The sequence below is a fragment of the Pseudarthrobacter humi genome, from assembly GCF_024294965.1.
Lineage (GTDB): Bacteria > Actinomycetota > Actinomycetes > Actinomycetales > Micrococcaceae > Arthrobacter > Arthrobacter humi.
Genome location: NZ_JANCLV010000013.1, coordinates 1 through 115,343, shown reverse-complemented (window position 1 = coordinate 115,343; position 115,343 = coordinate 1). Strand labels below are relative to the sequence as shown.

At 65.4% G+C, this 115,343-nt stretch carries 98 protein-coding genes and 2 pseudogenes (1 of these 100 running past the window's edge); 28 read left to right on the top strand and 72 right to left on the bottom strand.

Annotated features, from left to right (window positions below; translation table 11 throughout):
* The 4 genes from ctaD to NFC73_RS16660 form a co-directional block, all read right to left on the bottom strand.
* Nucleotides 1–1,286, bottom strand: partial view of an aa3-type cytochrome oxidase subunit I gene (gene ctaD, locus NFC73_RS16675; RefSeq protein ID WP_254751975.1) — the 5' portion only. The gene continues 442 nt to the left of window position 1, outside the view; the window shows 1,286 of its 1,728 coding nt (coding positions 1–1,286); its start codon is at nt 1,284–1,286; the stop codon falls past the left edge of the window.
* Nucleotides 1,287–1,296: 10 nt separating this feature from the next.
* Complete coding sequence (ctaC, locus tag NFC73_RS16670; RefSeq protein ID WP_254751973.1) at nt 1,297–2,169, bottom strand: aa3-type cytochrome oxidase subunit II; 873 nt, start codon at nt 2,167–2,169, stop codon at nt 1,297–1,299.
* A 188-nt stretch (nt 2,170–2,357) separates the two neighbouring features.
* Nucleotides 2,358–2,747, bottom strand: coding sequence for a HesB/IscA family protein (locus NFC73_RS16665; RefSeq protein ID WP_254751971.1), 390 nt, complete (start codon nt 2,745–2,747; stop codon nt 2,358–2,360).
* 184 nt (nt 2,748–2,931) lie between these two features.
* Nucleotides 2,932–4,377, bottom strand: coding sequence for a dipeptidase (locus tag NFC73_RS16660; protein WP_254751968.1), 1,446 nt, complete (start codon nt 4,375–4,377; stop codon nt 2,932–2,934).
* A gap of 53 nt (nt 4,378–4,430) precedes the next feature.
* On the opposite strand from NFC73_RS16660, the gene NFC73_RS16655 reads away from it, so the two are divergent.
* On the top strand, nt 4,431–5,033 hold the full coding sequence (locus NFC73_RS16655) for a DUF3043 domain-containing protein (protein ID WP_058932432.1): 603 nt from the start codon (nt 4,431–4,433) through the stop codon (nt 5,031–5,033).
* An 84-nt stretch (nt 5,034–5,117) separates the two neighbouring features.
* Here the strand turns inward: NFC73_RS16655 and NFC73_RS16650 are convergent, their stop codons facing one another.
* Nucleotides 5,118–6,191 carry a quinone-dependent dihydroorotate dehydrogenase gene (locus tag NFC73_RS16650; protein ID WP_254751965.1) on the bottom strand — a complete coding sequence of 358 codons (1,074 nt, stop codon included), beginning with the start codon at nt 6,189–6,191 and terminating at the stop codon, nt 5,118–5,120.
* A 75-nt stretch (nt 6,192–6,266) separates the two neighbouring features.
* Between NFC73_RS16650 and NFC73_RS16645 the strand changes: the two genes are divergently transcribed.
* Nucleotides 6,267–7,277 (top strand): alpha/beta hydrolase, encoded by a 1,011-nt coding sequence (locus NFC73_RS16645; protein WP_254751963.1) that lies wholly within the window; start codon nt 6,267–6,269, stop codon nt 7,275–7,277.
* Here the strand turns inward: NFC73_RS16645 and NFC73_RS16640 are convergent.
* From NFC73_RS16640 to leuA, 3 genes are all read right to left on the bottom strand, one after another.
* Complete coding sequence (locus tag NFC73_RS16640) at nt 7,232–8,062, bottom strand: isoprenyl transferase (RefSeq protein WP_254751960.1); 831 nt, start codon at nt 8,060–8,062, stop codon at nt 7,232–7,234. The genes NFC73_RS16645 and NFC73_RS16640 overlap by 46 nt on opposite strands.
* Before the next feature lie 2 nt (nt 8,063–8,064).
* Nucleotides 8,065–8,817, bottom strand: a complete 753-nt coding sequence (recO, locus tag NFC73_RS16635) for a DNA repair protein RecO (RefSeq protein WP_056340103.1) — start codon at nt 8,815–8,817, stop codon at nt 8,065–8,067.
* Nucleotides 8,818–8,901: 84 nt separating this feature from the next.
* Nucleotides 8,902–10,641 carry a 2-isopropylmalate synthase gene (leuA, locus tag NFC73_RS16630; protein ID WP_254751957.1) on the bottom strand — a complete coding sequence of 580 codons (1,740 nt, stop codon included), beginning with the start codon at nt 10,639–10,641 and terminating at the stop codon, nt 8,902–8,904.
* A 253-nt stretch (nt 10,642–10,894) separates the two neighbouring features.
* Here leuA and NFC73_RS16625 point away from each other — a divergent pair, with 253 nt between their 5' ends.
* On the top strand, nt 10,895–12,847 hold the full coding sequence (locus tag NFC73_RS16625; RefSeq protein WP_254751954.1) for a M13 family metallopeptidase: 1,953 nt from the start codon (nt 10,895–10,897) through the stop codon (nt 12,845–12,847).
* Nucleotides 12,848–12,934: 87 nt separating this feature from the next.
* On the opposite strand, the gene NFC73_RS16620 is transcribed toward NFC73_RS16625, so the two are convergent.
* From NFC73_RS16620 to NFC73_RS16600, 5 genes are all read right to left on the bottom strand, one after another.
* Nucleotides 12,935–14,506 carry an LCP family protein gene (locus tag NFC73_RS16620; protein WP_254751952.1) on the bottom strand — a complete coding sequence of 524 codons (1,572 nt, stop codon included), beginning with the start codon at nt 14,504–14,506 and terminating at the stop codon, nt 12,935–12,937.
* 97 nt (nt 14,507–14,603) lie between these two features.
* Nucleotides 14,604–15,578, bottom strand: coding sequence for a GTPase Era (gene era / locus NFC73_RS16615; RefSeq protein ID WP_254751949.1), 975 nt, complete (start codon nt 15,576–15,578; stop codon nt 14,604–14,606).
* Nucleotides 15,562–16,893 (bottom strand): hemolysin family protein, encoded by a 1,332-nt coding sequence (locus NFC73_RS16610; protein WP_254751947.1) that lies wholly within the window; start codon nt 16,891–16,893, stop codon nt 15,562–15,564. Before NFC73_RS16610 ends, era begins: the two co-directional genes overlap by 17 nt.
* On the bottom strand, nt 16,890–17,363 hold the full coding sequence (ybeY, locus tag NFC73_RS16605) for an rRNA maturation RNase YbeY (protein WP_254751945.1): 474 nt from the start codon (nt 17,361–17,363) through the stop codon (nt 16,890–16,892). Before ybeY ends, NFC73_RS16610 begins: the two co-directional genes overlap by 4 nt.
* Complete coding sequence (locus tag NFC73_RS16600; RefSeq protein ID WP_254751943.1) at nt 17,360–18,445, bottom strand: PhoH family protein; 1,086 nt, start codon at nt 18,443–18,445, stop codon at nt 17,360–17,362. The genes ybeY and NFC73_RS16600 overlap by 4 nt, the downstream gene beginning before the upstream one ends.
* A gap of 370 nt (nt 18,446–18,815) precedes the next feature.
* On the opposite strand from NFC73_RS16600, the gene NFC73_RS16595 reads away from it, so the two are divergent.
* Nucleotides 18,816–19,772: a GerMN domain-containing protein gene (locus tag NFC73_RS16595; RefSeq protein ID WP_372494682.1), complete on the top strand. Its 957-nt coding sequence runs from the start codon at nt 18,816–18,818 to the stop codon at nt 19,770–19,772.
* A gap of 21 nt (nt 19,773–19,793) precedes the next feature.
* Here NFC73_RS16595 and NFC73_RS16590 read toward each other — a convergent pair whose 3' ends face one another.
* From NFC73_RS16590 to hrcA, 3 genes are all read right to left on the bottom strand, one after another.
* Nucleotides 19,794–20,576, bottom strand: coding sequence for a 16S rRNA (uracil(1498)-N(3))-methyltransferase (locus NFC73_RS16590; protein ID WP_254751941.1), 783 nt, complete (start codon nt 20,574–20,576; stop codon nt 19,794–19,796).
* Nucleotides 20,577–20,578: 2 nt separating this feature from the next.
* Nucleotides 20,579–21,706, bottom strand: coding sequence for a molecular chaperone DnaJ (gene dnaJ, locus NFC73_RS16585; RefSeq protein WP_104060697.1), 1,128 nt, complete (start codon nt 21,704–21,706; stop codon nt 20,579–20,581).
* Nucleotides 21,707–21,783: 77 nt separating this feature from the next.
* Nucleotides 21,784–22,797: a heat-inducible transcriptional repressor HrcA gene (gene hrcA, locus NFC73_RS16580; protein ID WP_254751939.1), complete on the bottom strand. Its 1,014-nt coding sequence runs from the start codon at nt 22,795–22,797 to the stop codon at nt 21,784–21,786.
* A 147-nt stretch (nt 22,798–22,944) separates the two neighbouring features.
* On the opposite strand from hrcA, the gene NFC73_RS16575 reads away from it, so the two are divergent.
* On the top strand, nt 22,945–23,793 hold the full coding sequence (locus tag NFC73_RS16575) for a DUF3097 domain-containing protein (RefSeq protein WP_254751937.1): 849 nt from the start codon (nt 22,945–22,947) through the stop codon (nt 23,791–23,793).
* Nucleotides 23,794–23,921: 128 nt separating this feature from the next.
* Entirely contained in the window at nt 23,922–24,341 is a 420-nt protein-coding gene (locus NFC73_RS16570; RefSeq protein ID WP_254751935.1) for a DUF4870 domain-containing protein, read from the top strand.
* A 78-nt stretch (nt 24,342–24,419) separates the two neighbouring features.
* On the opposite strand, the gene hemW is transcribed toward NFC73_RS16570, so the two are convergent.
* Nucleotides 24,420–25,649 (bottom strand): radical SAM family heme chaperone HemW, encoded by a 1,230-nt coding sequence (gene hemW / locus NFC73_RS16565; RefSeq protein WP_254751933.1) that lies wholly within the window; start codon nt 25,647–25,649, stop codon nt 24,420–24,422.
* A gap of 36 nt (nt 25,650–25,685) precedes the next feature.
* On the bottom strand, nt 25,686–27,539 hold the full coding sequence (gene lepA, locus NFC73_RS16560) for a translation elongation factor 4 (RefSeq protein WP_254751930.1): 1,854 nt from the start codon (nt 27,537–27,539) through the stop codon (nt 25,686–25,688).
* Nucleotides 27,540–27,701: 162 nt separating this feature from the next.
* Here lepA and NFC73_RS16555 point away from each other — a divergent pair, with 162 nt between their 5' ends.
* Together NFC73_RS16555 and rpsT are read left to right on the top strand one after the other, a co-directional pair.
* Nucleotides 27,702–28,250, top strand: a complete 549-nt coding sequence (locus NFC73_RS16555; protein WP_254751928.1) for a type II toxin-antitoxin system PemK/MazF family toxin — start codon at nt 27,702–27,704, stop codon at nt 28,248–28,250.
* A gap of 168 nt (nt 28,251–28,418) precedes the next feature.
* Entirely contained in the window at nt 28,419–28,679 is a 261-nt protein-coding gene (gene rpsT, locus NFC73_RS16550) for a 30S ribosomal protein S20 (protein WP_254751926.1), read from the top strand.
* A gap of 120 nt (nt 28,680–28,799) precedes the next feature.
* Here rpsT and holA read toward each other — a convergent pair whose 3' ends face one another.
* Genes holA through NFC73_RS16535 form a run of 3 tightly spaced genes read right to left on the bottom strand, consistent with a single transcriptional unit; the run spans nt 28,800 to nt 32,654 of the window.
* Entirely contained in the window at nt 28,800–29,819 is a 1,020-nt protein-coding gene (holA, locus tag NFC73_RS16545) for a DNA polymerase III subunit delta (protein ID WP_254751924.1), read from the bottom strand.
* Entirely contained in the window at nt 29,750–31,765 is a 2,016-nt protein-coding gene (locus NFC73_RS16540; protein WP_254751922.1) for a ComEC/Rec2 family competence protein, read from the bottom strand. Before NFC73_RS16540 ends, holA begins: the two co-directional genes overlap by 70 nt.
* Before the next feature lies 1 nt (nt 31,766).
* On the bottom strand, nt 31,767–32,654 hold the full coding sequence (locus NFC73_RS16535; protein WP_254751920.1) for a ComEA family DNA-binding protein: 888 nt from the start codon (nt 32,652–32,654) through the stop codon (nt 31,767–31,769).
* Between the two features lie 206 nt (nt 32,655–32,860).
* Here NFC73_RS16535 and NFC73_RS16530 point away from each other — a divergent pair, with 206 nt between their 5' ends.
* Entirely contained in the window at nt 32,861–33,283 is a 423-nt protein-coding gene (locus NFC73_RS16530) for a YybH family protein (RefSeq protein WP_254751918.1), read from the top strand.
* 30 nt (nt 33,284–33,313) lie between these two features.
* Here NFC73_RS16530 and NFC73_RS16525 read toward each other — a convergent pair whose 3' ends face one another.
* Together NFC73_RS16525 and leuS are read right to left on the bottom strand one after the other, a co-directional pair.
* Complete coding sequence (locus tag NFC73_RS16525) at nt 33,314–34,333, bottom strand: DegV family protein (RefSeq protein ID WP_254751916.1); 1,020 nt, start codon at nt 34,331–34,333, stop codon at nt 33,314–33,316.
* Nucleotides 34,334–34,390: 57 nt separating this feature from the next.
* A complete protein-coding gene (gene leuS, locus NFC73_RS16520) occupies nt 34,391–36,916 on the bottom strand; it encodes a leucine--tRNA ligase (RefSeq protein ID WP_254751914.1) in 2,526 nt (841 codons plus the stop codon).
* Between the two features lie 573 nt (nt 36,917–37,489).
* Between leuS and NFC73_RS16515 the strand changes: the two genes are divergently transcribed.
* The 4 genes from NFC73_RS16515 to NFC73_RS16500 all read left to right on the top strand — a co-directional run bounded on the left by NFC73_RS16515 (nt 37,490) and on the right by NFC73_RS16500 (nt 45,167).
* Nucleotides 37,490–40,636, top strand: a complete 3,147-nt coding sequence (locus NFC73_RS16515) for an efflux RND transporter permease subunit (RefSeq protein WP_254751911.1) — start codon at nt 37,490–37,492, stop codon at nt 40,634–40,636.
* A gap of 92 nt (nt 40,637–40,728) precedes the next feature.
* Nucleotides 40,729–41,088, top strand: a complete 360-nt coding sequence (locus NFC73_RS16510) for a hypothetical protein (RefSeq protein WP_254751909.1) — start codon at nt 40,729–40,731, stop codon at nt 41,086–41,088.
* A 1-nt stretch (nt 41,089) separates the two neighbouring features.
* Nucleotides 41,090–44,233: an efflux RND transporter permease subunit gene (locus tag NFC73_RS16505; protein WP_256549011.1), complete on the top strand. Its 3,144-nt coding sequence runs from the start codon at nt 41,090–41,092 to the stop codon at nt 44,231–44,233.
* A 31-nt stretch (nt 44,234–44,264) separates the two neighbouring features.
* On the top strand, nt 44,265–45,167 hold the full coding sequence (locus NFC73_RS16500; RefSeq protein WP_254751903.1) for a hypothetical protein: 903 nt from the start codon (nt 44,265–44,267) through the stop codon (nt 45,165–45,167).
* Nucleotides 45,168–45,245: 78 nt separating this feature from the next.
* Here NFC73_RS16500 and glpK read toward each other — a convergent pair whose 3' ends face one another.
* From glpK to NFC73_RS16485, 3 genes are all read right to left on the bottom strand, one after another.
* Nucleotides 45,246–46,760 (bottom strand): glycerol kinase GlpK, encoded by a 1,515-nt coding sequence (glpK, locus tag NFC73_RS16495; protein ID WP_056340187.1) that lies wholly within the window; start codon nt 46,758–46,760, stop codon nt 45,246–45,248.
* A 45-nt stretch (nt 46,761–46,805) separates the two neighbouring features.
* A complete protein-coding gene (locus NFC73_RS16490) occupies nt 46,806–47,558 on the bottom strand; it encodes an MIP/aquaporin family protein (RefSeq protein ID WP_254751901.1) in 753 nt (250 codons plus the stop codon).
* Between the two features lie 94 nt (nt 47,559–47,652).
* Entirely contained in the window at nt 47,653–49,479 is a 1,827-nt protein-coding gene (locus NFC73_RS16485; RefSeq protein WP_254752002.1) for a glycerol-3-phosphate dehydrogenase/oxidase, read from the bottom strand.
* Nucleotides 49,480–49,602: 123 nt separating this feature from the next.
* Between NFC73_RS16485 and NFC73_RS16480 the strand changes: the two genes are divergently transcribed.
* The 4 genes from NFC73_RS16480 to NFC73_RS16465 are packed head-to-tail and all read left to right on the top strand — an operon-like array spanning nt 49,603 to nt 53,471.
* Complete coding sequence (locus NFC73_RS16480; protein WP_058932384.1) at nt 49,603–50,577, top strand: sugar-binding transcriptional regulator; 975 nt, start codon at nt 49,603–49,605, stop codon at nt 50,575–50,577.
* A gap of 10 nt (nt 50,578–50,587) precedes the next feature.
* Nucleotides 50,588–51,457: an aldo/keto reductase gene (locus NFC73_RS16475; protein WP_104060716.1), complete on the top strand. Its 870-nt coding sequence runs from the start codon at nt 50,588–50,590 to the stop codon at nt 51,455–51,457.
* 11 nt (nt 51,458–51,468) lie between these two features.
* Nucleotides 51,469–52,398: an alpha/beta fold hydrolase gene (locus NFC73_RS16470; RefSeq protein WP_254751899.1), complete on the top strand. Its 930-nt coding sequence runs from the start codon at nt 51,469–51,471 to the stop codon at nt 52,396–52,398.
* Nucleotides 52,395–53,471 carry a glycosyltransferase family 4 protein gene (locus tag NFC73_RS16465; RefSeq protein WP_254751897.1) on the top strand — a complete coding sequence of 359 codons (1,077 nt, stop codon included), beginning with the start codon at nt 52,395–52,397 and terminating at the stop codon, nt 53,469–53,471. Before NFC73_RS16470 ends, NFC73_RS16465 begins: the two co-directional genes overlap by 4 nt.
* A 22-nt stretch (nt 53,472–53,493) precedes the next feature.
* Here NFC73_RS16465 and NFC73_RS16460 read toward each other — a convergent pair whose 3' ends face one another.
* The 13 genes from NFC73_RS16460 to pyrR form a co-directional block, all read right to left on the bottom strand.
* Nucleotides 53,494–55,638, bottom strand: a complete 2,145-nt coding sequence (locus NFC73_RS16460) for a primosomal protein N' (RefSeq protein ID WP_254751895.1) — start codon at nt 55,636–55,638, stop codon at nt 53,494–53,496.
* 11 nt (nt 55,639–55,649) lie between these two features.
* Nucleotides 55,650–56,885: a methionine adenosyltransferase gene (gene metK / locus NFC73_RS16455; protein WP_254751893.1), complete on the bottom strand. Its 1,236-nt coding sequence runs from the start codon at nt 56,883–56,885 to the stop codon at nt 55,650–55,652.
* Between the two features lie 78 nt (nt 56,886–56,963).
* A complete protein-coding gene (coaBC, locus tag NFC73_RS16450) occupies nt 56,964–58,214 on the bottom strand; it encodes a bifunctional phosphopantothenoylcysteine decarboxylase/phosphopantothenate--cysteine ligase CoaBC (protein WP_254751891.1) in 1,251 nt (416 codons plus the stop codon).
* A 29-nt stretch (nt 58,215–58,243) separates the two neighbouring features.
* Nucleotides 58,244–58,504, bottom strand: coding sequence for a DNA-directed RNA polymerase subunit omega (gene rpoZ, locus NFC73_RS16445; protein ID WP_056340218.1), 261 nt, complete (start codon nt 58,502–58,504; stop codon nt 58,244–58,246).
* Between the two features lie 39 nt (nt 58,505–58,543).
* A complete protein-coding gene (gene gmk, locus NFC73_RS16440; RefSeq protein WP_141140718.1) occupies nt 58,544–59,116 on the bottom strand; it encodes a guanylate kinase in 573 nt (190 codons plus the stop codon).
* A 47-nt stretch (nt 59,117–59,163) separates the two neighbouring features.
* Nucleotides 59,164–59,481: an integration host factor, actinobacterial type gene (mihF, locus tag NFC73_RS16435; protein WP_168223552.1), complete on the bottom strand. Its 318-nt coding sequence runs from the start codon at nt 59,479–59,481 to the stop codon at nt 59,164–59,166.
* Nucleotides 59,482–59,590: 109 nt separating this feature from the next.
* Nucleotides 59,591–60,463, bottom strand: a complete 873-nt coding sequence (gene pyrF, locus NFC73_RS16430) for an orotidine-5'-phosphate decarboxylase (protein ID WP_254751889.1) — start codon at nt 60,461–60,463, stop codon at nt 59,591–59,593.
* The gene (gene carB / locus NFC73_RS16425; RefSeq protein ID WP_254751887.1) at nt 60,456–63,800 is read right to left on the bottom strand and encodes a carbamoyl-phosphate synthase large subunit; all 3,345 of its coding nucleotides are present in this window, start codon (nt 63,798–63,800) and stop codon (nt 60,456–60,458) included. Before carB ends, pyrF begins: the two co-directional genes overlap by 8 nt.
* Nucleotides 63,800–65,071, bottom strand: a complete 1,272-nt coding sequence (carA, locus tag NFC73_RS16420; protein ID WP_372494683.1) for a glutamine-hydrolyzing carbamoyl-phosphate synthase small subunit — start codon at nt 65,069–65,071, stop codon at nt 63,800–63,802. The genes carB and carA overlap by 1 nt, the downstream gene beginning before the upstream one ends.
* On the bottom strand, nt 65,052–65,582 hold the full coding sequence (locus tag NFC73_RS16415; protein WP_254751885.1) for a PH-like domain-containing protein: 531 nt from the start codon (nt 65,580–65,582) through the stop codon (nt 65,052–65,054). The genes carA and NFC73_RS16415 overlap by 20 nt, the downstream gene beginning before the upstream one ends.
* The gene (locus NFC73_RS16410) at nt 65,582–66,928 is read right to left on the bottom strand and encodes a dihydroorotase (RefSeq protein ID WP_254751883.1); all 1,347 of its coding nucleotides are present in this window, start codon (nt 66,926–66,928) and stop codon (nt 65,582–65,584) included. The genes NFC73_RS16415 and NFC73_RS16410 overlap by 1 nt, the downstream gene beginning before the upstream one ends.
* On the bottom strand, nt 66,928–67,947 hold the full coding sequence (locus NFC73_RS16405; protein WP_254751881.1) for an aspartate carbamoyltransferase catalytic subunit: 1,020 nt from the start codon (nt 67,945–67,947) through the stop codon (nt 66,928–66,930). Before NFC73_RS16405 ends, NFC73_RS16410 begins: the two co-directional genes overlap by 1 nt.
* On the bottom strand, nt 67,944–68,531 hold the full coding sequence (gene pyrR / locus NFC73_RS16400; protein WP_254751879.1) for a bifunctional pyr operon transcriptional regulator/uracil phosphoribosyltransferase PyrR: 588 nt from the start codon (nt 68,529–68,531) through the stop codon (nt 67,944–67,946). The genes NFC73_RS16405 and pyrR overlap by 4 nt, the downstream gene beginning before the upstream one ends.
* Nucleotides 68,532–68,631: 100 nt before the next feature.
* Between pyrR and NFC73_RS16395 the strand changes: the two genes are divergently transcribed.
* The gene (locus tag NFC73_RS16395) at nt 68,632–69,894 is read left to right on the top strand and encodes a PrsW family intramembrane metalloprotease (RefSeq protein ID WP_254751877.1); all 1,263 of its coding nucleotides are present in this window, start codon (nt 68,632–68,634) and stop codon (nt 69,892–69,894) included.
* A gap of 39 nt (nt 69,895–69,933) precedes the next feature.
* Here the strand turns inward: NFC73_RS16395 and NFC73_RS16390 are convergent, their stop codons facing one another.
* The 20 genes from NFC73_RS16390 to NFC73_RS16295 form a co-directional block, all read right to left on the bottom strand.
* Entirely contained in the window at nt 69,934–70,782 is an 849-nt protein-coding gene (locus NFC73_RS16390) for a triose-phosphate isomerase family protein (RefSeq protein ID WP_254751875.1), read from the bottom strand.
* 243 nt (nt 70,783–71,025) lie between these two features.
* On the bottom strand, nt 71,026–71,994 hold the full coding sequence (locus NFC73_RS16385; protein WP_254751873.1) for a 3-hydroxyacyl-CoA dehydrogenase family protein: 969 nt from the start codon (nt 71,992–71,994) through the stop codon (nt 71,026–71,028).
* Nucleotides 71,995–71,996: 2 nt separating this feature from the next.
* The gene (locus tag NFC73_RS16380) at nt 71,997–72,479 is read right to left on the bottom strand and encodes a ribose-5-phosphate isomerase (protein WP_254751871.1); all 483 of its coding nucleotides are present in this window, start codon (nt 72,477–72,479) and stop codon (nt 71,997–71,999) included.
* Nucleotides 72,476–74,266 (bottom strand): dihydroxyacetone kinase family protein, encoded by a 1,791-nt coding sequence (locus tag NFC73_RS16375; RefSeq protein WP_254751869.1) that lies wholly within the window; start codon nt 74,264–74,266, stop codon nt 72,476–72,478. Before NFC73_RS16375 ends, NFC73_RS16380 begins: the two co-directional genes overlap by 4 nt.
* A gap of 8 nt (nt 74,267–74,274) precedes the next feature.
* A complete protein-coding gene (locus NFC73_RS16370; protein ID WP_254751867.1) occupies nt 74,275–75,276 on the bottom strand; it encodes a sugar phosphate isomerase/epimerase family protein in 1,002 nt (333 codons plus the stop codon).
* Nucleotides 75,277–75,439: 163 nt separating this feature from the next.
* The gene (locus NFC73_RS16365; protein ID WP_254751865.1) at nt 75,440–76,171 is read right to left on the bottom strand and encodes a GntR family transcriptional regulator; all 732 of its coding nucleotides are present in this window, start codon (nt 76,169–76,171) and stop codon (nt 75,440–75,442) included.
* 126 nt (nt 76,172–76,297) lie between these two features.
* Complete coding sequence (nusB, locus tag NFC73_RS16360) at nt 76,298–76,708, bottom strand: transcription antitermination factor NusB (RefSeq protein ID WP_056340263.1); 411 nt, start codon at nt 76,706–76,708, stop codon at nt 76,298–76,300.
* On the bottom strand, nt 76,708–77,271 hold the full coding sequence (gene efp / locus NFC73_RS16355) for an elongation factor P (RefSeq protein ID WP_056340266.1): 564 nt from the start codon (nt 77,269–77,271) through the stop codon (nt 76,708–76,710). Before efp ends, nusB begins: the two co-directional genes overlap by 1 nt.
* Before the next feature lie 176 nt (nt 77,272–77,447).
* Nucleotides 77,448–77,966, bottom strand: a complete 519-nt coding sequence (locus NFC73_RS16350) for a tetratricopeptide repeat protein (protein ID WP_254751863.1) — start codon at nt 77,964–77,966, stop codon at nt 77,448–77,450.
* Complete coding sequence (gene aroB, locus NFC73_RS16345; protein WP_058932360.1) at nt 77,966–79,057, bottom strand: 3-dehydroquinate synthase; 1,092 nt, start codon at nt 79,055–79,057, stop codon at nt 77,966–77,968. The genes NFC73_RS16350 and aroB overlap by 1 nt, the downstream gene beginning before the upstream one ends.
* Nucleotides 79,054–79,599, bottom strand: coding sequence for a shikimate kinase (locus NFC73_RS16340; RefSeq protein WP_258060726.1), 546 nt, complete (start codon nt 79,597–79,599; stop codon nt 79,054–79,056). Before NFC73_RS16340 ends, aroB begins: the two co-directional genes overlap by 4 nt.
* A gap of 23 nt (nt 79,600–79,622) precedes the next feature.
* Nucleotides 79,623–80,822, bottom strand: a complete 1,200-nt coding sequence (gene aroC, locus NFC73_RS16335; protein WP_058932358.1) for a chorismate synthase — start codon at nt 80,820–80,822, stop codon at nt 79,623–79,625.
* 26 nt (nt 80,823–80,848) lie between these two features.
* A complete protein-coding gene (locus NFC73_RS16330; protein ID WP_254751861.1) occupies nt 80,849–81,709 on the bottom strand; it encodes a shikimate dehydrogenase in 861 nt (286 codons plus the stop codon).
* Nucleotides 81,706–83,349, bottom strand: a complete 1,644-nt coding sequence (gene mltG, locus NFC73_RS16325; protein WP_254751859.1) for an endolytic transglycosylase MltG — start codon at nt 83,347–83,349, stop codon at nt 81,706–81,708. The genes NFC73_RS16330 and mltG overlap by 4 nt, the downstream gene beginning before the upstream one ends.
* Entirely contained in the window at nt 83,333–83,941 is a 609-nt protein-coding gene (gene ruvX, locus NFC73_RS16320) for a Holliday junction resolvase RuvX (protein WP_254751858.1), read from the bottom strand. The genes mltG and ruvX overlap by 17 nt, the downstream gene beginning before the upstream one ends.
* 7 nt (nt 83,942–83,948) lie before the next feature.
* Nucleotides 83,949–86,627 carry an alanine--tRNA ligase gene (gene alaS / locus NFC73_RS16315; RefSeq protein ID WP_254751856.1) on the bottom strand — a complete coding sequence of 893 codons (2,679 nt, stop codon included), beginning with the start codon at nt 86,625–86,627 and terminating at the stop codon, nt 83,949–83,951.
* A gap of 120 nt (nt 86,628–86,747) precedes the next feature.
* Complete coding sequence (locus NFC73_RS16310) at nt 86,748–86,978, bottom strand: DUF6167 family protein (protein WP_254751854.1); 231 nt, start codon at nt 86,976–86,978, stop codon at nt 86,748–86,750.
* A gap of 17 nt (nt 86,979–86,995) precedes the next feature.
* Nucleotides 86,996–87,370 (bottom strand): DUF948 domain-containing protein, encoded by a 375-nt coding sequence (locus NFC73_RS16305; protein ID WP_254751852.1) that lies wholly within the window; start codon nt 87,368–87,370, stop codon nt 86,996–86,998.
* A gap of 145 nt (nt 87,371–87,515) precedes the next feature.
* On the bottom strand, nt 87,516–88,142 hold the full coding sequence (gene rpsD, locus NFC73_RS16300) for a 30S ribosomal protein S4 (RefSeq protein ID WP_058932352.1): 627 nt from the start codon (nt 88,140–88,142) through the stop codon (nt 87,516–87,518).
* Nucleotides 88,143–88,405: 263 nt separating this feature from the next.
* A complete protein-coding gene (locus NFC73_RS16295; protein WP_254751850.1) occupies nt 88,406–89,806 on the bottom strand; it encodes a replication-associated recombination protein A in 1,401 nt (466 codons plus the stop codon).
* A 75-nt stretch (nt 89,807–89,881) separates the two neighbouring features.
* On the opposite strand from NFC73_RS16295, the gene NFC73_RS16290 reads away from it, so the two are divergent.
* From NFC73_RS16290 to NFC73_RS16280, 3 genes and pseudogenes are all read left to right on the top strand, one after another.
* Nucleotides 89,882–90,556: an acVLRF1 family peptidyl-tRNA hydrolase gene (locus tag NFC73_RS16290; protein WP_254751848.1), complete on the top strand. Its 675-nt coding sequence runs from the start codon at nt 89,882–89,884 to the stop codon at nt 90,554–90,556.
* Nucleotides 90,557–90,570: 14 nt separating this feature from the next.
* Nucleotides 90,571–90,672: pseudogene (locus NFC73_RS16285) on the top strand (IS5/IS1182 family transposase); the annotation flags it as partial.
* Nucleotides 90,673–91,126: 454 nt separating this feature from the next.
* On the top strand, nt 91,127–92,476 hold the full coding sequence (locus tag NFC73_RS16280) for a beta-propeller fold lactonase family protein (protein ID WP_254751846.1): 1,350 nt from the start codon (nt 91,127–91,129) through the stop codon (nt 92,474–92,476).
* A gap of 77 nt (nt 92,477–92,553) precedes the next feature.
* Here NFC73_RS16280 and NFC73_RS16275 read toward each other — a convergent pair whose 3' ends face one another.
* On the bottom strand, nt 92,554–93,381 hold the full coding sequence (locus NFC73_RS16275; RefSeq protein WP_254751844.1) for a GNAT family N-acetyltransferase: 828 nt from the start codon (nt 93,379–93,381) through the stop codon (nt 92,554–92,556).
* 68 nt (nt 93,382–93,449) lie between these two features.
* Nucleotides 93,450–95,237, bottom strand: coding sequence for an aspartate--tRNA ligase (gene aspS, locus NFC73_RS16270; RefSeq protein ID WP_254751842.1), 1,788 nt, complete (start codon nt 95,235–95,237; stop codon nt 93,450–93,452).
* A 109-nt stretch (nt 95,238–95,346) separates the two neighbouring features.
* Here aspS and NFC73_RS16265 point away from each other — a divergent pair, with 109 nt between their 5' ends.
* Nucleotides 95,347–96,618 carry an APC family permease gene (locus tag NFC73_RS16265; RefSeq protein WP_254751840.1) on the top strand — a complete coding sequence of 424 codons (1,272 nt, stop codon included), beginning with the start codon at nt 95,347–95,349 and terminating at the stop codon, nt 96,616–96,618.
* A 133-nt stretch (nt 96,619–96,751) separates the two neighbouring features.
* Here the strand turns inward: NFC73_RS16265 and hisS are convergent, their stop codons facing one another.
* On the bottom strand, nt 96,752–98,137 hold the full coding sequence (gene hisS, locus NFC73_RS16260; RefSeq protein ID WP_254751838.1) for a histidine--tRNA ligase: 1,386 nt from the start codon (nt 98,135–98,137) through the stop codon (nt 96,752–96,754).
* A gap of 232 nt (nt 98,138–98,369) precedes the next feature.
* Between hisS and NFC73_RS16255 the strand changes: the two genes are divergently transcribed.
* The 3 genes and pseudogenes from NFC73_RS16255 to NFC73_RS21100 all read left to right on the top strand — a co-directional run.
* Nucleotides 98,370–99,170, top strand: coding sequence for a peptidylprolyl isomerase (locus NFC73_RS16255; RefSeq protein ID WP_254751836.1), 801 nt, complete (start codon nt 98,370–98,372; stop codon nt 99,168–99,170).
* A 67-nt stretch (nt 99,171–99,237) separates the two neighbouring features.
* On the top strand, nt 99,238–100,881 hold the full coding sequence (locus NFC73_RS16250; protein ID WP_254751834.1) for a DUF349 domain-containing protein: 1,644 nt from the start codon (nt 99,238–99,240) through the stop codon (nt 100,879–100,881).
* Nucleotides 100,882–101,004: 123 nt separating this feature from the next.
* Nucleotides 101,005–101,463, top strand: a pseudogene (locus NFC73_RS21100) (type IV toxin-antitoxin system AbiEi family antitoxin); the annotation flags it as partial.
* Nucleotides 101,464–101,571: 108 nt separating this feature from the next.
* On the opposite strand, the gene NFC73_RS16240 reads toward NFC73_RS21100, so the two are convergent.
* From NFC73_RS16240 to pdxT, 9 genes are all read right to left on the bottom strand, one after another.
* Nucleotides 101,572–103,965 carry a RelA/SpoT family protein gene (locus NFC73_RS16240; RefSeq protein ID WP_305884517.1) on the bottom strand — a complete coding sequence of 798 codons (2,394 nt, stop codon included), beginning with the start codon at nt 103,963–103,965 and terminating at the stop codon, nt 101,572–101,574.
* 137 nt (nt 103,966–104,102) lie between these two features.
* Entirely contained in the window at nt 104,103–105,125 is a 1,023-nt protein-coding gene (secF, locus tag NFC73_RS16235; protein WP_254751832.1) for a protein translocase subunit SecF, read from the bottom strand.
* Nucleotides 105,125–106,882: a protein translocase subunit SecD gene (gene secD, locus NFC73_RS16230; protein WP_254751830.1), complete on the bottom strand. Its 1,758-nt coding sequence runs from the start codon at nt 106,880–106,882 to the stop codon at nt 105,125–105,127. The genes secF and secD overlap by 1 nt, the downstream gene beginning before the upstream one ends.
* Nucleotides 106,883–106,993: 111 nt before the next feature.
* On the bottom strand, nt 106,994–107,383 hold the full coding sequence (gene yajC, locus NFC73_RS16225; RefSeq protein ID WP_254751828.1) for a preprotein translocase subunit YajC: 390 nt from the start codon (nt 107,381–107,383) through the stop codon (nt 106,994–106,996).
* A 181-nt stretch (nt 107,384–107,564) separates the two neighbouring features.
* Nucleotides 107,565–108,653 carry a Holliday junction branch migration DNA helicase RuvB gene (gene ruvB / locus NFC73_RS16220; protein WP_254751826.1) on the bottom strand — a complete coding sequence of 363 codons (1,089 nt, stop codon included), beginning with the start codon at nt 108,651–108,653 and terminating at the stop codon, nt 107,565–107,567.
* Nucleotides 108,646–109,290, bottom strand: a complete 645-nt coding sequence (ruvA, locus tag NFC73_RS16215) for a Holliday junction branch migration protein RuvA (RefSeq protein WP_254751824.1) — start codon at nt 109,288–109,290, stop codon at nt 108,646–108,648. The genes ruvB and ruvA overlap by 8 nt, the downstream gene beginning before the upstream one ends.
* 90 nt (nt 109,291–109,380) lie before the next feature.
* Nucleotides 109,381–109,959, bottom strand: coding sequence for a crossover junction endodeoxyribonuclease RuvC (ruvC, locus tag NFC73_RS16210; protein ID WP_254751822.1), 579 nt, complete (start codon nt 109,957–109,959; stop codon nt 109,381–109,383).
* Between the two features lie 35 nt (nt 109,960–109,994).
* Nucleotides 109,995–110,750, bottom strand: a complete 756-nt coding sequence (locus tag NFC73_RS16205) for a YebC/PmpR family DNA-binding transcriptional regulator (protein ID WP_058932337.1) — start codon at nt 110,748–110,750, stop codon at nt 109,995–109,997.
* 3 nt (nt 110,751–110,753) lie between these two features.
* Nucleotides 110,754–111,464 (bottom strand): pyridoxal 5'-phosphate synthase glutaminase subunit PdxT, encoded by a 711-nt coding sequence (gene pdxT, locus NFC73_RS16200; protein ID WP_254751820.1) that lies wholly within the window; start codon nt 111,462–111,464, stop codon nt 110,754–110,756.
* A gap of 90 nt (nt 111,465–111,554) precedes the next feature.
* Between pdxT and NFC73_RS16195 the strand changes: the two genes are divergently transcribed.
* Complete coding sequence (locus NFC73_RS16195) at nt 111,555–112,847, top strand: MurT ligase domain-containing protein (protein ID WP_254751818.1); 1,293 nt, start codon at nt 111,555–111,557, stop codon at nt 112,845–112,847.
* A complete protein-coding gene (locus NFC73_RS16190; RefSeq protein ID WP_254751816.1) occupies nt 112,844–113,611 on the top strand; it encodes a type 1 glutamine amidotransferase in 768 nt (255 codons plus the stop codon). Before NFC73_RS16195 ends, NFC73_RS16190 begins: the two co-directional genes overlap by 4 nt.
* Before the next feature lie 48 nt (nt 113,612–113,659).
* Here the strand turns inward: NFC73_RS16190 and NFC73_RS16185 are convergent, their stop codons facing one another.
* Entirely contained in the window at nt 113,660–114,931 is a 1,272-nt protein-coding gene (locus NFC73_RS16185; protein WP_254751814.1) for a CapA family protein, read from the bottom strand.
* An 84-nt stretch (nt 114,932–115,015) separates the two neighbouring features.
* On the opposite strand from NFC73_RS16185, the gene NFC73_RS16180 reads away from it, so the two are divergent.
* Nucleotides 115,016–115,261, top strand: coding sequence for a hypothetical protein (locus tag NFC73_RS16180; protein ID WP_372494681.1), 246 nt, complete (start codon nt 115,016–115,018; stop codon nt 115,259–115,261).
* The last annotated feature ends 82 nt before the right edge of the window (nt 115,262–115,343 follow it).

Sequence of the window (115,343 nt, the reverse complement as noted above, 5' to 3'; positions counted from 1 at the left end):
AGGCGCTCGTTCAGCATCTTGCCGGTCCACTTGGGCCACCAGAAGTAGAAGCCTGCGAACATCGCGAACACCACGGTGCCGAACACCACGTAGTGGAAGTGCGCCACCACGAAGTAGGAGTCAGAAACGTGGAAGTCCAGCGGCGGCGAAGCCAGGATGATCCCGGTCAAGCCACCGAAGAGGAACGTGATGAGGAAGCCGATGCTCCACAGCATGGGAGTCTCGAATGTAATGGACCCCCGCCACATGGTGCCGATCCAGTTGAAGAACTTCACGCCGGTCGGGACCGCGATCAGCATGGTCATAAAGGCGAAGAACGGCAGCAGCACCGAACCGGTCACGTACATGTGGTGCGCCCACACGGTAACGGACAGGGCCGCAATGGCGATGGTGGCGTACACCAGGCCCTTGTAGCCGAAGATCGGTTTGCGGCTGAAGACCGGGAAGATCTCGGACACAATGCCGAAGAACGGCAGCGCGATGATGTACACCTCGGGGTGCCCGAAGAACCAGAACAGGTGCTGCCAAAGTACTGCACCGCCGTTTTCCGGATCAAAGATGTGGGCACCGAAGCGGCGGTCGGCACCGAGCGCGAACAGAGCAGCGGCCAGCGGCGGGAAGGCCATCAGCACGAGGATAGACGTCACCAGGGCGTTCCAGGTGAAGATGGGCATCCGCCACATGGTCATGCCCGGCGCACGCATGCAGATGATGGTGGTGATGAAGTTGACCGCGCCCAGGATGGTGCCGAAGCCGGACAGCGCCAGGCCGAAGACCCACAGGTCACCACCGATGCCGGGGCTGAACGTCGTGTTGGACAGTGGCGCGTAAGCGAACCAGCCGAACGACGCCGCACCCTGCGGGGTGATGAAACCGGACACCGCGATGGTGGAGCCAAAGAGGAAGAACCAGAAGGCCAGGGCATTCAGCCGCGGGAACGCGACGTCGGGGGCACCGATCTGCAGGGGCATGATGACGTTGGTGAAGCCGGCGAACAGCGGTGTCGCGAACATCAGCAGCATGACGGTGCCGTGCATCGTGAAGAGCTGGTTGTACTGCTCTTTGGTCTGCAGGATCTGCATGCCGGGTTCGAACAGTTCAGCCCGGATGAGCAGGGCCATGACGCCACCGAGGCAGAAGAACACAAACGACGCGATCAGGTACATGTACCCGATGGTCTTGTGGTCGGTGGAGGTGATCCAGTTGACGACGATGCGTCCCTTGGACTTAGGAACTACGGGAGCCTCAAGGGTTCCGGCAGGTGCGGTCTGGGTATAAGTAGCCACGTCGCTCCCCTTACTTAATTTCGTTCAGGTTCGGGTTGCGGTCATACTCTTCGCCGAGGAGTCCCGTGTTGCCATCTGCCTTGAGCTTGTCCATGTGAGCCTGGAATTCGGTCTCAGAGACAACCTTGACGCGGAACAGCATTTCGGAGTGGTACTCGCCGCAGAGCTCGGCGCACTTGCCGTCGTAGGTTCCCTCTTTGGTGGGCGTGAACCTGATGTAGTTGGTCTTGCCGGGGATCATGTCGCGCTTCTGCAGGAAGGCGGGAACCCAGAAAGAGTGGATGACATCGCGGGAGTTCAGTTCGAGATCAACGGACTTACCAACCGGCAGGTAGAGCGTCGGCAGGGCTTCCTTATTGATGGTGTTGCCCGTCAGGTGTGCCTGGACTCCAGCTTCATGGACATCCTCGGTTACGACCTCGCCGGACTTGTAGTTGAAGTCCCAGGCCCACTGCTTGCCGCGGACGTCAACAACGACGTCGGCCGGCTTGGAGCGGTCATCGATCGCCTGCTGGTCGCGGTCGGTGAAGTAGAAGAACACCAGGACCATGAACAGCGGGATGGTCAGGTAGAAGACCTCCAGCGGGAGATTAAAGCTGGTCTGCCGCGGGAAACCCGTGGTGCCCTTGCGGCGGCGGTAGGCGACAAGGCACCAAACGATCAAACCCCACGTGATGATGCCCACAACCAGGGCTGCAATCCATGAGTTGACCCAGAGGTCCATGATCCGGTCAGTGTGATTGGTGGTGCCACGCTCGGTGGGCAGCCACCCCTTCTCTACCTCTGGCGAACATCCAGTCAAAACCAACGCGCCGGCAACTGCCAAGCCTGAGATCGTAGTGATCGTTTTGCGTCGGCTGCCGGTTCGGTTCTGCGAACTCACAGACGGCCCTTCCTACTTGTTGCTGTTGCCCGGCCACCCAAGGGGCCGTCCGGGCACACTAAAAGTTTTACTACTCGGTGTAGAGCTTACCGCTCTGCCGGGCGTTTCGCCCACATGTCGGCGCCGTGCCTCCGTGCCGTTTTTGGCGGACGGAAAGCACGGCGCCGGCATCGGGCGAAAGAACCGGGTCAGTGGAACGAATCACCGCAGGCGCAGGAGCCACCGGCGTTGGGGTTGTCGATGGTGAAACCCTGCTTGGAGATGGTGTCCTCGAAGTCGATGCTGGCCCCGCTGAGGTAAGGCACGCTCATCTTGTCCACCACAACTTCGACGCCGTCATAGTCGCGGACGGCATCTCCATCGAGGAGGCGCTCGTCGAAGTACAGCTGGTAGATGAGGCCGGAGCAGCCGCCGGGCTGGACGGCAACGCGGAGGCGGAGATCGGTCCGGCCTTCCTGCTCCAGGAGGCTGCGCACCTTGCCTGCTGCGACGTCGGTCAGTTTGACCTCGTGTGTGGCCAGTTCTTCGCTGGCAGCGCTGGTGGTCTCGGTGATGTTCTCGTTGGTTGCGGTGCTCATTTGGCCTACCTTAGGACGGTCCTGGCGGCCCCGCGTCAGCGGCGCCTGCCCCTACGGATACGATACGGGCTATAGCTACATGCTACTTCGGTCAGCCCTGTAGCTCTAACTCCTGACGTAACCAAGCCTGCCCGCTCATTGTTCCCGACGGTGGAGGAATGCCGGCATCAGAGGGACACGGGATTCAGGCCAGGCCTTCTGCGTTCATCCGGGCGAGCAGCAGCGCCTCGGCGACCACGGCGTTCCTGAAATCACCAATGTGAAGGGACTCGTTCGCACTGTGGGCACGGGAATCGGGATCCTCAACACCGGTCACAAGGATCTGGACGTCCGGATAGACGTCCAGCAGGTCCGCAATAAAGGGAATCGACCCGCCGATCCCCATCTCCACCGCCGGAACACCCCAGGCCTCCCCCAGCGCCCACATGGCGAACGTCGCCGCCTTGGAGGATGTATCAGCGAGGAACGACTTTCCGCTTTCCCCCGGAGTGAACACCACCTTCGCCCCAAAGGGCGCGTTGGCCTGGACGTGGCGTTGAACGGCTTCCATCGCAGCCGCCGGATCCTGGCCGGGCGCCAGGCGCAGGCTGAACTTGGCACGCGCCCGGGGCAGGAGCGTGTTCGAGGCCACGTCCACGGCGGGCGCATCGAAGCCGATGATGGACAGCGCGGGCTTAGTCCACAGCCGTGCGGCGATGCTTCCGGTGCCGGCGAGCCGGACGCCGTCGAGAACGGAGGAATCAGCTCGGTACTCCGCTTCGGTGAGCTCCACGCCGACGTTGTCATTCGATACGAGGCCTTCGATGGCCACGCTGCCGTCGGCGTCATGCAGGGTGGCAATCAATCGGGACAGCAGGGTTGGCGCATCCAGCACGGGTCCGCCGAACATGCCCGAGTGGACAGCATGCTCCAGCACCTGGACTTCAATGGTTCCGTCCACAAGGCCGCGCAGGCTGGTGGTCAGGGCGGGAATGCCCACCTTCCAGTTGCTGGAGTCGGCCACCACGATCACATCGGCCCGCAGCAGTTCCCGGTGCGTTTCCAGGAAGGAACGGAACGTGGGGGAACCGGCTTCCTCCTCACCTTCGAAGAAGAACGTCACACCAAGGCCGAATTCCGTGCCCAGAACCTCGGTCGCTGCAGCATAGGCGGCCACATGGGCCACGATCCCGGCCTTGTCGTCAGCAGCCCCACGGCCGTACAACCTGCCGTCCCGTTCGACGGCGGCGAAAGGCTCCGTTTCCCACAGCGCCGGATCCCCCGGCGGCTGGACGTCGTGGTGGGCGTACAGCAGGATGGTCGGCTTTCCTTCGGCCGCCCGTCGGCGTGCGACGACGGCAGGCCCCCCGGGGGTGCCGTCCTCCTTGTTACTGCGCAGGACCTGGACATCCTCAAGGCCGGCGGCGCGCAGCAGTTCCGCTACGGCCTGCGCGCTGGCTTCCAGGGGCGCGGGATCGAAACTCGGCCAGGCGATGCCGGGAATGGCCACAAGTTCCTTGAGCCGGTCGAGGGTTGTGTCGAATGAACCTGCCACGGAGAGCCTGAGTCCGTCCGCGCCGATGGCCGGTGCAGCGTGGCCCGGGCCGGGGGTGTTGGCGTCGGACGGACTGGCTGTTGGAGTGGGAGTCATGGCGAACACAATACCCGCGCCGAATCTCCTTGGCCGCAAGGTATTCTGTTCACGTGTTCGGACGTAAAAAGGAAGCGCCAACGGCGCAGCAATCAATAGACCAGCAGGCCGCTGAAGCGGCAGCCCGGCAGGATGCCGCGTTGGGCAAGGGTGCGCCCACCCCCAAGCGCAAAGCCCAGGAGGCTGCCCGCAAACGGCCCCTGGTGCCGGAGGACCGCAAGGCGTCCAAGGCCGCTGAACGCCAGGCCATCCAGGACCAGCGGACCAAAATGCGCCAAGCGCTCGACACAGGTGATGAAAAGTTCCTGCCCCTGCGCGACAAGGGTCCGCAGAAGCGTTATGCCCGAGATTACGTGGATGCACGCTTCAGCCTGGGCGAATACCTCATGTTCGGCGCCCTGGTATTTGTCATCATTTCCCTCATTGTTCCGGCTTCCAGCGAGCAGATGGTTTATGTCCTGGGCGGTTTTTGGGTGATGTTCCTGGCCGTCTTTGTGGATGTGTTCATCCTGTCCCGGCAACTCCGCAAGAAGCTGACCGAGAAGTTCGGCGGGGTTGAGCGTGGCACGGTCTGGTACGGCTCCATGCGCTCCCTGCAGTTCCGTAAGCTGCGCCTGCCCAAGCCGCTCGTGAAGCGCGGCCAATACCCGTCCTGACGTGCAGGCCGGACCGACCCGGCAGCACTCCCCCTGAACAACGAAAACCCCGGTGGTCCAACCACCGGGGTTTTGTTGTATGACTCAGCGGTTGCGTCGCGTTTTCGCCAGGTCGCGGTTGATCCGTGCCGCCCAGAACGGCCCCTCGTACAGGAATGCCGTGTAGCCCTGGACCAGCGTGGCCCCGGCATCCAGACGGTCCTGGACGTCTTTCGCCGTCTCCACGCCGCCGACGGCCACCAGCGTGATCGCGCCCCCGGTGGCCTCCTTGAGCCGGCGAAGGACTTCCAATGAACGCTGCTTCAGCGGTGCCCCGGACAGGCCCCCGGCGCCGCATTCGACCACCTTCGCAGCTGGCGACGCCAGCCCCTCACGCCCGATCGTGGTGTTTGTCGCGATAATGCCGTCCAGCTTGAGGTCCAGGGCCAGCTTGGCGACGTCGTCGATATCCTCATCGCTGAGGTCCGGTGCGATCTTGACCAGCAGCGGGACGTGCCGGCCTGCCGCCTTGTCCGCCTCGTCCCCCACCGCGGTCAGCAGCGGGCGGAGTGTCTGGACATCCTGGAGAAGGCGCAGCCCGGGCGTGTTGGGTGAGCTGACATTGACTACCAAGTAGTCCGCGGCCGGCGCCAGGCTCCGGGCGCTGATCAGGTAATCGGCCACGGCGTCGCCGAGTTCAACCACCTTGCTCTTGCCGATGTTCACCCCGATCACGGGGCGCACGTTCGGGTGCCGGCGCTGCAGGGCGGCGCGTGCCGCTTTGAGGCGCGGTTCGACGGCGGCCGCGCCATCGTTGTTGAACCCCATCCGGTTAATGACAGCCCGGTCCTCGATCAGCCTGAAAAGGCGCGGCTTCTCGTTACCCGGCTGCGCCTGCCCGGTGATGGTCCCTACTTCGACATGGCCAAAGCCAAGTTCGGTGAGGGCCTCGATGCCGAATCCCTCCTTGTCGAACCCGGCTGCGAGACCGAACGGGGATGGGAACGTGAGCCCAAAGGCAGAAGTCTGCAGTGAGGCCGCGGGTGCCGTGAACCGGTGCAGCAGCCGTCCCGCGCCGGAAGTATGGGCAAGCTTGATTGCCTTGAATCCGATCTTATGGGCGCGTTCCGCGTCCATCCACGAAAAGGCCAGCCTGAAGAATGTCGGATATACGCGCATGGCTCTAGTTTTCCGTCTCGGACGGTCCAGACCAAACCGGGCCGCCATACATGCGGCTCCGGCTAGCATAAAGCCATGAGGTGGCAGCCAGATATCCTCGGTGCCGGCTTCGAAGCCTGCACCTTCGAGGCCGGGGGCGAAGACGGCGTCCAGCGCACCGCCACGCTGGTGCGCTTCCGTCCGGCGAAAGAACCGGCAGCCGCCCGCCCGCGCCGGACAGTGCTGTTCCTCCATGGTTGGAGCGACTACTTCTTCAATGTGGACCTGGCGCAGTTTTGGACACACAGCGGCTACGAGTTCTACGCCCTCGACATGCACAACCACGGCCGCAGCCTGCGCCCGGAGACGCCCGGCGGCTACGTGGCGAACCTGGCGGACTATGACGCCGAGATCGAAGCGGCCATCGCCATCATCCGGGCCGACACACACACGCCGGAACTGGAAGCCAAGGCGTCCCTCACGCTGATGGGCCACTCCACCGGCGGCCTGGTGGCCGCCCTCTGGGTCAGCAGCCACCCCGGAGCGGCCTCCCAGCTGGTGCTAAACAGTCCCTGGCTGGAGATGCATGGGAGCTCGCTGGTCCGCCGTGCTGCGTCCACGATGGTAGGACCCGTGGCACGGTTCCGGCCGGAGGCTGTCCTGCGGCTGCCCGAACGGGGATTCTATTGGCGGACCATCAGCAGTTCAGCCGACGGCGAGTGGCCACTTGACGACAGGTTCCGTCCGCCGATGGCTTTTCCGCTCCGCGCGGGCTGGCTCAGCGCCATCCTGGCCGGCCACACCAAGGTGGCCCGCGGCCTGGACATCGACATACCCATCCTGGTGCTGCTGTCCCGGGGAAGCGCCACCGGGCCGTTCTGGTCCGAGGAGATGCGGCGCACCGACGCGGTACTGGACGTCAACATCATCGCCCTCCGCGCCCTGACACTGGGACGCAGCGTCACGGTGGAACGGATCGACGGCGCGCTCCACGACGTCTTCCTCTCCCCTGCCAAAGTGCGGGCAGACGCCTATGGGCGGCTCGCCCGCTGGCTCCGGGGTTACGGTACGGCTGAACCCGGTGCTGCGTCGACGGCGCCGCCGTAGCGCCGGTCCCGCTGGGCGTAGATTTCGACGGCGTCCCAGAGGGTCCGCCGGTCGACGTCGGGCCACAGCGTGTCCATAAAGACGAACTCGGCATACGCGGACTGCCAGAGCAGGAAATTGGAGAGCCGCTGCTCCCCCGAGCTCCGCAGGAACAGGTCCACGTCCGGCAGGTCCGGTTCGTCCAGGTACTTCTGGATGGTTTTCTCGGTAATGGCGCCGGGTTTGAGCCGGCCTGCGGCAACCTCGGCGGCGATCGCCGATACGGCGTCCGTGATTTCCGCCCGGCCGCCGTAATTAACACACATGTTCAACGTGCACGTGCTGTTGCCCGCGGTAAATTCCTCGGCATCTTCCAGTTCGCGGATCACCGAGCCCCACAGCCTGGGACGCCGGCCGGACCACCGTACGCGGACACCCCAGTCGTCCAGCTGGTTCCGCTGCCTTCGTAGCACGTCCTTGTTAAAACCCATCAGGAAGCGGACCTCTTCGGGTGACCGGCGCCAGTTTTCGGTGGAAAACGCATAGACGCTCACGTATTCGATGCCCAGTTCGATAGCGCCCGCCATCACGTCCAGCAGGGCGGGCTCGCCGGCTTTGTGTCCCTCGATCCGCGGCAGGCCCCGCTGGTTGGCCCAGCGGCCGTTGCCGTCCATCACAATGGCAACATGGCGGGGGATGAATTCCGCGGGGATCGCCGGGGCAACCGCGCCGGACGGGTGCGGATACGGTGCCACCACCGGGGTGGTCCGCTGCCGCGAAGGACTCTTCTTTTTTCCCAAGGCCACTGTCAGCCACGCTCCACATGTTTGAGGGATTTCAGGACACGTTCAAGGTGCCATTGCAGGTATACGGCCACCAGCCCCGCGGCTTCCCGTCGGTGCGGCACGTCCGAGCCATCCGCCGTCGTCCAGTCCCCGGTCAGCAGGGCACCCAGGAGCACGACGGTCTCCGCGGCCGGCGCAGGCGAACCGGGCGGCCTGCAGTCAGCGCAGACCATACCGCCGAGCGGAGCCGAAAAGGCCGTATGCGGGCCGGGCCGGCCGCAGCGGGCGCAGTCGGTAAAACTCGGAGCCCAGCCGCCGGTGGAAAGGGCCCGCAGGAGATACGAATCCAGGATCAGTCCGGGCGCGTGCTCGGCCCGGGACAGCGAGGCCAGCGCCCCCACCAGCAGGTTGTACTGGGCGGTGCCGGCTTCGCCGTCGACGTCGGTGAGTTTTTCCGCAGTTTCGGTCATGGCAGCGGCAACGGTATACCGGCCATAGTCTGCGGCGATGTTGCTGCCGTAGGCGCCCTTGGCAACAGCCTGCGTGACGATGTCGAGTGTCTTTCCGGAGACCAGCTGCAGGTCGGCAACCATAAACGGCTCCAGCCGCGCCCCAAACTTGCTGCTGGTCCGCCGCACGCCCTTGGCGACGGCGCGGATCTGGCCGTGGTGCTTGGTCAGCAGCGTGATGATGCGGTCAGCCTCGCCCAGCTTGTGCGTACGGAGCACCACGGCGTCATCCCGGTAGGACCGGGCAGCAAAGGATTGTTGGACCACGGTTAATCTTCGCACTGAGTTACGGAATGCCGGCATTGCCGGTGCGTTGCGCGCCGGGAATTCCGGCGCGCAACGTGTTCCGAATCAGGCCCGGGAATCCCGGATGGCCCGGTTGACTGCGGAAATGACGGCCTTGAGCGAGGACATGCTGGTGTTGGCATCGATACCGACGCCCCACAGGACCCGCTCCCCCACGGCGCACTCGACGTAGGCTGCGGCCATGGCGCTGCCGCCTTCCGAAAGGGCATGCTCGCTGTAGTCCAGCACCCGGACATCCACGCCGTCCTCGCGCAGGATGCTCAACAGCGCGGCGATGGGCCCGTTTCCGGTGCCCGTGCGACGGGCCTGGACACCGTCAACGGTGAGCGAGGCGTGCAGGGTCATCCCGCCGTCGTCATCGGTTTCGGTGCTGACGGAACCGAGTGAGTAACGGCCCCACTGGCCCTCGGCCTGGCTGGAGGGCAGGTACTCGTCCTGGAAGTACTGCCACAACTGGGCGCCGCTGACTTCGCCGCCCACGGTATCGGTCTTCTTCTGGATCACGCCGGAGAATTCCATCTGGGCACGGCGCGGCAGGTCCAGGCTGTGTTCGTTCTTGAGCAGGTACGCCACGCCACCCTTGCCGGACTGCGAGTTGACGCGGATGACGGCCTCGTAGCTGCGGCCCAGGTCCTTGGGGTCAACGGGCAGGTACGGGACCTGCCAGGTGAAGTCCGCGACGTCCTTCCCGGCGGCGGCAGCATCCTTCTCCAGCGCCTCGAAGCCCTTCTTGATGGCGTCCTGGTGCGAGCCGGAGAAGGCGGTGAAGACCAGGTCGCCGCCGTAGGGGGAACGCTCGGCGACGGGGAGCTGGTTGCAGTACTCCACGGTGCGCCGGATCTCATCGATGTCGGAGAAGTCGATCATGGGATCGATGCCCTGGACGAACATGTTCAGGCCCAGGGTGACGAGGTCCACGTTGCCGGTCCGCTCGCCGTTGCCGAACAGGCAGCCCTCAATCCGGTCCGCGCCGGCCAGGTACCCCAGTTCGGCGGCGGCCACGCCGGTACCCCGGTCATTGTGCGGGTGCAGGGACAGGATGATGCCTTCACGCGGGTGCAGGTTCCGGCTCATCCACTCAATGGAATCGGCGTACACGTTCGGGGTGGCCATTTCCACCGTGGCGGGCAGGTTGATGATGACCTGGCTGTCGGCGGATGCCTCGAAAACGTCGGCGATGGCGTTGCAGACCCGGACGGCATAGTCCAGTTCGGTTCCGGTGAACGACTCCGGCGAGTATTCGTAGGTGATGTGCGTGTCGACGAGGGTTTCCTCGTACTTCTTGCACAGCCTGGCGCCCTGGAGCGCAATGTCGAGGATGCCGTCCTGGTCCTGGTTGAACACCACACGGCGCTGCAGGACGGACGTTGAGTTGTACAGGTGGACAATCGCCCGCTTGGCGCCGACCAGGGACTCATAGGTCCGCTCGATCAGGTGCTCGCGGGCCTGGGTCAGGACCTGGATGGTGACGTCGTCCGGAATGTGGTTACCGACGATGAGCTGGCGGACGAAGTCAAAATCGGTCTGCGAGGCGGAAGGGAAGCCGACTTCAATTTCCTTGTAACCCATGCGGACCAGCAGATCGAACATCTTCATCTTGCGGGCCGGGCTCATCGGGTCGATCAGGGCCTGGTTGCCGTCACGCAGGTCCACGGCGCACCAGCGCGGGGCCTTGGTGATGACCTTGTCCGGCCACGTGCGGTCAGGCAGTTCAACGGTGATCTGGTCCTGGAACGGCATGTAGCGGTGGACAGGCATTCCGGAGGGCTTCTGTGCGTTTTGCATTACTATCGGGGCCTTTTCTGTGGTTCAAATCTGAAAGGGTGGCCGGGCAACACAAACTCCGCGACGAGGATGGGCCTTGCGCTAAATCGCGTCTGAGGCCTCGCCGCGGCAGCTAAGAAGAAGGAGCTCTGCGCGCACCATTTGAGGGTAGCACGCGTGCGTAAGATGAGAGAGCACCACCGTCCTTATCGTCCAACATGCAGACGCCGCCCCGGTGCCAGCCGGCCGCGGCACGTCACACGAAGGAGCATCCGTGCCCATCTCGGGGATCGACCTGTCCAACATAGACCACACCGTCAGGCCGCAGGATGACCTGTACCAGCACGTGAACGGGTCCTGGCTCAAGGCCACGGAAATTCCGGATGACCGGCCACTCGAGGGAACTTTCACCGCGCTGCGCGACGGGGCAGAGATCGCGGTCCGGGACATCATCGAAGAAGCAGCCGCCAAGGGTGAGGCCGCCAGCGGGATAGAACGGAAGGTGGGCGAGCTCTACAACAGCTTCATGGACGAAGCCACTGTGGAGGCCAAGGGCATGGAACCCATCCGCGGGCGGCTTGCCGACGTTTTTGCCACCACCACGGTTGCGGACCTCGTAGCCCTGGCCGGGCGCCTGTTCCGGTCCGACGTTTCCGGGCTCTTCTACATCTACCCGGCTCCGGACGCTGGCAACCCGGACCGCATCCTGCTCTACACCGGCCAGGGCGGCCTGGGACTGCCGGACGAGTCCTACTACCGGGAAGAAAAGTTTGCCCCCATGGTCAAGGCCTATGGCGAGCATGTCAGGACCATGTTCACGCTGGCCGGCGTGGCCGATCCGGAGCCCGCGGCCGCACGCGTCGTTGCCCTCGAAACCAGCCTCGCATCCCACCACTGGGACAACGTCACCCTGCGCGACCCGCAGAAGACCTATAACCTCAAGTCCGCCGAGGAAGCGGCCACCCTGTTCCCGCTCCTTAACACCTGGTTCGAAGCTGCCGGGATCGATGCCGACAAGCGCAAAGAGATCGTGGTGAGCACCCCGGACTTCTTCAGTGGGGCCGCCGGCCTGCTGGAGTCCGAACCGCTCTCGGTGTGGCAGGAGTGGCTGGCCTTGCGGGTCATCAACGGCGCTGCGCCGTACCTGTCCTCCGAGTTTGTGGATGCCAATTTCGCCTTCTACGGAACAACGATCAGCGGCACGCCCCGGAACAAGGACCGCTGGAAGCGGGCCGTCGCCGTCGTCGAAGCTGCACTCGGTGAGGCCGTTGGGCAGATCTACGTCTCGAAGCACTTCCCTGAAACCCACAAGGCCCGCATGCAGACCCTGGTGGCCAACCTGATCGAGGCCTACCGGCAGTCCATCACCGGCCTTGCCTGGATGGGTGAGGAAACAAAGGCCGAGGCGCTGCGGAAACTGGAGGCTTTCCGCGCCAAGATCGGCTACCCCGACAAGTGGATCGATTACTCCGCGGTGGAAATCGACCCGCTGGACCTTCTGGGGAACGTGGAGCGGGCCCACAATGCCGACGTCGACCGCCACCTGGATGAGGTGGGCAAACCGGTGGACCTTAACAAGTGGCTCATGACACCGCAGACGGTCAACGCGTACTATCACCCGATGCTCAACGAGATCGTCTTCCCGGCCGCTATCCTGCAGCCCCCGTTCTTCACAGCCGACGCCGACGACGCCGTCAACTACGGTGGCATTGGAGCGGTGATCGGCCACGAGATCGGCCACGGTTTTGATGACCAGGGGTCGCAGTTCGACGGCGGCGGCGCGCTGCGGAACTGGTGGACCGAGGATGACCGGACCGCCTTTGAGAAGCTCACAGCCAAGCTGGTGGCACAGTACGACGAGTTGTCCCCATATGCGGCGCCGGGGCACAACGTCAACGGCAAGCTGACGCTCGGGGAGAACATCGGCGACCTTGGTGGCCTGACCATCGCCTACAAGGCTTACCTGCTCAGCCTTGACGGCAAGGAACCGGAGGTGCTGGACGGACTGACGGGGCAGCAGCGGTTCTTCACGTCCTGGGCAGCCGGCTGGCGGCAGGTGATCCGGTCGGAAGAGGCCATCAGGAGGCTCGCCACAGATCCCCACTCCCCCAACGAGTTCAGGACCAACGCCATCGCCAAGAACCTGGACGCCTTCCACCAGGCCTTTGGCGTGACCGAGCAGGACGGCATGTGGATGCCGGCGGACGCTCGCGTCAGCATCTGGTAACCACCCTCCAGGACGCACAGGAGGCGGGGCCGTCTGGCCCCGCCTCCTGTGTGTCAACTGGTGGTGCTGTCTACTGTGGTGCGGCCGTCAGTCCTGGACGATCAGCACCGGGTTGGCCTGCTGGCACACCGTATCGCCGGCCGTCTGGTTGACGATGTCCTCGGGCAGGGCCACGCCCGCGCCGGCGCCGTAGGTTGCCCCGGTGGTGAAGTCCGTTCCAAGGTAGACCTGCACTCCGGCGACGCGGGGTGCCAGCTGGACCTGCGCGGCCGGGATCCCGAGCAGCGCCGCCACGTCAGCTGCGACGTCGGCGTATTCCGTACCGTAGTAGACGACGCTCTGCGCCACCGCCGTGGCTTCAAACGGCCCGGATTGGGTGAAGCCGCCGGTGATCAACGCCTGCACGATTTCCTGGGCGCGTCCCGGGACGCCGCTGCCGTTGGCCACGGTGACTGGTTGCAGCGCCTTGTCATACGGCGGCACCGCCGGGGCTGTTTCTGTCGGCGTGGCCGTTGTTTCCGTGGGCGCCGGGGACGGCGTGGTGGGTGCTGTCGGATCCGTGAGGTCCACGTCCTCACGGAGGGCCGCAAAGAGCTGGGACCCTGCGGGCTCGGCAATCTGCAGGCGGTTGATGTCCGTGACTGCCGGCGTGGTGGGCACGGCCACAAACGCCACCTTGGTGATATCGATGTCCTTGAGCCGGCTACCGATACTCACGAGCGACGGCACTGAGGCCAGCCCCTCATCCACCGTGAGGTTCTTGGTCACTACATCGGCAATGGTCAGCATTTTAGAGGGGTCGGACAGTGTGCCGTCGTCCTTGATCTTGCGCGTGAGGGAGGATAGGAACCCCTGCTGTGCCCTGATCCGGCCCAGGTCGCCGCCGTCGGCAAAGGCATGACGGGTCCGCAGGAAGGCAAGGGCCATTTCGCCCTTAACGGCGGACGTACCCTTCGGCAGGCGCAGCCGCGAGTCAGGATCGTAGACGGCGTCACTGATGCACACGTCAACGCCGCCCACCGTGTTGGAGAGCTCCTTCACTGCGGTGAAGTCCGCCATCATGAAGTGATCGATCTCCAGTCCAGTCAGTTTGTTGACCGTGTCCACGGCGCAGCCGATGCCGGCTTCGTTCATGGCCTCGTTGATCATGACACCTTTGCGGGCAGGATACGTCCGTTTGGTCTTCTGGTCGGTGCACTCCGGAATATCGACCAGCAGGTCCCGGGGGAAGCTGATGACGCTGACGCGCTTGTTGTCGGCCGATACGTCCATCAGCATCATGACGTCGGATTTGCCGTAACCTGTTGAGTCGTCCACGGTGCCGTACTCCGCGTTTGCGCCGTCCCTGGTATCGGAGCCAAGGATCAGGATCTGCATCCGGTCCGATTTGTCGTCCGATGAGTTCGCACCACCGGCGTTCAGCGGTGCCGTAGTGATGTTCGACTGGAACCGTAAATACCAGTAGCCCGCGAAGCCGAGACCGCCGACCACGAGGATGGTGACCACCGCAGTGGTCACCTTCAGCCAGGCCGGCATCCGGCTCCGGGATCCGAGATGCCGGGCAACGCCGACGGCGGTAGCATCAGCGTGGCGGGATACCGGACCGGTCCCGGCTGACGCGTCAGCTCCGTACTCGCGATTGTCGCGGCCTCGCCCCATGCGTGGTGTACCTTCCTCGAAAAAATGAATCCGGCCTATTTTAGTTGCCCAGTCTGGGAACTTCCCGACGACCGGCCGGGTAAAGCAAAAGGCAGCGTCAGAAGCCGAGCTTGACCAACTGCTTCGGGTCGCGCTGCCAGTCCTTGGCCACCTTCACATGCAGGTCAAGGTAGATGCGGGCACCGAGCAGCGCCTCGATCCCCTTGCGCGCATTGGTGCCGACTTCGCGGAGCCGTGCACCGCCCTTGCCGATGATGATGGCCTTCTGGGACGAACGTTCCACATAGAGATTAACCCGGACGTCGAGGAAAGGCCTGTCTTCGGGCCGGCCCTCACGCGGAACAATTTCATCGACGACGACGGCCAGGGAGTGGGGCAGTTCGTCGCGGACGCCTTCGAGCGCAGCTTCCCGGATGAGCTCGGCGATCATCACGGCCTCGGGTTCGTCCGTCAGGTGACCGTCCGGATACAGGGGCGGCGACGCCGGCATGTGGCTGATCAGGACGTCGGCGAGGGTGTCCACCTGGAAGCCGTCGGTGGCGGAGACCGGGACGATGTCCTTCCAGCCGTCCTCGCCGATGACATCCCGGCCCAGTGCCGCGACGGCAAGCAACTGCTCGGTGAGCGCCTGCCGGTCCACTGTGTCGGCCTTGGTGACGATCGCGATGACCGGCTTGTTGCCGATGGCTGCGAGCTGGGCGGCGATGTACTTGTCGCCCGGTCCGATTTTCTCGTTGGCGGGCAGGCAGAAGCCGATCGCGTCGACCTCGGCGAGGGTGTCGGCGACGAGTTCGTTCAGCCGCTTTCCCAGCAGGGTTCGGGGGCGGTGCAGGCCCGGGGTATCCACCAGGATCAGCTGGGCGTCATCGCGGTGCACGATCCCCCGAATGGTGTGGCGCGTGGTCTGCGGCTTGGCGGAGGTGATCGCCACCTTCTGGCCCACCAACGCATTCGTCAGGGTTGATTTTCCCGCGTTAGGCCGCCCCACGAGCACCGCAAAACCTGCCCTGTAGCCGCCGAAGTCTTTGGCGGCCGATTCCGGGTTGGCCGGACGATTACTTTTCTTGCTCACGTGGAACTCCCTGCTGGGTTGCTTTCGCCTCGTCGAGGAGGTCTTCAAGGTCTGTGTCTGCTTTTGGTACTGCTGAGGCAATGATGTGGCTGACGCGGTTGCGGCGGCCCTCGAGCCGTTCGGCGAGCAGCGAGATGCCGCCTACCTCCACGCGGCTGCCCACAATGGGAACGCGGCCCAGGGCCTTGGCCAGAAGCCCGCCCACAGTGTCGACCTCGTCGTCCTCGAGCTCGATGTCGAACAGTTCTCCGAGGTCGTCGATGCTCATCCGGGCGCTCACCCGGTAGGAACCGCCGCCCAGGGCCACGGCCTCGGCGCTTTCGGTGTCATACTCGTCCACGATTTCGCCGACAATTTCCTCGATGAGGTCCTCCAGGGTGACAAGGCCGGCCGTGCCGCCGTATTCGTCGATCACGATGGCAACATGTGTTGACTCCTTCTGCAGTTCCCGCAGCAGATCGCTCACCGGCTTGGACTCCGGGACGTACCGGACCTCGCGGGCCAGGGCTTCGACCGGGGGCTGTTCGTCGTCGGGTCCGAGCTCATGGAGCGTCGCCGCAACGTCCTTGAGGTACACGATTCCGAGGATCTGGTCCGTGTTGTCGCGAATCACCGGGATCCGTGAATAACCCGACCGCAGGAACATTGACATAGCCCGCCTGAGGCTGGAGCCGGCGTCAATGCTGAGGATATCCGTCCGGGGCACCATCACGGCGCGCACCAGGGTGTCGCCGAAGTCAAAGACTGATTGGATCATTTCCGCTTCGGTGTCTTCGATCATGTCCGATTCGGATGCGCGGTCCAAAAGTTCGCGGAATTCCTGTTCGCTGAAGAACGCGTCATCACCCGCCGGAGCGCCGGGAGCGGCGGCACTGCCCAGCGCCACGAGCCACCCCGGGATGGGTCCGAGGACCCACGTCAGGGACCTGATCAACGGTGCTGTTGAGCGGACGACTGCGGCCGAATGGAGCCTGCCGAGCTGCCGCGGGGAAACGCCGACGATAACGAAGCCGAGCAGGGCCATGATCCCGGTGGCGGCCAGCCCGGCCAGCCAGACGTTGTCCAGCAGGCTGTGGAGCAGGACGGCCACCGCTACGGCTGAAGCCATCTCGAACCAGACCCGCCAGAACCGCAAGGCCCGGATGTGCGCCACCGGCTGGGCCAGGATGCGCTTCATGGCGTTTCCGCGGCTTTTCAGCAGGGCGTCTTCGGCGTCATGCCGGGAAAGGAACGTGAACGCGGCCTCGGCTGCGGTCAACAGTGCTGCGGTACCGAGGAACGCCAGGGCCATGCCGACAAGGAGCAGGGGCGTCACTGCGTGGTCTCGGCAGGTGCTTCTTTGCCGGTGAAGCCGGAAAGCAGCTGGCGCTGGAGGCCGAACATTTCTTCCTTTTCCTCGGGATCTGCATGGTCATAGCCGAGCAGGTGGAGGATCCCATGCGTGGTCAGCAGCAGCATCTCATCCTGCAGGGAGTGCCCGGCGTTGACGGCCTGCACCTTCGCCACCTGGGGGCAGACGGCAATGTCACCCAGCATCCCTTGGGGAGTGGGCCGGTCCGGCGTGCCGGGGGTCAGCTCATCCATGGGGACGGAGAGCACGTCGGTGGATCCCGGCTCATCCATAAGCTCGATGTGTAGCTTTTCCATGGCGGGTTCATCTACCAGGAGAATGGAGAGTTCAGCCTGTGGGTGGATGTACAGCTGCTCAAAAACGTACCGGGACAGCGCCACGAGCTCCGCTTCATCAACCTGGATGCCGGACTCGTTGTTTACCTCTATGCTCACGCGCTTTCCCCCCGCTTTTCCCGGCTTACCGAGTGTTTTACTTTGTTTCGCTGGACATCGTCCCAGAGACTATAGGCACGCACGATGTCGCCCACAAGCCGGTGGCGGACCACGTCCGCATCGTCCAGGAGCGTGAAGTTTACGTCCTCGATCCCCTGCAGGATCTCCTCCACGATCCGCAGCCCCGAGCGGGTGCCGAAGGGCAGGTCCACCTGGGTGACGTCTCCGGTGACCACCATTTTGGACCCGAAGCCCAAACGCGTGAGGAACATCTTCATCTGTTCGGGTGTGGTGTTCTGCGCTTCGTCCAGGATGATGAAGGCGTCGTTGAGCGTGCGTCCTCGCATGTAAGCCAGCGGCGCCACTTCGATGGTCCCGGCGGCCATCAGGCGCGGGATGGACTCGGGGTCCATCATGTCGTGCAGCGCATCATACAGCGGGCGCAGATAGGGATCGATCTTGTCGCTCAGGGTGCCCGGCAGGAACCCCAGCCGCTCGCCGGCCTCGACTGCGGGCCGGGTCAGGATAATACGGCTGACTTCTTTCTGCTGCAGCGCCTGGACGGCCTTGGCCATCGCAAGGTACGTCTTACCCGTGCCTGCAGGGCCAATCCCGAAGATCACCGTGTTCGCATCAATCGCGTCCACGTAGTTCTTCTGGTTCAGCGTTTTGGGCCGGATGGTCTTCCCGCGGCTGGAGAGGATGTCATGGGTGAGGACGTCCACAGGGTTCTGCAATGACTGGCTGCGGAGCAACGCGACGAGCTGGTGCAACACCGCGGGGCTGATGACTGTCCCACGGGCCACGAGGCCGCGCACCTCATGCAGCAGCCGCATGATGCGGGGAACTTCGTTGGCGGGGCCGCTGATGGACAGTTCGTTTCCGCGGACATGGAAGTTAACGGACGGGAACTGCTCTTCGATGTAACGCAGGGCCTCGTCATGGCTGCCGAGCGATTGGACCATCTGATCGGAGTTGTCGAAGAGAACCACCTCCGTCCGGACACCGGGAAGTGAATGGGGGAATTCTCCGGCGGCGCGGTCAGTATTGAGCCGGCGCTTTCCGTTCGCTGATTCAGTCATGGTGCTGGCCCGCAGGCCCGTGGTCCCCTCCAGTTCGAAATTTAGGTGCGCCGGCTGCTGCGTGGGGGCTGTTGCCGAGCATGCAGGAGCCAGCGGAGTCCTTCCATCTTACGCCAGGAGGCACCTCCCGGCAGCGTCAGGCCGTCTCCGGCGAGGGTGCCCGTCACCGGCTTTCTGCGGGACGGTTGGCGTCATTAGGTATCAACTTCATATCGGGCTCATATCGTTCCCGTTGCAGTTGGGCCGGCAGCCCGGATTCGGTCCTTTTGCCGGAGCTGGCTATGCGATGCTGGAAATCACAGCCGTCCGGGGACCGGCTTACGGGGCCCAGGCCTCGCCATTTCACAGCCGGAAAGGACAGGCCACGAGAGTGCCGGAAACAGCGACCCCCCTCAGTGCCAGGCGCGTCGCGCCGCGTTTTCGTCCGCAACCTATCCTGGGCCTGCTGCCAGCATTCCTCCTTCTCACCGGTTGTATCGCGGACCCCAGCCCTGAGCCCACCCTGAATTCAAACTCCAGCGCTGCCGCCACAGGCTCCCCCGGGTCACTTTCCACCAGCGCGCCCCTGGAAACTACACAGTCCTCGAATAAGGCACCGGTCTACTGGATAGGCAGAAGCAACAGCAACGTGTTCCTATACCGGGAGTTCCGGGACGTGCCGGAACAGGAGAATCCAGTGACCCGCGCCCTTCGAGCCATGATGTCCGAGAAGCCGCTGGACCCGGATTTCTTCACGCCCTGGCAGGATCCCGAGAAACTCGCCTCGTCCATCTCCGGCAAAAACGTCATTACCGTCGATGTCTCGGAGGATGCCTTTAACAGCAATCTCGACGCCGACATGGCCGGCCGCGCCATTCAGCAGCTGGTCTTTACCGCTACGGCAGCGGCCGCGAGTTCCGGCCTGATCGATTCCGGCCAGCAGATCCAGGTCAGGATCCTGGTGGATAGCCACACAGATTACGTTGCCTTCAACCACGTCCAGCTTGGCGACCCCATGTCCCGAGCTGCCGGAATGGTGGCGCCCGTGTGGATCATCGATCCGCAGGAAGGGACTGGTTTGGCCGGCGGAAGCGTCAAGATCACCGGCCGCAGCACCGTTCCGGGCGGTAAGCTCCGCTGGCAGATCCTGCGGGCCGAAGCGAACGGGAACAAGGCGCCCTACCTGACCGGGGAGACCACTGCAGCTGCCGAAGCCGCCCAGTCCGGAGTCTTTACGCTTGCCCTTAGCCTGTCCTCGGGGAGTTACGAGCTCCGCGTTTCGCAAGTGGACGCGGCCGGCACGAGCCAGGAGCTGAATGTGGATACGCGGAACTTCAACGTCCGGTAACAGCCCGCGTAGCAGCCGGCATCAGGAGACCGGCGCTGTCCAGCGTCCCAGTACATCACTCGCCAGAACAACCGCTGCCGGCCCGGCTGTGGATGACCTCAGGACGTGGTGTCCCAAGAGCGCCGTCACGGCCCCGGCGTCGCAAAGCCGGGTGACTTCGCGGGGACTGATTCCGCCCTCCGGACCAACGATGAGCAGAATCTCCTGGGGTCCGGCGTCAGCCTGGGTGACCTGCCATGATTCCAGGACAGACCGGAGCGGCCGGACCGCGTCCTCGTGCAGGATTACGGCCAGATCCGCTGCCGCCACGGCCGCCGCAAGGCCTGGCGTTTCGACGGCGGCGCGCACCTCGGGGATCCAGGCGCGGCGTGCCTGCTTGGCGGCGGCAGTGACCACGGACTGCCATTTTGCGTGGGCCTTGGCCGCGCGCTCACCCTTCCAGCGGACAATTGATCGCTCGGACTGCCAGGGAACCACGGCATCAATCCCGAGTTCGGTTGCCGTTTCCACGGCCAGTTCATCACGGTCCCCCTTGGCCAGGGCCTGCACCAGCACAAGCCGGATGTCGGGCCGGTCCTCCACAACGAGGGCGGAGCATTCCACCGTGAGCTCCGCGGGCGACGCCGAGACGACAGTTCCGGTCAGCCGCCTTCCGGCGCCGTCGGCAATGTCCACTGCCTCTCCGGGAGATAGACGTTTTACGGCCACGGCGTGGCGTGCCTCCGGCCCCTGAAGGACAAAACGGGCACCGGGCACCAGCTCGTCCAGCGACCCGGCACCGCTGAAGAAAACGGGATTGCTCACCGCTACAGGTTACCGAACCGGTCCCGCAGCTTGGCAAAGACGCCGCCGCTGGCAGCCAGTTTGCCTTCGGTGAACTGCTCGCCCCGCAGCTTCGCCAGCTGCCGCAGGAGATCCTCCTGCGCGGCATCCAGCTTGGCCGGCGTCTCCACCTGCAGATGGACCATCAGGTCCCCGCGGCCGTAACCGCGCAGGTGCGTCACGCCGAGTCCACGGAGCGTGATGATCTCCCCGGACTGCGTCCCTGCCTTGACGTCGATTTCCTGCAGCCCGTCAAAGGTTTCCAGTGACAGCTCGGTGCCCAGGGCGGCGGCAGTCATCGGGATGTGCAGCGTTGCGTGCAGGTCGTCACCGTCGCGTGCGTAGGTGGCGTCGTTGTTGACCCGGAGTTCCACGTACAGGTCCCCGGACGGTCCGCCGGCAGGGCCCGCTTCGCCCTGCCCGGAGAGCTGGATCCGGGTGCCCGTGGCAACACCGGCCGGCACCTTGATGGTGAGCGACCGCCGGCTGCGGATGCGGCCCTGGCCGCTGCATTCGTTGCAGGGGTCCTTGATGACCGTCCCGAAGCCTTCGCAACTGCCACACGGGGCCGCCGTCATGACCTGGCCCAGGATGGAGCGCACCGCACGCTGGACCTGGCCGCTGCCGCCGCAGATATCGCAGCGCACAGGGTGGCTGCCGTCGCGGCAGCATGACCCGTTGCAGGTGGGACAGGTGACGGCTGTGTCCACTTCGAGTTTCCGGTTGACGCCGAACACGGCATCGCGGAGTTCGATCCGTACACTGATCAGCGCGTCCTGGCCGCGGCGGACCCGGGAAGCGGGGCCGGACGTGCCGCCGGCGCCGAAGAACGTGTCGAAGATGTCCTGGAACGCGAAGCCCTGGCCGGAGTATCCGCCGCCGCCGAACCCGTTGTCGGTGCCGTTCTCATTGCCGGTGGTGTCATAAATCCGGCGCTTCTGCGGGTCCGAAAGTACCTCGTAGGCATGGGTCACGGCCTTGAAGCGGTCCGATGCATCGTCCCCGGGGTTCACGTCCGGGTGGAGAGTGCGGGCCAGCTTGCGGTAGGCCTTCTTGATCTCTTCCCCGGTGGCTTCCGGCGAGACTCCGAGGACGTCGTAGTGGCTGCTCAAAGTTCGTATCTCTTCCTTGTTGTACTGCCGGCAGCCGGGCTGCCGGCACTGCTCTTCGTGCCTGGACCGCGGTGCTGTTACGGACCCAGAATTCTTGAAAGGTAACGGGCTACTGCCCTGACGGCGGCCATGGTGGTGGGATAATCCATCCGGGTGGGGCCGAGCACACCGATCTTGGCAGTGCTGTCCGGTCCGTAGCCCGTGGCCACCACGGAGGCTTCCGCGAGTCCGTCGTACGGGTTTTCACGCCCGATGCTGACTGCCACGCCCCTCGGATCCTGCGCCATGTCGCTCAGGAGGCGCAGCAGGACAACCTGCTCCTCAAGCGCTTCCAGGACGGGCCCGATACTGAGCGGAAAATCCACATTGGAACGGGCGAGGTTCGCCGTTCCGGCCATGACCATGCGTTCCTCGCGGCTGCTGTGGGCGAGCGTTTCCAGCCCGTGGGCCAAGGCCTGGGCCGCCGCGCGCTGGCCCGGGCTGACGGACGAAACGACTCCCGGCAGCGAGGAGGTCAGCCGGCTCAGCGAGATGCCCGCGAGTGATCCGAGGAAGTGTGTCCGCAGCGCGGCGATAGCGTCGTCGCCGAGGTCCTGGCCGATGTCGATCACGCGCTGTTCGACCTTGCCGGTGGTGGCGATGAGGACCACCAGGACCTGCCGGGGCGCGAGCAGGACGAATTCGATGTGGCGGATGGTGGCGCGGCTCAGATGCGGATACTGCACTACGGCGACCTGGTTGGTCAGCTGCGACAGCATCCTGACGGTCCTGTCCAGGACGTCGTCCAGATCGTCTGCGCCCTCCAGCAGCGCCTGAATGGCACGCCGTTCCGCGTGGGAAAGCGGCTTTACCGCTGAAATCTGGTCCACAAACAGCCTGTAGCCTTTGTCTGTGGGGATCCGTCCGGCACTGGTGTGCGGGGCCGTGATCAGGCCCTCGTCTTCCAGGGCCGCCATGTCGTTGCGGATGGTGGCGCTGGAAACGCCGAGGTGGTGGCGCTCCACGAGTGCTTTGGAACCTACTGGCTCACGGGAGTGCACGTAGTCCTCCACGATGGCGCGCAGTACTTCGAGTTTGCGCGGCTCGCTCATACTCCACCTCCATCCATGGTCACTGCAGGGTTAGCACTCGACATGCCTAAGTGCTAACAGTCTAATATGAGTCGCCCCGTTGTTAGCATTGGTACCGCTCCGGGCGAAATTCCGGACCAGGATCTAGCGGCAAGGCGGAATCAATCCATGCAGTACCAGAACTGGGGTCCGCAGGAGATCACCGCGCCCGTGAGAAGCGAACTCCCCGAGGTCGCCGTGGAACGCGGCATGGTTCTCGAAGACGCCCAGTCAGGCTGGGTGGGAGCGGTGACCCGGGTGGAGAAGTCAGGTGGCATGCATGTAGTGGCCCTCGAAGACCGGCGCGGCAAGTCCCGGTCCTTCCGACTGGGCTTCGGGTTCCTCCTGGAGGGGCAGCCCATCCGACTCGTTCCCCCGGCGCCCAGGCAGACCGCCCCCGTGGCCGCCGGCCGGACGGCGTCCGGCTCAGTCCGCGTTGCCGGCCAGCGTGCCCAGGTGGCCAAAGCCAGCAGGATCTGGGTGGAGGGAAAACACGACGCCGAACTCGTGGAAAAAGTCTGGGGTGACGATCTCCGCATAGAGGGCATCGTCGTCGAGCCTTTGCATGGCATTGATGACCTGGCGGGGGCGGTGGCCGCATTCGGTCCCGGTCCGGGACGGCGGCTGGGGGTCCTGGTGGACCACCTGGTGCCCGACTCGAAGGAGTGGCGCATCGCTGCCGCCGTGATGGCCTCCCCCGGTGCGGCCGGGAACGTCCTGATCGTCGGGCACCCTTACGTTGACGTGTGGCAGGCCATCCGGCCTGCCGTCCTGGGCATCGAAGAATGGCCGGTGGTGCCCCGCGGGCAGGACTGGAAGACCGGCATCCTGGCAGCGTTCGGCTGGCCACACTCCACCAAGGAAGACATCGGGCTTGGCTGGCAAAGGCTGCTGGGCGCTGTCCGCAGCTACGCGGACCTGGAAGCATCACTGCTCGGGAGAGTGGAGGAAGTCATCGACTTCCTGACGGTGCCCTGACACCGGATCCGGGTCCTGGCGGCGGCATTTGGTAGCCGAACCAGTATTCTTGGTACTGCGGAGGCTGCAGTTGCTTCAGTCCGGCATTCTCCAACCCAGCACCATTGCACTTTCGAAGGAAGAAAACCGTGGCACAAAACGCACGCGAGCACCGGGACGACCACGGCGGCCAGGGCCGTTCCGAGTATCAGGGCGTTCCGGCTAATGCGCTGCCCCTGACGGCCAGCGAAGACCGCCAGTGGGCCACGCTGGCACACTTCGGCGGGATCCTCGGCTGCGTTCCGTCGCTGTTGATCTACCTAATTTTCCGTGAGCGCGGGCCGTTTACCGCCCAGGAATCCAAGGAAGCGCTGAACTTCAGCCTGCCGCCCACCATTGCAGCCCTGGTGGCCAATCTCCTGGTGTTCATTCCGGTGGTGGGAAATGCCTTCGCCGTCATCGCCACGCTGATCTGGATTGCCCTGACCTGCTTTTCCGTGGCCGCAGGCATCCATGTCAACAAGGGCCAGCCCCACCGTTACCAGTACAACCTGCGTTGGATCAAGTAGCGGCACAACGCGGGGTCACTTCCCGCCCGATAATTGCATCGCATCGGGCCGGAAGTGACCCCGCGTTGCTTTGGGGCGTCAGCCCGGCAGGATCCTGCGGACCACGGCGTCGGCCAGCAGACGGCCCTTCAGCGTTAGTACCAGCGTGCCGTGGAAGGCAGCCGGTGGCTCCACCAGGCCGTCGGCAATGAGCCCGGCCACGGCGTGACGGCCGTGGTCGCCCAGCGTTGACGTTGCCAGCCCCGACACGAGCCGGGCCTCAAGCATCACGCGCTCCACGTCGCGGGTTTCGGCGTCGAGGGTTTCGCGCCCGGCCGCCGGTGACAGGCCCTGAGCGAGCCGTCCGGCGTAGGCCGTGGGGTGCTTGACGTTCCACCACCGCACACCGCCGACATGCGAATGTGCACCTGGCCCGATGCCCCACCAGTCGTCTCCCCGCCAGTACGCGAGGTTGTGCCGGCATGCCTGCTCCGGCGTCCGGGACCAGTTGCTGACCTCGTACCAGCTGAGGCCTGCAGCGCCGATCAGCTGGTCGGCGAGTTCGTATTTGTCGGCGTGGTCGTCGTCGTCGATTCCCGGGACTTCACCACGGCGGATCTGGGCCGCCAGCTTGGTGCCTTCTTCCACGATCAGCGCGTAGGCACTGATGTGGTCAGGCTGGTAGGACAGGGCCGTCTCCAGGGAGAACCGCCAGTCCTCCAGGGACTCCCCCGGTGTCCCGTAGATCAGGTCCAGGCTCACGGCCAGTCCGGCATCGCGCGCCCACTGCACCACCTGCGGCACGCGGCTGGGCGTGTGCGTGCGGTCCAGGACCTTCAGGACATGGGGAACGGCAGACTGCATGCCGAAGGAAACCCGGGTGAAGCCGGCATCGGCCAGGACCTGAAGGGATGCCGGGGTGACCGAGTCCGGGTTTGCTTCGGTGGTCACTTCGGCTCCGGGTTCCAGGCCCCAGTGCCCGACGGCGGCCGTCAGGATCCGCGCGAGGTCTTCCGCCGGGAGCAGCGTGGGGGTGCCGCCGCCGAAGAAGACTGTGCTCAGCGGCCGGTCCGGGAGACCCGAGTTCCGCAGGACTGAGGCGGCAAAGTCGACTTCGGACACGGCCGTGGTGGCGTAGGCGTCCTGTGACGCTCCGCCGCCCAGCTCGGTGGCCGTGTAGGTGTTGAAGTCGCAGTATCCGCAACGAACAGCGCAGAACGGGATGTGTACGTACAGGCCGAAGGCCCGGTCCGCCGCACCTGCCACTGCCTGGGCGGGCAGCAGACCGTCCGACGGCGCGGGGTCACCGAGCGGAAGAATGCTAGGCATTGCAGGGGCCTCCGGTGCTGCCGGCCACTGTGATCACTACTTCTTGGCCTTGTCCTTGGATTCGTCGGTGGTCAGCGCAGCGATGAAGGCTTCCTGGGGGACCTCAACGCGGCCCACCATCTTCATGCGCTTTTTGCCTTCCTTCTGCTTCTCCAGCAGCTTGCGCTTACGGGAAATGTCGCCGCCGTAGCACTTGGCCAGAACGTCCTTGCGGATGGCGCGGATGCTTTCCCGGGCGATGATCCTGGAGCCGATGGCAGCCTGGATGGGCACCTCGAACTGCTGGCGGGGAATGAGCTCGCGCAGTTTGCCGGTCATCATCACACCGTAGGCATAGGCCTTCTCGCGATGCGTGATGGCGGAGAAGGCATCCACCTGTTCGCCCTGGAGCATGATGTCCACCTTGACCAGGTCGGCCACCTGCTCGCCGTCGGCCTTCCAGTCCAGCGAACCGTAGCCCCGGGTCTTGGATTTGAGGATGTCAAAGAAATCGAACACGATCTCAGCGAGTGGCAGCCGGTAGCGGATTTCGACCCTGTCCTCCGACAGGTAGTCCATGCCGCCAATAACGCCGCGGCGGCTCTGGCAGAGCTCCATAATGGCGCCCACAAACTCGTTCGGCGCCAGGATGGTGGCAGCCACCATCGGCTCGCGGACCTCTGCTATCTTGCCGGAGGGGTATTCGCTGGGGTTGGTCACATGGACCACCCTCTTGTCCTCCAGCGTCACTTCATACTCCACGTTGGGGGCGGTGGAGATCAGGTCGAGATTGTATTCGCGTTCGAGGCGCTCCCTGGTGATTTCCAGGTGGAGCAGGCCGAGGAAACCGACGCGGAAGCCGAAGCCAAGCGCGGCCGACGTTTCGGGCTCGTACACCAGAGCGGCGTCATTGAGCATCAGTTTCTCCAGCGCATCGCGGAGCACCGGGTAGTCCGTGCCGTCCAGCGGATACAGGCCGGAGAAGACCATCGGTTTGGCATCGGCATAGCCGGGAAGGGACTCCGTGGCAGGCTTGGCGAGGTTAGTGACGGTGTCGCCGACCTTGGACAGGCGGACGTCCTTCACACCGGTGATGAGGTAGCCCACTTCGCCAACGCCGAGACCCTTGGAGGGGGTGGGCTCCGGGGAGCTCACCCCGATCTCGAGGAGTTCGTGGGTGGCCCGGGTGGACATCATCTGGATGCGTTCACGGGGGTGGAGCATGCCGTCAACCACACGGACGTAGGTAACCACACCGCGGTACGTGTCGTAGACCGAGTCGAAGATCATGGCGCGCGCGGGGGCGTTCGGGTCCCCCACCGGGGCCGGCAGATCGCGGACGATCTTGTCCAGCAGGACTTCGACGCCCATGCCGGTCTTGCCGGAGACGCGGAGCACGTCGTCGGGGTCGCCGCCGATCAGGCTGGCCAGTTCGGCCGCGTACTTCTCCGGCTGGGCTGCCGGGAGGTCGATCTTGTTCAGTACCGGGATGATGGTGAGGTTGTTTTCCATCGCCAGGTACAGGTTCGCGAGGGTCTGGGCCTCAATGCCCTGGGCCGCGTCAACGAGCAGCACTGCGCCTTCGCAGGCGGCCAGCGAACGGGACACTTCGTAGGTGAAGTCCACGTGGCCAGGGGTGTCGATCATGTTCAGCGCGTAGCTGGTCCCGTCGAGTTCCCAGGGCATGCGGACCGCCTGGGACTTGATGGTGATGCCGCGTTCGCGCTCAATGTCCATGCGGTCCAGGTACTGGGCCTTCATATCGCGGGACTTAACCACCCCGGTGAACTGCAGCATGCGGTCAGCCAGGGTGGATTTACCGTGGTCAATGTGCGCGATGATGCAGAAATTCCGAATGATGGCCGGATCAGTCGCGGCGGGCACCGGGGCGGTGCGGGCCATGGGAGACACGCAGGGTCCTTACTGTTGACATTCGTGCGACGCCCGCCAGGACGCACCGGAGGCACCCTGCGGCTGGACCGCACATTTGGAACCTCCAGTCTCCCACGTCCGGGCGCATCGTATTGCATTCAGGTCAAACCCGGCACGGTGGCCCGGCGATAGTCTTGGCCCATGCCTATCAACCTCCGCTCCTTGGCCAACGCTGTCCGGACGTCCGTCAGGGTACTGCAGAAGTTCCGTACCGGGGCAACCCGATCAGCCGGACAGCACGCGCCTGGACCGGCCCGCCGTGCGGCGCCGGTGAGGCCGGCCCCGCACGGCGTGTATCCCGGCGACTTTGCCGGCGCGGCGTCCATCCGGTACGCCCCGCACCCCGACGGCAGTCCCGACCCCGGCGAGATTGTGTGGACCTGGGTGCCGTATGAGGAGGACCACAGCCGGGGCAAGGACCGTCCTGTTCTGCTGGTGGGCAAGAGCGGACGTTACCTGCTGGGGGTGATGCTCACCAGCAAGGATCACGACCATGCCGGGAACGGATCCGGAGACTACGCGGACATCGGGACTGGCAATTGGGACCGCCAGCAACGGCCCAGCGAGGCGAACCTGGGGCGGATCCTGCAGATCAGCCCGGATGCCATCCGGCGCGAAGGTGCTGTTCTGGACCGGAAACGCTTCGATCTGGTGGCTGCAGGCATCCGGCGGCGACACGGCTGGAAATAGCCCGCCAAATGGCCAGCTTCCGGGGGTTCTGCTATTCTTTATAGCTGTGTGTCCGTGCAGGTCGACGGCCACTCATGGTTGGTCGCCATAGGTATCCCCACGCCGCTCAGTCAATGGCCAATCTGAAAGCCCTCTAGACCATTTCCGCATTAAAAAGAGAGTTCACACGTGGCTAATATCAAGTCCCAGAAGAAGCGCATCCTTACCAACGAGAAGGCCCGCCTGCGCAACAACGCAGTCAAGTCTGAGCTGAAGACGGCCATCCGCGCTGTCAACACCGCCGTTGAGTCCACCGACAAGGATGCAGCTGCTGCTGCCCTGCTTGTTGCCGGCCGTAAGCTGGACAAGGCCGTCAGCAAGGGTGTTCTGCACAAGAACAACGCAGCAAACCGCAAGTCGGCCATCTCCAAGAGGGTCAACGCGCTGTAAGGTTTCCAGTTCACCTGAACTGATGATTGTGGCCGGCACCCGATGGGTGCCGGCCACACATCTTTAAGCCGCCAGCGGCGCGACGTCAGCGGTAACTGACGCAGCCGCAAAAAGCTGACGTCAGTGCCCGCGCACAGAGGTTGCGATGACAGTCACCGCATGTTCAACGGCATAGACGGGATCACGCGAAAGGCCCTTGACCTGGGCGTCGGCCTCGGCGGTGGCCTGGATGGAGCGGACCAGGCCCTCCGGGGTCCAGCGGCGCACATCGCGCTGGGCCTGCTCCACGAGCCAAGGCTGCATGCCCAGTTCCCGGGCGATCTGCGCCGGGGATCCCTGGGCGCCGGCAACTTTGGCCACCGTCCGCAGCTTGGCTGCCAACGCCGCCACCAGCGGAACCGGATCAGCCCCGGTGGCCAGCGCGTGGCGAAGGGTGGACAGCGCCACTGGACCGTTTCCGGCCATGGCAGCGTCCGCGACCTTGAAGGCCGTGGCCTCGATCCGGCCGCCGTAGTAGCGGTCCACCAACTCCGGGGTCACTGCTCCGGTGGCATCCGCGATCAGCTGGCTGCACGCCGCCGCGAGCTCCGAAAGGTTGGCGCCGACGGCATTAACCAGCGTCTGCACGGCGTCCGAGCTGATCTTGCGTCCGGCGAGCCTGAATTCCGTTGCCACGAAGGTGGCCTTGTCTGCATCCTTCTTCAGGGGCTGGCAGTCAACTACCGGCCAACCGCCGGCCTTGACGGCATCGAGGAGCTTTTTGCCGCGGACTCCCCCGGCGTGGCGCAGGACCAGCACCGCGTCCGGCTCAGGGCGGGCCAGGTAGGTCAGTGCGTCGGCCAGGAAGGCATCATTCATGCCTTCAACGCCTTCGACTTCGATCAGTTTGCGCTCACCGAAGAGTGACGGGCTGACTTGCATGGCGAGGGTCCCGGCTTCGTACGTTCCGGCCATGATACGGCTGACTTCCACGTCGGGAAACGCCGTCCGCACCTGGGCGCGGACATGGTCCATGGCACGGATGCCGAGGTATTCCTCCGGTCCGCCCACCAGGACGATTTCGGCAGGCGTCACGTCCCTCCAGGTGACCGTGTTGGACGCCGGAGTCTTGGTACGTGTGGGGGTCTGGGCTGCGGCCATGGTGGATTCCTCCCGGAAATTCTGGTGCAGTGTCTAAGCCTGCCACGGTGGGCCGCCGCCACCAAGCGGGGGCCACGCTGGCCTGGCCCGCGCCCGTCCGGGCCGCGTTGGTCCGTTCCGCGTTGGTCCTGCCAGCGACGGGAGACCGTGGCCCCCAGCTGCCGTTCCAGGAGGTCCAACACCGATTCCGTCCGTGCGTGCAGGGCCAGGACCCCCCGGAACACCTGGCGCGGCCGGACGGCAAGCCACACCCCGGCAAAGGTCAGCAAGGAGAGCAGTACCATGGTCAGGAGTCCGAATGGGCCCTCGGGCCAGGGCGGCGCAGCCCCCGGCAATCCTGCCGTGATCCGTGCGGTTCCTGCCACTCCGGCGCTGAAAGTGCCCGCCACGGCGATCAGGACGGTGGCCAGCCACGGTGCGGCAACCACCAGCGGGACCGCTGCCGTTCCCAGCAATGTCACCGGTGCTACCAGCGGGGCTGCCATCAGGTTTGCCAGCAGCGAGTACGTGGAGAACTGGGGCTGCAGGAGCACAATCACCGGGCCGCAGAGCAGCTGCGCGGAGAGCGGAACGGCCCAGGCGGCGGCTGCCCAGCGTGGAATCACTGCCGGGGTCCAGTCGATCATCCGACGGCCCAGGATGATGATGCCCAGGGTCGCGAGTACCGACAAGAGGAACCCAAAGCTGGTACCGAGGCCGGGGTCGATCAGGAGCAGGCCCATTACGGCGAGGCAGAGGAAACTGAGTCCGCGGCCCGTCCGGCCGCCTGCCAGCGATGCCACGGCGATTGAACCCATCAGCGCGGCTCGCAGGACGCTGGCATCCGGGCCGACGAGCACCACAAACATTGCCAGGCCGGTCAGCGCCAGTCCTGCCGCGGGGAGCCGGGGCAGGCGGAGGCTGCGTGCAGCGATCAGCAGGGCACCCAGGACCAGGCTGCAGTTGGCTCCGCTGACCGCGGTCAGGTGGGTCATGCCCACCGTCTTCATCGCCGCATTGAGCCCTTCGTCCAGGGCGCTGGTATCTCCGGTGACCATGCCCGGGAGGAGGCCCGCCGGATCGGCGGCAAGGAAGGACGCAGCGGAGACATACCGGACGCGCAGGTCCTTCGCGACCAGCTGCCAGCCCGGGGCGTCGGCATCATCGACCCCGGCGCTGCTGCCGTTCCCGGAGCCGGCACGGGGTGGCAGGGAGGCTGACAGGACAGCGGTTTCCTGCTGGCCTGCGTCCGGGGGCTTCAGCTTGCCGGCCGTCCGGACCACCTGCCCGGGCACCACATCTCCCCACCCCTTGCCGCCCATGACCACCACCGGGGCACGGGTGCGGATGACCCGGCTGCTGACGGTGACCTCCTCCGTCTGCGCCGTGACCGACCAGCGTTCGGGCGGCCCCGATGTACCCGGGACGGTCATGGCGCGCGGGGATCCGGTGACCTCCAGGATGGCCACCACAGAGTGGCCGGCGGCGACTGCTTCGGCAAACGGCCCGTCGTGGCGTTGGGACGACGAGACAGCCGAATGGGCAGCGGCGGTGGCGGCCAGCAGCAAGGCAACCGCGAGCGTCATCGGAAAGCTCCGCCGGCCTGCCACCAGCCCCCTGCCGCGAGAGGCCCGGATCAACAGGCAGGTGGCAAACAGCACTAAGCCGCAGCAGAGCCCCACCAGCGCCACAGGGGCAAGCCAGACGCCGGCGACGGCGGCACCCCAGACGAGGAATGCAGGCAATGCCAGCCTGACGTCGGTGCGCCGGCGCGGCGCATCCGTAGGTGAACTCGATGGCTCCTGGCCCCGGAGTTTCGTCCCGACGCGTGCACTCAGCCTGCGGACACTCAGCCCCGCGGCCTGGACTACGGCGGGCGTCTCCACGGAGGCCGGGAATGTTGCTGGAGCCCTCTGGCCCTGCACAGCTGAGTCAACAAAACGGCTCCACGGGCTGCGAGTAGCCACCTCAGATGCCTACCAGGGGAAGGAGTGCTGCGAGCATCTTGGGACCCACGCCATCCACGGCGTCGAGCTCCTCGACCGTTGTGAAGGAGCCGTGTTCCTTGCGCCACTCCACGATCCGCTGAGCCAGTACGGGCCCAACCTTCGGCAGGGCGTCCAGCTCTTCGACGCTGGCTGTATTGAGGTTGACCTTTTCTCCTGCTGAAACGGTCCCACCACCGCCGGTCCCCTCCCCCGCTTCCCCGGACATGCCGGACGAACCGGCGGGGACTTCTTCGCCGGGCTGGGGAACGTAGAGCTTCTGACCGTCCGCCAGCACGGCAGCAAGATTAAGGCGGTTCAGGTCGGCGGCGGGTGTGCTGCCGCCTGCAGCGGCGACTGCCTGGTGAACCCGGCTGCCCGCGGGCAACTGCACAACCCCGGGCACGGCGACAGCCCCGGCCACGTGGACGATAACGGTGCCGGCCTGTGGACTTTCCGACACCAGGCCAGGTGGCCCGGCGCCGTGCGGCTCCGGGCCTTCGGTTCCTTCCCGAGCAGGCATGCTGCCCTGAGCGGAGATGTCACTGAGTGGCCTGACGTCTGGCTGACCGGCGGCTACTTGTGCCCAGAACCAGACGCTGCCCAGCACCGCGAACGCGGCAATGAACAGGGCGACCCGCAGGCCCACCCGCCATCTCAGCGCCGGTCCTGTCCGGCCTGTTCCGGCAGCGGACTCATCAGCGGCCCCCGAAGCGGCGTCGTCACCGGGTAGGTGGGTACCGCCGTCGTACTCAAACACCTTTTCGCCGTCGGTGAGCAGAAGCCCCGGGGCGGCTGCGAGCGTGGACTGCAGCCGGTCCCGGGCATGCCGCGCCCCCTGGCGTGCTGCTCCAGCGTCCCGGCGTGACATGCTCCCAACGCTAGGGATACAACGCCGCCGGTGACAGGCCGGGCCTGCCCTATGTGGAAACCGCTAGGCGCAAAAACCGCCGGGAAGGTCCAGCTTCGGGACTCGAGCCACCCCCCGCTGGAAGATTCAGGAGACCAGTGACCGGCGGGCACGAAGCCGCTACGATTCGCTTACCGTACAAGCCCTATGAGTTAGTTGGTGGGACAATGCAGCTTGACGAGGTCATCGACCAGTTTCATCAGGCGCTAAATCAGTTTGCTAAAGGCAACCCGGAACCCGTCAAGGCCATTTTCTCCCACAGCAGAGATGTCTCCCTTGCTAATCCCTGGGGCCCGCCGGTGGTCGGCTGGGAGCGAGTATCAGGGGCCCTCGATTCAGCGGCGGCACGATTCAAATCTGGACGCGTCACGGCTCTTGATGCCCTCACCAAGCACGTCACAACCGATCTCGCCTGCTTCCTGGACATAGAACACTGGCAGGCCAAGGTGGGAGGAGCCGACAAAATATCAGCATTTGAGCTACGGGTTACGAGCATCTATCGCCTCGAAGGCGACGACTGGGCACTCGTGCACCGGCATGCAGACCCGATCACCACACCGCAGCCCCCGGATGCCGTCTTGGGAAAATGACAGCCGGGAAACGCACCTATGTGGAAACCGCTAGGTGGAAACTGCGGGGAGCTCCGGCTCCGAGTTCCGCACAGTTGGGCCGCTCTCCCCCACGATCACCGCGAGTACGCCGAGCCCGGCGTGAGCTGCCAGGACGGCGGGCAGGGAGCTGATCTGGGCCGGCGGACAGCTTGGCAAGGCGGCGGACAGCCTGGCTGCCAGCGCTTCTGCCTCGACCGGATTCCCGAAGTGGTGGACGGCGAGGCGGGCCTGGCCGTGGGGGCGCGATGCGGCGTCCGCGGCGGCCAGTTCCTCGAGGCGGGCAACAGCTTTGGCTGCTGATCTGACCTTTTCCAGCGGCACGATCTTGCCGTCGTCGACGGCCAGGATGGGTTTGATGGCGAACATGGTCCCCAGCAGCGAGGCGGCCGCGCCGATCCGCCCGCCCCTGCGGAGCTGTTCCAGGCTGGGCACGTAGAAATAGACCTTGGTCCTCGCGAACTGCGCCGCCGCCGCGGCGGCTACGGCTGTGGTGTCGCTGCCTGCCGCGGCGGCTGCCACCGCGGCCTGCACGCCCATGCCCAGTGCCATGCCCACGGTGCAAGAGTCGAGGACTTCAACGGGGATGCTCACCCGGGTGGCCGCGAGCCGCGCCGCGTCCGCCGTTCCGGACAAGCCGCCGGAAATGTGGATGGAGACCACGCCCTCGTAGCCCAGCCGTTCGGCGGCCAGGAAGGCTTGTTCAAACTGTCCCGGTGACGGGCGGGACGTCTTGACCGACGTTCCACTGGCGAGTGCCAGGGCAATGGTTTCGGTGATGTCGTCTTCGCCCTCACCGTAGATTTCCGCGCCCACCATAACAGGCATCGGGATGACAGTCAGGCGTCCGTCACCTGAACAGGCATGCACCCAATCGGCCGGCAGTGCCGAGGCAGAATCGGTCACCACCGCGGTACGGACGACGACGGCGGGCAGGGTGGAGGGTACTGGCACACCGGCGCGCGGTGCGGGACGGAGGGCAGCCAGACGCTCCCGAAGCCAGTGCCACGCGGCGGCGTCACGATCGGGCAAGAGCGCCTCCTGGTCTAGGGCCGGCCGCCGGTTGGGACCGGCGGCCGGTGTCCCGGGCTAGGCCGGGACGATGTTGACCAGTTTAGGCGCTCGCACGATCACCGTGCGGATGCCGCGGCCGTCGAGCGCGCGCCGGACGTTTTCGCTGGCCAGCGCCAGTTCCCGCAGTGCGTCCTCGCCGATCCCCGGGGAGACTTCAAGGCGGTCACGGACCTTGCCCTGGACCTGGACCACCGCGGTGACGGTCTCCTGGACCAGCAGCGCTTCGTCGTGCATCGGCCAGCCGGCGTTCGCCACGGACGCCGGGTGACCCAGGACGTTCCACATGTCCTCCGCGGTGTACGGCGCGAAGAGGCTCAGGATGACGGCAACGGCTTCCGCCGCCTCGCGGACGGCGGGATCCGCCCCGCCGGCGCCCGCGTCTATGGTCTTGCGTGTTGCGTTGACCAGCTCCATCAGCTTGGCCACCACCACATTGAACTTGTTCGTGTCCAGCAGTGCGGCAGCGTCGGCGATGGTGCGGTGCGTGACGGAACGCAGCGCGCGGTCACCGGCGGTCACATCGGCACCGGGCTCGCTGGCGACGTCCTGGGCCAGGCGCCAGGCACGGGCCAGGAACTTTGCGGAGCCCGACGGCGAAACGTCCGCCCAGTCGACGTCGTCCTCCGGCGGGGAGGCGAAGATCATGGTCAGGCGCACGGCATCCACGCCGTATTTGTCCAGCTGTTCGCTGAGGTCTACGCCGTTGCCCAGCGACTTGCTCATGGCCTTGCCCCCGTTGAGGACCTGGCCCTGGTTCAGCAGCGCACTGAAGGGCTCGTCGGCGTCGATCATGCCGAGGTCGTGGATGACCTTCGTGAAGAACCGGGCGTACAGCAGGTGCAGGATGGCGTGCTCCACGCCGCCCACATACTGGCCGACCGGCATCCACTCGTTGATCTTTGCCGGGTCGAAGGGGCCCTCGGTGTACTGCGGCGAGACAAACCGCAGGAAGTACCAGGACGAGTCCACAAACGTGTCCATGGTGTCGGTATCGCGCTTAGCGGGCCCGTGGCAGTTGGGGCACTCAACGTTGACCCAGGCCTCGGCCGCAGCCAGGGGCGACGTGCCCTTCGGCGAGAGGTCCTCGCCGCGCAGGTCAGCCGGCAGCCTGACCGGCAGCTGCTCGTCGGGAACAGGAACCTCGCCGCAGGCCGGGCAGTGGATGATCGGGATGGGAGTGCCCCAGAACCGCTGGCGGCTCAGCAGCCAGTCACGCAAGCGGAAGTTGACGAACTTCTCGCCGGTGCCCTGCTTTTCGAGGATGCCGATGGCAGCCGGGATGGCCTCTGCCTTCGGCAGCCCATCGAGGACACCCGAGTTGATGAGTGTACCCTCGCCCGAGGTGGCCTTGCCGGAGACAGAGGGATCCTCTTCACCGGTATCCAGCACCGCGCGGACGGGCAGGTCGAACGTTTTGGCGAAGTCGAGGTCGCGCTGGTCATGGGCGGGGACGGCCATGATGGCGCCGGTGCCGTAGTCGGCCAGGACGTAGTCAGCGGCCCAGACCGGAAGTTTTTCGCCGTTCAGCGGATTGACGGCGTAGCGGCCGGTAAAGACACCGGTCTTTTCGCGTTCGGTGGACTGGCGTTCGATCTCGGTGAGTGCCTTGACCTGTTCGCGGTAGGCGTCCAAGGCCGCGGCGTGCTCCCCGGTGACGAGTTCGACGGCGATCGGCGCGTCGGCGGCCACAACGAAGAACGTGGCACCGTACAGGGTGTCCGGGCGCGTGGTGAAGACGGTGACGTCCTTCGCGGGCTTGCCGCCTTCCGCTTCGATCACAAAGTTGACGTGGGCACCTTCGGAGCGGCCGATCCAGTTCCTCTGCATCGCCAGCACACGCTCGGGCCAGTGGCCCCGCAGCTCGTCCATGTCATCGAGCAGCCGGTCAGCGTACTCGGTGATCTTGAAATACCACTGGTTCAGGGACTTCTTGGTGACGGGCGTGCCGCAGCGTTCGCAGGCACCGTTGACCACCTGTTCGTTGGCCAGGACGGTCTGGTCCTTGGGGCACCAGTTGACCGGGGAGTCCTTGCGGTAAGCCAGGCCCTTCTCGTAGAAGCGCTTGAACAGCCACTGAGTCCAGCGGTAGTACTCGGGGTCCGAGGTGTGGACCCGCCGGGACCAGTCCGCGGAGATCGCGTAGCGCTTGAACGACGCCGCCTGGGTGTCGATGTTGGCGTACGTCCACTCGCTTGGGTGCGCGTTGCGCTTGATGGCGGCGTTTTCCGCCGGCAGCCCGAAGGAGTCCCAGCCGATCGGGTGCAGGACGTCGAAGCCCTTTTGCCGCAGGTAGCGGGCCACAACGTCGCCCATGGCAAAGGCCTCGGCGTGGCCCATGTGCAGGTCGCCCGAGGGGTACGGGAACATGTCCAGCACGTAGCGGCGCTCGCGGGAACCATCATCCACCGGTGTGAAAACTTTAAGGTCTTCCCACACCTGCGGCCACTTGGCCTCCATCGCCGCGAAGCTGTAGGCACCCTCTTCGGGTGTTTCCGCCGCCACTGCTGCTGTTCCGGTCTCTGTCTCCGGCTGAACGCTCACTGCTGCCCTCTTCTGTTCTGTGGTGGCATCGGTGCTGCCACAACGGTCTGATCCCCTCTGCTGCCGGCCCGCCAAACTTGCCCGGACACACAAAAGCCCCTCTCCATGGAGGGGCAGCCGCGCGGCATTCCGGTAGATTCCGGACACCGGGCGGCTAGCTAAGCAGAAGGATCGCACGCATAGGACTACTTTAGCCTACGCGCTGCAGGTGGGCAGGCCCAGGCTGAGGAATCGCCAGGCCGGGCCGGACGCAGGGGCGCGTGGCCCGGCCTGGCACCGTCGAAGTGGACAGTGCCGCGAGGCCCATTAGGTAGCCCGGATCTCTTCGCCAAAGAGAACCCTGAAACAGAGTGGCTCAACAGGGTAGTTTCTACCCTTGCCAACCCAGCGCAATCGGTCCACAGTATTGTCAAGTCTGTGGGGAAACTAGACGGTCTCAGGTCGAGGAGCCTGACATGTATTCTTGGCGTTTAAGTCCCGCACAACGTTGTGATGGACTAAAGAATCCGCACTTCACCCCTACGAAGAACTAGCGAGGGACTAGTCGTGTTTGGCTGGGTTACCCGGTTCAGCATGCAGTTCCGAATCTTGGTTCTCGCCCTGGCGGCGGGCCTTATTACTTTTGGCATCGTGAACGTCCCACATATGGCCGTGGACACCATGCCGGAGTTCGCCCCCGCACAGGTAGAGATCCAAACTGAGGCCCTAGGGCTCTCCGCTGTTGAAGTTGAGCAGCTTATTACCGCACCGATGGAAGCAGACCTCCTCAACGGCGTGGCCTGGCTGGACGAGATCCGCTCGAAATCCGTCCCGGGGCTGTCGTCCATCGAACTGGTCTTCGAGCCTGGCACGGACCTGCTGCGCGCCCGCCAGTTGGTCGCGGAACGGATGACGCAGGCGCACGCACTGCCTAACGTTTCATCGCCGCCGCTGATCATGCAGCCCATGTCCTCCACCAGCCGCGTGCTGATGGTCAGGATGAATTCCAAGGAGCTCTCCGGCATTGAGATGTCGGTCCTGGCCAGATGGAAAATCAAGCCGCGGCTGATCGGTATCCCGGGCGTGGCAAACGTGTCCATCTGGGGCCAGCGCGAACAGCAGCTGCAGGTTGAGGTCACTCCGACGCAGCTGCGCGACAAAGGCATTACGCTTGAGCAGCTAATTAAGACCACAGGCAACGCGGTCTGGGTTTCGCCGCTGAGCTTCCTGGAGGCTTCGACGCCCGGGACCGGCGGTTTCGTGGAGTCGCCCAATCAGCGCCTTGGCATCCAGCACGTCCTTCCCATCCGCACGCCGGCCGACCTGGCCAAAGTCAGCGTGGAGGACACGGACCCGCAGTTGCTCCTGGGCGACATTGCCCAGGTCAAGGAAGACCACCAGCCGCTGATCGGTGACGCCGTTGGGGCGGACGCCGGCCTGATGCTGGTGATCGAGAAGTTCCCCGGCATCAGCGCCCTGGAGGTCACCCGCAGTGTTGAGGCGGCCCTCAAGGACATGGAGCCGGGCCTCACAGGCGTCCAGATCGACACCTCTGTCTTCAGGCCTGCGACCGGTGTTCAGGACTCCGTCAACAGCCTCGCTCTGGCGCTCCTGATCAGCCTGCTGATTGCGGTAGCACTGTTTTGGCTGCTGTTCCGGTCCTGGCGGGTCGCCGTGATCGCACTCGTGGCCATCTCCACTACCGTCACGACGGCGGCGGTGGTGCTGTTCGCCCAAAATGCAACACTTAACATCACCGTCCTGATGGGAATTCTGCTCGGCACGTCCGTGATCGTGGGCGACATCGTGGAAGACGTCCAGGCCCACCGACGACAGCGCGCCGTCAGCGGGGCGACGGACGCCGAGGCTACCCCGGCGTCGCGCCGCAGCCACATCGTCCGCGGAGTCCGCACACCACTGTTCCACGCATCGCTGATGATGGTGGTTGTCCTCGTTCCGACCCTCTTCGTGACTGGAGTAGGCGGCTCGTTTCTTTCGCCGCTGTTCTGGTCGTTGGCGCTGACGCTGGCCGCCGCCCTGGGTGTGGGCTTGTCCGTGACGCCCGTGTTGGCCCATTTCCTGCTTCCGGCGAAGACAGCCACGGGCAAGGAACGTCCCGCAATGGGGCGTGTGAAGGCGTACTACGACCGCGCCCTGGGCGGGGTCAACTCCAGGAAGGCGCTTGTGGTTGTGGCCGTCGCGGTCGTGGGGATCCTGGGCATCGCCGCCGGCTCACAACTGGCAGGAAACCGGCCGCTCGTTCCCACTATGCCCGACCGGACCCTGTTGGTGCAGTGGGACACCATGGCCGGGACGTCCAATGACGAGGTCCGGCGGATCGCTGCCCTGGCATCCGATGAACTCAGGGCCCTCCCGGGGGTTTCGGGCGTCGGCGGTCACGTGGGACGCGCCATCTCTGCGGATCAGGTGGTTGGCAACAGCTCTGCTGAGCTGTGGGTGTCGATCGCACGGGACGCCAACTTCGGCGAAACGGAGCGGGCCGTTCGGGACGTGGTCCAGGGCTACCCGGGCATCGCGCACAACGTGCTGAACTACTCGCAGCAGACCGTTGGCGACATGCGCTCCAGCCTGGAGCCGGGATTCGCGGTCCGCGTCTACGGCACGGAAATGCCGGTGCTCCGTGAAAAGGCAGAAGAGGTCCGCCAGGCCCTCCAGAAGATTGACGGTGTGAACAACCCGACCATCGACGCTGCTGCCATGACCGCGATCGTAGAGGTCCAGGTCAATCTCGAGGCTGCCCAAAAATTCGGCATCAAGCCCGGTGACGCGAGGCGCGCCGCTGCGACACTGATGCAGGGCATCGTCGTCGGGAACCTCTTTGAGGAGCAGAAGGTGTTCGAAGTGGTTGTTCGCGGCGCGGTTGGCGTCCGGGATGACCTGACAAGCATCCGTGAGCTGCTCCTTGACACGCCTAATGGCGGCCACGTCGAACTGGGCCAGGTCGCCGACGTTCGCATGGTCCCCAGCGAAGTTGTTATCCAGCACGATGCCACCTCGCGGCGGATCGACGTCGTGGCTGACGTCAGCGGACGCCCGCTGGCAGATATCCAGCGGGACATCGAGGCGGCCATCCAACAAATCCAGTTCCCGCTCGAACACCACGCCGAGATCCCCATGAAATACAGCCAGCTGCAGGCCGCAGACACCCTGGTTCATGGACTCGGAATCGCGGCCATCCTGGCTGTGCTGCTTCTGCTTCAGACTGCAGTGCGGAGCTGGAAGCTTGCCCTCGCCGTCTTCCTGACGCTTCCCGCCGCGATGGCGGGAGCGGCGGTCGCCGCATGGATCGGAGCGGAGTCCCTGTCCTGGCTGTCACTGACGGCGTTTGCGGCCGTGGTGGCCATCGCTGCACGTAATGCGGCGCTCCTGTCCGCGCGTGTTGACGAACTCTGGCGGGAATCCGAACAGATGTCACGCACTGACCTGGTCATGACGGCGGCCCGGGACCGGATATCGCCGATCCTGAAATCCGCCCTCATGACGTTCCTCGTTCTGATACCGCCCGCCTTCCTCGGCGGCGCGGTGGGCCAGGCCCTGATCGTGCCCATGCTGCTGATCATAGCCGGCGGGCTCGTGACCACAACGCTCGTGGGGATCTTTGTGCTCCCGCTGCTCGCACTCTGGTTCGGTCCCCGCACCGAGCCGGAAGAGTGGTCAGAGGTCTACGAATCGGAAATTCCAGTCAACCCTGTTATGCCGGAAAAGGTGGAAGTATCATGACCAGCACAAGGACCCTGCGGCGCCTGCCAGTGGCGGCCGCTGCTTGCGCAGCACTGCTGTTTTCACTGCCCGCCTGTGCTCAACCCTCAGCCATGGCAGAAACCGCATCTGAAGCGGCTGCCAAGGTGGAAAAGAACGCCGACACCGGCATAGCACGCATCACGCTGAGCCAGCGGGCCATTGAACGGCTGGAGCTGCTCACCGACACGGTCAAGCCGGGTCCGGGGGGCGCAGGCGTCCTGTTCCCATACGCAGCGCTGCTGTACGACGCGCAGGGGAAGACCTGGGTCTACGTCAACGCCGAGCCACGGGTGTACGAGCGCCAGTCCGTCACGGTGACCAAAATCGAAGCGGGGGCGGTCACAGCCAGTGCCGGCCCAGCTGTTGGAACGCCTGTCGTAACAGTAGCCGCGGCAGAGTTGTTCGGCGCAGAGTTCGTTACGGGCAAATGACATGCGCCGGATAGTCGCGGCAAGCCTAAGGTTCAGATCGATCATCATTGCGATGGCTGCAGCGCTGTTGATGGTAGGCGGCGCCCAGCTCAGCAGTGCCTCGGTGGACGTGTTCCCTGAATTCGCGCCGCCGAAAGTGGAGGTCCAGACAGCCTGCCTGGGACTTACCGCCGCTGAGGTGGAAGAACTCGTTTCGGTTCCCATGGAAGAAGCCTTCAACGGCATCGACGGCCTTCACCACATGCGGTCCAAGTCGGTACCGCAGCTGTCCTCGATTGTGATGGAATTCGAGAACGGCACGGATCTGCTCACTGCCCGACAGCTGGTGTCCGAGCGGATGGCGACGGTTATTCCGACGCTGCCCACCTGGGCGGCGCCGCCGGTCATGCTGCAGCCCCTGTCCTCCACCAGCCGGGTCATGAAGATCGGGCTGTCCTCGGACACCCGGTCCCTGATCGAGATGTCAATGATCTCCTACTGGAACATCAGGGCCCATCTGCTCCGCGTTCCCGGCGTGGCAAACGTGGCAATCTGGGGTGAACGTCTCCAGATGCTTCAGGTCCAGGCTGACCCGGCCAAGCTGGCAGCAAACAGGGTCAGCCTGGAAACCGTCATGAGCACCACCGCCAATGCCCTCGACGCCGGCCTGCTCCAGTATTCCTCCGGTGCCCTGATCGGCACCGGCGGTTCCCTGGACACACCCAGCCAGACAATTGGGATCAGGCACGTCCAGCCCATCACAACACCTGAGGACCTCGCGAAGGTGGCACTGGAAGATCGTGAGGGACAGCCCCCACTCCAGCTGGGCGACGTGGCCAACGTGGTCGAGGACCACCAGCAGCTGATCGGTGACGCCGTCATCAACGGCGGACCGGGCCTGATGCTGATTGTGGAAAAACTGCCTTGGGGCAACACCCTCGAAGTGACGCGCGGGGTGGAAGAGGCCATGAAGCAGCTCGAGCCCGGCTTGACCGGAATCGCTGTGGACACTGCCATTTTCCGGCCGGCGACCTTCATTGAGGAATCCCTCGACAACCTGAGCGTAGCCTTGCTGCTGGGATGCCTGCTGGTGATTCTGGTGCTGAGTGTTTTCCTCTTCCAGTGGCGGACGGCCCTGGTCAGCGTGCTGGCCATCCCCTTGTCACTGGTGGCGGCGGCCCTCGTGTTGTATTGGACCGGCGGCACGATCAACACCATGGTGCTTGCGGGGTTGGTGATTGCCGTCGGAGTGGTGGTGGACGATGCCATCATCGACGTCGAAAATATCGTCAGGCGTCTCCGGCACCACAGGGCCAGCGGAGCGCCCGGAAGCACCGCCAGGGTGGTGGTCAACGCGTCGCTTGAGGTCCGCGGACCAATCGTTTACGCCACGCTGATCATCGTCGCCGCGACGGTTCCGATCTTCTTCCTGGACGGGCTCACGGGCGCGTTCTTCCGGCCGCTCGCCACGTCCTACACTTTGGCGGTGATCGCATCCATGCTCGTGGCGCTGACGGTCACTCCCGCAATGGCATACATCGTCCTGCGAAATGCCAAGCTGGAGGACCGGGATCCGCCCGTGGTCAGGGTCCTGAAGCGTTGGTACGCCAACGCGCTGCGGCCCATCGTTCGCCGGCCTGTTCCCGGCTACCTGACCCTGGCCGCCGTCGGCGTCATCGGCATCGTGGCGGCGCCGCTGCTGGGCCAATCGTTGCTCCCGTCTTTCAAGGAGCGCGATTTCCTGATGCACTGGCTCACGCAGCCTGGCACATCCAACGCCGAAGAAGTCCGCGTCAGCCAGCTCGCCTGCGCTGAACTCATTGCCATTCCGGGTGTCAACAATTGCGGGTCCCATACGGGACAGGCGTTCAACGCCGATGAGGTGGTGGGTGTCTACTTTGGCGAGAACTGGATCAGCGTCGACCCCGGGGTGGATTATGACCAAACCCTGGCAGCAGTCTCGCAGGTAGTGGACGGTTACCCCGGAATCACACGGGATGTGCAGACGTACCTCAAGGAACGCATCCGTGAGGTCCTCACCGGAACCGGCTATGCCGTCGTCGTCCGCGTATATGGAGACGACCTTGCAACGCTGCGCCAGGAAGCCGACAAGATCAAGACCATCCTGGGCGGCATTGAGGGAGCCATCGGCGCGAAGGTTGCCCTCCAGGCCAGCGTGCCGCAGATCAATGTGGAGGTGAACCTGGAGGCGGCCAACCGCTTCGGACTGAAGCCGGGCGATGTTCGGCGGGCCGCCGCAACCTTTGTTGCCGGCGAAGAGGTAGGCGATATTTACCGGGACGGGAAGGCCTACGACGTCCAGGTGTGGAGCCCGCCGGAGGCCCGGACGAGTGTCACGAACATTGAGAACCTTCCCCTCGATACCCCGAGCGGGGTCAAGATCCGGATGGCTGATGTCGCCACGATTTCGGTCAAGCCCACGCCCAACGTCATTGAGCGTTCGGAGGGATCCAGGCGCATCGATGTCAGTGCCAATGTCAAGGAAGGTGACCTGGCGAAGGTCGTGGAGAAGCTCAAGACCGATATGGAATCTGTTCAGTTCCCGGTCGGCTACAGCGCGGTTGTCCTCGGCGAATACGCCGAACGCCAGGCCGCATCCCAACGGTTGCTGCTCTACGCTATTGGCGCGGTCATCGTCGTCTTCCTTCTCCTGCAGGCGGCTTTCAAGAGTTGGCGACTGGCTACCCTGGCCATCCTGACCCTACCGGTGGCGCTCGTGGGCGGGGTGATCGCCGCCCACCTCAGCGGCGGAATCCTGTCACTGGGATCGCTGGTTGGCTTCCTGACCCTCATGGGGATCGCGGCACGCAATGGCATCCTGCTCATCAACCACTGCCAGCACCTGGAGCAGTACGAGGGCATGCCCTTCGGACGTGCATTGGTGCTTCGGGGGGCTGCAGAGCGCTTGTCGCCGATCCTCATGACCACACTGGCTACTGCCCTTGCCCTGGTTCCGCTCGTGGTGATGGGGAACATCCCGGGCCATGAGATTGAACATCCCATGGCGGTGGTGATTCTTGGCGGACTGGTCACGTCAACGCTGGTCAACCTGTTCATCGTCCCCTCGCTGTACCTGCGTTTCGCCAAAGGCGGCCGCGGCCGCCGGCACGGGTCACACGAGCTGGAACCCGCGCCTGCGGTCTAGCAGATCCCTACGAGTGTGAAAGGCACGTGAGATGGCCTTACGAGCACATCTGTTCACGGCATGCGGGTCCGCGTTGCTGCTGGCCTTCGGATCGCTGACGGTGGTGTCGGCACCCACAGCGGGTGCCGCACCGCCGGCCCCGGAACTCTGCGGGCCCGGGTCCGCGATCAACTTTGACCGTTCGGATTTCCAGGCTTCCCCGCGGATCGATAACAAATGGTTCCCGCTCAAGCCCGGCATGCAGTATACGACGACGGGGACCGTGACCTCTGCCGATGGGACCAGCACACGCACTGTCGTCCATACTGTCACCGGGCTGACCAAGGTAATTGACGGCGTCAAGACCCGTGTCCTGTGGGACCGCGACTACTCGGACGGCGAACTGGTGGAATCCGAGCTGGCCTTCTTTGCGCAGACTGGAAAGGGAACGGTCTGGCTCTTCGGCGAATATCCGGAGGAATACGAAAACGGCGCGTTCGTTGGTGCGCCCAGCACTTTCATCAGCGGGCTTGCCAGGGCGCAGGCCGGCATCGCCATGCAGGCCAGGCCCCGGACCGGCACGCCGGACTATGTCCAGGCCTATGCACCCAGGGTTGACTTCCTTGACTGCGGGACAGTGTTCAAGAAAAACCAGCACGTCTGCGTCCCGACTGGCTGCTACGACGATGTACTGGTGATCGATGAATACAACCCGCTGGAACCGCCTGAGGCAGGCCACCAGCGGAAGTTCTACTCAGCCGGAACAGGGCTGGTGAAAGTCACCGCCGTGGGCGGTCCCGACCAGGAATTCATGGACCTCGTGAAAGTGAAGAAGCTGGGCGCCGCACAGTTCGCGGCCGTCAACACCCAGGCGCTGGAACTGGATGAGCGGGCATACTCGGTCAGCAGAAGCGTCTATGCGAAGACGCCTCCGGCTGAACTCGACGGACCCTGACCCGCACAAGACCAGGGAGGGCGGCACTCCTCGGGCCACCCTCCCTCTTCGTTGCTGTCCGGAGATCGGTTCGGAGTGCTAGCGGACGTCCTCGTCGACCCAATCCATGGACTTCGTCACGGCCTTCCTCCACAGGCGCAGCTGCCGGTCCTGCTCGGCCTGGTCCAGCTTCGGTTCCCACCGCTTGTCCTCGGACCAGTTGGACGATAGTTCGCCGAGGTCCTTCCAGAAACCGACGGCGAGGCCGGCTGCGTAGGCGGCGCCCAGTGCGGTGGTTTCCACGACCTTCGGCCGGATCACCGGAACGCCCAGGATGTCCGCCTGGAACTGCATCAGCGCGTCGTTGGCGACCATGCCGCCGTCGACCTTCAGTTCAGTGAGCGGAACGCCGGAATCCGCGTTGACCGCGTCCAGCACCTCGCGGGTCTGGAAGGCTGTGGCCTCCAGAGCCGCCCGGGCGATGTGGTTCTTGTTGACGAACCGGGTCAGGCCCACGATGGCGCCGCGGGCATCCGAACGCCAGTACGGGGCGAAGAGCCCCGAGAAGGCCGGAACAATGTAGACGCCGCCGTTGTCCTCAACGGCCGCCGCCAGCGTTTCCACCTCCGGCGCGCTGCTGATCATGCCCAAATTGTCCCGGAGCCACTGGATCAGGGAACCCGTGACCGCGATGGAGCCTTCCAGCGCATAGTGCGTTGGGGCATCGCCGAGCTTGTACCCGACAGTGGTGAGCAGACCGTTTTTCGAGTGAACAATCTCCTCTCCGGTATTGAAGATCAGGAAGCAGCCGGTGCCGTACGTGTTCTTGGCCTCACCGGCCTCGAACGCCGCCTGCCCGAACGTGGCGGCCTGCTGGTCACCCAGGATCCCGGACACGGGAACTTCGCGCAGCAGCTGGGAGGTGTGCACGGTGCCGTAGACCTCCGAGGAGGACTTGATGGCGGGCATCATGCTCAGCGGCACTCCGAAGATGCCCAGGATCTCCTCGTCCCAGGTCAGCGTATCGAGGTCCATGAAAAGCGTGCGGGAGGCGTTGGTGACGTCCGTGACGTGCACACCGCCGTCCACCCCGCCCGTCAGGTTCCAGAGGACCCACGCGTCGGTGTTGCCGAAGATCAGGTCACCGGCTTCCGCTTTGGCCCGCGCGCCGTCAACGTTGTCCAGGATCCACTTGATCTTTGTCCCTGAGAAATACGTGGCCAGCGGCAGCCCGACCTTCTGCTTGAACCGCTCCGGGCCGCCGTCCTTGGACAGCTCATCCACAATGTCCTGCGTGCGGGTATCCTGCCAGACAATTGCGTTGTAGACGGCCTCGCCCGTGGTTTTGTCCCAGACAACGGCGGTCTCGCGCTGATTGGTAATTCCGACGGCGGCGATATCGTGCCGGGTCAGGTTCGCCTTGGAGAGCGCGGAAGCGATCACCTCGCGGGTGTTGTTCCAGATCTCGGCAGGGTTGTGCTCCACCCAGCCCGCCTGCGGGAAGATCTGCTCGTGCTCCATCTGGCCCGAGGACACGATAGCGCCGCTGTGGTCAAAGATGATGGCGCGGGAGCTGGTGGTGCCTTGGTCAATGGCGATGACGTATTGGTTCATGGTGACGTCCTTGTCTGTATTTTTGTGTGTGTTTGAAAATGGTTACTAGCCGGCGACTGCAGGCATGATCGCGGGAACCCAGAACGCCACCAGGCCGGCAAGGCTACCGCCGACCAACGGCCCTACGACGGGGATCCAGGAGTAGGCCCAGTCACTGGAACCCTTGCCCTTGATGGGCAGGATTGCGTGGGCGATGCGTGGCCCGAGGTCGCGGGCCGGATTAATGGCATAACCCGTGGGTCCACCCAGGGATACGCCGATGCCCACCACTAGCAGTGCCACCGCCAGCGGCCCCAGGCCCGAGGGCGTCCCGCCAAATGTCAGGATGACGAATACCAGGACAAAGGTGCCGATGATCTCCGTGAGCAGGTTCCAGGGCGTGGAGCGGATGGCCGGACCGGTGGAAAACGTCGCCAGCTTGTTGGCTTCCACGGGTTCGGCATCGAAGTGCTGCTTGTATGCGACCCAGCAAAGGACAGCACCCAGGAATGCGCCGAGCATTTCACCGCCAAAGTAGGTGAAAGTTGAGGCCGCATCTACCGGGACGCCGGGGGCATATTCCTTGCTCTGCTTGGCAAGTAGGCCCAGCGTGACGGCGGGATTGAGGTGGGCGCCGGATTTGGCGGCAACAAAAACACCCGCGAAGACGGCGATCCCCCACCCCCAGGTCACCATCAGGAACCCGCCGCTGTTGCCTTTTGTGCCCTTCAGGGCAACGTTGGCCACGACGCCGCAACCCAGCAGGGTGAGCATCGCCGTTCCGAAGACTTCGGAAAGAAAAACAATTCCAAGAGACATCATTGACTCCTCTATTTTCTATTGTGCGGTCCTTCGCGGGTTGAAGGACCGTTGAACCGGAGCGCTTTGACGCCCCGGATGCAGCCTGGCCTGCCTAGGCCACCAGGCTGTGGATCTGCACGCCGTGGAAGCGCTCCAGCACCTCCCGTGCACGTTGGATCTCGTCAGCCTTGGCTGCCGCGTCCCAGCCGAGTGGTGCGGAAAGGACATCGGCCACCTCGACGAGGAGTTCACCGGTCACCAGGCCCCGGAAGGCAAGCGAGGTTCGCCGGACCAGGACATCGATGAGGTGCCCGATCTGCTCATTCCGGGCCATGAACTCCAGCTCACGGACGCTGAGTTCACGGGTGGAGCGGAGCAGCCTGTCCGGGCCGGCATCAAGGTACCGGATCACGTCGTCCGCCCTCGTGCCGTAGCGGGTCAGCAGGACGGCGGTGCGGTCCGCATCCCGGCCGGCACCCATGTGCGCCTTGATCCATTTCTGGATTCCGGCGTCATCCTCGGGGAAGCCGGCGCCGCCTCCGATGGCGAGTTTCGCCGTCGAGACCTTCCGTTCCATCCCCAGCTCGGCAAGGACGTCATTTGCCATGTGCTCGGCCAGGGCCCGGAAAGTGGTCCACTTGCCGCCCACCAGGCTGAGTACGACGGCGGTTCCTGCGCCGGGTGCCCCGGTAGCCGGCGTGCGCCGTTCAATCCGGTAGTCGCGCGAGACAAACCCCGGCTGCGTGGCGTCGTGGCGTGGCAGTGGGCGCACACCCGAGAACGTGTAGACGATCTGGTCACGCTGCACGGTGATGTCCGGGAAGACGTGTCCGATCAAGTCAAAGAAGTACTCGATCTCCTCCTCCGTACACACAGCGTCCTTCGACATGTCGGCAAGGACATCAGTGGTTCCCACCAGGACCCGGTCGCCCATGGGATAGATGAGGACGATCCGGCCGTCCGTGTGCTCAAAGAAGATCTCCCGGCCGTGGCAGGCCTCCAGCAGGCCCGGGTGGTCCAGAACTATGTGCGATCCCTTCGTGCCGCCCATAAAGGCCGACGCCGCCCCCATGGCTTCGTTGGTCAGGTCCACCCAGGCGCCGGTGGTGTTGACAATGACGTCCGCGGTGAAATCAAACAGCTCGCCAGTCAGTTCGTCGCGGAGCTGGACCGTGGTGCCTGACCCTGTTGTGCCGGGCTTCGTGGCAGCCCCGCCGAGCGAATGGAGTGCAAGGTAGTTGCTCGCCCGTGCTGTTGAGCTTTCCGGTCCGCCGCTGACTTGCCCGGCTTTCTCGCCGTCCTGGAGCACATCGAGCGTCAGGCGCTCGGGGTTGTGGACCGACGCGTCGAAGTAGGTGGCTGCGTATTTGATGCCGGGGTGCAGCTGCGGCAGCTCGGCGAGGGCACGCTTGCGTCCGCGGAACTGGTGGCGCGGTACGGAGCCGCCGTCCCGGGAGAACGAGTCATACATGCTCAGCCCCAGTTTGATCAGGAAGGCGCCGCGCTCCTTGGGCTTGCCGTGCTGTTTGTGCGTGAGGAACCGCAACGGTGCGGACAGGACGCCGGAAAAGGTGCTGAAGATCGGGATGGTGGTCTGGAGGGGCTTCACGTAGTGCGGTGCGATCCGCAGGAGCCGGTTGCGTTCCACCACGGATTCGCGGACGAGGCGGAATTCCCCGTTTTCCAGGTAACGGATGCCGCCATGAATCATGTGGGAGGACGCCCCGCTGGCACCCTGGCAGTAATCGCCACGCTCCACCAGGGCCACGTCCACTCCCTGCAGGGCGAGGTCCCGGAAGGTTCCCACGCCGTTGATGCCACCGCCGATGATCAATACCTTGGCGTGCGGACGGTTCCGCAGACCCTGCACCGCTGCGCGCGGTCCGGTGCTGTGGGCGGGCGTGGCTCCGCTGTGGCCGAATGAATCTTTGAGTCCCAACACTGCTCCTTGGGTTATTGGCGTGCCGGCATCCGCCGGACGCACCGTCGTTCTTCAACTATTGTTTGGACTAATGGAAAATGGAGTCAAGCACTATGCACAAACGTGCAGAATGGAATCAGAATGACACCTTCCCGGCACTCAGATGCGCTGCGGGCTGCACAGATGTATTACCTCCAGGACCTGACGATGGACGCGATCGCCCGCGAATTGCGGACATCCCGGTCCACTGTTTCGAGGCTTCTGTCGGCGGCCAGGGATACTGGACTGGTCCAGATCCAGATCCGAAACCCGCTTGATACGGGCCCCGAACTCGAAAGCATGATTCGGCGCGAGTACAACGTGGACGTGCACGTTGTTCCGGTGCTGGAGTCGTTGAACGAGGCCGAAACCCTGGACCGCGTGGCCATTCAGGCAGCCCGCACCATTGGCCCTTTGGTGGACTCCAATGCGATTATCGGCGTCGCATGGGGTTCGACGATCAGTGCAGTCAGCAGGCACCTCACGCGCAAGATCACGCACGATACCGTTGTGGTCCAGTTGAATGGCGCCGGCAACATGCACACCACCGGCATCACCTACGCGAGTGACATCATGCGCCGCTTCGGAAGTGCCTACGGCGCACGCGTGGAGCAGTTCCCTGTTCCCGCGTTTTTTGACCATGCGGCCACCAAGACCGCCATGTGGAATGAGCGCAGTGTGCAGCGCATCCTGGACCTGCAGGCCCGGATGAGCATCGCGATCTTCGGCGTTGGATCCGTGCACGCCGACTACCCGAGCCACGTCTATGCGGGTGGATACCTGGACGAGAGCGATCTCAAGATGCTGGCCCATTCAGATGTGGTGGGTGACGTTGCCACGGTCTTTTTCCGGCGTGACGGATCCTCTGACGGCATCGTCCTGAACGAACGCTCCACGGGTCCGGCGCTCGCCCAACTGCGCCAGGTCCGCCGGCGGATCTGCGTGATTTCCGGGGCATCCAAGATCAACGGCCTGCGGGGCGCCCTCTCCGCCGGCCTTGCCACCGACCTGATCGTGGATGAAGCCACCGCGCGCCGCCTGGTGGGCTTTGGCGGTGTCGCCTGGCCCAATGGGTAAAGTCAATGCTATGAAGACCTCACCCCGGCTCAGCCTCAACAACGGTGTGCTGATCGACCAGTTGGGATTCGGGCTGTACAAAGTTCCGGCAGCGGAAGCATCCGGCCTGGTGGCCACGGCCCTCGGCACCGGATACCGCCACTTTGACACGGCAGCGATGTACGGCAACGAAACCGGCGTGGCGCGGGGGCTCGGCCCCGCCATGGATTCCGAAGGCAGAAGCGGCGGCTCCGGGGAATCCTCGCCCGGCCTGCGGCGCGAGGACGTATTCATCACCACGAAGGTCTGGAACGATGACCAGGGATACGACTCAACGCTCCGTGCCTTCGATACCTCCATGGTCAACCTCGGCCTGGACTACGTGGACATGTACCTGATCCACTGGCCCTGCGCCAAGCGGGATCTGTTCACCGACACATACCGCGCCCTCGAAACGTTGTACCGCGAAGGCAAAGTCCGCGCCATCGGTGTCTGCAACTTCCAGCCCGCGCACCTGGACCGGCTGCTTGAGAGCGCCGAAGTGGTGCCCGCCGTGAACCAGATTGAACTGCACCCGTGGCTGCAGCAGGCGGAGCTGAGGGACAAACACCACGCCCTGGGCATCCGGACGGAAGCCTGGAGTCCCCTGGCGCGCGGACACGTTCTCTTGGATCCCGTGGTCCTGGCTCTGGCCGCCGAGCACGGCAGGACAGCAGCCCAGATCATTCTTCGGTGGCACATCCAGCTGGGGAACATCGCCATTCCGAAGGCAAGCTCCGAATCCCGGATCCGGGAAAACCTGGACGTCTTCGGCTTTGAACTTTCAGACCGCGACATGGCAGCCCTTGCCGAGCTTGACCGCGGTCAGCGCACCGGGTCCCACCCCGACAACGTCAACTAGGACCGAGGGTCATGAAAACCGCCGATCAACAGCCATCCCCTGTGCCCTCCTTCTTCAGCGCCGGGCTGGCCGCCCGCACCCGGGCCGCCGACATCGTGATTAACGGCAGCACCGTGGCGTACTGGACTTACGAACCGATCCAGGCCACACCGGACACCCGCACCATCCTCGTCATCCATGGTTTCCGCGGCGATCACCACGGCCTGCTCCGGGTTGCAGACCAGTTGCCGGAAATGCGCATCATCATGCCGGACCTGCCGGGGTTCGGCAGCTCCGCCGCGTTTGTGTCCGGGAAACATTCGGTGGAGCAGTACGGCACCTTTGTCACCGACCTTATGGCGGCGCTCGGCCTCGGCCCGGACACCGTGCTGTTGGGGCACTCCTTCGGCTCGATCGTCGCCGCCCATTTTGTCGCCACCCACCCGGGTACCGTCACGCCGCTGATCCTGATCAACCCCATCGCCGCGCCTGCCCTGGAAGGCCCCAAGGGCATCATGACCCAGCTGGCCGTCTTCTACTACCGGCTGGCGGCCCGGCTCCCCCGCCCGCTGGGACTGGCACTGCTGCGCAGTCCGCTGATTGTCAGGGTCATGAGCGAGGCCATGGCCAAGACGGCCGACACAGACCTGCGCCGCTTCATCCACGGCCAGCACCATGCCTACTTCAGCGCTTTCGCGGACCGGGAAAGCCTCCTCGAATCGTTCACGGCGTCCGTCAGTGGCCATGTGGCCGAGGTTGCCGGGAAGCTGAGCCTGCCGGTGCTCCTGGTCGCCGGCGAAAAGGACGAGATTGCCACCCTGCCGGACCAGCACCGTCTCGCCGCGCTCCTCCCCGACGGCGTCCTCAAAGTCATTCCCGGCGTCGGCCACCTGATCCACTACGAAACGCCCGGCCCCGCCGCCGGCTTCATCCGCAGCTTCCTTAAGGACCACCCCGCGTGAAGATTGTCATCGATGCACGATTCACCCGGACCGATCATCATGACGGCATCAGCCGTTACGGGGCCAGCCTCATCGCCGCCACGGCAAAGGTGGCCGACGTTTCCATGCTTATCAGCGACACGCGCCAACTGGCGCTGCTCCCGGATGTTCCGTACACATTGATCAACAGTCCGCTGTCCCCGCTGGAGCTGTTCGTGGCCCGCAGGATCAACCCGCTCGGCGCGGATGTTGTGGTGTGCCCCATGCAGACCATGGGCAGCTGGGGGCGCAAGTACGGCCTGGTCCTGACCCTGCACGACCTCATCTACTACGAGCACCCCGCTCCCCCGGGATTCCTGCCGGCGCCCGTCCGCGTGCTCTGGCGGCTCTACCACAAGGCGTTCTGGCCGCAGCGCGTCCTCCTCAACCGGGCGGACACCGTGGCCACCATCAGCCGGACCACGGAAGCGCTGATGGCCAAGTACCGGCTCACCAAAAGGCCCGTGCGGATCATCAGCAACGCCCCGCAGCCCGCCCAGGAATCGCGTGATCCCGCCGCCGGGGCGGACCATTCGCTGGTGTACATGGGCTCGTTTATGCCCTACAAAAACGTTGAAACAATGGTGGCCGGCATGTCCGAGCTGCCAGATTTCACCCTGCACCTGCTGAGCAGGATCACCGCCGAGCGCCGGGCCGAGCTGGAGATCATGGTGCCGCCGGGTGCCACGGTGGTCTTCCACAACGGGGTCACCGACGCCGAATATGCCGTCCTGCTCAAGCGCGCCACCGCACTGGTGAGCCTCTCCCGCGCCGAAGGCTACGGTCTTCCGCTGGTGGAGGCCATGGCCCTCGGCACGCCGGTCATCGCCAGCGACATCCCGATTTTCCGCGAGGTGGGCGGTGACGCGGCAACCTACGTTGATCCCGGATCCCCGGCAGAGTTCGCCGCGGCCGTGCAGAAACTGCGGGACGACGCCCACTGGCAACAGGTGTCCCGGCGTTCCGTGGCACGTGCGCAGGGGTTCAGCTGGGACGAATCCGCGCAGCAGCTGGTGGACGTGGCCCACGACATCATGGCGCGGCGCAGCCGCTGACTGATGCCGGCAGAGGAAGCCGCTAGAGGACGTCCACGCCGTCCAGCCTGACCTGGACCGGTTCCGTGGTCCTCTTGGCGGCGGCCGCAGCCTTCGCTGCACGTAACACCCGGGTGACAGTGGCTGCCTGCCCGTATGCGAAGAACAGCAGGGTCCGGGCGTCCTCCCCGGCCCCCTGGGCACCTCCGGCGGCCGCTGGACCGGTGAGGACCAGCGGAGCCGGTCCTGCGGTCCGCAGCGTCACGCCGGCGGCGGCCAGCTCCTTCTCCACGGTCCCGGAAAAATGTACGACGGCGGCCCGGGGGCCGGTGACCGAGGCAATCCTGACCGCCGGCGGCAGCTGGAGTTCCATCCGGAGTTCCAGCTCGCGCCGGGCGTACCCGGCCGGATCCCACCGCAGCAGCGCGCCAACAGCAACACTTTCCGTCGCGGTGATGACCACCAGTCCGCCGTCGGACGCCGGGCGCACCAAAGCCGCGGCGTTGAACCAGCGGCGCACCGTGTCTTCCCCGGCGCGGAGGTTCTCCCGGCGGAGCAGGGAGTCGCCGTCGAGGAGCAGCGCCGCTGCGTAACCGCCTTCCGCCACGGGCTCGGCCCCGACGGTGGCCACCACCAAGGCCTTGGCGCTGCCAACGCCGGCCTTGATGTTGCCGCCCGAGGACGTGATGACGGTTTTTCCGGGAAATGCCCTGCCCAGCTCTTCGGCTGTGCGCAGGACGCCCGTGGCGCCCTTACGGAGCTTGTGCCCCGCGCAATGGGCACACTGCCACTCCGGTGCCGGCGTGGAGCACCAGCGGCACTGCGGGACCGCGGAGCTGCCGGTGGCTCCGGCCAGGGCAAGGGGACCCTGGCAGGCCTGGCAGCGGGCGGGTTCGCGGCACGTCTCACAGACGAGCGACGGCGCGTAGCCGGCGCGGGCCACCTGCACCAGGACGGGCCCACGTTCCAGCCCGTCCTTGGCAGCCCGCCACGCGGCACCGGGAAGCCGCGCAACCAGCGCCAGGGGGTCGCGTTCCTGTTCGAAGCTGTCCGCAGTGTTCAGTACCCGGGGCACGGTCCGTCGTGCGAACGCCCGATCGGCCTCGACGGGCATGGCCCAGCCGGCCTCCACCAGCCGCTGGAGTTCCGTGCTCCTGGAATGACCGGCCATGAGGCACGCTGTGCCTTCCTGGTCCGCGCGCAGCAGCAGCACGTCGCGGGCATGGGCGTACGGGGCACGCTGTTCGATGTGGAGGTCGTCGCCGTCGTCCCAGCAGGCAACAAGGCCCAGATCCCGGACCGGGGCAAACGCTGCCGAGCGCGTGCCGATGGCTACGCGCGCGGACCCGGCAAGGAGGCGCAGGAAGTTCCGGTAGCGGGGGGTGGGGCCGTCATCGGATGTCAGGCGGGCGATATCGTCGGCGGGCAGCACCGCCAGGAGCGCCTTTTCCAGCTGGTCCAGGTCCCGGTAGTCCGGCACCACCACCACGGCGCCGCGGCCGGAGGCACGGACTGCTGCCACGGCGGTTGCCAGCAGGTGCGGCCAGGCTGCCGGGCCGAAGCCCTGAAGGGGGTTGAAGACCGCCCGTGGGGATCCGCCGTGCCTCAGGTGGCGGACAAATGCCGGGCCGTTGCGGTAACCGGCCCAGTCTGCTCCTATCCCGTCAGGGACGTCCGGACCGGTCAAAGCCCCGGCGTCGGCCGGCGGTTCCGGTGACGCAGGCTCTGCTGCCGGCACCGAGCGGAAGTCCTTCTCGAGCCTCGCCATGCGCGGAGGCACCGCGACGCGAAGGACGTCACTGACCGTGCCCGCATACCGGGCTGCGACGGCGGACACCAGGTCCCGGACAGCCGGCGTCAGGACGACGACGGGAGAGACCACCTTCTGCAGGGGCACCAGGGTGTGGCCGGCGTCGGATTCTTCAGTCCGTTCAATGATGAACCCGGACAGGTCCTGGCCGTTGAAACTGACCTTGACCCGGACGCCGGCCTGCGCGGCCCCGTCCAGTTCGGCCGGCACGCTGTAGTCGAAAGGCCGGTCCAGATGCGGCAGCGGCGTCTCCACGAGGACCCTGGCCACCGGAAGGTGCGCGGCCAGCGGCGGCCCGGACGGCCTGGTCTTCGCCGGGAAGCCCTGCAGCAGCGACAACTGGACGGCGCCGGGAGGGACAGACTCATCAGAGGCCATGGCGGACTGGCCTACGCGTTGAAGAAGGCCTTCAGGTCCTCCACGCGGTCCAGGCGCTCCCAGGTGAAGTCGGGATCGTCACGGCCGAAGTGTCCGTGCGCGGCGGTCTTCGCGTAGATGGGACGCTTGAGGTCCAGGGCATCGATGATGGCACGCGGGCGGAGGTCGAAGATCTCCGCGATGGCGGCGCTGATCCTGGCCGGGTCCACCGTCTCTGTGCCGAAGGTCTCGACGTACGTGCCCACGGGGCGGGCCTGGCCGATGGCGTAGGCAATCTGGATCTCGGCGCGCTTTGCCAGTCCGGCCGCCACGACGTTCTTGGCAACCCAGCGCATGGCGTAGGCAGCGGAACGGTCCACCTTGGAGGGGTCCTTGCCCGAGAAGGCGCCGCCGCCGTGGCGGGCCATGCCACCGTAGGTGTCCACGATGATCTTGCGTCCGGTCAGGCCGGCGTCACCGACGGGCCCGCCGATGACAAACTCACCGGCCGGGTTCAGGATGTTGGCCGCCCGGGAAATGTCCAGGTTGGCTGCAGCCAAGACGGGCTTAATGACAAAGGCGGCGAGGTCCGCGCGCAGCCGGTCCAGGCTGGTGCCGGCGGCGTGCTGGCTGGAGATGACGACGGTTTCGACGGAAACCGGGACGTCCCTGTCGTAGCCGATGGTGACCTGGGTCTTGCCGTCGGGGCGGAGGTAGGACAGTTCGCCGGACTTGCGTACCTCGGTGAGGCGTTCGGACAGGCGGTGCGCGATCCAGATCGGCACCGGCATGTAGGACGGGGTTTCGTCGCTCGCGTACCCGAACATCAGGCCCTGGTCGCCGGCGCCCTGGAGGTCGTAGTCGTCCTCCTGGCGGCCTTCGCGGGCTTCGAGGGAGTTGAAGACACCCCCGGCGATGTCGTTGGACTGCTGTCCGATGGAGACGGAGACGCCGCAGCGGGCACCGTCAAAGCCGTTGGCCGAGGAGTCGTAGCCGATGCCGAGGATGGTTTCGCGGACGATCTGCGGGATTTCGACGTAGGCGTCGGTAGTGACCTCACCGGCAACGTGGACCAGGCCGGTGGTGGCCATGGTCTCCACGGCGACGCGGGACTCGGGGTCCGCGGCGAGCAGTGCATCCAGGATGGCGTCACTGATCTGGTCGCAGATCTTGTCCGGGTGGCCTTCAGTGACCGACTCGGACGTGAAGAGCCGGAGGGCGGAGGGCGTGGCCCCGTGGGTGTGGGGAATGTGCAGCGGTAAAGTCACTCAACTACCTTACTGGTTGGGAATCGGACGTCCGGCGGCGTGTGTCCCCGTGCTAAGGAAACGGTGCGTGGCTTTCGGTCAGGCGCGTGGCGAAACGTGGTTCAGCTCATAGCCGACCCGCGTGATGACGGCGGCCGAAACCTCTGTTTTGGTACCGGCGGCCAGTTGTGGTTCGGCGCCGGAGCGGGCAAGGATGACTACCGAGTTGCTGTCCTGCCCAAAAACCTTGTCCGATCCCACATGATTGACCACCAGGAGATCGCAGCCCTTGCGCTTGAGCTTTGCCTCCGCGTAGGTCAGGACGTCGCCCTGGCCGTCACCGGTCTCTGCTGCGAAGCCCACAATCAGCTGGCTCCGGCGGCTGGCTTGGTTTTCGGGAGCGTGGTCCCGGACCTCGACCAGTTCGTGGAGGATGTCCGGGTTTCGGACCAGGGAAATGACGGGGTCCGCGGTGTCATCACGTTTCTTGATCTTGGTGCCGGAGATCTCGGCGGGGCGGAAGTCCGCCACGGCCGCAGCCATGATCACGACGTCGGAATCCGCCGCGGCTGCCAGCATGGCCTCGCGCAACTCCAGCGCGGTCTCAACGGTCACGACGTCCACCCCTGCCGGCGCCGGGACCTCCATATGGGCGGCGACGAGGCGGACCGTGGCACCCGCGTTGCGGGCGGCGACGGCCAGCGCCACGCCCTGCTTACCGGAGGACCGGTTGCCCAGGAAACGGACGGGGTCCAGCGGTTCCCGCGTTCCGCCTGCACTGACTGTGACGGTCCGCCCGGCCAGCGGAAGCTGGTAATCGGACTGGCCCTGGGCGAGTGCCATGGCGGCGTCGAAGATGGCTTCGGGCTCAGGCAGGCGGCCCGGACCGGAGTCGGTGCCGGTGAGCCGGCCGCTGGCCGGTTCCAGGACGGCCACTCCCCTGCTCCGCAGCGTTTCAACGTTGGCGCGGGTGGCGGCGTGCTGCCACATCTCCGTGTGCATGGCGGGGGCAAAGAGTACCGGGCCGCTGGCCATAAGCAGCGTGTTGGTGAGGAGGTCATTGGCTTGTCCGGTGGCCGCCCGAGCCAAGAGATCGGCCGTCGCGGGCGCCACCACAATGAGGTCGGCCTCATGGCCGAGCCTGACGTGGTTGACCTGGTGCACGTCGTCGAAGACGCTGTTGCTGACCGGGTTCCCGGACAGGGCCTCCCACGTGGCGACACCCACAAAGCGGGTGGCTGCCTCGGTGGGAATCACCGTGACATTGTGGCCGGCTTCAGTAAAAAGCCGGAGGAGCGATGCGACCTTGTAGGCCGCAATCCCTCCCCCGACTCCGAGGACTATGCGCACGTGACCTCCGTCAACAGGGCAGTCTGAACTTACTCTGCGGCTTCGATCGGCGTGGAAACGAGCTTGCCTTCATTGATTTCGCGCAGGGCGATGGACAACGACTTCTCGTTCAGCTTGGTGTCGACCAGGGGGCCGACGTACTCGAACAGGCCCTCGTGCAGCTGGGCGTAGTAAGCGTTGATCTGACGTGCACGCTTGGCACCGAAGATCACCAGGCCGTACTTGGAATCAGCTGCCTTAAGCAGTGAGTCGATCGGCGGGTTGATGATGCCTTCAAGGTTCGTGGACACGAATTCTCCAAATTCTAACGGGCTGGCTGCTACCGGCTACTAGTGCGGGTGCGGGGTCAGCCCCATGAGTGAAACAAGCTCGTCCGCTGCCCGGCGAACGTCATCATTGATGACGGTGTGGTTAAACTCCGGTTCAGCGGCAAGTTCCAGTTTAGCTGTTTCCAGCCGCTGCTGCTGCTCCTGCTCAGTTTCCGTGCCGCGACCCACCAGTCGGCGGACCATTTCGTCCCAGCTGGGCGGCGCCAGGAACACAAACTGGGCGTCAGGAACGGCCTGCTTGACCTGGCGTGCACCCTGCAGATCGATCTCCAGCAGGACGGACCTGCCGGCCGCGATGGCCTGGTCCACGGAACTCCGCAGCGTGCCGTAGGTGTTCTGGCCGTGGACTACGGCCCATTCCAGGAACTCGCCGGCCGCAACGAGCGACTCGAACTCTTCCTTGGACTTGAAGAAGTAGTGGACGCCATCCTGCTCACCGGGCCGCGGAGCGCGGGTGGTGGCCGATACGGAAAGCCAGACTTCGGGGTAGTTATCCCGGATGTAGGTGGACACGGTGCCTTTGCCAACAGCCGTCGGACCAGCGAGGACTGTCAGTCCCGGTTTCTTGCTCACGTATTCCTTTGCGGCGGAGTTTGGGTTCGGGCGCCTCTAGAAACGCCCTATTTCTCGTCTATAAAATCTACCAGCGCCTGGCGCTGGTGAATGCCCAGCCCGCGGAGACGGCGGGAGGCCGCTATGCCCAACTGCTCCATAATGGCTGCAGCCCTGACTTTTCCGATGCCCGGCAGGGCCTCCAACAGCTCCACCACCCGCATCCGGGCCAGGGCGTCATCCGCGGCGGCGGCACCGATAAGGTCCGCTGCCGACGTCTTGCCGTTTTTGAGGCGTTCTTTGGCGGCCGCCCTGGCGGCCCGCGCGGCGGCCGCCTTGTTCAGGGCCGCCGCGCGTTCCGAAGGAGATAAGGGTCGCAGGCTCATGGAGGACACCCCCGGATTCATCGGCTGAGTCCAAGGCGACCGCCAGTGGACTTGTCCTGAAACCTACCCCTTGGTGGGCGGTGAATCAATGGATGCCAGCTTCGGGCCGCTATTCGCCGCGGAGGCCCTCAAGCGTGCGCAACGCAGCATCACGGAGACCCTGGGTCCCTGGACCGGCAGCCAGGATATCCCGGCTGGACGTCCCCAGGACCTGCGGGTACGCCGCCCCGAAGGTCCGGCGCAGGTCTGCCGGTGTGGCACCCTGGGCGCCCAGTCCCGGGGCCAGGATAGGTCCGCGGACCGCCGGGAGGTCCAGGTGCAGGTCAGTCAACGCTGACCCCACAGTGGCGCCGACAACGAGTCCGACGGACCCCAGGCCGCCGGCATAACGGCTGTTCTCGGCCGCTGCCGCCTCGACGATCCGCCGGGCCACGGAGTCGGCTCCGCCCACATGCTGCACGGAAGCCCCCTCCGGGTTGGAGGTCAACGCCAGGACAAATACGCCCCGGCCGTAGTCCGCCGCCAGGTCAAGGGCCGGGCGGAGCGACTCAAACCCCAGGTACGGGCTGAGGGTCACGGAGTCGGCTGCCAGGGACGAGCCGTCCCGCAGCCAGGCGTCCGCGTAGGCAGCCATCGTGGAGCCGATATCGCCCCGCTTGGCGTCAGCAATGGTGAGGACCTGCGCCTGCGTTGCCGCGGCCAGCACTTCCTCAAGGACTGCCATCCCGGCCGAACCGTGGCGCTCGTAGAGCGCCACCTGCGGCTTCACCGCGGCAGCGAGCGAACCGACGGCCTCCAGGACCGTCAGCGAAAACCGCCTCAGCCCTGCGGCGTCGTCGGCCAGTCCCCAGTCCTTCAGGAGTACCGGGTGCGGGTCAATGCCCACGCACAGCGGGCCGCTGGCCGCCATGGCCGCCCCGAGCCGGGAGCCAAAGGACTCCCGGCCGGCGGGGCTTGATGAGGCGGAACCGGCCTCAGGCATGCTGCGAAACCGCAGACTCGGCCGCCGCGTTCTCCGCAGCTGCCTCCTGGGACGCCACCAGGGCGGCGGCGTGCTCCTGCAGGCTGGTCACCGACCATTCGTAGGTGCGCATCGCCTCGATGGCCTGCACCGCCGCGTTGAACTCGGCCACCGTGGTGATGCAGGGGATGCCGATGGAGGTCGCTGCAGCACGCAGGGCGTAGCCGTCGCTGCGGGCCTCGCCGCCGGAGGGGGTGTTGAAGACCATGTCGATCTCGCCGGCGATGACGAGGTCTGCGATGGTGCCCTCACCTTCGGCACTGCTGCCCTCGGCGACCTTGCGGACCGTGCTGGCCTGGATGCCGTTGCGGCGCAGGACGTCGGCGGTGCCGCCGGTGGAGACGATCTCAAAGCCGAGGTCCGAGAGGCGCTTCACGGCCATGATGACCGCCCGCTTGTCCCGGTTGGCCACGGAGACGAAGATCTTGCCTTCGGTGGGCAGGGCATTGTTGGCGGCTGCCTGGCTCTTGGCGAAGGCGGTGTCGAAGTGCTTGTCGATGCCCATGACTTCGCCGGTGGACCGCATTTCCGGGCCGAGCAGCGAGTCCACCACCTTGCCTTCCGGGGTGCGGAAGCGGCTGAACGGAAGCACGGCTTCCTTGACCGATACCGGGGCGTCGAGCGGCAGCGTGGAGCCGTCGCCGGTTTCCGGCAGCATCTTGTAGGCGGTCCGGAGCTGGTGGATGGTGACGCCCGTGCCGATCAGCGCGGCGGCCTTCGCCATCTGCACGCCGGTGGCCTTGGAGACGAACGGCACGGTGCGGGACGCACGCGGGTTCGCTTCGAGCACGTAGAGAACGTCGGAGGCCAGCGCGAACTGGATGTTGATCAGGCCGCGGACGCCCACGCCCTCGGCGATGGCGCGGGTTGCCGTGCGGACACGCTCGATCACGTTGTTACCCAGGGTGATGGGAGGCAGGACACACGCGGAGTCGCCGGAATGGATGCCGGCCTCCTCGATGTGTTCCATGATGCCGCCGAGGTACATGTCGGTGCCGTCGAAGAGGGCGTCGACGTCGATTTCGACGGCGTCCTCCAGGAACCGGTCGATCAGCACCGGGTGGTCCGGGGTGATTTCCGTGGCGTTGGCGATGTACCGGGAGAGGTTCGGCTCGTCGTAGACGATTTCCATGCCGCGGCCGCCGAGCACGTAGGACGGACGGACCAGGACGGGGTAGCCGATCTCGTCGGCGATCTTCTTGGCGTCGTCGAAGGACACCGCGGTGCCGTTCTTCGGGGAGATCAGCCCGGCGTTGTCGAGCACGCGGGAGAACTCGCCGCGGTGTTCGGCGAGGTCGATCGCCTCCGGGGATGTACCCAGGATGGGGACACCGGCGTCGGCCAGCTGCTGTGCCAGCTTCAGCGGGGTCTGGCCACCGAGCTGCACAAAGACACCCATCACGCCGCCGGTGCGTTCCTCGGCGGCGATGACCTCGAGGACGTCCTCAAGGGTCAGCGGCTCGAAGTACAGGCGGGTGGAGACGTCGTAGTCCGTGGAGACGGTTTCCGGGTTGCAGTTGACCATCACGGTCTCGTAGCCGGCCTTGCGCAGCGCCATGGAGGCGTGGACGCAGGAGTAGTCGAACTCGATGCCCTGCCCGATGCGGTTGGGGCCGGAGCCGAGGATCAGGATGGACGGCTTGGAGTGCAGCGCAATCTCGTCCTCCTCGTCATAGGACGAGTAGTGGTACGGGGTGTAGGCGGCGAACTCGGCGGCGCAGGTGTCCACGGTCTTGTAGACCGGGCGGATCCCGAGGGCCTGCCGGACGCCGCGGACCACGGCCTCGGAGTTGTGCGTGAGGGAACCGATCTGCTCGTCCGAGAAGCCGTGGCGCTTGGCGCGCTTGAGCATCTCCACGGTCAGGGCTCCGGCCTTGCGGATCTCGTGGGAGATCTCGTTGAGCAGCTGGAGCTGGTCCAGGTACCAGGGGTCGATCTTGGTGGCTTCGAACAGCTGTTCCACGGTGGCGCCGCCGAGCAGGGCACGCTGGACCTGGTGCAGGCGTTCCGTGGTGGGCCGCTTGGCCTTCTCGATCAGCTCCGGGACTTCCCATTCGGGGACGGAGCTGAAGTCCAGCTGCGAGCCTTTCTGTTCCAGGGAGCGCAGGGCCTTCTGCAGGGCCTCAGTGAAGTTGCGGCCCATGGCCATGGCTTCGCCCACGGACTTCATGGTGGTGGTGAGGGTGTCGTCAGCGGCCGGGAACTTCTCGAAGGCGAAGCGCGGAACCTTGACCACCACGTAGTCCAGGGTGGGTTCGAACGACGCCGGGGTCTTCTGCGTGATGTCGTTCGGGATCTCGTCCAGCGTGTAGCCGAGGGAGAGCTTGGTGGCGATCTTGGCGATGGCGAAGCCGGTGGCCTTGGACGCCAGGGCGGAGGACCGGGATACGCGCGGGTTCATCTCGATGACCACTACCCGGCCGGTGTCCGGCTCGATGGCGAACTGGATGTTGCAGCCGCCGGTGTCCACGCCCACCTCACGGATGACGGCGATGGAGATATCGCGCAGCCGCTGGTATTCGCGGTCCGTCAGGGTCAGCGCCGGTGCCACGGTGATGGAGTCGCCGGTATGCACACCCACGGGGTCGAAGTTCTCGATGGAGCAGACCACCACGACGTTGTCGTTTTTGTCGCGCATCATCTCCAGCTCGTATTCCTTCCAGCCGAGGATGCTCTCTTCGAGCAGCACCTCGGTGGTGGGGCTGTACTGCAGGCCCTGGCCCACGATGCGGCGGAGGTCGTTTTCGTTGTAGGCCAGGCCGGACCCGAGGCCGCCCATGGTAAAGGAGGGCCGGACCACCATCGGGTAGCCCAGGTCCTCGGCGGCGGCGAAGGCTTCGTCCATGGTGTGGATGATGTGGCTGCGTGCGGATTCGGCGCCGCAGCGTTCCACCACGCCCTTGAACTTTTCGCGGTCCTCGCCAAGCTCGATGGCCGCGATGTTCGCGCCGATGAGCTCCACGTTGTACTTGGCCAGCACGCCGTTCTTGTCCAGCGCGATGGCCGTGTTCAGCGCGGTCTGCCCGCCGAGGGTGGGCAGGATGGCGTCCGGGCGCTCCTTGGCGATGATCTTCTCCACCACCTCGGGGGTGATGGGCTCGATGTAGGTGGCATCGGCGAATTCGGGGTCCGTCATGATGGTGGCCGGGTTCGAGTTCACCAGGATGACCCGCAGGCCCTCCTCCTTGAGGACACGCAGTGCCTGGGTGCCGGAGTAGTCGAACTCCGCGGCCTGGCCGATGACGATCGGGCCGGAACCGATGACCAGGACGCTCTTAAGGTCAGTTCTCTTGGGCATTACTTCTTGTCCTCAGTCTTGGAATCGGTGGAGTTCTCTGCGCCGGTTTTGGTGACGGCCATCAGGTCGATGAAGCGGTCAAACAGGTAGGCGGCGTCGTGCGGGCCAGCCGCGGCTTCCGGGTGGTACTGCACCGAGAAGGCGGGGATGTCCAGGCACGCGAGGCCTTCGACGACGTCGTCGTTGAGGCTGATATGGCTGACCTCAACGCGGCCGTAGCGTTCCTCTGGAGCCTGCGTGGCGCCGTCGAGCGGTGCGTCCACGGCGAAACCGTGGTTCTGCGAGGTGATTTCCACCTTGCCGGTGCGGCGGTCCAGGACGGGCTGGTTGATGCCGCGGTGGCCGTAGCGGAGCTTGTAGGTGCCGAAGCCCAGGGCGCGTCCCAGGATCTGGTTGCCGAAGCAGATGCCGAAGTACGGCAGCTTCTCGTCCAGGACGGAGCGCAGCAGCTTGACCTGGGCGTCAGCCGTGGCGGGGTCGCCCGGGCCGTTGGACATAAAGAAGCCGTCCGGGTTGACGGCCTTGACGTCCTCGAGGGTGGAGGTTGCCGGCAGGACATGGACGCGGACGCCACGCTCGGCGAAGCGGATGGGCGTCATGGCCTTGATGCCGAGGTCGATCGCGGCAATGCTGAAGCGCGGCTCGCCGTCCCAGCCGTGGTCCTTGGGGTCCACCACATAGGCCTTGTCCACGCTGACTTCCTCGGCCAGGCGGGCGCCTTCCATCGGGGCGCTGGCCAGGACCAGGTCAACGAGTTCCTTGTCCGTAGCCTTGGCGGCCGCACCGGAGAAGATGCCGGCGCGCATGGTCTTGTGCTCACGCAGGTGGCGGGTGATGGCGCGGGTGTCGACGCCCTGGATGCCGACGATTCCCTGCTCGATGAGTTCCTCGTCCAGGGAGCGTTCGGAGCGCCAGTTGGAGGGGCGGCGGGCGGCGTCCCGGACGATGTAGCCGGCCACCCAGATGCGGCGGGACTCGGCGTCCTCGCTGTTCACACCGGTGTTGCCGATGTGCGGCGCGGTCTGCACCACCAGCTGGCGGGCGTAGGAGGGGTCGGTGATGGTTTCCTGGTAGCCGGTCATGCCGGTGGCGAAGACTGCCTCGCCCAGGGCCGTGCCCTGCGCGCCGTAGCTGGTGCCGCGGAACATACGGCCGTCCTCCAGGACGAATACCGCCGGTGTGGGAACTGTGGTGGAAAGGGCAGCTGGTGCCGCAGTCTCTGCTTGTGCTGTTGCTGTTTCTGTCACTGTCTTACTTTCCACTCTGGGGATCCTGGGAATGTTCCTGGGGGGCGGCGGCGATCAATTGCTGAAGGGAGTCATAGAGGGCGTCCTTGTCGGCGGCCCGGCGGGTCCGGAAGCCCGTGTCGAGTTCGTGGGTCCCGAGATCCCAGGTAAGGACCAGGAGCCCGTCCTTTTCAACGAACTTGCCGGCCATTCCGCTTTCCTGCCGGACGGCGGTGAGGCTTCCGGCCGGGATGTAGAGCGCCGGGGCACCGGTCCGGTCGAAGAGGACGCCGTGCGGGTACACACTGAGGACCGCATTGGTACGGATGCCGAGCCTGTGTACAGCGATGCGGTCCAGCCAGTCTCCGGCGGTGGTGGACGCAACGTACTGGCCGTCGGCCCCGACGAGCGGCACCCCGGGCGCCTCCGGCACGTCGGGCAACCGGCCGACGTCGGCCTGCCGCCTGAGGCGGTTACGCCAGCCTGCCCAGATCATCACCAGGACGACGGCGATGAGCGCGGCCGTTATGAGGCCGGTGAGTAGTTTGGTGTCCATCAGGAGGCGCCTGCGGCAGCCGGTTCGCGGTACGGCGTGTTGAGCTTGCCGTCCAGGACGGTGGGGTGGCCCTTGTAGAACGTGGCCACCACCTTGCCCGGCAGCTCGAGGCCGGCGAACGGGGAGTTGCGGCCCATGGTTGCCATCTTGGCAGGGTCAACGGTCCAGCGGGCAGCCGGGTCCACCAGGACGATGTTGCCGGGTTCCCCGGCGTCCAGGGGACGGCCCTGGTCCGTCATCCGGCCGATCTGCGCCGCCGCGGTGGAGGTCACGCGGGCGAAATCGGCCCAGGTCATGAGGCCGGTCTCGATCATGGTGTGCTGGACCACGGACAGCGCGGTTTCCAGCCCGGTCATGCCCATCGCGGCCTGCGCCCACTCGCATTCCTTGTGCTCGCTCGGGTGCGGGGCGTGGTCGGTGCCCACCACGTCGATGGTGCCGTCCGCCAGGCCGGCGCGCAGTGCCTGCACATCGGCGTCCGTCCGCAGCGGCGGGTTGACCTTGTAGACCGGGTTGTAGCTGCGGACCAGGTCGTCGGTGAGCAGGAGGTGGTGCGGGGTGACCTCGGCGGTGACGTTGATGCCGCGTTCCTTGGCCCAGCGGATGATCTCCACGGAGCCGGCGGTGGAGACGTGGCAGACGTGCAGGCGGGAGTCCACGTGCTGGGCCAGCAGGACGTCACGGGCGATGATGCTTTCCTCGGCGACCGCCGGCCAGCCGGTGAGTCCCAGGACGGCGGAGACGGCGCCTTCGTTCATCTGGGCCCCGGCGGTAAGGCGGGGTTCCTGCGCGTGCTGGGCCACCACGCCGTCGAACGCTTTGACGTACTCCAGGGCGCGGCGCATCAGCACCGGATCGTGGACGCAGATGCCGTCGTCGGAGAACATGCGGACCTGGGCGCGGGAATCTGCCATGGCGCCAAGTTCGGCGAGCTGCTCGCCGGCCAGGCCGACGGTCACGGCCCCGACGGGACGGACGTCCACCCAGCCGGCCGCGCGGCCCAGGCTGTGGACCTGTTCCACCACACCGGCCGTGTCCGCCACCGGGTTGCTGTTGGCCATGGCGTGGACCGCGGTGAAGCCGCCCAGGGCGGCGGCGCGGGTGCCGGTTTCAACGGTTTCGGCATCTTCGCGGCCGGGTTCGCGCAGGTGCGTGTGCACGTCCACCATGCCGGGCAGTGCCACCAGGCCGGCGGCTTCGATGACGGTGGCGCCGTCCGCGACCGGGTGGGCGGCAGCGGCTGCGCCCCGGGCGGCGATGACGCCGGCACTGATGAGCAGGTCCTCGGCCCCGGCGCCCAGGATCGATGCACCGCGGATCAGGTAGGTTCCGTTGTTCTCTGCCATCAGTTGCTCTCCTTGGTGGAATTGTTGCGGGCTGTGCCCGCTGTGGCGGCTGGTTCGCGGGTATCCCCGGAGAGCAGCAGATAGAGGGTGGCCATCCGGACCGAGACGCCGTTGCGCACCTGTGCAAGCACGGTGGAACGGGGCGAGTCGGCGGCGGCGGAGGAAATCTCCAGGCCACGGTTCATGGGTCCGGGATGCATGATGATGGTGTCCTTCAGTCCCAGGCTGTCCAGCGCCCGGAGCCGGTTGTCATCAAAGCCCCAGCGGCGCGAGTATTCGCGGGTGGAGGGGAAGAACGAGGCGTTCATCCGTTCGCCCTGCACGCGAAGCATCATCACGGCGTCCACACCCTGCGCCAGGGTGACGTCCATGTCGTAGCTGACCTTGCACGGCCAGTGTTCGACGCCGATGGGCAGCAGGGTGGGCGGCGCCACGAGGGTGACGTCGGCGCCGAGCGTGCGGAGCAGCCAGACGTTGGAGCGGGCCACGCGGGAGTGCAGGACGTCCCCGGCGATGGCTACGCGCATGCCTTTGAGGTCTGCCCCGATGGACGAGGAGCCGGCCAGCTGCGACCAGTGCCGGCGCATGGTGAAGGCGTCCAGGAGGGCCTGCGTGGGGTGTTCGTGCGTGCCGTCGCCGGCGTTGATGACGGCGGCGTCGATCCAGTCCGTCGCGGCGAGCCGGTGCGGCGCGCCCGAGGCCCAGTGCCGGATCACGACGGCGTCCGCACCCATGGCTGCCAGCGTCTGGGCCGTGTCCTTGAGGGATTCGCCCTTGGAGACGGAGGAGCCCTTCGCGGCGAAGTTGATGACATCGGCGGACAGCCTCTTGGCGGCCGCTTCGAACGAGATCCGCGTGCGGGTTGAGTCTTCGAAGAAGAGGTTCACCACGGTGCGGCCGCGGAGGGCCGGGAGCTTCTTGACTTCGCGGTCCCCGACGGCAGCCATTTCCTCGGCGGTGTCGAGGATGCGGATGGCGTTGGCCAGGCTGAGGTCTTCAGTGGAGAGGAGGTGTTTCACGCGCCGCCCTCGATGACCACTTCATTGACCACGGAACCGTCGGCGGCGGTATCGGTTTCCTCCAGTCGGACCCGGACCTTCTCGGCGGACGAGGTGGGCAGGTTCTTGCCCACGTGGTCGGCGCGGATGGGCAGCTCACGGTGGCCGCGGTCGATCAGCACGGCGAGCCGGACGATCCGGGGACGGCCGAGGTCGATGATGGCGTCAAGGGCGGCACGGATGGTGCGGCCGGAGTACAGGACGTCATCGATGAGCACCACAACCTTGTTGTCGATTCCCGTGCGCGGGAGCTGTGTCGGGTACGGCGGCCTGGTGGGCTGGTGGGAAAGGTCATCGCGGAACATGGTGACGTCCAGCTGCCCGACCATGGCGGTGGCGTCCACGGTGGGGTCCGCGGCCGCAATCTTGTGTGCGAGGCGGACAGCCAGCGGGTAGCCGCGGCGCGGAATGCCCAGCAGGACCAGGTCCTTGGACCCTTTGTTGGCCTCAAGGATCTCGTGGGCGATTCGAGTGAGTGCACGGTCAATGTCCGCCTGGTTGAGGACAACCCTGGCTGGAACCGGTGCGTTTGTGACAGAAGTCAAACTCTCGTCTCCCCTTTCCCCGCCTCACGGGACGGAATTAAAAAAGGATCATTTGCGTTTCAAAATTACCACATCGGCAGGGGCATCATAGGCTTCCAGTATGTCCATGCACCCTCATCAGCCGGGTTCCGGCCAGGCCGGTGGGCCGGCCGGCCCGCCGGATCCTTTCCCCACGCAGGCGAACCCCAGCTGGATGGGCCGGGTTGAACCGGAATACTACCGGCCAGCGCCCGGAACCAACGCGGCCCGGCTGCCGCCGTTGGGGCCTCCGCAGGCAACCCTGGCTGGCCGGCGGCCCGCAGGCCTTCTGGCACTCACGGTGGGAGGCGCCGCCCTTGTTTTCCTGAGCCTGTTCCTGGTGGTGCCGTTCTTGGTGGCCAACACCGGCGTGGGCGGGTTCCTGGCAGGGTTTGTGCTGTCACTGATCCCGCTGTCCGCGGTGCTCCTTGCGGTCTATCTGATCGACCGGTGGGAACCGGAACCCAAGCGGCTTCTGGTCTTCGCGTTCACCTGGGGCGCTGCGGTGTCCATCGCGGTCACGCTGCTCATCCAGCCGTTCTTTGCCCTGACTTTCCAGTTCAGCGAGGTGGCTGACTTCCAGACGTTTATGGCCACCGTCCAGGCGCCCGTGGTGGAGGAGTTCGCGAAGTCCCTGGGCCTGCTGATGATCCTGCTGCTGGCGCGCAAACACTTCGACGGTCCGGTGGACGGCATAGTCTTCGCCTTCACCATCGCCGGCGGTTTCGCGTTCACCGAAAACATCCTCTACTTTGGCCGGGCCATCGCTGAATCCGCCAACCCGGGAACGGATCTGGCGCAGATCTTCCTCCTCCGCGGCGTGATGTCACCCTTCGCCCATGCCATCTTCACGGGAACCACCGGCCTCATCATGGGTTTCGCCGCCCGCCGCTGGCACTCCGGAGCCTCGGTGCTGGCCTTTGTCATCGGGCTGATCCCGGCGATGCTGCTGCATAACCGGTGGAACAGCATGGGCGCGGGGTTCCTGGCGGAATACATCCTGATCCAGGTGCCCATCTTTGTCCTGGCCGTTGTGGGCATCATCCTCCTCCGCATCGCGGAAAACCGACTCACCCGCCAACGGCTGATGGAATACTCCGCGGCTGGCTGGTTCAGCCCCGCCGAGGTGGAACTGCTGGCCACGCCGCGCGGCCGGCGGACCGCCCTGCAGTGGGCGGCCGGCTACCACCGCCGCCCGCAGATGAAGGCGTTCCTCCACGCTGCCACCCGGCTCGCCTTCATCCGGCAGCGCATCCTCAGTGGCCGCGACGTCCGGCTGCACCAGATGGAGGAGCAGCAGCAGCTGCAGCGGATCCTGTCCCTGCGCGCCGCCGTCGCGGTCTGACTCGGGCGCCGCTCTGTTCCGCGTGTTCGGTTCCTCCGGCTAGGGTCCCCGGAGAGCCACCTGCAAAGCCGTCATTGACAGTGCCTCATCAAGGACTTTGCCGAAGTTCGCCGCATCGTGGGCGAAACGGCCCAGGAAGAGCCCGGAGACGCCGTCGAGCGCGGGCAGCAGCCCTGGCTTGGCCGACCCGCCATAGATGACAGGCAGCTCCCCCAACGCGCTGCCTGCCTCGTGCGAATGGGCACTAAGCAGCGTCCGGAGTGAACGCACGACGGCGGCGACGTAACCTGCGTCGGCGGGCTCCGCTGCGCCAATGGCCCAGACCGGTTCGTAGGCGATCATGAGCCGGGATGCCAGGGCCCAGTCGCCGCCGACCGCCTCGTCGATCTGCTGATGGACAAATGCAGCAGCCTCTACGCTGGCTCCGGTCCCGCTTTTTTCATTGCGTGTTTCCTCGCCCACGCACAGCAGTGCGGTGATGCCGGCGTCGTCGGCTGCCCTGACTTTCCGGGCGATCATGGTGTTGTCCTCGCCGAAATGCCGCCGCCGTTCGGCGTGGCCGATCTCCACGAGGCTTACCCCAAGCTCGGCCAGAAGCGACGGCGACACCTCGCCTGTCCACGGGCCGTCCGCCCAGCCGCAGTTCTGGGCCCCCAGCAGAAGCGGTGATCCTGAGATGACGCTGCCGGCGGCCGGCAGGACCGGAAACGAAGGGATCACAAACGGGACCACCCGCCCGGCCGCAAGGGCCGGACGGGAGTCCACTTCATGCTGTATGCGGGCGAGCCAGTCAAGGCAGTCCCGGTATCCCAGGTACATCTTGGTGCTGACGCCGATGTAGAGGATCTCCGGGGTGCCGCTCTGGTCAGAGCTGCGGCATTCAGTCATGGTGTCCGGTCACCTGTTGTCGGGCCGAGTGTCGGCCTTGTTGCGGAACGTCTTGGTGGCTGACAGTCATTCAAACTCCTCGTTGAGTCAGCAAGTGAGCAAATCAGTGGAAGGTGGAGCGATTGGAGCGAGAATACGTTGAGTATTTCGCCAGCCAGGCAGGCGAACACGTCCGCGGCCACGTGGATTGTGCGTTGCGCGGTGCGGTGCGGTCAGCCGGAGAGACGGCCCTGGAATTGGCCCTTAGTTGATGGGTGCCGGGCCGAGCTCGTCGATGAGCTTCTGCATGGCCACGTAGGCCCTGTTGCGGTAGGCGATGAGTTCCGGGGTGCGTTCGGCGGGGACGTTGAGGAAGCCGGCGCCGGTCTTGGTGCCGAGTTTGCCGGCTTCCACCAGGTCACTCAGGATCTTGGGCGTGGCGAAGCGTTCCGGGAATTCGGTCTGCAGTGACTTGTAGCAGAAGTTGTAGACGTCCAGGCCGGCCATGTCTGCGATGGCGAACGGACCGAAGAACGGCAGTCGGAAGCCGAAGGTGGTGCGGACCAGGGTATCTACGTCCTCAGCGGTGGCGATTCCCTGCTCCACCAGCTGCGCGGCCTCGTGGAAGAGGGCGTACTGCAGGCGGTTCAGGACGAATCCGGTGACGTCCTTGACCACTGCGGTCTGCTTGTTGGCGGCGTGGACCAGGTCCCGGACGGCACCGATGGTGGCGGCCGACGTGTCGGCATGCGGGATGATTTCCACGCCAGGGATGAACGGGGACGGGTTCGAGAAGTGCACGCCCAGGAACCGCTCCGGGTTGGCGACCGGCTCGGACAGCTCCGCGATGGAGATGGTTGACGTATTGGACCCGATGATTGCGTCCGGCCGGGCAGCGGCGCTGATCCGCGCCAGGGTCTGGTGCTTGATGGCGATGACTTCGGGTACGGCTTCCTCGATGAAGTCGGCATCGGCCACCGCTTCCTCGATGTCCTTGGCCGCCCAAAGATTCTGCTTGAGGATGGCCGTGGACCCCTCGGGGAACAGTCCGTCGGCGACGAACTGGTCCGATTCGGCCAGCAGCCGCTCATAATTGTTCTGCGCCACCTCGGCGGAGACATCGGCCAGGGCAACCCGGGCTCCGCCCAGTGCCAGGACCTGGGCAATACCGCCGCCCATGTATCCCGATCCGACGACAGCGATCTTGCGTGCGCTGTTGGGTGTTGTGCTCATGATCAGACTGCCTTCGTGTATTCGGGCTCATAGGAGCAGATGGCGTCGACCTTGCCGGCGGACGCTGAAGTTTCATCAAAGCGGTACTCGAGCCACTCGCCCACGAGCTTCTTGGCGAGCTCCAGGCCGATGACCCGCTGGCCCAGCGTAAGGACCTGTGCATTGTTGCTGAGGACGGAGCGCTCCACGGAATAGCTGTCGTGGGCCGTCACCGCACGGATTCCGGGTACCTTGTTGGCCGCGATGGCCACACCCAGTCCCGTGCCGCAGATGAGGAGTGCGCGGTCCGCTTCGCCGTCCGCCACCTTGCGGGCGGCATTGACGGCAACGTGCGGGTAGGCGGTGGCATCGTTGGCCCCAACCCCGATGTCCAGCACGACGGCAACGCGGCTGTCTGCCGTGAGCAGCGCCTTCAGGGCTTCCTTGTACTCGACGCCGGCCTCATCGTTGCCGATGACGATGCGCCAACCTGCGTGGGTGTTCATGTTGTTGCTCCTTTTCCGGCCGCGTAAGCCGGTTCAGAATGGGCCAACCCTGGCTCCGTGAAGTGTGGCCCCGCCAGGCCAGAGTGGATAAATGCGGCAATCCGTTCGACGATCAGTCCAAAGGAGACCGCGCCGGGGTCTGGGTGCCCGAGGCTCTTTTCGGCCAGCGGACGGGCGCGGCCCTTGAGCGGGCGCAGCTCCGCCGTTTTCGCAGCCGCCGCCTTGGCAGCGGGGGCGGCAACGGTGAGGGCCTGGGTCAGGGTGGTGCCGCCGTCGAGCTCCCGGAGGAACGCCTCCCGGAAGGGCAGGAGCGCGTCCACCATGGTCTTGTCGCCGGGCTCGGCCTTGCCGAGCCCGGTAATGGCGCCCACGAATGCGGTCACGGCGGCGATCGCGTCCTCATTGGTGTAGGTTTCCCGGTTGCCCAGGGCCAGTCCGGACGCGATGACCCCAGAACCCCACAGGGCGCCGGAGGTGCCGCCCGCGCGTTCGCTCCAGGCTTCTCCGGCTGCTTCAAGCACCCTCCCCACCGACGCGCCGGACGCTGCGGCCTGTGCCGCGGCGTCGGCTGCTGCCTCCACGCCCCGGCGCATGCCGATGCCGTGGTCACCGTCACCGGCAATGGCGTCCAGGTTGCCCAGTTCCTCTTCGTGTTCGACGACGACGTCCCGCACCTGGGCGAGCACGGCGGCTGCCAGCCGGCCCAGGTCCGCGGCTGCCGCCGTCGTTTCTTCCACGTCGCCGGACACGGCGTCTTCCGGTCCGGACAGCTGGCGGCGGGCACGCGGAGCCAGGTTGCCTTTGCGGTAGGCCGGCGAGTCTGCTGGCGCGGCCCAGTGGTGTTCGAGTTCCTCATCCAGCCAGAGCAGCGTGAGGGATAGCCCGGACATGTCCAGGCTCGTGACCAACTCGCCGCATTCCGGTTCCACCACAGTCAGTCCGGCGTTGACGAGGAGTTTCTCGATCTTGCCGAACAAGAGGAAAAGTTCGTCGTACTTGACTGTACCGAGGCCGTTGACGATGGCCACCACGCGGCTTCCGCAGTGATCCGGGGTGTCCGAGAGGAGGCGCGAGACCAGCAGTTCGGCGAGTTCGGACGCCGTGGGCATGGGATGCTCCGAGATGCCCGGTTCCCCGTGGATGCCCAGGCCCAGGGACATCTGGCCTGGGGGCACGTGGAAGAGCGGTTCGCCGGCGCCGGGCAGGGTGCAGCCGTCGAAGGCCACGCCCAGGGAACGCGTGCGGTCATTGGCCTTGGTGGCGAGCCGTTCCACCTCGTCCAGGCTCAGGCCTGCCTCGGCGGCGGCGCCGGCAATCTTGAACACCGTGAGGTCGCCGGCGATGCCACGGCGCTTTCCAATCTGGTCACGTGGTGCGCTGGCGATGTCGTCCGTGACAGTGACCGTGCGGGTCTCGATGCCTTCGGCGTTCAGGCGCAGCTGCGCCTGGCCGAAGTGCAGGACGTCGCCCGCGTAGTTGCCGTAGCTCAACAGCACTCCCCCGCCGGCATTTGCCTCTTTGGCCACGCGATAAATCTGCCCGGCGGCCGGTGAAGCGAACATGTTGCCGCAGGCGGAGGCTGTTGCCAGCCCCGGCCCAACCAGACCGGCGAAGGCCGGGTAGTGGCCGGAGCCGCCGCCGACGACGAGTGCGACCTGGCCGGCGGGCACCTCGGTCGAGCGGACCACACCGCCGTCCACACGGGCAACGTATGCGCGGTTGGCAGCGACGAAGCCGTCCAGCGCCTCATCCGCGAAATCAGCGGGATTGTCAAAGATCTGCGTCATGGCTCTTCCTAGACTCCTGCCAGTTCCACGGCGGGCTGCTGCCGCCCCTGGGACACCTGGCTCTGGCCCAGGGCGTAGCCGTCCCGCTTCGGCAGGACATGGCGGCGGAGGTATTCCTGGTTGCGTGCCGTCACGCTCAGGCCGTCCCCGCCGTAGTGCTCGGTGCAGATGATGCCCTGGTAGCCTGCGGCGAGTGCAACCTTGAAGGCTTCGCGGTAGTTGATGAGGCCGCTCTCCATCGGGGCGGGCATGGTGATGTAACTGTCACGCGCCACGTCCTCGTCCCGGATGTAGTTCTTCATGTGCCAGTAGTTGGAGTAGGGCATGGTCTTGGCTACCATTTCGCGCCAGTCCTCGATGGGCCGGTGCAACCGGATCAGGTTGCCGAGGTCCGGGTTGAGCCCAACATTGGCCAGGCCGATGTCCTGCACCAGCTGTACTGAGGAGTCAGCCGTGCCGAGGTAGGTATCCTCGTACATCTCCAGGGAGAGCAGGACGCCGGCGTCTGCTGCGTGCTGGCCCAGCTCGCGGATGCGGGAGACTGCCTTGCCCCACACTTCCTTGTCCCCCACCGGGTCCTTATAGCCTTCAACGGTCCAGAACCACAGCTGCTTCTGCTGCTCCCGGGTAATGGCCTGGTGCAGTCCGAAGGAGACCACTTCGCAGCCGAGCTCGGCTGCGGCGTCGATGGTCCGGTGGCTGTAGGCGAGGTTGTCGGCCCAGTCCGTCTGGTGGATCACGCTACGGCGGATGGCGGAAATGACCGGGATCCCGATGCCCACATTCTCTGCAGTCTGTTTGAACTCGGCGAGCCGCTCTCTGCTCAGATCGCCGGGACGGACCCAGCTGTCGGTGAGGTCAGCATTGGCGAAGCCGGCTTCCTTGACCTCGGTCAGGACTTCCGCCCAACTGGACGCGTCGGCGTCGTTGATATGCGTGCCCTTGGCATCAGTTCCCGGAAACTGCAGCAGTGCTGCGGTGATGGGCCAATTCTCAGCTGTGTAAGCCACGGTGCTTTACTCCTTCGCGATCCTCTTTCCTATAGGATCTACTATCAAAAAAGAGTTGTCAAGATCACATCCATAAGTGGCCCCGCCCATCCCAACTGGGTAGCAGCAGGTGTCGTTTTGAGGGCCCAAACCGACACCTACTGCTACCTACATGGGGCCGGGACTAGCTTTCCGGGGCGTCGGCAATGGCCCGGGAACGGACCTTGCGGATATGGTCCGCCATGGCTGCGGCTGCTTTGTCGGGATCGCCGGTGGCAACGGCAGCCAGGACTGCCTCGTGTTCCGCGATGGCGTGCTCGGCATCCGTAATGCCCACGCCGCCGAAGAGCCGGAACCGCTGGACCTGTCCCCCGAGGGCTGAGTAGGCGGCCTCCATAAACTGGTTTCCGGTCTGCCGCGCAATCAGCTGGTGGAACCGTTCGTCCGCTTCCAGATAGTCCTTGAACTCGGCAAACGAAGGGCCCCGCGGTGCGGATTTCAGGTCCTCGACGGCCTGCCCCAGTTCGGCCAGACCGTCCTGGTTGATGCGTTCACTGGCCAGCCTTGCGTTGACAGGCTCGATTGCCAGCCGCGCCTCCATCAGCTCCGCAAAATCCTCCTGCGTAAAAACGGGAGCTACGCGATAGCCTTTCAGCGCCACCCTGCGGACCATCCCGGTATGCTCAAGCCGCGCCAGGGCCTCGCGGACAGGTGTGGGAGAAACGTCCAGTTCGCGGGCTGTCCCGTCAATGCTGACCACGGCGCCGGGGACCAGCCGGCCATCCATAAGGGAGGCCAGGAGCTCTGCATAAACGTGGTCCGCCAGCACCTCGCGGCTCACCGCGCGGCCGGTCCTGTTGGGGCCGGTCGGGTCCGTGCTGCTGCCGGCGCGGGGGCCTGTGGACGCGTTTTTCATAGTCAGATCCTATAGGAAGCGCCGGTCAGTGATCGTTTCCGGGGACGCCAAGAGCCCCGGCCAGGTGGACCTGGCCGGGGCTCTTTGTGACGCCGTGCGCGGGCTCTTGGCCCGCGGCATAGCAGCTCAGGCCAAGAGGGAGGGCTTCAGCTGCTGCAGCCGGCCAAGGAGGCCGTTAATGAACGACGGCGATTCATCCGTTGAGAGCGTCTTGGACAATGCCACTGCTTCACTGACCGCGACACCGTCGGGAACATCGTCGTTGTACAGCAGTTCCCAGGTACCGATCCGCAGGATGATGCGGTCCACCGAAGGCATACGTTCCAGGGTCCAGCCCTGGGAATAGGTCTCGAGGAATTCGTCGATGGCGGTCTGCTGTGAGACGACGCCTTCCACGATTTCCAAGGTGTACGGGTTCACGATCTGGTCTGTCAGTTCGCGCCGGGACCTGAGTACATCGAAGGCGGAAACCGAGCGCTGCTCGGCCTCGAAGAGGACATCCAGTGCCCTGTTACGGGCCTTACCGCGTGCGCTCACTACTCGCTGACCCGGCCGAGGTAGCTGCCGTCGCGAGTATCAACCTTGACCTTGGTGTTGTTCTCGACGAACAACGGAACCTGGATCTCGTAGCCGGTTTCCAGCGTTGCGGGCTTGGTGCCGGCGGAGGAGCGGTCGCCCTGCAGGCCAGGCTCGGTGTAGGTGATCTCGAGGACGACGCTGGGAGGAAGTTCGATGTAGAGCGGGTTGCCTTCGTGGATGGCGATGTTCACCATCTGGTTCTCCAGCATGAAGTTGGTGGCGTCACCGACAGTGGCGCCGGAAACGGTGAGCTGGTCGAAATCCGAGGTGTCCATAAACACGAAGTCGGCGCCGTCCTGGTACAGGTACTGGTAGTCCCGGCGGTCAACCGTGGCGGTCTCGATCTTAAGGCCGGCGTTGAACGTCTTGTCTACAACTTTGCCGGACATCACGTTCCGCATCTTGGTCCGCACAAACGCGCCACCTTTACCAGGCTTGACGTGCTGGAATTCAATGATGTTCCAGAGCTGGCCCTCGAGCTTCAGGACCGTTCCGTTCTTGATGTCGTTAGTGGTTGCCACTGGTATCCTCTGGTTTCTATCTGTCTGGTCAGTTGTCAGACGTTCTATGCCGGCCAGGCAAGCCGAACGGCCCGCCAGCGCGTGTTTATCAAAAATCCAAGAACTATTCTACCGGTAAAACCCGGGCGGCTTGCGTCCGGCCTTCCGGCCACCCAAGCAGGAGCGTGGCAGGCGTTTCAGCAGGCAAGATCCAGGACGTCCCGGGCCCGCTGTAACGCCACGGTGGATGAGTAGATCATTGCGGCATCAGCCGATTGCGCAACCCGCAGATCCAGCGCCCGGGCAAAGGCTTCCACCGCGGCGGACGTGTGTCCGGCCGCGTACTGGGTCTTGCCCAGGTATTGCAGGACCAAGGCTTCTCGGTCGGTCCCCTGGAACTCCGCGAGCAACTGCCTGAACAAATCAAGGGCGCGGTCGGTGCGGTGGGAAACACGCAGCACCTCGGCCTCGAACGTCCGAAGCCGGAAGGACTCAGGGTCCTTGAAGCGGGCCTCCGCCAGGAGTTCGGCTGCCTCCGCAGCGTGCCCTTCCACGATCAGGACGAAGATCTGGTCTGACGGGTCCGTGGACGCCGCCAGGGCCGCGCGGCAGGCGTCCTCGTTGACGATCTCCGGCAGCAGGGAGACCGGGTTGATCCGGATTCCGGGGAAACCAGCCTCGGGCCAGTCGCTGGTGCCCGCCACGTCGCCCTGCATCAGGAGGCGATTTCCTGGTAGGCCGCGAAGAGCAGGGACGTGTCCGGAACATCCAGGATGCCCGGCTTGGCGATGCCGTCCAGGACCACAAAGCGCAGGAGGTCCCCGCGTGATTTCTTGTCCCGCCGCATGCCGTCCAGCAGCCCCTGCCAGCGGTCCCGCCGGTACGTGACCGGGAGTCCCAGTGTTTCCAGGATGCTGCGGTGGCGGTCGGCGTCGGCGTCGCTGAGCCGGCCAACGCTGCGGGCAAGTTCAGCGGCGAACATCATGCCCACCGATACTGCCGCGCCGTGCCGCCAGGAGTACCGCTCCACGAGTTCAATGGCGTGGGCCAGGGTGTGGCCGTAGTTCAGGATTTCGCGCAGCCCGGATTCCTTGAGGTCTTCCGAGACCACTTTGGCCTTGACCGCGATGGCGCGTTCGATGAGTTCGCGCAGGGCGTCAGAACCGGGGTCGGTGGCCGCCGCCGGGTCCTTTTCCACCAGGTCAAGGATGGCCGGATCTGCGATGAAGCCGCACTTGATGACTTCAGCCATGCCGGAAATGATTTCATTCCTGGGCAACGTATTCAATGTGTCCAGGTCCACCAGCACTCCGGCCGGCGGGTGGAAGGAGCCCACCAGGTTCTTGCCCTCAGCCGTGTTGATGCCGGTCTTCCCACCCACGGACGCATCCACCATGCCCAGCAGGCTGGTGGGCATGTGGATGACCTTTACGCCGCGGAGCCAGGTAGCCGCCACAAATCCGGCCAGGTCGGTGACGGCCCCGCCGCCCACTGCCACGATGGCGTCCGAGCGCGTGAAATCGTTCTGGCCCAGGACCTGCCAACAGAAAGCGGCGACCTGGATGTGTTTGCCTTCTTCGGCGTCCGGGATTTCCGCGGTCAGCGAGGTGAAACCCGCTGCAGCAAGCTCATCGCGGACCGTGTCACCGGTGAGCCGCAACGCACGGGGATGGATGACCAGCACACGCCGGACCCGCTCCCCCAGCAACGCCGGAAGGTTCCCCAGCAGACCGCGGCCAACTACGACGTCGTAATTCTGCCCAGCGGATTCGCCGGTGACCTTGATAACTGTTGAATCGACGCTCAATTTTCAACTTCCTGTTTGGCGGCCGCGTAGTCACGCAGCGCAACTTCGAGCCGGTGTCCCAGCTCGCTGACCGAGCCCTGGCGGACATCCACCACAAGGTTGGCCAGCCGTTCGTAAACGGGTTTCCTGGTAATAAACAGAGCGGACCATCGGGCCATGGCATCGCCGGCCAGCAGCGGCCGGCCCGAGTTCCGGGCGATGCGGCTGGCCACGGTTTCCTCATCACATTCGAGGTACACCACAGTGCAGCGGCCCAGGAGCTGCTGCGTGCCGGAATCCAGCACGGCGCCGCCACCCAAGGAAATCACGCTGGCGGCGCCTTCTGCATGCTCCACCGCGCTGGCAACGGTCCGGGCCTCGATCTCCCGGAACGCGTGCTCGCCGCGCCCGGCAAAAATGGAGGCGATGCTGCCATGGGCGTCCACGATCAGGTTGTCCGTATCGACAAACGGCACGTCCAGCAGCTTGGCCAGCTCGTGGCCGATCGCGGACTTTCCCACCGCCATGGGTCCGATGAGGACAATGGGCCGGTTGCCAGGCACACCGGCCTTACGGCTCCCGGGCACTAGTGGCCGATCGAGTCCAGGGATGCCGGAATGTTGTCCAGGTAACCCTTGATGTTGCGGGCGGTCTCCGCCACGGAGTCGCCGCCGAACTTTTCGGTGACGGCTTCCGCCAAAACCAGCGCGACCATGGCCTCGGCCACCACGCCGGCAGCCGGCACGGCACAGACGTCGGAGCGCTGGTGGTGCGCCTTGGCAGGCTCCCCCGTGCTGACGTCAACCGTGCGAAGGGCGCGGGGCACCGTGGCAATGGGCTTCATGGCCGCCCGCACGCGCAGGACGTCGCCGATGCTCATGCCGCCTTCAATTCCGCCGGCCCGGTTGCTGGTCCGGATGATCTTGCCGTCAGCGTCCTTAACGATTTCGTCGTGGGCAGCGGAGCCGCGGCGCGCAGCTGTCAGGAAACCGTCGCCGACTTCCACGCCCTTGATGGCCTGGATGCCCATCAGAGCGGCGGCAAGGCGCGAATCAAGCCTGCGGTCCCAGTGGACATAGCTGCCCAGTCCCGGCGGCAGTCCGTACGCGAGGACCTCCACCACACCGCCCAAGGTTTCGCCTTCCTTGTGGGCGGCGTCAACCTCGGCCACCATGGCGTCAGAGGTCTCGCGGTCAAAACAGCGCAATGGATCGGCGTCGAGCGCAATCACGTTGGCCGGAACGGGCAGCGGACGGCCCTCGGGCACGGTCACACTGGCGATGGAGACGGTGTGACTGACCAGTTCGATGCCGAGCGCCTTGAGGAACTGGGACGCCACGGTGCCCATGGCAACCCGCGTGGCGGTCTCCCGGGCACTGGCGCGTTCCAGGACGGGCCGGGCCTCGGTGAACCCGTACTTCTGCATCCCGGTGAAGTCTGCGTGGCCCGGACGGGGCCGGGTCAGCGGTGCGTTGCGGGCCTGGTCCGCCAGGATTTCCGGATCCACCGGATCGGCGGCCATGATCTGCTCCCACTTGGGCCATTCGGTGTTGGCGACCTGGACGGCCACCGGACCGCCCTGGGTCAGGCCGTGGCGGACGCCACCGAGAATGGTCACGACGTCCTGTTCGAACTTCATCCGGGCGCCCCGGCCGTAGCCAAGGCGGCGGCGTGCCAATGAATCGGCGATCTGCCCGCTGGTGAGTTCAACACCGGCGGGGACGCCTTCAATAATTCCCATCAGGGCCGGACCATGGGATTCACCGGCAGTCAACCAACGCAACATAATTTCCATCCTGCCACGTATGGCGGTCAGAACGCCCGTCGGGGAAGGCCGACTGAGTCGCACATCACATCTATGACAGACGCATTAACGTCGTCACCGCGGCCGGTGAACAGGCGTACCTGTTCCACCGCCTGGTACAACAACATTTCGAGCCCGGGCACCACCGCACCGCCGCCGGACTGCCACGCCGACGCAATCTGGCTGGGCCACGGATCATAGGCCACGTCCAGGAGGACACCGGGTGTTCCGGTTCCCAACGCGGTGATCTCCGCCGCCAGCCCGTCCGCTGCGCGCGGCGGGAGCGTGGAAATTACGACGTCGGCACTTGCGGTCGGAACGGCGGCTTCGGTCAGCGGCCGGACAACGATGGAAAGGCCTACTCCGGCCGCGGCGGCGCGTGCTTCGTCGGCCCGGGAGGTATCCCGGACGAACACCTGGGCGTGCTGCGTGCCCAGGTCCTTCAGCGCGGCCACTGCGGCTGCGGCTGTACCGCCTCCGCCCAGCACCACGGCGGCGGGGCTGGCTGCCACTCCGGCGTTAAGGACAGCGTTCACGATGCCGGCGACGTCGGTGTTGTAGCCGATGAGCCTGACGGAGCCGAGGTCTTCCTCGAAGGCGACGGTGTTGACCACGCCCAGTGTCCGTGCCACGCCACGGACTTCGTCCACTTCGGCAAACATGCCTGACTTCAGGGGCATGGTCACTGAGAGTCCACGCCAGCCCTGCTGCGTCCTGACCTGTTCCATAAACGCCGGCAGCGCCTGCTCGGTCAGGTCCAGGGCCGTGTAGATGATGTCCATTCCGAGTTTGGCGTAGGCCGCCAGGTGCAGGGCCGGGGACTTGGAGTGGCTGATCGGATGGCCCAGGACGGCGGCCCGGAGACTCATGTGCAGCGGCCCACGTTGGCCTGGCACCAGGTGTTGTACTGGGCGACGTAGACGTTGTGTTCGTCGAGCGTCTTGGAGAACTTTGTCTCCTTCGTGTCCAGGTTGATGGTTACCCAGTACAGGTAGTCGTTCGTTTTGGGCTTCGCCGCCGCGTCGATGGCGGTCTTGCCCGGGGAGCCGATGGGGCCCGGAGGCAGGCCCGGGTTGGCGTAGGTGTTGTACAGGTTGGATTTGTCCTGGCGCTCTTCATCGGTGAAGTTGAAGCTCTTGGTGCCCAGCCCGTACGTCACGGCCGAATCCACCTGCAAATATCCGGAGGTCTGGTCATTCGGCTTGAGGCGGTTGTAGATGGCCCCGGCAACGTCGCCGTACTCAGCCTGTCCGCCTTCGGCCTGGACAATGCTCGCCACGATCACGGCCTCATACTGCTTCGCCGGATCGGAGATGCCCTGTGCCACCAGTTCGTCCGTGGTTACTTTCACCAGCGACTGGAGGATGTCCTTGGCCGGTGTGCCAAGCGGGAAGCGGTACTCCCCCGGAGCGAGGAAACCCTCAAGGTTCTTGGCGTTGGCTGGGAGCCCAAACTGCGCGGGAGCGTTGCTGAGCTCCTTCAGTTGCTGCAGCGACACACCGGAGCCCTCGGAAATGGCCTGCAGCGACTCGCCGATCCTGAGACCGGCACTCAAGGCGAAGTAGATGACCTTGCTCTTGTCGGTGCCGAGCAGGACGCTGACGGCGTCGGAGTTCTTCATTTCCATCTTGAACGTGTAGTCCCCCGGCGACAGCGTTCCGCCGGAAGAAGCAAATGCCTGCAGGAAAGTGTCAGCGTTGGCCACGACTTTCCCACTCTCCAGTTTGGTGGCCACGGAGCGGGTACCTTCACCAGGCTGGACCGAAACAATGACTTCGCCCGTGCCGGGGCCGGGGTAGTCGGCCGCTTTGTCGTTTCCCAGCAGGGGCTTCAGGAACTGCGCGCCCACGGCGATCGCTGCCACGAAGACCACAAGGGTCAGGAACAGGGCCAGGAGGCGGCGCCGGCGCCGCACCTTCTTGGAGGGCTTTGCCACTACGGGAATCGTGGCTGCGCCGGCGAACAGGCCGGTGTCGGGGTGGTGATCACCAGGGTAGCGGTCATCGGCATGGTGATCATCATGGTGGTGTTCTTCGTCCGGATAGTGGTGCCCGTCGTGGTGTTCTTCGTCCGGATAGTGGTGCCCGTCGTCATGGAGCGTTTCGTCAGGGTGGTAGTGCCCGGCGTCGTGCGCTTCATAAGAGTGCTGGTCTTCGGGGTGGTAGTCCGGAACCTGGGCGTCATCCGGATGGTGGTCTGCGGCCGGACCGGCGTGCTGGATGGAAGGCGGAGTGTGCGGAGCTGTGGGAATAGCCGGCTGTGCCTCCGGCTCGGGGGCGTGAACCGGTTCCGGCAGTGGCTCCCGCTCGGGGGCAGGCTCCGGTGCGGGTGCAGCTTTGGGAGCAGTGGCAGGTGCAGGCGCATCATGGCCCGTTTCGTAGGCCTGCTCGGGAACCACATCGCTGCTTCCCGTGTGCTTCTCCAGGGCGCGGAGCTCTTTCCGGGTCAGCGGCCTGGCGCCATCGTTGCTCATGGCGCCTGGGGCGTCGTCGTTATTGGACGGGCTCACTGTAGCCTTCCGTGTTCTGAGATCGGGTCGTGCCTTCCGGGGCCGCATGCTCGGGCTGGACTGCCGAACCTGCTCCGGATGGCCGAGTACGGGGCGGCGCAGTCACGCGGCTGCCAACGTCCGTTCCCCTGGCTTTTTGCATGTCGATGGCGTGCTGGAGGATGCCTGCCGCCGCGACCTGATCCACCACTTTACGGTGGTTCCGGCTGCTCATGCCAGCCTCGTGCAGGTTACGGTGCGCTGTAACACTGCTCAGGCGCTCGTCAACGAGGTTGACCGGAACATCCATTCCCCGGGCAACGAACTCGGCGACCAGCAGTCCGGCGTAGTCGGTGGCCATCCTGGCAGAGGCGTGTTCCTCGCCCTTCATGGTACGTGGCAGCCCCACGAAGACCTGGACGGCGCCCAGTTCCACAGCGAGGGACGCTATAACACGAACGTCGGAATTCTTCTTGGCGTTGCGGTCCAGGGTCTTGTGCGGAGTGGCCAGGATTTCGTCCCGGTCGCAGATGGCGACGCCCACGCGGACGGTGCCGACGTCTACCCCCAGTTTGATGCCTTGGGGGTAGACGGCACCAGCGGATTCTGTCACGGGTTCCCTAGCGCCGGGAGATGGCGTCCACAACGGCGGCCAGCGCCGGTGCGACCTTGGCGGCGTCCGTGCCGCCACCTTGGGCGACGTCGTCCTTGCCGCCGCCACCGCCGCCGAGGATTCCGGCCGCGAGCCGGACCAGGGCTCCCGCCTTCACGCCGGCTGCCCGGGCTGCCTCGTTGGTGGCCACCAGGATCATGGGCCGGTCGTTGCTGACACCGGCCACTGCCACGGTGGATGCTGCCGAACCGAGGCGGTTGCGCAGGTCGAGGGCAAGGTTGCGGATGTCGTCAGCCCCGCCGATCTGTCCGGCGTCGTGTGCGATGACCCGGACGCCGGCTGCGTCCCGGGCTGTGCCCACGAGGTTTCCGGCCGCCGCGGCGATCTGTTCCTTGCGCAGGCGGTCGAGTTCCTTCTCCGTGGCCTTGAGCTTGTTCAGCGTGCTGGCGATTCTGTCGGCGAGCTGACCGGAAGGCACTTTGAGCATCTCGGTCAGTTCAGTCACCAAGGCGCGCTCGGCGGCCAGGTGGCGGAATGCATCCATGCCGACGAACGCCTCCACACGGCGGTTTCCTGAACCGACTGACTGCTCGCCGAGCAGCGACAGGCTGCCGATCAAAGATGTGTTGGGCACGTGCGTGCCGCCGCAGAGTTCCCGGGACCACGCGCCGTCGATCTCCACAACACGGACTTCGCTGCCGTAGTTTTCGCCGAAGAGCGCCATGGCGCCCAGGGCCTTGGCCTCCGCCAGGCTCATGATCTTCGTGTCCACGCGGAAGTTGTTGCGGATGGCGAGGTTGGAGACTTCCTCGATTTCCGAACGCGTGGCCGTGCTGAGGCCCTCGCCCCAGGCGAAGTCGAACCGCAGGTAGCCGGCCTTGTTGTAGGAACCGCGCTGGGTGGCTTCTGGGCCGAGGATCTGGTGCAGGGCGGCATGGACGATGTGCGTGCCGGTGTGCGCCTGCTCGGCGGCGTGGCGCCGCTCGCGGTCCACGGCTGTGCGGACCAGTGAGTCGGAGCCGATCTCGCCTTCGCGGACGATAGCCTTGTGGACGCTCAGTCCCTTGATGGGGCGTTGGACGTCGAGGACCTCGACCACGAATCCGTCACCGGTGATGAGGCCGGTGTCAGCCGACTGGCCGCCCGCCTCAGCGTAGAACGGGGTCTCCGCCAGGACGAGTTCAATCTCGTCGCCGGTGGCGGCGTGCCCCACGTTCTGTCCGCGGCTGAGGATGCCCCGGACCCGGGACTCACCGTCCAGGTCGGTGTATCCGGTGAAGACAGTCTCGCCCTGGGCCAGCAGTTCCTGGAAGGCGCTGAGATCGGCGTGGCCGCCCTTTTTGCCCTTGGCGTCCGCCTGGGCACGCTGGCGCTGTTCGAGCATCAGGCGGCGGAATTCCGGCTCGTCGACCTTGAGTCCAGCTTCTTCCGCCATCTCCAGGGTGAGGTCGATCGGGAAGCCGTAGGTGTCGTGCAGGGCGAAGGCATCTGCACCGGACAGCGGCGTGCCGGCGGCCTTGGACTCCGTGACGGCGTCTTCGAGGCGGGCGGTACCTGAAGCGATGGTGCGCAGGAAGGCCCGCTCTTCGGCGTAGGCGATCCGGCTAATGCGGTCAAAGTCCGTCGCCACGATGGGGTAGACGCCCTTCATGGCATCGCGTGAGGCGGGGAGCAGGTCGGGCAGGCAGGCCTTTTCGACACCGAGCAGGCGCATGGAACGCACGGCGCGGCGGATCAGGCGGCGCAGGACGTAGCCGCGGCCCTCGTTGGACGGGGTCACGCCGTCGGCGATCAGCATCAGGGCCGAACGGATGTGATCACCGACAACGCGCATGCGGACGTCGTCCGTGTGGTGCGGATCCTCAGGTGTTTCGGCCGACGTGTACTCCCGGCCCGACAGCTCAGCAGCCCTGTCGATCACAGGCCGGACCTGGTCGGTCTCGTACATGTTCTCCACGCCCTGCAGGATCATCGCGAGGCGCTCCATGCCGAGGCCGGTATCGATGTTCTTCTTAGGCAGCTCGCCGACGACGTCGAAGTCGTCCTTCGAACGGACGTTGTCGATCTGGTACTGCATAAACACCAGGTTCCAGATTTCAACGTAGCGGTTTTCGTCGGCGATGGGACCGCCCTCGACGCCGTAGGCAGGGCCCCGGTCGTAGTAGATCTCCGAGCAGGGCCCTGCCGGGCCCGGCTGGCCGGTGTGCCAGTAGTTGTCGGCCTTGCCCATGCGCTGGATGCGCTCGGACGGGACGCCGGTGTTCGTCAGCCACAGCTCCTTGGCTTCGTCGTCCTCTTCGTAGACAGTCACCCACAGCAGTTCCGGCGGAAGGCCGTAGCCGCCGTCGTCCACGCTCGTGGTGAGCAGCTCCCAGGCGTACTTGATGGCGTCTTCCTTGAAGTAATCACCGAAGGAGAAGTTGCCGCACATCTGGAAGAAGGTCCCGTGGCGGGCGGTCTTGCCCACTTCCTCGATGTCACCAGTGCGGATGCACTTCTGGACGCTGGTGGCCCGGGCGAAAGGGGCTTCCTCGCGGGCCGTCAGGTAAGGGATGAACGGAACCATGCCGGCCACGGTGAACAGGAGGGAGGGGTCGCTGGAGACCAGCGAGGCGGAGGGAACCGCGGTGTGTCCTTTGCTGACAAAAAAGTCCACCCAGCGCTTTGTGATCTCCTGCGACTTCATGAGCTGATTACATACCCTTCTCGGTTCACGCGTTGTGACACGCATGACTTATTTGATTCAGACGGCAGTGCCGGCACGCGGCGGCTGCTGGTTTAATTCTCGCGCGTTTTGCGCGCGCGTTCAGCGGCGGGCTACGTCCTGGGAATCGATCCCGAGGGCGGCCCGAAGGTCCGTCTCGCGCTCATGCATTCCGGCACGCACGGCATCGGCGAAGTCGTATACGCCGTCAGCCAGCCGGCCCACCGCGCGGTTCAGGCCCGCGGGCCCCAGGTTGGACTGGGCTTCGCTGATCTTGCGGAACGCGATGACACCGATGGCCACGCCGATTCCCATCCAGACAAATCGTTTCATTTCAGTTCTCCGGTGGCTTAGCGGCTGCGGCGGCCGGGTGCGGGCTTCTTGCGGTTGGCGAGTGCTGAACGCACGCCGTAGCTGAAGGCCGCCACCTTGATCAGCGGTGAACCGACCGTCGCCGCTACGAGTGATGACAACGCGGAAAGGTTTGCCGACGCATCCGAAACGTTGGAGGCGATGCCATCCACTTTCTTCAACTGCTGGTTGGTGGTGGTCACAGTCGCGGTGACTTCGTCCATCAGGGGCGTGGCGCCATCGCTGAGGGAGCGGATGGAGGTCCGAATTTCCTCCAGCACACTGCCGAGCTTCAGGATGGGCACGGCGAGCAGCAGCACCAGGAGCGCGAACACCCCGGCTGCGATCAGGCCGGCAATATCGCCACCAGACATAGACGTTCATCTCCTTGAAACTGACGTGGATTTTTTACCTCTGCGTACGCTGCGTTGATGCGTTCCGCAGATGTCCCCCAAGTACCTTACATACAAAGAAGCCCGTGGCGCTTGCCACGGGCTTCTTTGGATACGCTGCTGGGATTTAGCGTGCGTAGAATTCGACGACGAGCTGCTCTTCGCAGGTTACGGGAACCTCGGAGCGCTTCGGGCGACGGACCAGGCGGGCCTGAAGGGCGTCAAGCTTGACGTCCAGGTAGGCCGGAACCTGGGGCAGGACGTCGCGGTGTGCGCCGGCTGCTGCAACCTGGAGCGGAACCATGGTTTCGCTGCGGGTGTGGACGTGGACAAGCTGGCCTTCGCTGACGCGGAAGGACGGGCGGTCAACGCGGATGCCGTCAACCATGATGTGGCGGTGCACAACGAGCTGGCGGGCCTGGGCGATGGTGCGGGCGAAGCCGGCACGCAGCACGAGGGCGTCCAGACGCATTTCGAGCAGTTCGATCAGGTTTTCACCGGTCAGGCCCTTGGTGCGGCGGGCTTCTTCGAAGGCGCGGGTCATCTGGGCTTCGCGGATGCCGTACTGGGCGCGCAGACGCTGCTTTTCGCGCAGACGTACGGCGTAGTCGGAGTCCTGCTTCTTGCGGGCACGGCCATGCTCACCGGGGCCGTACGGGCGGCGCTCCATGTACTTGGCGGCCTTGGGGGTCAGAGCAATGCCGAGTGCACGCGAGAGGCGTGCTGTACGGCGAGCACGAGTGTTGTTAGCCACTTGTGTCCTTCCAATATCTGCGGTGTGTCAGTGTTACTGGCCTCCATAATGGAGAGCATCGGCCAACCGCTGCCTTTTGCTACTGGGCACAGGGCTACCCCAACGAAACAGCAGAAATACTGAAGGATGGGGAGATTGCGTCCGCGCCTTGCCAGACAACGAACAATCTTAGCAGGATTCGGCTGCATTCCCACACTCCGGCCGCCGCGCCCCCGGTCACTCCCGCGGCGTCACTGCCCGGTCACTCCACCGACGACGCGGGGTCAGTTGCCGCGGATGATCTTGCGCAGGCGCTCGAGGCGCACGGCGATGTCCCGTTCCGCGCCGTTGGCGGTGGGCTCGTAGTAATCCCGGCCCACCAGGTCATCCGGCGGGTACTGCTGGCTCGCCACGGAATGGGGCGCATCGTGGGCGTACTTGTAGCCGAGCCCGTGGCCCAGCTGCTTGGAGCCCGGGTAGTGCGCATCACGCAGGTGCGCCGGGATCCCGTTGCCCAGGCCGGCACGGACATCCGCGACGGCCTTGTTGATTCCCATGTACGCCGCATTGGATTTCGGCGCGGTGGCCAGATGGACCACGGCCTCGGCCAGGACGATCCGACCCTCGGGCATGCCGATCAGCTGGACTGCCTGGGCGGCGGCGACCGCCGTCTGCAGCGCCGTGGGGTCCGCCATTCCCACGTCTTCGGCCGCGGAAATCACGATACGCCGGGCGATGAACCTCGGGTCCTCCCCTGCCTCCAGCATTCTGGCCAGGTAGTGCAGTGCGGCGTCGACGTCGGAGCCACGGACAGATTTGATGAAGGCGCTGGCGACGTCGTAGTGCTGGTCCCCGGCGCGGTCGTAGCGCACGGCAGCCACATCCAGGGCGCGTTCGGTGTGCTTGAGTTCCACGGTGATCAGCGAGTCGGCAGCGGCGTCGTCCGCATCGCCGAAGGCCACGCCTGCTGCGGCTTCGAGGGCGGTCAAGGCTCGCCGGGCGTCGCCGCCCGCGAGCCGGACGAGGTGCGCCAGGGCCTCGGCGGTGAGCTCCACCTTCCCGTTCAGGCCGCGCTCGTCCGCCACGGCGCGCTGCAGGAGCCCTTCAATGTCCGCCTCCGTCAGCGGTTTCAGGGTGAGCAGGAGGGAGCGGGACAGCAGTGGCGAGACCACCGAAAAGGACGGGTTTTCGGTGGTTGCTGCTACGAGCACCACCCAGCGGTTTTCGACGCCGGGCAGCAGGGCATCCTGCTGGGCCTTGTTGAAGCGGTGGATCTCGTCGAGGAAAAGCACAGTGGTGGTCTTGTACAGGTCCCGCGCTGTCAGGGCTTCGTCCATGACCCGCCGGACGTCCTTGACACCCGCGGTGATGGCGGACAGCTCCACGAACTTGCGCCCCTTGCCCTTGGCGATCACGTGTGCGAGCGTGGTTTTTCCGGTCCCCGGCGGTCCCCAGAGGATCAGTGAGCTGGGCCCCGCGGGGCCCAGGGCATCAGTGCCGGCCGCCAGCTGCCGCAACGGCGATCCCTGCCCCAGCAGGTGCTGTTGGCCCACCACGTCATCCAGGGTGCGTGGCCGCATCCGGACGGCCAAGGGACTGCGGGGCGCGGCGGTACGGCCGGACGACGACGGTTCGTCAGTGTCGTCGTCGTCATTGCCATGCCCTTGGGCGAAGAGATCATCCACATAGATAGGCTACTCATTAGTTCACTGCCCCACTTCCGCCCTCGATTTTCCGTCCGCCACCCAAGGGATCCCGCCATGAGCGCACGCAATACCCCCGGCGCCGGCCGGCCGGGGTCAGTCAGGACCGCGTTTGTGTCAGGCGAACGCCTGACCGGCTGGGCGGAACGCTTCGGTGCCTCGCACGGCGGCTTCCGGATCAGCGATGACGACGACGGCGTGCGGCTGCTGGCGGCCGACGGCACCACTGCGCTGCTCCAGGCCCCCTGGCCACCTGACGGACGGCCTGGACGCGGCGCTGATCCGCTGGAGCGCCTGGCCTCCGTCGCCGCCCAGCCACGGACCGCTGGCCTGGTGCTTGTGCGGCGCGGCGGCTATGCGGTGGGCGTGGCCCGGGAAGGCATCCTGCTCGCGTCCAAGGCAGGGTCACGCTACGTGCAGTCCCGTACCGCGGCCGGCGGCCAGTCCCAGCAGCGGTTCGCACGGCGCCGGGCTAACCAGGCTGATGAGCTGGTGGAGAAAGTGGCGGCCCACGCCGCAGCGGTCTTCGGCGGCCAGCCGATCGAGTACCTGGCGCCCGGCGGGGACCGGACCCTTGCGGGACTGGTCATGGACCACCCTGCCATGAAGCTGTATGCCTCAGTCCCCCGGCTGGACTTCCTGGATGTGCCTGATCCCAAAGGCTCGGTGCTGCGGAAGGCCGCCGCGGATGCCTGCGCCGTCCGGATACAGGTGGCGGACGCGCCGCCATAGATACCCACAACCGGCCGTCCGTGATCACCGTGCACCCGAACGCCGGCTACGACTCAGCCAAGACCCGCGGCCTGCTCGACGAACTCAGCTGCGAGGCCGAGGTCGCCACCAAGGGCAACGAACCTCAATCTCGGGGTGGTACTCCGTGACCCACTTGGCCATCCGACGCTTCCGTCCCGCGATGAACTCCAGCGTGGCATCCCGGTACGTCACGTACTCCTCGGTCGTGGCCGGTGCCCCGGAACACCGATCCGTTCACCCTCGTGACCCAACCCTCGTGCCTTGTTCATGGTGGGTTGGTCCTTCGTCCTGACGGGCCGTTTGGGGAGGTCATCGGCAATCTCATGGCGTCCCGGACGGACCGGGCCACATCGTGAGCGACTGAAGCGCCATTAGATGGGCAAACCGCCTGCTCTCTCGGACCCAAGGATAAAAGTAGTGCCAGCGCACAAGACAGGTACCGACTACCGGTGACCGGAGGTTTGCCTGGTGCATAAACTCCGGATTCAGCCGTTATGTCGGCACGAACGCGACACAACAAACTTCGCTCCCCACATGCAGGAGGACCTGATGCGGTTCATAACAGGATTGTCCCGGCGACACCGGGGGCGGCGTCCCGCCCCGAGCAAGAAACAACTGGGCACCGGCACACGCCGGTTCCGCCGCGGTACATCCGTTTCCCTCCTGTTCCGACGGCGGGCGGCCATCAGCATGATCCTGGCGGCGCTCATGCTGGTCGGCAATATCCCCGCAACCGCTGCAGGCACGGTGACCTCCACGTTCCCGGTCGGGTCGCTTCCGGCAGGTGTTGCGTTCACCCCGGACGGGTCGACAGCGTACGTCACCAACTCCGGCTCTTCCACGGTGTCGGTCGTCGATGTGGCATCGGGCACGGTGACCTCCACGATCCAGGTCTCGGCTACCCCACGGGGTGTTGCGTTCACCCCGGACGGGTCGACAGCCTACGTCACCAACACCGGCTCGGACACGGTGTCGGCCATCGATGTGGCGTCGGGCACGGTGACTTCCACGATCCCGGCCGGGCCGCATCCGGTCGGTGTTGCGTTCACCCCGGACGGGTCGAGGGCCTACGTCACGCAGTCCGACTCGGTGTCGGTTATCGATGTGGCGTCAGGCACCTTGACCTCCACGATCACGGTCGGGTCGGGTCCGAACGGTGTTGCGTTCACCCCGGACGGGTCGACAGCCTACGTCACCAACACCGCTTCCGACACGGTGTCGGTCATCACTGTGGCGTCAGGCACGGTGACCTCCACGATCACGGTCGGGTCGGAACCGGTGGGTGTTGCGTTCACCCCGGACGGGTCGAGGGCCTACGTCACCGACAACGGTTTCAGAACGGTGTCGGTCATCGATGTGGCGTCGGGCACGGTGACCTCCACGATCACGGTCGGGTCGCATCCGTACGGTGTTGCGTTCACCCCGGACGGGTCGACAGCCTACGTCACCAACGACGGTTCCGACACCGTGTCGGTCATCGATGTGGCGTCGGGCACGGTGACCTCCACGATCCCGGCCGGGTCGAATCCGGCCGTTGTTGCGGTCACCCCGAACGGATCGACAGCCTACGTCACCAACTACAGCTCCAACACGGTGTCGGTCATCACCGTGAACCCGGTACCCCCGGTGTTCACCGCGGACACACCCCCGACCAAAGCGACCACGCGTGCTGCCTACAGCTACACGTTCACCGCCACGGGGGACCCGGCCCCCACGTTCTACGTGTCCTCCGGTGCACTGCCCGCAGGGCTGAGCCTGGACTCCAGCACGGGGGTCCTTTCCGGGACCCCGACCAAGGCCGGCAAGGCAACGTTTACGGTGGCTGCCACCAACGGCGTCAGCCCCGACGCGGCCACCCCGCCCATCACGATCACCGTGACCAAGGGCAAGATCCGCTGAGCATGAAGATTTCTGGCTTGACGGATCGTTCATGCATGTCTGAGGGACGCTGATGATCGCCGGCAGCTCCACGGACGTCAGCAGCCGGTCAGGTGCCGCTTCGGCCGTTCTTGCCGGTAGAGGTAGCGGCCGGTTTCCTGGAATCCCGCGTTGGCATAGAGCTGCTGGGCACCGAAATTCGCTGCGGTGACCAGCAGCCAGTAGCCGGCTAAGTGCCGGGCGGCACCTTCGTGCAAGAGTGCCTGCATGATCCGCAAAGCATGCCCGCACCGTCGGACGTCCGGGCGGGTGGCCATGCAGTACAGCCCGCCCCAGCTGCCTCCCGCCTCCCCGGCGGGAGGCAGAGCGAGCCGTCCGACGGCGGCGGGGACGCCGTCGTCGGACCTCACCAGGGCGTACACCGACGGGCAGCCTGCCAGGATGCTGCGTGCGGTCTCCCGCTCCCCCGGGCCGCCACAGCCATCGACGCTCCACCACAGCTCCAGCCACTCATCGCTGGGGACCGTGGAGATTTCGACGCCGGGAACGGCCACCGCAGGGTGGGTCACGTCAGGATCTGTTCCGGTACTCCGGCACATCACCAGCGTTTCGGACTGCCGGGTGAAGCCTTCCCCGTCAAGGAAGGCGTTCAGTCCGGTCGAGCGGGGATCATCGAAGACCTGGAAAATCAGCGGCAGGCGCCGGCCGCGGTACCAGAGCCGAGCCGCACGCAAGGCTTCGTGCTGCTGGCGTGTATCGCCCTCAGGCCTCTGCGGCCACACCGAATTGGCGCGCTGGGTCACGCCGGAGGCTGCACGAAGCACCCAGCCGTCGGATTCCTCGCGGTCCGGCGCCGGCCAGGCGGCATCCATCAGCGCCTCAAGCCCAGGCAGGCCCAGGGCTGGTGCAGGACGTGAAACTGTCATGGCGTACCACTCTTCCAACGCGAAAGGCCCCCCGGTTGGCCGGGGAGCCTCTCGACTGCGCTCTTGGACTACTCGGCCTTTTTAGGCTCTTCGGTTTTCGCCTGGGGCTTGAAGTCCACGCCGGCTTCCTTGCGCTGCTGCGCCGTGATCGGCGCGGGGGCCTGGGTCAGCGGATCGTATCCGTTGCCGGTCTTCGGGAAGGCAATGACGTCGCGGATGGACTCAACGCCCGCCAGCAATGCCACCACACGGTCCCAGCCGAACGCGATGCCGCCGTGCGGAGGAGCGCCGAACTTGAAGCCTTCCAGCAGGAAGCCGAACTTGGTCTGGGCGTCTGCCTTGTCCAGCCCCATCAGTTCGAAGACGCGTTCCTGGACGTCACGCTCGTGGATACGGATGGAGCCGCCGCCGATTTCATTGCCGTTGCAGACGATGTCGTAGGCGTAGGACAAGGCCGATTCCGGGTCCTTGTCGAACGTGTCCATGAACTCGGGCTTGGGCGAGGTGAAGGCGTGGTGGACGGCCGTCCACTTTCCGGCGCCAACAGCCACATCGCCGGACGCCACCGCTGCGGCGGCCGGTTCGAACATGGGGGCGTCAACCACCCAGCAGAAGGCCCAGGCGCTGGGGTCGATCAGGCCGGTGCGGTGGCCGATCTCAACGCGTGCAGCGCCCAGGAGGGCGCGGGCCGCCGACTTCTCACCGGCGGCGAAGAAGATGCAGTCGCCCGGCTTGGCGCCCACTGCGTCGGCGAGGCCGGCACGCTCGGTTTCGTTCAGGTTCTTGGCAACCGGGCCGGCCAGTTCGCCGTCTTCTTTGAAGAGCACGTAGGCCAGGCCCTTGTGGCCGCGCTGCTTGGCGAATTCCTGCCAGCCGTCCAGGGTGCGCCGCGGCTGGGAAGCGCCGCCGGGCATCACCACGGCGCCGACATACGGGGCCTTGAAGACGCCGAAGCCGGTGTCCTTGAAGAATTCGGTGAGCTCAGTCAGCTCCACGCCGAAGCGGAGATCGGGCTTGTCCGAGCCATAGCGCGCCATGGCGTCGGCGTACGTGATGCGCTGGATGGGTGTCGGGATCTCGACGTCGATCAGCTTCCACAGCGCCTTGACGATGTTTTCGCCCAGGGCAATGATGTCGTCCTGGTCCACGAAGCTGGCTTCGATGTCCAGCTGGGTGAATTCGGGCTGGCGGTCGGCGCGGAAGTCCTCGTCGCGGTAGCAGCGCGCGATCTGGTAGTACTTCTCGAAACCGCCCACCTGCAGGAGCTGCTTGAAAAGCTGCGGGGACTGCGGCAGTGCGTACCAGGAACCCGGCGCCAGGCGGGCGGGGACGACGAAGTCGCGGGCGCCTTCCGGCGTCGAACGCGTCAGCGTGGGGGTCTCGATCTCGACAAAACCGTCTTGGTGGAGCAGCTCGCGGGCAATCCGGTTGGCTTCGGAACGCAGCCGGAGGTTGCGCGCGGGGCCGGGGCGGCGCAGGTCGAGGTAGCGGTGCTTCAGGCGGGCTTCCTCACCGACTTCCACGTGTTCGTCGATCTGGAACGGCAGCGGATCGGAGGTGTTGAGGATAACCACCTTGTCCGCCATGACCTCGATGGCGCCGGTGGCGAGGGCGGGGTTTTCGTTGCCCTCGGGGCGCTGGGAGACGGTGCCGGTGATCTGCAGGACGTACTCGTTGCGCAGACCGTGGAAGACCTCTTCCTCACGGACCACAACCTGGGCCACGCCGGACGCATCGCGCAGATCCACGAATGCAACACCACCGTGATCACGACGGCGGCCCACCCAGCCGGCCAGGGTTACGGTTTGTCCAATGTGCTCGGAGCGAAGGGATCCGAGGTCATGTGTGCGCAGCACAGCACGCCTTTCTGAAGACGACAGCAGGAAATCAAAAGATAAAAGTGCATAGGATCGTTCCGGGAACAATCCCGTCTGAGTTTACCCGCTGGAAAGGCCCGCCTCCCCCATGCCCGAACACCAGCAGCTTCAACGGAGGCTCGGCGTGTTTGACGCCACGTCCATCGGACTGGGCTCCATGCTCGGGGCCGGCGTTTTTGTGGTCTTCGCCCCCGCCGCCGGCCTGGCCGGAAATTTCCTGGTCCTGTCGGTCCTGATCGCGGGTGCCGTGGCCTACTGCAACGCGGTGGCCTCCGCGGAACTGGCCGCACGGTATCCGGCCAGCGGCGGAACGTACGTGTACGGCCGGAAGCGCCTGGGGGAATGGCCCGGTTTCCTGGCCGGCTGGGGATTTGTCAGCGGCAAGACGGCCTCCTGCGCCGCCATGGCCCTGACGTTCGGCCACTACGTGTCACCGGGCTACGCGGTGCCGGTTGCCATCGCTGCGGTGGTGGCACTGACCGCTGTGAACCTGTTTGGCATTACCCGCACAGCATTCCTGACCAGGCTCCTGCTGTGCGGTGTGCTGGCCACCCTGGTGTTTGTTGCCGCTGCCGCCATCGTGGGGCCGCATCCTGCGGACTTTTCGGCAGGCGGAACGTCCGACCGCGGAGCTGCCGCCGGCGATGTTCTTGCCGACCTGGGCGGTGTGCTGCCGGCCGCCGGCCTGATGTTCTTCGCCTTCGCAGGGTACGCCCGCATCGCCACCCTCGGAGAGGAAGTCAAGGACCCGGCCAGGACCATTCCGCGTGCGATCCTGGCGGCCCTCGCCGGCGCCTTCACCATCTACGTGACGTTGGCGCTGCTGCTCCAAAACCACATGACCGAAGGCAGGCTGGCCGCCACCACGGCCCCGCTGCTGGACGCTGTGGTGAATTCGCAGCTGGCCGCCGGTGCGCCGGTTGTCCAGGCCGGCGCGGCAGCGGCGTGCCTGGGCGCGTTGCTGGCGCTCATCACCGGCGTGGGCCGCACCACGTTGGCCATGGCGCGGGAACGCGATCTGCCGGCGCCCCTGGCGCTCGTGGGCGGCAAGCACACGGTGCCGTTCGTGGCGGAACTGGCGGTGGCCGCCGTCGTGATTTTCCTGATCCTGACCACTGACGTGATGACGGTGGTGGGGTTCTCCAGCTTCGGTGTGCTCATCTACTACGCGGTGACGAACGCCGCCGCGTACACCCTCGAGGAGCACCCGGCCCACGGCCCACGGTGGCTCAATGTGGCCGGCTTTATCAGCTGCCTGCTGCTGGCTTTCACACTGCCGCCCGCTTCAGTGCTGGGGATGGCCGCCGTGCTGGCCGTCGGCGCGGCCGGCCGGTTCGTGGTGCTTCGGTTCCGCCGCTAGCCGAACCGTCAGGCGCAAGCCACGCCGTCGTGGAGCACTTTGGGGCATAAACCCAGTGAAACAGACCTCGAGCGCGGTGAGTCCGTGTCGAAGTGCCCCGTTTCGGCGCCGCTGGGCTCCATCGCCTTCGGTGTCAGGCCGGCTGGGCTGCTGCCGCCGGCACCTGGACTGTTGTGACCCGGACGTTAAGGTCTTCCGACGGCGGCGTCCAGGTTGCGGGATCGGCGTCGGCCTGCTCGCCGGACCGGATGTCCTTGACCTGGTGCTTGCCGTCGTCGTCGGTGAACCAGACGAACGGGATCCCGCGGCGGTCCGCGAATTTGATCTGCTTCCCGAACTTCTCGGCCTTGGCAGCGACTTCGGTGGCGATGCCCCGGCTGCGGAGCTGGGCGGCAACGTCCTGCGCGGCACCCCAGCTGTCGTCAGTGGTGAGCGCCACCAGCACGGCGGTGGGCACCGAACGGGAGGCCTTGGCCAGGTCCTGGCTCAGGATGCGCGACACCAGCCGGGTCACACCGATGGAGAGGCCGACGCCGGGGAACTTGCGGTTGCCCTTGCTCGCCAACGCGTCGTAGCGGCCGCCGGAACAGATGGAACCGAGCTGTTCGTGGCCCACCAGGACCGTCTCCACCACCGTGCCGGTGTAGTAATCCAGGCCGCGGGCGATGCTGAGATCGGCAAGAACCTTGCCCGGCGCGCGCTGCACGGCCGCCTCGATCACCTGTTCCAGCTCATTCAGGCCCTCCTCGAGGAGGGCGTTCGTCACACCGAGCGCTCGGACCTGCGCCACAAACGAGGTGTCCTCGGTACGGATTCCTGCCAGCTTCAGCGCTGCCTGCGCCTGGTCATCAGTAGCACCCAGTTCGGTCTTGAGCAGCTCTGCGACCTTGGCTGCGCCGATCTTTTCCAGCTTGTCGATGCTGCGGAGCACGCCGGCGGTGTCATCCAGGCCGATGCCGCGGTAGAAGCCTTCGGCAAGCTTTCGGTTGTTGATCCGGAGGCGGAAGTCCGGAATCGGCAGTGCGCTCAAGGCTTCGGCAATGACCAGGGCAATCTCCACGTCATAGCGGAACGGCAGCTCCCCGTCGCCCACCACGTCGATGTCTGCCTGGGTGAATTCGCGGGCCCGGCCTTCCTGCGGGCGCTCCCCGCGCCAGACTTTCTGGATCTGGTAGCGCCGGAACGGGAACGCCAGGTACCCGGCGTTCTCAACGACGTACCGTGCAAAAGGCACCGTGAGGTCGAAGTGGAGCGCGAGGGCGTTGGGGTCGGCTTTGCCGGCCTTGCCCGCGTCGGAGGTGTCGGCGTCGTCGTCCTGAAGGCGACTGAGGCCGTAGACCTCCTTATCAATCTCCCCCTTGCGCAGCAGCTGGCCCACGGTTTCCACGGCACGGGTCTCGATGGACGCGAAGCCGTGCAGCTCAAAGACCCTGCGAAGGGTGTCCAGCACGTGCAGCTCCACCAGCCGTTCCTCGGGAAGCCACTCGGGGAATCCGGACAGGGAGGCTGTGCGTGCCATTGTGGATGTTCTCCTCTTGATGAAGGAAGCCTGGGACTTTGCCCGGCATTCCGCCCGAAACGGGCGGGGCACGGCGGCAGTCCGGCAACTCATGCATAAACTATGTGCGGCAGTCAGTTTATGCGTCATCCGCCGGCATCTCTAATACGGCGGCCGGCACCGCAACGCTGCCGGCAGACAACCGCCTCCGGATTCATTTCCTACCGGATGCGGCCCGATACAAGGAGGACCAGTGGCGGCCAGTTCACGCAGCGCCCGCGAAGCCAAACGGCGCATCCAGCAGATGGAGGCAAAGCGCGAGCTGCGGCGGGACCAGGAGAAACGCCGCAAGCGCGACAACCTCATCGCAGCCTGCGCCGGAACCGCCGCCGTCCTGCTGGCTGTCGTGCTTCAGTTCACCGTCTTTGCCGGCAATCCCACTGAACAGGAATTCGCCGCCGCGGAGGCTGGCCTGACCAGCCCAACCGACTCCCCCACGCCTTCCGCGCCCGCCACGAACGGCGCGAACATCCCGGCCCCGGACACTGCCGCCGGGAAGGTGTTCACCGGTGAACTGGCACTGAACGGGAACGTGCTCGGCGTCGAAATCGACGGTACCAAGGCACCCCAGGCTGCCGCGGTCTTCAAAGCACTGACGGACGAGGGGTTCTACAACGGCAGCGCGTGTCACCGGCTGACCACGGGCGAAACCTTCGGACTCCTGCAGTGCGGTGGCGCCACCGCTGCTGCCGACCCCGAGTACACGTGGGGTCCCCTCGAAAACACCCCGGTAGACAACATCTACCCTGCGGGCACGATTGCCATAGCCCGGTCCGGCGACAACGCCTACGGCAATGGCAAGCAGTTCTTTGTGGTCTACAAAGACACGGTGATTCCCGCCGACTCTGCCGGGGGCTATACGGTGGTGGGCAAGGTGACCTCTGGAATGGAAGCAGTCAATGCCATTGCCGCCGCGGGAATCAAGCCCGGCTCCAGCGCATCGGACGGCGCACCTGTGCAACCAGTCACGATAGACTCAGTTTCTCTGAAGTAGGAAGCCAGGCCCTTACGGCCGCGGTGCAGTACGTGAGTATTTCCCTCCAAGCGAAAGACTTTTAGCGGTGACAGACAGTCAGAAATCCGACGAAACAGCAGCAGACCTGACCGAGGTAACGGCCCCCGTGGCTGACCAGGCAGACGCTGTCCAGGCAACCGCCGAACAGGCCACGGTTGACGAAACCGTGGCCGAAGCGGTCGTGGACCCCGAGGGCGTGGCCGTCCAGGCCGAAGATGCCGAGGCCGCAGGGACCCCGGTGGAACGTACCGAGGTCCCGGCCGCCCCGGTTGAAGAGAACGCGGCCGGTAGCGAGAGCGCGGCTGAAGAAGCCCCGGCTCCGGTGCCTGCTCCGGCACCTCGACCCGCCCCGTCACCGGCAGCCTTCGCTGCCCGGCCCAAGCCGGCAGCGGCAGCCGCACCTGTGGCAGCACCGGCACCTGTCGCTTCCGCGACTTCGCTGGCGGAAGCTGCAAAGTGGGGCCGTGTCGAGGGCGACGGCCACGTATTCCTGACGATCGACGGCGACGAGCACCCGGTGGGCCAGTACCCGGGCGTCAGCAATGACGAAGCCCTTGCCTACTTCGCGCGGAAGCATGACGACATCGTTGCGCAGGTCCTGCTCCTGGAGCAGCGCATCAGCTCCAAGGCGCCCAGCACCGACATGCAGAAGACCGTCACGCACCTGCGCGAGCAGCTGGCGGAGCGGAACATGGTGGGAGACCTCCGTTCCACCGAAGCACGGCTCGACGCTGTTTCTGTGCAGATCGCAGAACTCGAAAAGGCAGAGAAGGCAGAACACGACGCCGTTCGCTCCGCCGAGCTCGCGGCCCGCGAGGCCATCGTGGCCGAAGCCGAAGAGATCTCGGGGCAGGATCCAGCACAGATCCAATGGAAGACCTCCAGCGCCCGGATGAACGAACTTTTTGAAAGCTGGAAGACAGCCCAGAAGGGCGGCATCCGGCTTGGCCGCAGCAACGAGGACGCCTTGTGGAAGCGGTTCCGTGCCGCCCGGACCGTCTTCGACCGTCACCGCCGCGCCTACTTCTCCCAGCTGGACAGCACCAACTCGGCCGCAAAATCGGCCAAGGAGAAGCTCATCGCCGAAGCCGAGGCCCTGTCCTCATCCACCGACTGGGGCTTCGCCGCCGGAGAATACCGCCGGCTCATGGATGAATGGAAGGCCTCACCGCGCGCCAGCCGCAAGGATGACGACGCCCTCTGGGCCCGTTTCCGTGCCGCCCAGGACGTGTTCTTCACGCACCGGCAGGCAGCCAACGAGGAGATCGACCAGGAATACGCCGCCAACCTCACGGTGAAGGAAGCGCTCCTCGTCGAAGCGAACAGCATTCTGCCGGTCAAGGACCTGGCCGCGGCCAAGAAGGCGCTCCAGTCTGTCCGGGACCGCTGGGAAGAAGCCGGCAAGGTGCCCCGCGCCGACATGGGCCGCATCGAAGCCGGCCTCCGCAAGGTGGAGGACGCTGTCCGCAACGCCGAAGAGGAAAACTGGCAACGCTCCAACCCTGAGACGAAGGCCCGCACCAACAGCGCCCTGTCGCAGCTGGAAGCAGCCATTTCCGGCCTGCAGGACGACCTCGCCAAGGCCGAGAAAGCCGGCGACCAGCGCAAGATCAAGGGAGCCCGCGAAGCCCTCGAGGCGAGGCAGGCCTGGTTGGACCAGATCCAGCGCTCGGCCAGCGAGCTTTCCTAGGTATTAGTTTGTGGGACGCCTTCAACAGGCGTCTGTCGGAGGACGCACAGGCCCGGTCCCGGTTATCCACATAACCGGGACCGGGCCTGTTCGCGTTAAGGGAAGACGCGGCAGGATGGGGGGATGGCCACCTCCCCACCACCCCAATACCCCGACCTGTATTCGCCGGGCAAGCCTTTCGCGTGGCCCGAACTACAGTCGCTGGCAGCGGACGGTGTCCTGGCGCAGTTCCACCAGCACGGCTTCACGTTGCCGGATGCTCCCGCGTCACCCCAGGTGCGGGCCAGAACGGTGGCCAACGCGGTTCCGGCGGCCGTCAGGCAACGCGTGGTGGCCGGGCGGATGACGGCGGCCTGGATCTACGGCTGTGCGGCTGAACCGGACCGGCTGGCCTTGCTTGTGGATGCGAAGCGGCGGATTTCGAGCCTCCGCAACACCAGGGGCTGCACGCTCCATGAGGTCCGGCTTGGTCCGTTCGACGTTCTCAGCATGGGCGGCCTGATGGTGTCGAGTCCACTCCGCACCGCCGTCGACATCGCCCTGCATGTCGACGCCCACCGGGCCCTGCCAGCGCTGGCGGGGTTGCTGGCCCGCCCGGAGCGGGACGTGCGGCTGCGTCTGCTGATCCTGGCCATTGAGGCCAGCCCGCGGGTCCCCCACAAACGGGCCGCACTGGAAAAGCTGGCCTTGCTAGCTCCGGCGCTTGTTACCGGTGGTCCGGTAGACGTCGAACACGCCGTCGATGCGCCGCACGGCACTGAGGACGTGGCTGAGGTATTTGGGGTCGCCCATCTCGAAGGCGAACCTGGAGATGGCCACCCTGTCGGTGGAGGTGTTCACGCTGGCCGCCAGAATGTTGACGTGGTTCTCGGACAGAACCCGCGTGACGTCGGAGAGCAGGGACTTCCGGTCCAGCGCCTCAACCTGGATCTCCACCAGGAAAACACTTGACTGGGTGGGTGCCCAGTCCACCTCGACAATCCTGTCGGGCTGGTCCCGGAGATCCGAAATGTTGGTACAGTCCGTGCGGTGTACCGAAACCCCGGAGCCGCGGGTGACAAAGCCGAGAATCGGATCCGGCGGAACGGGCGTACAACAGCGCGCCAGCTTCACCCAGACATCGCCAACGCCGCGCACCACCACGCCGGAATCGGAGAACTTGGTTTTGGCCACCTGCGTGGGGATGCTGACTTCAGTGATGTCGTCGTCAGTGCTCTCGTTGCCGCCCAGGCTTTCAACGAGTTTCTCCATGACCGACTGCGCTGACGTATGACCGTCTCCCACGCCGGCGTAGAGGCCCGAGATGTCGACGTACTTGAACTCGGCGGCTACCGCCGCGAGGGCTTCGTGCGTCATCAGGCGCTGCAGGGGCAGGTTCTGTTTGCGCATGGCGCGTGTCAGCAGTTCCTTGCCGCGGTCGATTGCCTCTTCGCGGCGTTCCTTGCTGAACCACTGGCGGATCTTGTTCCGCGCCCGCGCGCTCTTGACGAAATGCTGCCAGTCCTGGCTGGGCCCGGCACCTTCCGCCTTCGACGTAAAGATCTCAACCCAGTCGCCGTGGTTTAGTTCGCTGTTGAGCGGGACCAGCTTGCCGTTAACCCGTGCGCCGATGGTGCGGTGTCCCACCTCGGTGTGGACGGCGTACGCAAAATCCACCGGAGTCGATCCGGCGGGCAGTGCCATGACCTCGCCCTTGGGGGTAAAGACAAAGACTTCGCGGGCATTGATCTCAAACCGCAGGGAGTCCAGGAACTCACCGGGATCGGACGTTTCCTGCTGCCAGTCCACCAGGGACCTCAGCCAGCCCATGTCACCGTCGCGGGGGCTGCCCGGCCCGACAGCCGTACGGCTGGGCTGATCCTTGTACTTCCAGTGGGCGGCCACACCGTACTCAGCACGGCGGTGCATTTCGTGGGTCCTGATCTGGATCTCCACGGGCTTGCCGCCGGGTCCGATCACCGTGGTGTGCAGCGACTGGTACATATTGAACTTGGGCATGGCGATGTAGTCTTTGAACCGCCCCGGCAGCGGGTTCCAGCGCGAATGCATGGTGCCCAGGGCGGCGTAACAGTCCCGGACCGAATCGACGAGTACACGGACGCCCATGAGGTCGTTGATGTCGTCGAAATCCTTGTCCCGGACGATCATCTTCTGGTAGATCGAGTAATAGTGCTTCGGCCTGCCGGTAATGGTGGCCTTGATCCGGGCAGTACGGAGATCCTCAGTAATCTGGTCCCGGATGACGCCGAGGCTTTTCTCCCGTTCCGGGGTGCGGTCGCCCACCATCCGGACGATTTCCTCATAGACCTTTGGATAGAGGGCCGCGAAGGACAGGTCCTCCAACTCCCATTTGATGGTGTTCATACCCAGCCGGTGGGCCAGGGGCGCGAATATTTCCAGGGTTTCGCGGGCTTTTCGTGCCGATGACTCCGCGGAGACGAACCGCCAGGTCCTGGCGTTGTGGAGCCTGTCCGCGAGCTTGATCATCAGGACCCGGATGTCCTTGGCCATGGCCACAACCATCTTGCGGACGGTCTCGGACTGCGCGGCCTCACCAAAGCTGACCTTGTCCAGCTTGGTGACGCCGTCCACCAGCATGGCAACCTCAGGACCGAAGTCCCGCTTGAGGTCCGCCAGGGTGTAGGGAGTGTCCTCGACCGTGTCGTGCAGCAGGGCCGCGGCGAGTGTGGTGCCGCTGAGGCCCAGCTCAGCGAGGATGGTGGCTACGGCCACGGGGTGGGTGATGTACGGATCACCGCTCTTGCGCTTCTGGCCGCGGTGGCTCTGCTCGGCCACCTCGAAGGCGCGCTGGATGAGGTCAAAATCTTCTTTGGGGTTGTTCGCGCGGACGGTACGCAGCAGCGGCTCAAGAATGGGCGAATAGGTTGCCGTGCCGCGCCCGGTCAGCCGGGCCAGCCGGGAGCGGGTACGTTCGCGGCGTCCGGGAAATGTTGGGCGGGCGCCCGATTTGTCTACAGGAACAATCGGCGCCGGGCGTGCGGAAGCGGTCAGCCCGGTTTGAACTCCGTGGCCCGGGCTGTTATCCCCGCCTGCCGTTGGCACCGACGCCGAACGTTCTTCCAATGAAGCACCCCTCACGACTGTTTAATTACCTCAGTCTATTCCCCCGCCAGTTCACATATGTAACCGGCGCTTAAATGCGAAACGGGCCGGGCGACGTCGGTATTCCGATGCCGCCCGGCCCGTTGTGGTTCGAAAGGTCATGCCCCTGGGGGCGCAGCCGCTTCCTCGGTCTTGACGTTGTTCGCGGACCTGCGGTGTTCAACGCGTTTCGCCTGCTTCACCAGGTCAGGTTCGTTCTGGCGCAGCCAGGCATACATCGGTGCAGCAATGAATATGGTGGCCGCCGTGCCGATCAGGATTCCGACGAACAGTGCCAGGGACAAGTCGCGCAGCGTGCCTGCCCCCAGCAGGCCGGCACCGATGAACAGAATGGCGCCGACCGGCAGGATGGCCACCATCATGGTGTTGATGGAACGCACCAGGGTCTGGTTGACGGCGAGGTTGACTTCCTCACCGAAAGTGCGGCGGGTGGACGCATCAATGTCAGCAGTGTTTTCACGGATCTTGTCGAAGACCACCACCGTGTCATACAGCGAGTAGCTGAGCACCGTCAGGAACCCGATGATGGCAGACGGCGTTACCTCGAAATCGCTGAGGGCATATACGCCGGCAGTGATGAACATCGTCACCAGCATTCCAGCCATCGCGGACAGCGACATCTTCCACGTCCGGAAGTACAGCGCCATCAGCACTGCGGCCAGCGCCACAAAGACGATCAGGCCGATCAGGGCCTGCTTCGTGACATCCGCACCCCAGGTGGGTCCGATAAAGGTTGAGGTCACCTCGTTGTTGGTGACGCCGTAGGCCGAGGTGAGGCCTTCCTTGATCTTAAGGGTCTCGTCGTCCGTGAGCTTATCCGTCTGGATGCGCATGGTGGTACCGGCGACATTGGCCACACGCGGAACGCTGCCGGCCACAACATCTTCAACAACCTTTTCGCCCAGGGCCGAGTCGGTGCTCTGCACGTTGGAGACGGTGAACTCCGATCCGCCGCGGAATTCGATGCCGAGGTTGAAGCCGCCCTTGGCAACCGGGATGAGGATTGACAGTGCGACCGCCACCGAGGCGATGATGAACCACAGTTTCTTGGCACTGACGAAGTTGTAGGAGCGCTTCCCGGTGTAGAGCTCGTTGCCGAAATTGGCGAAGCTGCTGGACATTACTTGTTCTCCTTGGCTGCGCTCTTGGAGGAGCTGGTGAGCTGCTCCTGCTTTTCCGCGAGGCGGCGTTCTGCTATTGTCATGCGTCGTTCAGCCTCGGCGACCGCCCCGGTGTTCTTGGCCCGGACTACGGAAGGCTTGGCCTCAGGCGTGCGCAGGCGTCCGGCGCCACGGTAGAGCGGCAAAACTCCGAGCCGCTTGGGGTCAAGGCCGGAGAGCCGGTGGCCCTCCCCGAAGAACTTGGTGCGCGCCAGGACCTGCAGCGTGGGGTGCGTGAACATAAAGACCACGATGAGGTCGGCAATGGCCGTCAGACCCAGCGTGAAGGCGAACCCGCGGACGTTTCCAACGGCAACAAAGTAAAGCACCAGCGCGGCCAGCAGGTTCACGGCCTTGGATGCCAGGACAGTGCGCTTGGCCCGCTTCCAGCCGTTCTCCACCGCGGAGACAAGGCCACGGCCTTCGCGGAGTTCATCGCGGATACGTTCAAAGTAGACGATGAACGAGTCTGCGGTCTGGCCGATGGCGACGATGAGGCCAGCCACGCCGGCAAGGGAAAGCCGGTAGTTTTCAGTCCAGCCCAACAAGGCAATCGCCAGATAGGTGAGGACGCCGGCCACTACCAGCGAGGCAATTGTCACCAGGCCCAAGGCCCGGTACTGGAAGAGTGAGTACACCACCACGAGGAGCAAGCCAATGATGCCCGCGAGGAGGCCCATACGTAGCTGTTCGCCACCGAGGGTTGCGGAGATCTGCTGGTCGCTCTGGATTTCGAAGCTGATGGGGAGCGCGCCGAAGCGGAGCTGGTCCGAAAGGACCTTGGCGGTCTGTTCGGTGAAGCCGCCGGTGATCTGCGGACGTCCGTCGGTGATGACTGCCAGGGACCGCGGCGCGGAAATGACCTGGTCGTCCAGGACGATGGCGAACTGCGCCTTCGGGTCGTTGCCGGTCTCTCCGCCTGCTGCCACGTAGAACTGGTTCAGGCGTTCGGTGACCGACTTGAACTTGGCGGTGCCTTCAGCGTCGAACTGGATGTTGACGGCCCAGTCGTTGGTCACAGCGCCCTGCGCGCCTTGCTGGAGCTGGAAGGAGGACGTGACAATGTTGCCGCCCTTGACCTCCACCGGACCCAGGATGTATTTGATGGCCGGCGTGGTAGCAGTTGCCGGTTCACAGGTAACGAGGGGCTTGGTCGGATCGGAGGCTTCGGGGCTCTCCGGCGCAGGATTGTTGCAGTCCATGGTTTCGAACTGGCGGTAGATGTCCGCGGTGATCCAGTTGATGTCGCTGCCGTTGGCGGGTTCTGCCGTGGGCTTCGGAAGCTGGTCTTCGGGGGTGAGGGATTCCGTGGGGACGGGCGCGCCGTCGCCGTTCAGCAATACCGGACGGAAGTTCATGTCCGCGGACGCCTGGATCAGGTCGCGGGTTTCCTTCGTGGGCGTGCCCGGAAGGCTCACCACGACGTTGCGGCCGGACTGCGTGCTGATTTCCGCTTCGGCAACACCTGAACCATCCACACGCTGGCGGATAATGGCTACGGCCTGGTTGAGCTGCTCTTCATTGATGTCCGAACCGCCCTCAACCTTGGGCGCCAGGATCATCTGGGTGCCACCCTCGAGGTCCAGTGCCAGCTTGGGCGCCCAGCTTGCCTGTCCGGCAAGGGTGCCGCCAGCCAGGACGGCGGTCAGTACGGCGAGGACTACACCGAGCCACACCAGTACCCTCAGGCCTGCGTTGTTAGGGCCAGTTCGTGCCATTGTGAATCTTTCTCTTATTTACGGAGGAACCACCGGCGGGAGCTATCAGTCCCACCGGCGGTCGTCCCCAGCCGTAGAGGTGTTGTCAGGCGGGCTGCCGTGCGGCGCGGACTAGATGTCCTTCTTGCCCTCGTCGTTGAGGCGCTTCGGGGTCTCGTCCGGGGATTCGGCGGATACCGTCGGGGTGGCGGCTTCTTCCGTGGTCAGGGTGGAGGCGTCATCCGGGACGGCCGGAGTTTCGGCTTCGATGGCCGGCTCTACGATCTTGGTCACGGACTGGCGGTGGACGGTGGCCAGGTTCCCGGGCGAGAGTTCCAGGACAACCTTGTTCTCGGCGTCGTCCATGGAGACAATCCGGCCAAAGAGTCCGAAGCTTGTCATGACCTCAACACCGGGCTCGAACTGGGACTGCAGCGTTGCCTGCTGCTCCTTGGTCTTCTTGTTGCGGCGGAACATCATGAAGATAAAGATTCCGAGCATTGCGAACAAGACGATGTTCATTGGATCCACAGGGAAGATTCCGTTCTGTACTGGCGTATCGGGTGTTTGGCAGCGTCCGCGTCGTTCCCCGTTGCAGAAGATGTGCCGGGCAGGCAACGGCTCCTCGGAGCCGCCGCGGGAACACAGACCCGAACGTGCCGGGTGTCATACCAGTCTAAAGGGAAAAGCTGGGACGACAGTGCTATTGCCCGTTCGGCGCCCATTCGGGCGTGGACTCGGCGCTGTCCGGGTCCGGTTCGAACAGATCAAGCGGCTCCTGCCCGAAAGCTCCGGCCGGTACGGCGAAGCCCAGGTGGGTCCAGGCCGGAGCCATGGCGATGCGTCCTCTGGGCGTCCGGCCCAGCAGGCCTTCGCGCACCAGGAACGGTTCCGCCACCGTTTCCACGGTCTCGGTCTCCTCCCCCACCGCAATGGCCAGGGTGGAAAGTCCCACGGGTCCCCCGCCGAACTTCGTAATGAGCGCCTCCAGGACTGCCCGGTCCAGCCGGTCCAGGCCCCGCTTGTCCACTTCATACATGTCCAGGGCGGCGGACGCGGCGCGGGCATCAATCTGCTCAATCCCATGCACGAGTGCCCAGTCCCGGACCCGGCGGAGCAGGCGGTTGGCTATACGCGGCGTACCGCGGGACCGGCCGGCAATTTCGCTGAAGCCCGCAGAGTTGACTTTGAGGTCCAGCAGGCCGGCGGAGCGCCTGAGCACCAGTTCGAGCTCGGCCACGCTGTAGAACTCCAAGTGCCCGGTGAACCCGAACCTGTCGCGTAGCGGGCCGGGCAGCAGACCGGCGCGCGTGGTGGCACCCACCAGGGTGAAGGGCGGCAGTTCCAGCGGAATGGCGGTGGCCCCGGCGCCCTTGCCCACCACAATGTCCACACGGAAGTCTTCCATGGCCATGTAGAGCATTTCCTCTGCCGGCCTCGACATCCGGTGGATCTCGTCCAGGAAGAGGACCTCCCCTTCGGAAAGGGAGGAAAGGATGGCGGCGAGGTCGCCGGCATGCTGGATGGCCGGACCGCTGCTGATCCGCAGTGGCGCGTTCATTTCAGCGGCCACGATCATGGCCAGGGTTGTTTTGCCCAGGCCGGGAGGGCCGGAGAACAGCACGTGGTCCGCGCTGCGCCCACGCATCCGGGAGGCCTGCAGGACCAGCGAGAGCTGCCTGCGGACCCGGTGCTGGCCTACGAAGTCATCGAGGTTCTTCGGCCGGAGGGCGGCTTCGATCGCCCTTTCCTCGGGTTCCTCCCCTGCTGCCACCACCGAAGGCTCAGCCACGGCTGCCTACGCGGTTACCGGCCCGCGCGCCGTCCTGGCCCAGCCAGCGCAGCGTGGTCCGCAGGATCTCGGCCACATTGCCACGGAATTCCACCTCGGGATCGTCTGCAAGGGCTTTCTCGATGCTGGCACCGGCATCCTTTTCCGACCACCCGAGGCTGGTCATGGCCGCCACCACCTGGGGCTTCCAGGCCGCTTCGGCCGGGGTGGACACGCCGGCGGCACCTGCCGTTCCGTGGGGCACCAGCTTGCCGGCCAGTTCCAGCACAATCCGGCCGGCCACTTTGGGGCCGATGCCGGGCACCGTGGTGAACGTCTTGCTGTCACTCGTGTGCGCGGCAACCCTGATCGTTTCCGGCTCGTGCACGGCGAGCACGGCCAGCGCGAGCCGCGGACCTACGCCGCTTACGCTGAGCAGGACATCAAAGACTTCGCGTTCGTCGTCGGTGGCAAAACCGAACAGAGTGAGGGAATCTTCGCGCACGATCAGCGACGTGAAGAGCTTGCCTTCCTCGCCGGTGCGGAGGCGGCTGAGGGTCTGCGGCGTGGCGTTGACACTCAGGCCCGCCCCGTTGAGGTCGATCACGGCAGCGGAAAGGCCAACGTGCGCTACGGTTCCGCGAAGGAAACTGATCAAAGCCGGGCTCCTGGTGTACTGCCGGGCTTTTGGGGGTAGGACCGGCTATCCGAACATATCTACGAATACCCTAGCAAGCGCCCCGGACATTCAGCGTGCGCGGCGCGCTTTCGCTTCGGCATCGGCCCACGCGCGCTGGGCCGGCGTCAGCGACAGGCTGCCGGGGCCGGTGGTGGCGACCGCGGCTCCGCTGCCCGCGCGCCAGGCGTGGGTGATGGCAAGGGCCAGGGCATCTGCAGCATCCGCCGGCCGCGGCGGCGCGTCCAGCCTGAGGATTTTTGTGACGAGTTTGGTCACGGCTTCTTTGTTGGAGGTACCGCTGCCGGTCACTGCTGCTTTCACTTCCGACGGCGTGTGCAGGGCCACCGGGATCCCGCGCCGGGCGGCGGCGGCAATCACGACGCCGGAGGCCTGCGCCACGCCCATCACCGTGCTGACGTTGAGCTGGGAAAAGACGCGTTCGACGGCGAGTACCTGGGGTTCGTAGCGGTCCAGCCACTCGTCGATGGCCAAGGCAATAACCAGCAGGCGCTGGTCCAGGGTCTCCCCGGGAGAGGTGCCCACTACCCCGACGGCCACCATTGTGGCGCGCCGGTTCCGCTCGACGTCGACCACGCCGATGCCGCACCGGGTGAGGCCCGGGTCAACGCCCAATACGCGCAGTGTCACCCTGGGACATCCGCCTCAGGCCACAAAGCGGAAGGTCACTCAGCTTCCAGGGCGGCCTGGACTTCGTCGCTGAGGTCGGCGTTGCTGTACACATTCTGGACGTCGTCGAGCTCTTCCAGGGCGTCCACGAGCTTCATGAACTTCTTGGCGGCGTCGAGGTCCAGCGGCACCTGCATGGACGGCACAAACTCGGCTTCATCGGTCTCGTACTCGATTCCGGCTTCCTTGAGCGCATCCCGGATGGCCTGGAGGTCGGTCGGCTCGGAGTGGATCTCGAAGCTTTCCCCGTTGTCCTTGACTTCCTCGGCTCCGGCGTCGAGGACTGCCATCAGGACATCGTCCTCGCTGAGGCCGTTCTTCGGCAGCGAGACGACACCCTTGCGGCTGAACAGGTAGCTGACCGACCCGGGATCGGCGATGGTGCCGCCGTTGCGGGAGATGGCCAGGCGGACCTCGGAGGCGGCGCGGTTCTTGTTGTCCGTGAGGCACTCGATCAGCAGCGCCGAACCCTGCGGGCCGCGGCATTCGTACATGATCTCGGTGTAGTCAACCACTTCGCCGGTGAGGCCGGCGCCACGCTTGATGGCACGGTCGATGTTGTCGGCAGGAACGGAGGTTTTCTTGGCTTTGGTGACGGCGAGTTCCAGGCCCGGGTTGCCGGCGAGGTCCGGTCCGCCCATACGCGCGGCGACTTCGATGTTCTTGATCAGCTTGGCGAACGACTTTGCACGGCGGCTATCGAGGATGGCCTTCTTGTGCTTGGTCGTCGCCCATTTGGAGTGTCCTGACATGCTTTACGCGTCTCCTCTGATCATGCGGATAAAAAGTTCATGTACGCGTTTCTCCCCAGTCACTTCCGGGTGGAAGGAGGTGGCCAGCAGGTGGCCGGAACGCACTGCAACAATTCTAGCTGTCCCCGGCAGAGTCGCCGCGTGGGACGCATGCTCAGGGTCTGCGGGCTCCACCTGTGCCAGTATCTCCACGCCGTCGCCGACGCGTTCCACCCAAGGGCCGCGGATAAACACCGCGTGTACCGGAGCGACACCGGATTCCGTGGCGCTGAAGTCCAGGCCCTTGAAATCCAGGTCCGTTTCGAATGACTCTCGCTGGCGGCCGAAGGCGTTGCGCCGCACTGTGATGTCCAGGCCGCCGAAGGTCTGCTGCGCGTTGCCGGCCAGGTCTGTGGCGGGATCGGCGATCTCGTCAGCCAGGAGGATCATGCCGGCGCAGGAACCGTAGACCGGCAGTCCGTCGCGGATCCGGTCCCTCAACGGTGCGGCCAGCTCAAAGGCGCGGGCCAGCTTGTCGATGGCCGTGGATTCTCCGCCGGGAATGATGAGCCCGTCCAGGCCGTCCAGTTCGGAGGGGCGGCGGATTCCGACGCCGGCGGCACCGGCGGCTTCCACGGCCCGGAGGTGTTCGCGGAAGTCGCCCTGAAGTGCCAGGACGCCGATCCGGAGGCCCGAGCCCACGCGTGCAGAAGCAGCCGAAAGGGGGTTTGTCATCCAATCAGCATAATGTGCGCGGCTCCCGGGGCGGCGCCGGAAGCGCTTCCGGGAAGGGTTCTATGCCGTTGCTGGGATATATTACAGAGCATGCTTTACATCAGTGTTCCGCTCGGCAAGCTGGTCCGCCGGGTGTCCCGGCTCAGGGGCGGAGGGTCCGCGCTGCCCGGGCTTGTGGTCGAAAAAATCGATCCCGGCTTTATGCAGCGCACGCTCGCCACGCTCCCCCACGGCGTCGCCGTCGTGAGCGGAACCAACGGCAAAACCACCACCACCAAGATGGTGGTGGAACTCCTGGAAAGCCAGGGCCTGAAGGTCTTCACCAACCGCACCGGCAGCAATTTCACCCGCGGCGTGGCGGCGGCCCTGCTGGGCGAAGTGGACTGGCGCGGCAGGCTCAGGGCCGACGTCGCGGTACTGGAGCTCGACGAAGCTCACGCCACGCATTTTGTGAATCGTGTTCCGCCGCGGTACAGCCTCCTGCTCAACGTCCTGCGTGACCAGTTGGACCGGTTCGGCGAAATCGACAAAACGGCCCAGCTGCTGCAGCACATCGCCGACAAAACCACCGGAACAGTAGTCCTCAACCGGGAGGATCCACGGGTGGCCCGCATCGCGGAAACGCTCACCGGCCAGGACGTCCAGTACTTCGGCCTGGACGATTCGCTCCTCAGCACCTTCCCCAACGACGACGACATGCGGGCAGCGCCCGGAAGCCCCGCCCCCGCAGCACTCCCCCACAAGCCAGCGGCCGACGTCGTACTCCGCAAAGTGGGGCCGGACACCGCCGATTTTGAGTACGACGGCGCCACGGTCACCACCGCGATGAAGCTCCGCGGCGTCTACAACATCTTTAACGCGGCTGCGGCGCTGACCCTGGCCCGCAGCATCTGTGGCGGCGGTGCCGCCACAGCCGACCACGCCGCCCTGCTCACCGCGCTGTCCCAGGTCGAGCCGGCGTTTGGCCGCGGCGAAAGCCTCACGGTGGACGGCCGGCCCCTGGACCTCGTCCTGGTGAAGAACCCCAGTGGTTTCCGGCTGGGACTGAAGTCCTTCCCCGCGGGCGGTTACGCCACCATGATCGCCATCAACGATAACTACGCCGACGGCCGGGACATGTCCTGGCTCTGGGACGTGGAATTCGATTCGCTCCGCGACGGCGGCGTGGACCAGCTGACAGGTTCCCGCGCCTACGACATGGCGCTGCGGCTGCAGTATGACGACGTCCGGATCGGCGGGGTCCAGCCGGAAATCGCGCCCGCACTCGCCGCGTTCATCCGGGACGCCAAGGGCAAACCGAAGCGGATCTTCTGCACCTACACAGCCATGCTGGCCATCCGCCGCGAGCTGTCCAAAATCACCACAGTGGAGGTGGTCTCATGACCGCTGAATCAACCGGGATCGGGCCGGACGGCGTCGAACAGAATTCCAAAGGGACCATCCGGGTTCTGCAGCTCTACCCGCGGGACATGAACATCTACGGCGACTGGGGCAACGCCCTGGTGCTCAGGCAGCGGATCAGCTGGCACGGCTACACCCCGGAGCTGTTGGAGTACAACGTCGGTGACGAGTTTCCGGCCGATGTTGACCTGATTGTCGGGGGCGGCGGCCAGGACAGCGGACAGCTGGTCATCAAGGACGACCTGCAGTCGCAGGCCGGCGTACTCACGAAGCTGGCAGAGGACGGCGCACCCATGCTGGTGATCTGCGGGCTCTACCAGCTGTTCGGACGCTTCTTCAAGACCCGCTTAGGCTCGGTCATACCGGGCATCGGTGTCCTGGACGTGGAGACACACGGCACGGACGAGCGCCTGATCGGCAACGTCCGGGTGGCCACAGAAGAGTTCGGCGAGGTGCTGGGATACGAGAACCACAGCGGGCAGACCACGCTGGGTGCGGGCGTCCGGCCGTTGGGGACCACCGCGAAAGGCACCGGCAACAACAGCAGCGACGGTCATGAGGGCGCACGCTACAAGAATGTGGTGGCCAGCTACCTGCACGGTTCGCTGCTGCCCAAGAACCCAGCCATCGCCGACTTCCTCATCAGGACCGCCGCCGAGCGTAAATACGGCACCTTCACGGCCGGCGCCCCGGACGACCGCTACGCAGTGCTGGCCCGGGAGCACGCAACGCGCCGTCCGCGCTGAGTCTGCTGCGCTGAGCTTCTGCGCGGACGATTTCCCCGTCGAACTGTCTTAGGGTTCCTTGGTGATCAGCAGTTCGTGCGCGCCGGCAGCAGCCGCGCCCATCGAGTCCACCACCGTGGCGGTCCTCACCCTGGTAGCGGCGTCGGCCTCGGGAGTTGCACAGACGCCCTGCGGTGCATCGGTTGCCACCGAGCACCAGCGGTACGGATCGCGGACAATCACCGACGGAGCCCAGGCCAGGTCCGACGCCGTCCACTTCCCGGCTGCGTCCTGGCTGAACTGTGCCCGCACCAGCAGGCCCTCGTTGTTCACTACGTACCAGGGCGACAGTTCGGTGACTCCGTTGCCCAGGCCGTAGACGATCCAGGTTCCTTTGTAGTTTTCGATGGGCAGCACCGAGTGCGTGTGGTGTCCGTAGACCATGGTGAACTGGCCGCTGTCCACGAGGGCGTGGGCCACCTCCTGCTGCTGGTCGTTGGCTTCACTGGCATACTCGTCGCCGGCGTGCATGGCACCGAGCACGATGTCCGCGCCGAGCGCCCGCGCCTTCACGGCCTTGGCGATCATGGCGGGCGCGTCCAGCATGTCCACCTGCCAGCCGTATTCAGGGTATTGGCCGTTGAGCCCGTAGGTTCCCTGGATGACGGCAATCTTGGCGGCGTTGGTCTGCAGGATCAGGATTCCCTGCGACTCGTTCTGGGTGCGGTAGGAACCGGTGTGCTTCAGCCCCGCCGCATCCAGGGCGTCGAGGGTACGCAGTACTCCGTCCGTGCTTCGGTCGATCGTGTGGTTGCTCGCGGTGGTGCAGGCCTGGTAACCCACCGCCTTGGCGGCTGTGATGATCTGCGGCGGGACGTTGAATGACGGGTACGCGGAGAACGGGCCCTCGGGCCCGGCCACGGGCGTTTCCTGGTGGCAGATAGCGAGGTCGCTGGCGTGGATGTACTTTCGTTGGCCTTCCAGGAGCGGGGTGAAGTCAAGCCCTGGTTTGCCTGCTGCGCCGGCATCGTCGCGGGCCTGTTGCCAGAGTTGGGCGTGGACCAGCATGTCGCCGGTCACGACGACGGACGTGCACCGCAGCGTGGGGCAGGATGGCCCCGCGCCGGGGGTGGGAGTGGGCGTCGGGGTGGGGGTCGCCGTCGGGCTTGGCTGCCTTGTCCCGGCGCCGGTACTCGCGGCTGCACCGGAGGACGGAACAGTCAGTTCGGCGACCAGGCCGCATCCTGCCAGCAACGCCGAGGCCAGGACGCCGGCGGACACCGCGGCAGCGGAACGAACAGCAACAGCGCGCAGCGAAGCGGCGCCCAACCTTTTCCCCATAGGCGTCATTGTAGGTCTGGCCGCCGCGCAAATTCGGCAAAGCCGCGCGTTGAGACGCATGCGCCAGTATGAAAGGTTAGCGTGATGACGAATCCCCTCCTCAGCGCCAGCGCCCTGCCCTATGGGCTGCCGCCTTTTTCCCGCATCAAACCATCCGATTACGCCGATGCCATCGACGCTGGGCTGGCGGAACATCTGGTGGAAATCCAGGCGATCGTGGACAACCCGGAGCCGGCGGACTTCGCGAACACGGCCCTTGCCATGGAGAAGTCCGGCCAACTGCTCCAGCTGTTAACGCCAACCGAAAATAGGGCCAGGAACGCCAACTGAAAATAGGGCCACCGACCATTATGGAAGGTGATCAATTTGGATGATTGGGCGGAGATACGCCACCTGTTTTCGACGGGCAAGC

What these genes read in the sequence shown, in the direction of transcription:
- NFC73_RS16665 (WP_254751971.1), bottom strand. Translation starts at nt 2,747, where the DNA reads ATGAGCACCGCAACCAACGAGAACATCACCGAGACCACCAGCGCTGCC.
- NFC73_RS16660 (WP_254751968.1), bottom strand. Translation starts at nt 4,377, where the DNA reads ATGACTCCCACTCCAACAGCCAGTCCGTCCGACGCCAACACCCCCGGC.
- NFC73_RS16650 (WP_254751965.1), bottom strand. Translation starts at nt 6,191, where the DNA reads ATGCGCGTATATCCGACATTCTTCAGGCTGGCCTTTTCGTGGATGGAC.
- NFC73_RS16645 (WP_254751963.1), top strand. Translation starts at nt 6,267, where the DNA reads ATGAGGTGGCAGCCAGATATCCTCGGTGCCGGCTTCGAAGCCTGCACC.
- leuA (WP_254751957.1), bottom strand. Translation starts at nt 10,641, where the DNA reads ATGCAAAACGCACAGAAGCCCTCCGGAATGCCTGTCCACCGCTACATG.
- NFC73_RS16620 (WP_254751952.1), bottom strand. Translation starts at nt 14,506, where the DNA reads ATGGGGCGAGGCCGCGACAATCGCGAGTACGGAGCTGACGCGTCAGCC.
- NFC73_RS16600 (WP_254751943.1), bottom strand. Translation starts at nt 18,445, where the DNA reads ATGACTGAATCAGCGAACGGAAAGCGCCGGCTCAATACTGACCGCGCC.
- hrcA (WP_254751939.1), bottom strand. Translation starts at nt 22,797, where the DNA reads ATGAGCGAGCCGCGCAAACTCGAAGTACTGCGCGCCATCGTGGAGGAC.
- NFC73_RS16575 (WP_254751937.1), top strand. Translation starts at nt 22,945, where the DNA reads ATGCAGTACCAGAACTGGGGTCCGCAGGAGATCACCGCGCCCGTGAGA.
- hemW (WP_254751933.1), bottom strand. Translation starts at nt 25,649, where the DNA reads ATGCCTAGCATTCTTCCGCTCGGTGACCCCGCGCCGTCGGACGGTCTG.
- NFC73_RS16555 (WP_254751928.1), top strand. Translation starts at nt 27,702, where the DNA reads ATGCCTATCAACCTCCGCTCCTTGGCCAACGCTGTCCGGACGTCCGTC.
- holA (WP_254751924.1), bottom strand. Translation starts at nt 29,819, where the DNA reads ATGGCCGCAGCCCAGACCCCCACACGTACCAAGACTCCGGCGTCCAAC.
- NFC73_RS16535 (WP_254751920.1), bottom strand. Translation starts at nt 32,654, where the DNA reads ATGTCACGCCGGGACGCTGGAGCAGCACGCCAGGGGGCGCGGCATGCC.
- NFC73_RS16530 (WP_254751918.1), top strand. Translation starts at nt 32,861, where the DNA reads ATGCAGCTTGACGAGGTCATCGACCAGTTTCATCAGGCGCTAAATCAG.
- NFC73_RS16515 (WP_254751911.1), top strand. Translation starts at nt 37,490, where the DNA reads ATGCAGTTCCGAATCTTGGTTCTCGCCCTGGCGGCGGGCCTTATTACT.
- NFC73_RS16510 (WP_254751909.1), top strand. Translation starts at nt 40,729, where the DNA reads ATGGCAGAAACCGCATCTGAAGCGGCTGCCAAGGTGGAAAAGAACGCC.
- NFC73_RS16505 (WP_256549011.1), top strand. Translation starts at nt 41,090, where the DNA reads ATGCGCCGGATAGTCGCGGCAAGCCTAAGGTTCAGATCGATCATCATT.
- NFC73_RS16500 (WP_254751903.1), top strand. Translation starts at nt 44,265, where the DNA reads ATGGCCTTACGAGCACATCTGTTCACGGCATGCGGGTCCGCGTTGCTG.
- glpK (WP_056340187.1), bottom strand. Translation starts at nt 46,760, where the DNA reads ATGAACCAATACGTCATCGCCATTGACCAAGGCACCACCAGCTCCCGC.
- NFC73_RS16490 (WP_254751901.1), bottom strand. Translation starts at nt 47,558, where the DNA reads ATGTCTCTTGGAATTGTTTTTCTTTCCGAAGTCTTCGGAACGGCGATG.
- NFC73_RS16480 (WP_058932384.1), top strand. Translation starts at nt 49,603, where the DNA reads ATGACACCTTCCCGGCACTCAGATGCGCTGCGGGCTGCACAGATGTAT.
- NFC73_RS16475 (WP_104060716.1), top strand. Translation starts at nt 50,588, where the DNA reads ATGAAGACCTCACCCCGGCTCAGCCTCAACAACGGTGTGCTGATCGAC.
- NFC73_RS16470 (WP_254751899.1), top strand. Translation starts at nt 51,469, where the DNA reads ATGAAAACCGCCGATCAACAGCCATCCCCTGTGCCCTCCTTCTTCAGC.
- NFC73_RS16460 (WP_254751895.1), bottom strand. Translation starts at nt 55,638, where the DNA reads ATGGCCTCTGATGAGTCTGTCCCTCCCGGCGCCGTCCAGTTGTCGCTG.
- mihF (WP_168223552.1), bottom strand. Translation starts at nt 59,481, where the DNA reads ATGAGCCTGCGACCCTTATCTCCTTCGGAACGCGCGGCGGCCCTGAAC.
- pyrF (WP_254751889.1), bottom strand. Translation starts at nt 60,463, where the DNA reads ATGCCTGAGGCCGGTTCCGCCTCATCAAGCCCCGCCGGCCGGGAGTCC.
- carB (WP_254751887.1), bottom strand. Translation starts at nt 63,800, where the DNA reads ATGCCCAAGAGAACTGACCTTAAGAGCGTCCTGGTCATCGGTTCCGGC.
- NFC73_RS16415 (WP_254751885.1), bottom strand. Translation starts at nt 65,582, where the DNA reads ATGGACACCAAACTACTCACCGGCCTCATAACGGCCGCGCTCATCGCC.
- NFC73_RS16410 (WP_254751883.1), bottom strand. Translation starts at nt 66,928, where the DNA reads ATGGCAGAGAACAACGGAACCTACCTGATCCGCGGTGCATCGATCCTG.
- NFC73_RS16395 (WP_254751877.1), top strand. Translation starts at nt 68,632, where the DNA reads ATGTCCATGCACCCTCATCAGCCGGGTTCCGGCCAGGCCGGTGGGCCG.
- NFC73_RS16390 (WP_254751875.1), bottom strand. Translation starts at nt 70,782, where the DNA reads ATGACTGAATGCCGCAGCTCTGACCAGAGCGGCACCCCGGAGATCCTC.
- NFC73_RS16385 (WP_254751873.1), bottom strand. Translation starts at nt 71,994, where the DNA reads ATGAGCACAACACCCAACAGCGCACGCAAGATCGCTGTCGTCGGATCG.
- NFC73_RS16380 (WP_254751871.1), bottom strand. Translation starts at nt 72,479, where the DNA reads ATGAACACCCACGCAGGTTGGCGCATCGTCATCGGCAACGATGAGGCC.
- NFC73_RS16375 (WP_254751869.1), bottom strand. Translation starts at nt 74,266, where the DNA reads ATGACGCAGATCTTTGACAATCCCGCTGATTTCGCGGATGAGGCGCTG.
- NFC73_RS16365 (WP_254751865.1), bottom strand. Translation starts at nt 76,171, where the DNA reads ATGAAAAACGCGTCCACAGGCCCCCGCGCCGGCAGCAGCACGGACCCG.
- NFC73_RS16350 (WP_254751863.1), bottom strand. Translation starts at nt 77,966, where the DNA reads ATGCAGGGCGACGTGGCGGGCACCAGCGACTGGCCCGAGGCTGGTTTC.
- aroC (WP_058932358.1), bottom strand. Translation starts at nt 80,822, where the DNA reads ATGTTGCGTTGGTTGACTGCCGGTGAATCCCATGGTCCGGCCCTGATG.
- NFC73_RS16330 (WP_254751861.1), bottom strand. Translation starts at nt 81,709, where the DNA reads ATGAGTCTCCGGGCCGCCGTCCTGGGCCATCCGATCAGCCACTCCAAG.
- alaS (WP_254751856.1), bottom strand. Translation starts at nt 86,627, where the DNA reads ATGAAGTCGCAGGAGATCACAAAGCGCTGGGTGGACTTTTTTGTCAGC.
- NFC73_RS16310 (WP_254751854.1), bottom strand. Translation starts at nt 86,978, where the DNA reads ATGAAACGATTTGTCTGGATGGGAATCGGCGTGGCCATCGGTGTCATC.
- NFC73_RS16305 (WP_254751852.1), bottom strand. Translation starts at nt 87,370, where the DNA reads ATGTCTGGTGGCGATATTGCCGGCCTGATCGCAGCCGGGGTGTTCGCG.
- NFC73_RS16290 (WP_254751848.1), top strand. Translation starts at nt 89,882, where the DNA reads ATGAGCGCACGCAATACCCCCGGCGCCGGCCGGCCGGGGTCAGTCAGG.
- NFC73_RS16280 (WP_254751846.1), top strand. Translation starts at nt 91,127, where the DNA reads ATGCGGTTCATAACAGGATTGTCCCGGCGACACCGGGGGCGGCGTCCC.
- NFC73_RS16275 (WP_254751844.1), bottom strand. Translation starts at nt 93,381, where the DNA reads ATGACAGTTTCACGTCCTGCACCAGCCCTGGGCCTGCCTGGGCTTGAG.
- NFC73_RS16265 (WP_254751840.1), top strand. Translation starts at nt 95,347, where the DNA reads ATGCCCGAACACCAGCAGCTTCAACGGAGGCTCGGCGTGTTTGACGCC.
- hisS (WP_254751838.1), bottom strand. Translation starts at nt 98,137, where the DNA reads ATGGCACGCACAGCCTCCCTGTCCGGATTCCCCGAGTGGCTTCCCGAG.
- secF (WP_254751832.1), bottom strand. Translation starts at nt 105,125, where the DNA reads ATGTCCAGCAGCTTCGCCAATTTCGGCAACGAGCTCTACACCGGGAAG.
- secD (WP_254751830.1), bottom strand. Translation starts at nt 106,882, where the DNA reads ATGGCACGAACTGGCCCTAACAACGCAGGCCTGAGGGTACTGGTGTGG.
- yajC (WP_254751828.1), bottom strand. Translation starts at nt 107,383, where the DNA reads ATGAACATCGTCTTGTTCGCAATGCTCGGAATCTTTATCTTCATGATG.
- NFC73_RS16205 (WP_058932337.1), bottom strand. Translation starts at nt 110,750, where the DNA reads ATGTCAGGACACTCCAAATGGGCGACGACCAAGCACAAGAAGGCCATC.
- pdxT (WP_254751820.1), bottom strand. Translation starts at nt 111,464, where the DNA reads ATGACAAACCCCCTTTCGGCTGCTTCTGCACGCGTGGGCTCGGGCCTC.
- NFC73_RS16195 (WP_254751818.1), top strand. Translation starts at nt 111,555, where the DNA reads ATGCTTTACATCAGTGTTCCGCTCGGCAAGCTGGTCCGCCGGGTGTCC.
- NFC73_RS16190 (WP_254751816.1), top strand. Translation starts at nt 112,844, where the DNA reads ATGACCGCTGAATCAACCGGGATCGGGCCGGACGGCGTCGAACAGAAT.
- NFC73_RS16185 (WP_254751814.1), bottom strand. Translation starts at nt 114,931, where the DNA reads ATGGGGAAAAGGTTGGGCGCCGCTTCGCTGCGCGCTGTTGCTGTTCGT.
- NFC73_RS16180 (WP_372494681.1), top strand. Translation starts at nt 115,016, where the DNA reads ATGACGAATCCCCTCCTCAGCGCCAGCGCCCTGCCCTATGGGCTGCCG.